The organism is Pirellulales bacterium (assembly GCA_019694435.1).
In the GTDB taxonomy this organism is placed as follows: Bacteria; Planctomycetota; Planctomycetia; order Pirellulales; family JAEUIK01; genus JAIBBZ01.
Genome location: JAIBBZ010000006.1, coordinates 115,344 through 230,686, shown reverse-complemented (window position 1 = coordinate 230,686; position 115,343 = coordinate 115,344). Strand labels below are relative to the sequence as shown.

80 protein-coding genes (2 of these 80 cut by a window edge) are annotated in these 115,343 nt (G+C 66.0%); 46 read left to right on the top strand and 34 right to left on the bottom strand.

Translation table 11 applies throughout. The features are described 5' to 3' along the window. The 7 genes from K1X74_07950 to K1X74_07920 all read left to right on the top strand — a co-directional run. Positions 1 to 2,141, top strand: partial view of a hypothetical protein gene (locus K1X74_07950; GenBank protein MBX7166268.1) — the 3' portion only. It extends 79 nt beyond the left edge of the window; the window shows 2,141 of its 2,220 coding nt (coding positions 80-2,220); the start codon falls outside the window, past its left edge; the stop codon is at positions 2,139 to 2,141. A gap of 84 nt (positions 2,142 to 2,225) precedes the next feature. Next, positions 2,226 to 2,801 carry a hypothetical protein gene (locus K1X74_07945; GenBank protein ID MBX7166267.1) on the top strand — a complete coding sequence of 192 codons (576 nt, stop codon included), beginning with the start codon at positions 2,226 to 2,228 and terminating at the stop codon, positions 2,799 to 2,801. A 139-nt stretch (positions 2,802 to 2,940) separates the two neighbouring features. After that, positions 2,941 to 3,999, top strand: coding sequence for a flotillin-like protein FloA (gene floA / locus K1X74_07940; GenBank protein MBX7166266.1), 1,059 nt, complete (start codon positions 2,941 to 2,943; stop codon positions 3,997 to 3,999). After that, entirely contained in the window at positions 3,996 to 4,769 is a 774-nt protein-coding gene (locus K1X74_07935) for a hypothetical protein (protein ID MBX7166265.1), read from the top strand. The genes floA and K1X74_07935 overlap by 4 nt, the downstream gene beginning before the upstream one ends. Positions 4,770 to 4,836: 67 nt before the next feature. Further along, a complete protein-coding gene (locus tag K1X74_07930; protein ID MBX7166264.1) occupies positions 4,837 to 5,757 on the top strand; it encodes an NAD(P)-dependent oxidoreductase in 921 nt (306 codons plus the stop codon). Positions 5,758 to 5,994: 237 nt separating this feature from the next. Continuing rightward, the gene (locus K1X74_07925; protein ID MBX7166263.1) at positions 5,995 to 6,435 is read left to right on the top strand and encodes a response regulator; all 441 of its coding nucleotides are present in this window, start codon (positions 5,995 to 5,997) and stop codon (positions 6,433 to 6,435) included. A gap of 472 nt (positions 6,436 to 6,907) precedes the next feature. Further along, complete coding sequence (locus K1X74_07920) at positions 6,908 to 8,296, top strand: hypothetical protein (GenBank protein MBX7166262.1); 1,389 nt, start codon at positions 6,908 to 6,910, stop codon at positions 8,294 to 8,296. A 40-nt stretch (positions 8,297 to 8,336) separates the two neighbouring features. Here K1X74_07920 and K1X74_07915 read toward each other — a convergent pair whose 3' ends face one another. Further along, complete coding sequence (locus K1X74_07915; GenBank protein ID MBX7166261.1) at positions 8,337 to 8,537, bottom strand: hypothetical protein; 201 nt, start codon at positions 8,535 to 8,537, stop codon at positions 8,337 to 8,339. A gap of 251 nt (positions 8,538 to 8,788) precedes the next feature. On the opposite strand from K1X74_07915, the gene K1X74_07910 reads away from it, so the two are divergent. Then, positions 8,789 to 10,141, top strand: coding sequence for an FAD-dependent oxidoreductase (locus K1X74_07910; protein MBX7166260.1), 1,353 nt, complete (start codon positions 8,789 to 8,791; stop codon positions 10,139 to 10,141). Beyond that, positions 10,125 to 10,994 carry an RNA polymerase sigma-70 factor gene (locus tag K1X74_07905; protein ID MBX7166259.1) on the top strand — a complete coding sequence of 290 codons (870 nt, stop codon included), beginning with the start codon at positions 10,125 to 10,127 and terminating at the stop codon, positions 10,992 to 10,994. Before K1X74_07910 ends, K1X74_07905 begins: the two co-directional genes overlap by 17 nt. 55 nt (positions 10,995 to 11,049) lie before the next feature. Here K1X74_07905 and K1X74_07900 read toward each other — a convergent pair whose 3' ends face one another. The 4 genes from K1X74_07900 to K1X74_07885 form a co-directional block, all read right to left on the bottom strand. Further along, positions 11,050 to 12,681, bottom strand: coding sequence for an alkaline phosphatase (locus K1X74_07900; GenBank protein MBX7166258.1), 1,632 nt, complete (start codon positions 12,679 to 12,681; stop codon positions 11,050 to 11,052). Between the two features lie 172 nt (positions 12,682 to 12,853). Further along, positions 12,854 to 13,672 carry a carbohydrate ABC transporter permease gene (locus tag K1X74_07895; protein ID MBX7166257.1) on the bottom strand — a complete coding sequence of 273 codons (819 nt, stop codon included), beginning with the start codon at positions 13,670 to 13,672 and terminating at the stop codon, positions 12,854 to 12,856. Then, positions 13,665 to 15,026 carry an extracellular solute-binding protein gene (locus tag K1X74_07890; protein MBX7166256.1) on the bottom strand — a complete coding sequence of 454 codons (1,362 nt, stop codon included), beginning with the start codon at positions 15,024 to 15,026 and terminating at the stop codon, positions 13,665 to 13,667. Before K1X74_07890 ends, K1X74_07895 begins: the two co-directional genes overlap by 8 nt. Then, on the bottom strand, positions 15,023 to 15,982 hold the full coding sequence (locus tag K1X74_07885; GenBank protein MBX7166255.1) for a sugar ABC transporter permease: 960 nt from the start codon (positions 15,980 to 15,982) through the stop codon (positions 15,023 to 15,025). The genes K1X74_07890 and K1X74_07885 overlap by 4 nt, the downstream gene beginning before the upstream one ends. Positions 15,983 to 16,269: 287 nt before the next feature. On the opposite strand from K1X74_07885, the gene K1X74_07880 reads away from it, so the two are divergent. The 3 genes from K1X74_07880 to K1X74_07870 all read left to right on the top strand — a co-directional run bounded on the left by K1X74_07880 (position 16,270) and on the right by K1X74_07870 (position 21,390). Then, a complete protein-coding gene (locus K1X74_07880) occupies positions 16,270 to 18,474 on the top strand; it encodes a penicillin acylase family protein (GenBank protein ID MBX7166254.1) in 2,205 nt (734 codons plus the stop codon). Positions 18,475 to 18,674: 200 nt separating this feature from the next. Then, a complete protein-coding gene (locus K1X74_07875; protein MBX7166253.1) occupies positions 18,675 to 20,306 on the top strand; it encodes an HDOD domain-containing protein in 1,632 nt (543 codons plus the stop codon). Positions 20,307 to 20,436: 130 nt separating this feature from the next. Further along, positions 20,437 to 21,390 (top strand): site-2 protease family protein, encoded by a 954-nt coding sequence (locus K1X74_07870; GenBank protein ID MBX7166252.1) that lies wholly within the window; start codon positions 20,437 to 20,439, stop codon positions 21,388 to 21,390. A 35-nt stretch (positions 21,391 to 21,425) separates the two neighbouring features. Here the strand turns inward: K1X74_07870 and K1X74_07865 are convergent, their stop codons facing one another. The 3 genes from K1X74_07865 to K1X74_07855 are packed head-to-tail and all read right to left on the bottom strand — an operon-like array spanning position 21,426 to position 26,947. After that, a complete protein-coding gene (locus K1X74_07865) occupies positions 21,426 to 22,334 on the bottom strand; it encodes a DMT family transporter (protein ID MBX7166251.1) in 909 nt (302 codons plus the stop codon). Continuing rightward, a complete protein-coding gene (locus K1X74_07860) occupies positions 22,331 to 23,809 on the bottom strand; it encodes a DUF1501 domain-containing protein (GenBank protein ID MBX7166250.1) in 1,479 nt (492 codons plus the stop codon). Before K1X74_07860 ends, K1X74_07865 begins: the two co-directional genes overlap by 4 nt. 39 nt (positions 23,810 to 23,848) lie before the next feature. Further along, entirely contained in the window at positions 23,849 to 26,947 is a 3,099-nt protein-coding gene (locus K1X74_07855) for a PSD1 and planctomycete cytochrome C domain-containing protein (GenBank protein MBX7166249.1), read from the bottom strand. A gap of 198 nt (positions 26,948 to 27,145) precedes the next feature. Between K1X74_07855 and K1X74_07850 the strand changes: the two genes are divergently transcribed. From K1X74_07850 to K1X74_07835, 4 genes are all read left to right on the top strand, one after another. Further along, positions 27,146 to 28,204: a sugar ABC transporter substrate-binding protein gene (locus K1X74_07850; GenBank protein ID MBX7166248.1), complete on the top strand. Its 1,059-nt coding sequence runs from the start codon at positions 27,146 to 27,148 to the stop codon at positions 28,202 to 28,204. A gap of 37 nt (positions 28,205 to 28,241) precedes the next feature. Next, on the top strand, positions 28,242 to 29,750 hold the full coding sequence (locus tag K1X74_07845; protein ID MBX7166247.1) for a sugar ABC transporter ATP-binding protein: 1,509 nt from the start codon (positions 28,242 to 28,244) through the stop codon (positions 29,748 to 29,750). A 12-nt stretch (positions 29,751 to 29,762) separates the two neighbouring features. Beyond that, positions 29,763 to 30,791, top strand: a complete 1,029-nt coding sequence (locus tag K1X74_07840; GenBank protein ID MBX7166246.1) for an ABC transporter permease — start codon at positions 29,763 to 29,765, stop codon at positions 30,789 to 30,791. Positions 30,792 to 30,852: 61 nt separating this feature from the next. Further along, positions 30,853 to 32,187: a DUF4147 domain-containing protein gene (locus K1X74_07835; protein MBX7166245.1), complete on the top strand. Its 1,335-nt coding sequence runs from the start codon at positions 30,853 to 30,855 to the stop codon at positions 32,185 to 32,187. Between the two features lie 117 nt (positions 32,188 to 32,304). On the opposite strand, the gene K1X74_07830 is transcribed toward K1X74_07835, so the two are convergent. Both K1X74_07830 and dnaE read right to left on the bottom strand, forming a co-directional pair. After that, entirely contained in the window at positions 32,305 to 33,678 is a 1,374-nt protein-coding gene (locus tag K1X74_07830) for a DUF1598 domain-containing protein (protein MBX7166244.1), read from the bottom strand. Between the two features lie 377 nt (positions 33,679 to 34,055). Then, positions 34,056 to 37,631: a DNA polymerase III subunit alpha gene (gene dnaE, locus K1X74_07825; protein MBX7166243.1), complete on the bottom strand. Its 3,576-nt coding sequence runs from the start codon at positions 37,629 to 37,631 to the stop codon at positions 34,056 to 34,058. Positions 37,632 to 37,887: 256 nt separating this feature from the next. Between dnaE and K1X74_07820 the strand changes: the two genes are divergently transcribed. Next, complete coding sequence (locus tag K1X74_07820) at positions 37,888 to 40,857, top strand: tetratricopeptide repeat protein (GenBank protein ID MBX7166242.1); 2,970 nt, start codon at positions 37,888 to 37,890, stop codon at positions 40,855 to 40,857. 107 nt (positions 40,858 to 40,964) lie between these two features. Further along, positions 40,965 to 42,461 (top strand): SGNH/GDSL hydrolase family protein, encoded by a 1,497-nt coding sequence (locus tag K1X74_07815; protein ID MBX7166241.1) that lies wholly within the window; start codon positions 40,965 to 40,967, stop codon positions 42,459 to 42,461. Between the two features lie 85 nt (positions 42,462 to 42,546). Here K1X74_07815 and K1X74_07810 read toward each other — a convergent pair whose 3' ends face one another. Both K1X74_07810 and K1X74_07805 read right to left on the bottom strand, forming a co-directional pair. Beyond that, positions 42,547 to 43,218, bottom strand: a complete 672-nt coding sequence (locus K1X74_07810; GenBank protein MBX7166240.1) for an FHA domain-containing protein — start codon at positions 43,216 to 43,218, stop codon at positions 42,547 to 42,549. 106 nt (positions 43,219 to 43,324) lie between these two features. After that, positions 43,325 to 45,073 carry a serine/threonine protein kinase gene (locus K1X74_07805; protein ID MBX7166239.1) on the bottom strand — a complete coding sequence of 583 codons (1,749 nt, stop codon included), beginning with the start codon at positions 45,071 to 45,073 and terminating at the stop codon, positions 43,325 to 43,327. Positions 45,074 to 45,319: 246 nt separating this feature from the next. On the opposite strand from K1X74_07805, the gene K1X74_07800 reads away from it, so the two are divergent. Then, the gene (locus K1X74_07800; protein ID MBX7166238.1) at positions 45,320 to 45,913 is read left to right on the top strand and encodes a hypothetical protein; all 594 of its coding nucleotides are present in this window, start codon (positions 45,320 to 45,322) and stop codon (positions 45,911 to 45,913) included. A 54-nt stretch (positions 45,914 to 45,967) separates the two neighbouring features. On the opposite strand, the gene K1X74_07795 is transcribed toward K1X74_07800, so the two are convergent. Then, on the bottom strand, positions 45,968 to 46,750 hold the full coding sequence (locus K1X74_07795; protein MBX7166237.1) for a PEP-CTERM sorting domain-containing protein: 783 nt from the start codon (positions 46,748 to 46,750) through the stop codon (positions 45,968 to 45,970). Between the two features lie 563 nt (positions 46,751 to 47,313). Beyond that, a complete protein-coding gene (locus K1X74_07790) occupies positions 47,314 to 47,883 on the bottom strand; it encodes a hypothetical protein (protein MBX7166236.1) in 570 nt (189 codons plus the stop codon). Positions 47,884 to 48,377: 494 nt separating this feature from the next. On the opposite strand from K1X74_07790, the gene K1X74_07785 reads away from it, so the two are divergent. Then, positions 48,378 to 48,866 carry a DinB family protein gene (locus K1X74_07785; protein ID MBX7166235.1) on the top strand — a complete coding sequence of 163 codons (489 nt, stop codon included), beginning with the start codon at positions 48,378 to 48,380 and terminating at the stop codon, positions 48,864 to 48,866. Between the two features lie 37 nt (positions 48,867 to 48,903). Here the strand turns inward: K1X74_07785 and K1X74_07780 are convergent, their stop codons facing one another. Further along, positions 48,904 to 49,491 carry a lysophospholipid acyltransferase family protein gene (locus K1X74_07780; GenBank protein ID MBX7166234.1) on the bottom strand — a complete coding sequence of 196 codons (588 nt, stop codon included), beginning with the start codon at positions 49,489 to 49,491 and terminating at the stop codon, positions 48,904 to 48,906. 26 nt (positions 49,492 to 49,517) lie between these two features. Continuing rightward, positions 49,518 to 51,131 carry a permease gene (locus K1X74_07775; protein MBX7166233.1) on the bottom strand — a complete coding sequence of 538 codons (1,614 nt, stop codon included), beginning with the start codon at positions 51,129 to 51,131 and terminating at the stop codon, positions 49,518 to 49,520. A gap of 232 nt (positions 51,132 to 51,363) precedes the next feature. Between K1X74_07775 and K1X74_07770 the strand changes: the two genes are divergently transcribed. From K1X74_07770 to K1X74_07750, 5 genes are all read left to right on the top strand, one after another. Next, positions 51,364 to 52,044 carry a sigma-70 family RNA polymerase sigma factor gene (locus tag K1X74_07770; GenBank protein ID MBX7166232.1) on the top strand — a complete coding sequence of 227 codons (681 nt, stop codon included), beginning with the start codon at positions 51,364 to 51,366 and terminating at the stop codon, positions 52,042 to 52,044. After that, positions 52,034 to 53,008, top strand: coding sequence for a hypothetical protein (locus tag K1X74_07765; GenBank protein MBX7166231.1), 975 nt, complete (start codon positions 52,034 to 52,036; stop codon positions 53,006 to 53,008). The genes K1X74_07770 and K1X74_07765 overlap by 11 nt, the downstream gene beginning before the upstream one ends. A 237-nt stretch (positions 53,009 to 53,245) precedes the next feature. Further along, entirely contained in the window at positions 53,246 to 54,715 is a 1,470-nt protein-coding gene (locus K1X74_07760; GenBank protein MBX7166230.1) for a hypothetical protein, read from the top strand. Between the two features lie 303 nt (positions 54,716 to 55,018). Next, complete coding sequence (locus tag K1X74_07755; protein ID MBX7166229.1) at positions 55,019 to 55,882, top strand: hypothetical protein; 864 nt, start codon at positions 55,019 to 55,021, stop codon at positions 55,880 to 55,882. A gap of 237 nt (positions 55,883 to 56,119) precedes the next feature. Beyond that, positions 56,120 to 58,636: a putative Ig domain-containing protein gene (locus K1X74_07750; GenBank protein ID MBX7166228.1), complete on the top strand. Its 2,517-nt coding sequence runs from the start codon at positions 56,120 to 56,122 to the stop codon at positions 58,634 to 58,636. Between the two features lie 22 nt (positions 58,637 to 58,658). Here the strand turns inward: K1X74_07750 and K1X74_07745 are convergent, their stop codons facing one another. From K1X74_07745 to K1X74_07735, 3 genes are all read right to left on the bottom strand, one after another. Next, entirely contained in the window at positions 58,659 to 59,654 is a 996-nt protein-coding gene (locus K1X74_07745) for an ABC transporter permease (GenBank protein MBX7166227.1), read from the bottom strand. 137 nt (positions 59,655 to 59,791) lie between these two features. Next, a complete protein-coding gene (locus K1X74_07740; protein MBX7166226.1) occupies positions 59,792 to 60,766 on the bottom strand; it encodes an ABC transporter permease in 975 nt (324 codons plus the stop codon). A gap of 30 nt (positions 60,767 to 60,796) precedes the next feature. Further along, positions 60,797 to 62,794 (bottom strand): peptide ABC transporter substrate-binding protein, encoded by a 1,998-nt coding sequence (locus tag K1X74_07735; GenBank protein MBX7166225.1) that lies wholly within the window; start codon positions 62,792 to 62,794, stop codon positions 60,797 to 60,799. A gap of 350 nt (positions 62,795 to 63,144) precedes the next feature. Here K1X74_07735 and K1X74_07730 point away from each other — a divergent pair, with 350 nt between their 5' ends. After that, complete coding sequence (locus tag K1X74_07730) at positions 63,145 to 66,915, top strand: c-type cytochrome (GenBank protein ID MBX7166224.1); 3,771 nt, start codon at positions 63,145 to 63,147, stop codon at positions 66,913 to 66,915. A gap of 89 nt (positions 66,916 to 67,004) precedes the next feature. After that, entirely contained in the window at positions 67,005 to 68,792 is a 1,788-nt protein-coding gene (locus K1X74_07725) for a redoxin domain-containing protein (GenBank protein ID MBX7166223.1), read from the top strand. A 12-nt stretch (positions 68,793 to 68,804) separates the two neighbouring features. On the opposite strand, the gene K1X74_07720 is transcribed toward K1X74_07725, so the two are convergent. Continuing rightward, on the bottom strand, positions 68,805 to 69,674 hold the full coding sequence (locus K1X74_07720) for a rhomboid family intramembrane serine protease (GenBank protein ID MBX7166222.1): 870 nt from the start codon (positions 69,672 to 69,674) through the stop codon (positions 68,805 to 68,807). 198 nt (positions 69,675 to 69,872) lie between these two features. Further along, entirely contained in the window at positions 69,873 to 70,928 is a 1,056-nt protein-coding gene (locus K1X74_07715; GenBank protein MBX7166221.1) for an ELKS/Rab6-interacting/CAST family protein, read from the bottom strand. 72 nt (positions 70,929 to 71,000) lie between these two features. Between K1X74_07715 and K1X74_07710 the strand changes: the two genes are divergently transcribed. The 7 genes from K1X74_07710 (at position 71,001) to K1X74_07680 (ending at position 79,446) form a co-directional block, all read left to right on the top strand. Continuing rightward, entirely contained in the window at positions 71,001 to 71,141 is a 141-nt protein-coding gene (locus K1X74_07710; protein MBX7166220.1) for a hypothetical protein, read from the top strand. 136 nt (positions 71,142 to 71,277) lie between these two features. Next, positions 71,278 to 71,826 (top strand): MarR family winged helix-turn-helix transcriptional regulator, encoded by a 549-nt coding sequence (locus K1X74_07705; protein ID MBX7166219.1) that lies wholly within the window; start codon positions 71,278 to 71,280, stop codon positions 71,824 to 71,826. Then, entirely contained in the window at positions 71,823 to 74,774 is a 2,952-nt protein-coding gene (locus K1X74_07700; protein MBX7166218.1) for a hypothetical protein, read from the top strand. The genes K1X74_07705 and K1X74_07700 overlap by 4 nt, the downstream gene beginning before the upstream one ends. A 152-nt stretch (positions 74,775 to 74,926) precedes the next feature. Then, the gene (locus K1X74_07695; protein ID MBX7166217.1) at positions 74,927 to 76,765 is read left to right on the top strand and encodes an efflux RND transporter periplasmic adaptor subunit; all 1,839 of its coding nucleotides are present in this window, start codon (positions 74,927 to 74,929) and stop codon (positions 76,763 to 76,765) included. Positions 76,766 to 76,803: 38 nt separating this feature from the next. After that, a complete protein-coding gene (locus K1X74_07690) occupies positions 76,804 to 77,487 on the top strand; it encodes an ABC transporter ATP-binding protein (GenBank protein ID MBX7166216.1) in 684 nt (227 codons plus the stop codon). 5 nt (positions 77,488 to 77,492) lie between these two features. After that, entirely contained in the window at positions 77,493 to 78,812 is a 1,320-nt protein-coding gene (locus K1X74_07685; protein ID MBX7166215.1) for an ABC transporter permease, read from the top strand. Positions 78,813 to 78,948: 136 nt separating this feature from the next. After that, positions 78,949 to 79,446, top strand: a complete 498-nt coding sequence (locus K1X74_07680; GenBank protein MBX7166214.1) for a TIGR03067 domain-containing protein — start codon at positions 78,949 to 78,951, stop codon at positions 79,444 to 79,446. Between the two features lie 402 nt (positions 79,447 to 79,848). Here the strand turns inward: K1X74_07680 and bioF are convergent, their stop codons facing one another. The 3 genes from bioF to K1X74_07665 all read right to left on the bottom strand — a co-directional run bounded on the left by bioF (position 79,849) and on the right by K1X74_07665 (position 83,074). Beyond that, on the bottom strand, positions 79,849 to 81,102 hold the full coding sequence (gene bioF, locus K1X74_07675; protein MBX7166213.1) for an 8-amino-7-oxononanoate synthase: 1,254 nt from the start codon (positions 81,100 to 81,102) through the stop codon (positions 79,849 to 79,851). Positions 81,103 to 81,110: 8 nt separating this feature from the next. Then, the gene (locus tag K1X74_07670) at positions 81,111 to 81,746 is read right to left on the bottom strand and encodes an EVE domain-containing protein (GenBank protein MBX7166212.1); all 636 of its coding nucleotides are present in this window, start codon (positions 81,744 to 81,746) and stop codon (positions 81,111 to 81,113) included. 95 nt (positions 81,747 to 81,841) lie between these two features. Then, the gene (locus K1X74_07665; GenBank protein MBX7166211.1) at positions 81,842 to 83,074 is read right to left on the bottom strand and encodes a CoA transferase; all 1,233 of its coding nucleotides are present in this window, start codon (positions 83,072 to 83,074) and stop codon (positions 81,842 to 81,844) included. 146 nt (positions 83,075 to 83,220) lie between these two features. On the opposite strand from K1X74_07665, the gene aroB reads away from it, so the two are divergent. Together aroB and dprA are read left to right on the top strand one after the other, a co-directional pair. Then, positions 83,221 to 84,612: a 3-dehydroquinate synthase gene (gene aroB / locus K1X74_07660; protein ID MBX7166210.1), complete on the top strand. Its 1,392-nt coding sequence runs from the start codon at positions 83,221 to 83,223 to the stop codon at positions 84,610 to 84,612. 51 nt (positions 84,613 to 84,663) lie between these two features. Then, positions 84,664 to 85,791, top strand: coding sequence for a DNA-processing protein DprA (gene dprA / locus K1X74_07655; GenBank protein MBX7166209.1), 1,128 nt, complete (start codon positions 84,664 to 84,666; stop codon positions 85,789 to 85,791). A 28-nt stretch (positions 85,792 to 85,819) separates the two neighbouring features. Here dprA and K1X74_07650 read toward each other — a convergent pair whose 3' ends face one another. Continuing rightward, a complete protein-coding gene (locus tag K1X74_07650; GenBank protein ID MBX7166208.1) occupies positions 85,820 to 87,052 on the bottom strand; it encodes a PQQ-like beta-propeller repeat protein in 1,233 nt (410 codons plus the stop codon). A gap of 641 nt (positions 87,053 to 87,693) precedes the next feature. Beyond that, the gene (locus K1X74_07645) at positions 87,694 to 87,864 is read right to left on the bottom strand and encodes a hypothetical protein (GenBank protein ID MBX7166207.1); all 171 of its coding nucleotides are present in this window, start codon (positions 87,862 to 87,864) and stop codon (positions 87,694 to 87,696) included. Between the two features lie 154 nt (positions 87,865 to 88,018). Here K1X74_07645 and K1X74_07640 point away from each other — a divergent pair, with 154 nt between their 5' ends. The 4 genes from K1X74_07640 (at position 88,019) to K1X74_07625 (ending at position 93,664) form a co-directional block, all read left to right on the top strand. Continuing rightward, positions 88,019 to 89,011 (top strand): HAMP domain-containing histidine kinase, encoded by a 993-nt coding sequence (locus tag K1X74_07640; GenBank protein MBX7166206.1) that lies wholly within the window; start codon positions 88,019 to 88,021, stop codon positions 89,009 to 89,011. Further along, positions 89,008 to 89,736 (top strand): response regulator transcription factor, encoded by a 729-nt coding sequence (locus tag K1X74_07635; protein ID MBX7166205.1) that lies wholly within the window; start codon positions 89,008 to 89,010, stop codon positions 89,734 to 89,736. Before K1X74_07640 ends, K1X74_07635 begins: the two co-directional genes overlap by 4 nt. A 182-nt stretch (positions 89,737 to 89,918) precedes the next feature. After that, positions 89,919 to 92,312, top strand: a complete 2,394-nt coding sequence (locus K1X74_07630) for a DUF1592 domain-containing protein (protein MBX7166204.1) — start codon at positions 89,919 to 89,921, stop codon at positions 92,310 to 92,312. 2 nt (positions 92,313 to 92,314) lie between these two features. Beyond that, positions 92,315 to 93,664, top strand: coding sequence for a DUF1552 domain-containing protein (locus K1X74_07625; GenBank protein ID MBX7166203.1), 1,350 nt, complete (start codon positions 92,315 to 92,317; stop codon positions 93,662 to 93,664). Positions 93,665 to 93,748: 84 nt separating this feature from the next. Here K1X74_07625 and K1X74_07620 read toward each other — a convergent pair whose 3' ends face one another. Then, complete coding sequence (locus K1X74_07620) at positions 93,749 to 95,986, bottom strand: hypothetical protein (GenBank protein ID MBX7166202.1); 2,238 nt, start codon at positions 95,984 to 95,986, stop codon at positions 93,749 to 93,751. A 265-nt stretch (positions 95,987 to 96,251) separates the two neighbouring features. On the opposite strand from K1X74_07620, the gene K1X74_07615 reads away from it, so the two are divergent. Continuing rightward, a complete protein-coding gene (locus tag K1X74_07615; protein ID MBX7166201.1) occupies positions 96,252 to 96,551 on the top strand; it encodes a hypothetical protein in 300 nt (99 codons plus the stop codon). Between the two features lie 85 nt (positions 96,552 to 96,636). Beyond that, positions 96,637 to 97,293, top strand: a complete 657-nt coding sequence (locus K1X74_07610; protein ID MBX7166200.1) for a histidine phosphatase family protein — start codon at positions 96,637 to 96,639, stop codon at positions 97,291 to 97,293. Between the two features lie 54 nt (positions 97,294 to 97,347). Here K1X74_07610 and K1X74_07605 read toward each other — a convergent pair whose 3' ends face one another. The 3 genes from K1X74_07605 to hisI all read right to left on the bottom strand — a co-directional run bounded on the left by K1X74_07605 (position 97,348) and on the right by hisI (position 99,022). Then, a complete protein-coding gene (locus K1X74_07605; protein ID MBX7166199.1) occupies positions 97,348 to 97,809 on the bottom strand; it encodes a RidA family protein in 462 nt (153 codons plus the stop codon). 140 nt (positions 97,810 to 97,949) lie between these two features. Then, positions 97,950 to 98,621 carry a hypothetical protein gene (locus K1X74_07600; protein MBX7166198.1) on the bottom strand — a complete coding sequence of 224 codons (672 nt, stop codon included), beginning with the start codon at positions 98,619 to 98,621 and terminating at the stop codon, positions 97,950 to 97,952. Positions 98,622 to 98,626: 5 nt separating this feature from the next. After that, positions 98,627 to 99,022, bottom strand: a complete 396-nt coding sequence (gene hisI, locus K1X74_07595; GenBank protein ID MBX7166197.1) for a phosphoribosyl-AMP cyclohydrolase — start codon at positions 99,020 to 99,022, stop codon at positions 98,627 to 98,629. A 276-nt stretch (positions 99,023 to 99,298) separates the two neighbouring features. Between hisI and K1X74_07590 the strand changes: the two genes are divergently transcribed. The 3 genes from K1X74_07590 to K1X74_07580 all read left to right on the top strand — a co-directional run bounded on the left by K1X74_07590 (position 99,299) and on the right by K1X74_07580 (position 103,804). After that, positions 99,299 to 100,015: a glycosyltransferase gene (locus tag K1X74_07590; GenBank protein ID MBX7166196.1), complete on the top strand. Its 717-nt coding sequence runs from the start codon at positions 99,299 to 99,301 to the stop codon at positions 100,013 to 100,015. A gap of 753 nt (positions 100,016 to 100,768) precedes the next feature. Beyond that, complete coding sequence (locus K1X74_07585; protein MBX7166195.1) at positions 100,769 to 101,311, top strand: hypothetical protein; 543 nt, start codon at positions 100,769 to 100,771, stop codon at positions 101,309 to 101,311. Between the two features lie 285 nt (positions 101,312 to 101,596). Further along, positions 101,597 to 103,804 (top strand): DVUA0089 family protein, encoded by a 2,208-nt coding sequence (locus K1X74_07580; protein ID MBX7166194.1) that lies wholly within the window; start codon positions 101,597 to 101,599, stop codon positions 103,802 to 103,804. 74 nt (positions 103,805 to 103,878) lie between these two features. Here the strand turns inward: K1X74_07580 and K1X74_07575 are convergent, their stop codons facing one another. The 4 genes from K1X74_07575 to ggt all read right to left on the bottom strand — a co-directional run bounded on the left by K1X74_07575 (position 103,879) and on the right by ggt (position 114,144). Further along, complete coding sequence (locus K1X74_07575) at positions 103,879 to 105,339, bottom strand: DUF1501 domain-containing protein (protein MBX7166193.1); 1,461 nt, start codon at positions 105,337 to 105,339, stop codon at positions 103,879 to 103,881. A gap of 68 nt (positions 105,340 to 105,407) precedes the next feature. After that, positions 105,408 to 108,575 carry a DUF1553 domain-containing protein gene (locus K1X74_07570; protein ID MBX7166192.1) on the bottom strand — a complete coding sequence of 1,056 codons (3,168 nt, stop codon included), beginning with the start codon at positions 108,573 to 108,575 and terminating at the stop codon, positions 105,408 to 105,410. Between the two features lie 328 nt (positions 108,576 to 108,903). Next, positions 108,904 to 110,313 (bottom strand): DUF1501 domain-containing protein, encoded by a 1,410-nt coding sequence (locus K1X74_07565; protein ID MBX7166191.1) that lies wholly within the window; start codon positions 110,311 to 110,313, stop codon positions 108,904 to 108,906. 84 nt (positions 110,314 to 110,397) lie between these two features. Next, positions 110,398 to 114,144 (bottom strand): gamma-glutamyltransferase, encoded by a 3,747-nt coding sequence (ggt, locus tag K1X74_07560; protein MBX7166190.1) that lies wholly within the window; start codon positions 114,142 to 114,144, stop codon positions 110,398 to 110,400. 167 nt (positions 114,145 to 114,311) lie between these two features. On the opposite strand from ggt, the gene K1X74_07555 reads away from it, so the two are divergent. Next, positions 114,312 to 115,343, top strand: partial view of a PQQ-binding-like beta-propeller repeat protein gene (locus K1X74_07555; protein MBX7166189.1) — the start only. Its footprint extends 2,670 nt past the window's final position; the window shows 1,032 of its 3,702 coding nt (coding positions 1-1,032); it begins with the start codon at positions 114,312 to 114,314; the stop codon falls past the right edge of the window.

Sequence of the window (115,343 nt, the reverse complement as noted above, 5' to 3'; positions counted from 1 at the left end):
AACCGCCCCCGTCAGGCGGGCTCGCTTCACAGCCGGCGCCGGATCAGCCGCCGGCCGACGCGCCCCATCCGCCCGGCAAGGTGGCCGAGCGTTACGTAGGACGCGTGATCACGGTGCCCTCGCCGATCACCGATCGCGTCGAACAACAGGTGCGCCGCGCCGCAGGCCGCACGATCGAAGACGCCAAGCGCAGCGGCGGTCGCACCTGGCCGGTGTTGATCTTCGAATTCACCGCGGGCACGAGCGACCTGGGCAAGGCGTACGACCTGGCCGACTATATCTCCAGCGGAGCCCTGGCCGGCGCGACGACCGTGGCCTACGTGCCCCAGGATCTCTCCGGCCATGCCGTGCTGCCTGTCCTGGCGTGCGACCAGATCGTGCTGCAGCCCGAGGCGCGGCTGGGAGCAGCAGGCATCGACGAAAAGACGATCGGCCCCGGCGAGCTGAATCTCTACAAGTCGATCGCCGAGCGCCGCAAGACGGTGCCCGTCGCGCTGGCGCTGGGGCTGCTCGACACGCGGCTCGAAGTGCTCGAGGTCGAGACCGAGGTCGGCCGCGAATTCATCCTGTCGAGCGACCTGGAGGCACTGCGAGCGAACAAGGCGATTCAATCGGAGACGCCGATTTTCCGCGCCGGCGAGCAGCACTGGCTCGATGCGGCGACCGCGCGCCGGCTGGGCGTCGCCAGCCGCCTGGCCGCATCGACCGTCGAACTCGCCAAAGCCTTCGGCCTGCCTCGCTCGGCCCTGCAGCCTGACCCCTCGCTTGAAGGTGGGTGGCGGGCGATGCGTGTGGCGATCGAAGGCCCGGTGCATGCGGCCTTGGTGAACGAGGTCGAGCGGACGATCGCCGAGGCGCTCGAGGCGCGCAAGGTAAACCTCGTGTTTCTCAATATCGACTCGCCGGGCGGTTCGCCGAAAGACAGCCTCGCGCTGGCCAATTTCCTGGCCGATCTCGATGCGAACACCTGCCGCACGGTGGCCTACGTCGATCGCGAGGCGCGGGGCGATGCCGCGATGATCGTCCTGGCGTGCGACGAGATTGTGTTGCGCTCGACCGCCGAGCTGGGTGGCGAGGGAGCCTATGCCTTTTCCGGCCAGGAAGAAATCGACGACACCCGGAAGGCCGTCAGCCATTTGCTCACGCGCAAGTTTCGCAGCCCGGCGTTGGGGGCGGCGCTGGTGGCGCCGAGCCCGGCCGTCTACCGCTATACGCAACAGCAAACGCGGTATATCGATTACTTCGATGCCGAACAGGCCGAGTCGCTGCCCGATGCCGATCAATGGCAACGCGGCGAGGCCGTCAGCGTGGCCGGCGAGGTGCTCAAGCTCGATGCGCAGCGCGCGGCCGGATTGGGACTGGCCAATCACACGGTCGCGCGGTTCGACGAGCTCAAGCGGCTTTACGGCCTGGAGGACGATCCGGAATTGGTCGAGCCGGGCTGGGCTCATTTCCTGATCGGCGCGCTCAAGTCGCCGGCCGTCGCCTATTTGTTGCTGGTGATCGGCGGCGCAGCGCTGTGGGCCGAGCTGCACACGCCCGGCCTTGGCGTGGGCGGATTCATCGCGCTGGTTTGCGTGCTGTTGTTCTTCTGGAGCCGCTTTCTGGGTGGCACGGCGGGTTGGCTCGAAGCGGTCCTGTTCGTCGCGGGCGTCGTGTGTGTGTTGTGCGAATTGTTTGTGTTCCCGGGCTTCGGCATCTTTGGTCTCGGCGGGATCGCGCTGGTCCTGGCTTCGCTGATTCTGGCGAGCCAGACGTTCGTCTGGCCGCGCAACGATTACCAACTGGTGCAAACGAGCCAGTCGCTTTTGGTCGTGGCGGCGGCCGCCGCGTCGATCGTCGTCCTGGCCGTTTCCTTGCGGCGCGTGCTGCCGCACGCGCCGGTGCTCAACGACATGGTCCTGGCCCCGCCGGTCGGCGAGGCGGCCGACGATCTTGCCGCTCGCGAGGCCCTGGCGCATTACGAACATCTGCTCGGCCGCCGCGGCGTAACGACCACCCAACTCACCCCCGGCGGCAAGGCCCGCTTCGAGGGCCGGGCGATCGACGTGTTGTCGGGGGGCGAGTTCATCGCGGCGGGTGCCACGGTCGAAGTGCTTTCGGTCCACGGCAACCGCGTTCAGGTCCGCCAGGTCGGGTAGACTGATGCCGGGCGTACGATTTCGTGTGCCCGAGGCGTTGCGTTCCTACCGTCTGGACCCGTTTCTCGAACTCCGCGTCGCGCGATGTATTTGTTTTGGGCCATCATCCTGTTGACCGTCGGCCTGGCACTGGCCGTGCTCGAGCTGTTCATTCCCTCGGCGGGTCTGTTCAGCGTGGGCTGCGTCGCCGCGTTCGCCGGCTCGCTGTATTACGCGTTTTCGGTCAGCACCGAGGTGGGCCTGCTGTTCTCGGGCGCCATCTTGATGCTGTTGCCCATGGCGATCAGCGCGGCGATCAAGGTCTGGCCGCATACGCGGATGGGGAAACGCGTGTTGCTCGATATCCCGACCTCGGACGAAGTGCGGCCCGACGATCCGGTGCGGCGCGAGTTGGCGGCGCTGGTCGGCAAGCGCGGCCGGGCGGCCAGCAAGATGCTGCCGAGCGGGGCGATCGAGGTCGAGGGGCAGATCTACGACGCCTTGACCGAAGGGGTGGCCGTCGAGCCGGGCGAGTGGCTCGAAGTCGTCGCCGTGCAGGGCACCCGTGTCGTCGTGCGCACGCTGGCCGCCGGCGCCGAGCGGCCGGTCACGCCGCACGACGTGTTGTCGCAGCCGGTCGAGCACCTGGGCATCGATCCCGACGTGCATCCGTTGAGCTGACCGCTCGCGCGGCAGGCCACCGACCGAATGCGGTTGACTTCGCAGGTCGCTTGCACTACCACCAGCGAATGCCCGGGCAGGCAAAAACGCCTTCCCCGGCGTTATTTCCTGCACCGCGCCGCGCCTCGTGAGATGGTCCATGATCCCGCTCGAACTGTTTGCCCAGAGCCCGGCTGTTTGGGTCTCCATCGCGGTGTTTTTCATCGTGATGGTCGTGGCACTGGTAATTCTGGCGGTGTTCACGCGCTATTTCCGGTTGTGGATTCAATCCGTCACGACCGGCGCGAGCATCGGCATTCTCGACCTGATCGGCATGACGCTGCGCAAGGTGAACCCGACGGTGATTGTCCGTTCGAAGATCATGGCCGTGCAGGCCGGGCTCGATGAATCGACCGGCATCACCAGCCGGGCGCTCGAGGCGCACTATCTGGCCGGCGGCAACGTGCCGATGGTGATTCGCTCGATCATCGCGGCGAACAAGGCCAAGAATATCCAGTTGTCCTTCAAGCTGGCGACGGCCATCGACCTGGCCGGTCGCAACGTGCTCGAAGCCGTGCAGACGAGCGTATATCCCAAGGTGATCGATTGCCCGGGGCGCAGCTCGCAGCGCGACACGCTCGATGCGGTCGCCAAGAACGGCATCCAGCTCAAGGTCAAGGCACGTGTCACCGTGCGGGCCAACATCAACCAGGTGATCGGCGGCGCCACCGAGGAGACGATCATTGCCCGCGTCGGTGAAGGCATCGTCAGCGCGATCGGCTCGTCGAACACGCACTCCGAAGTGCTCGAGAATCCGGACCGCATCTCGAAGGCGGTGCTGGCGCGTAAGCTCGATTCGCAGACGGCCTTCGAGATCGTGTCGATCGACATTGCCGATATCGACGTGGGCGACAACGTCGGCGCGCGATTGCAGGCCGACCAGGCCGAAGCCGACACCCGCGTGGCCCGCGCCGCGGCCGAAAGCCGCCGCGCGATGGCCGTGGCGCAAGAGCAGGAGATGATGGCCAAGATCGAGGAGTCGCGCTCGAAGGTGGTCGAAGCCGAGGCGGCCGTACCGCTGGCGATCGCCGAATCGTTCCGCACCGGCCGCTTGGGCATCATGGACTTGTACCGCCTGCGGAATCTCCAGGCCGACACCGACATGCGCCGTTCGATTGCCGGCGGTCCGGATCTTGGCTCGAAGGGAACCAGCGCATGACCGGGTTCGTCCTGCAGCCCGGCTGCGCAGTGTTTTCGGCCGGCCATACGGTGCTGCTGGCGGCCGACTGGACCGATCTGATCCCGGTCGTCGTGTTCATCTTGGTCGGCGCGCTGTCGGTGATGCAGAAATTCTTTGCGGCCTGGCGCGAGCAGGCACGGCGACAGCAGCAGGGTCCCCTGCCACGTGCGGATCAGGCCCGACCGGTGCCGCGCGCCGGCGGAGTCGATCCGGCTCGTGAGGTGGAAGACTTTCTGCGCCGCGTGCTGCAGCAGGGCGAGCCGCCCAAGCCGCCGGAGCGTCCCCAGCCGCCCAAGCGACCGCCGCCGCGCGTCGAGGTGGTCGAGACACCGCGCCCGCCGAAAGTTCGCCGCTCCGCGCAGTCGGAGCCGCCCGCCCGGCAAAAACGCTCGAACAAGCCCGAGACGAGCAAGTCGGGCCGGGGCCAGCTCACCGAGCGCTCGTTGCAATCGGAGGTTGCCGCCCGACACGTCCAAAGCGCCGTCGAGCAGGCCGACGAGCGCGTCGAACAGCAGATTCACGCGCACCTCGATCATCGTGTGAGTTCGATCGACGACCCGCTGCAGACGGGCACGGCAGCGCCGACCGGCGCCGCGACCGACGTCGCGATGCAGGTCCAGCGTACGCGGACCGCTGCCCGACCCGGCTCGCGTGCCGCCGAAATCGCCGACCTGCTGCAATCGGGCGGCGCCCGCAATGCCGTCGTGCTGGCCGAGCTGCTGCGGCGGCCGGAAGAGCGCTGGGAATAATCGGTCGCGCCATCGTGCAGCCGTCTGGCTGTCCGTCGTTTCCCCCCTCTCGATCAACCGGACCACCATGAATTTGACCACTGCGACTCCCGGCCAGACGCGCATCGGCTGGATCGGCACCGGCGTGATGGGTTCGAGCATGTGCGGCCATCTGCTCGCCGCCGGCTATCAGGTCACGGTCTTCAACCGCTCGCGCGACAAGGCGCAAGCACTTGTCGATCGCGGCGCGCGCCGGGCCGACTCGCCGCGGCAGTTGGCCGAACAGGCCGACATCGTCTTTTCGATCGTCGGGTTTCCGCAGGACGTTCGCGAGGTGATCCTCGGCGACGACGGGGCGCTGGCCGGTTCACGACCCGGTACCATCCTGGTCGACATGACGACGAGCGAACCGTCGCTGGCCGAGGAGATCGCCGCGGCGGCCGAAGCGCGCAGCGCGCAAAGTCTCGACGCGCCCGTCTCGGGGGGCGACGTCGGCGCGCGCGAGGCGCGGCTGTCGATCATGGTCGGTGGCCGGCCCGAGGTGGTCGCCGCCGTGCGGCCCTGTTTCGAGCTGCTGGGTAAGACCATCGTGCACCAGGGCGGTCATGGTGCCGGCCAGCACACCAAGATGGTCAACCAGATCTTGATCGCCTCGAACATGGTCGGTGTCTGCGAGGCCTTGCTCTACGGCTATCGCGCGGGCCTCGATTTGAATGTCGTGTTGCAGTCGGTCGGTCCCGGGGCGGCCGGCAGCTGGTCGTTAAACAACCTGGGCCCGCGAATCATCGCCAATAATTTCGATCCGGGCTTCTTCGTCGAGCACTTCATCAAGGACATGGGCATCGCGCTGGCCGAGGCGCGACGCATGAAGCTGGCGCTGCCGGGCCTGGCCTTGGCTAACCAGCTTTACATCGCCCTGGCCGCCCAAGGCCACGCCCGCGACGGCACCCAGGCGCTCACGCTGGCGCTGGCGTCGCTCTCGGGATTCGATTGGCGCAGCCGCAAGTAAGAACGCGCCGATGCTGCCGTCTGTGCGTTGGGCGCGGGATGCGCGGGTCGGCTGGTGCGCGTTGGGCAAGATCTGCCGCCCTCGCTGCGGTAAATCGGCAACGTCGACGTGGCGAAACTTTGCCGGGTGGGAAAACGCAACGTAGCGTTTCGATGGCGACGGTGCACGAGCGGCGTTGTCTCTCCCCCCCTCCTCGCTCCCCGAGCGAGCCCTCCTGCAAGACCTCGGAAGGCGGCCATGAAATCCCACCTGTTCGACAAATCCAAGAATCGCCCGGCGGGCGCTCCCCGGTCCCACTCGATCCTGCTCATCGACGATGACGAAGCGATGGTCGAAGTGCTGTCCTACCGGCTGACGCAGCAGGGCTTTCGCGTGCTGCACGCCGAGACGGGCAGCGAGGGGCTCGTCGTGGCGCACGAGCAGCACCCGGCCGCCGTGGTGCTCGATCTGCGGTTGCCCGACACCGACGGCCTGACCGTCTGCCAGCGGATGGCCGACGACCCGGAGACGGCCGCGATCCCGGTGATCATCCTCTCGGCCATGGAGCGGCCCGACATCATTCGCCGCTCGCGTGCAGCCGGGTGCCAGTACTTCGTTCGCAAGCCGTACGATCCCAATGCCCTGTTGCTGCTGATCGAAAGCGCGATCGGCGAGTCACGGCACTGGGAAATGGTCTAAGACCCGGCCCCTCCGGGGTTTCGGCCCGCGCGTTGTACCCCCCCGGGCGATCTGATACACTTCCCAGGCTACGGTCCTGGCCGGGCACTGCCGTGTTCCGGCTGTTGGGGCGTGTCTTGATGGGCGGTTGGCCGTTCGGCCGCGCCGCTGTTTTATGGGAGGTTGACGCGTGGGTGTTCGGAAAACGGGCAAAGGCCGGCGCAAGGTAGGTCGCAAAAAGCGCCGCATGCGTGCCCGCATTCGCCATCGCAAATAGACCCCACCCACGCATTCTGCGCGGTGATGCTCGTTTCTGCCGCACCCGTTGGCGGCCGTCCCGTTGGCGCTGCGCTCTCGGTCGCCATGGCTGCCGGGCGGCGGCATAGCCGCGCTGCTGGCTTCGGGGTCGTGCGCTGACCATACTAGAAGGCCCGCCCGCCGGTCTTCCGTCTCGTGGCCGAGCGCCCCCTGCCGTACTAGGAAGCCCCCTGCCATGTCATCCGCCCGTATCGGCTTGATGCGTTGGTTCGTTCTGCTTGCGGCGTGCTTGCCGGTTGGCATCGCACCGGCGCAGGAGCCGGTCGCCGAAAAGGTCAGCTTCTCGCGGCAGATCGCGCCGTTGTTGATCAAGCACTGCCAGGGCTGCCACGGTCCGCAGGAGCCCAAGGGCGAGTATCAACTGCACAACTTCGAGCGGCTGACGCAAAACGGCTATAGCGGCTCGCCGGTCGTCACGGCGGGCAAACCGGAAGAGAGCGAGCTTTACAACCTGCTGGTCTCGGAAGATGCCGACGTGCGCATGCCCAAGGAGGGCGAACCGCTGCCGGCCGAGGCAATCGCTCTGGTCAAACGTTGGATCGAGGAAGGCGCCGCTTACGACGCCGCCGACCCCAAGGTGGCGCTGGCGTCGATCGCCCCTCGCAATGCCTTCCCGGCCGCGCCGGCCACCTATCGCAAGGCACTGCCCATTACGGCGCTGGCCTTCAACCCGGCCGGTACCGAGTTGGCTGCCAGCGGCTATCACGAAGTGACGATCTGGAACCCGAACGACGGCCAACTCGTGCGCCGCATCGGCGACGTCGCGCAACGCGTGTACGGCCTGGAATACAGCCCCGACGGCAAGTTGCTGGCCGTGGCCAGCGGTACGCCCGCCTCGGTCGGAGAAGTAAAGTTGTATGACGCGGCGACCGGCGCTTCGGTCCGCGTGCTGGCGACGCTCGACGACGTGGCCTTTCACGTGGCCTTCAGCCCCGACGGCACCCGGCTGGCTGCCAGCGGCGGCGACCGCACGATTCGCGTGTTCGACGTGGCCACCGGCCGCCAAGAGGCGCTGATCGAAGACCATGCCGACTGGGTGTTGTCGATCGCCTGGAGCCCCGACGGCGCGAAACTCGTTTCGGCCAGCCGCGACAAGACGTCGAAGCTGTTCGACGCCAAGACGGGCGAATCACTGCTGACCTACCCGGGCCACGGCGACGTGGTCTATGCCGTGCAGTTCAATGCCGACGGCACGCAGATCTTTTCCGCCGGGCGCGATCGCAAGATTCACGTTTGGAATCCGGCCGACGGGGCGAAAATCGCCGAGATCGGCGGCTTCGGGCTCGACGTGTATGCACTTGCGCGCAGCGGCAATGCCCTGTTCAGCGGGTCGGCCGATAAGAGCGTGCGGCAGCACAAGGCCGACGATCGGGCCGAGGTCCGGGTGTTTGCTGGCCACGCCGATTGGGTCTACTGCCTGAGCTACAACGAGGCCACCAAGCGCCTGGCCAGCGGTGGATACGACGGCGAGGTGCGCGTCTGGAACGCCGACGATGGAGCGCTGATCGTCGCCTTCAAGGCGGTGCCGCCCGCGCCGGCGACCGAGCAAGCGGCCGCCCAGTAGCGACGGTCCTCCCCGGTTCAAGATGCGACTGGTCGGCCGGTCAGCCCGAGCAGTCGCACAGCTTCCCACGGTCGGGGGACTTGCCCTGCGTGGCGATCGATTGCAGCAATTGCACGAGCGCGTCGCCCTGTTGCCGGACGGCCTCTTGCTGCTTGCCGGCGATGGCAAACGAAATCTGCGTTTGCAGGGCCGATTGCTTGGCAGCCAGCACGCTCGAAATGGCCGGATCGAGGCCGCTCATCGGATTCGCTTCCTGGACAGCGAGAAACACTCGTTGTTTACATCGATCGGGCGGGGGTCGGGACTTTGCCAGAGGGCCAAGCGTTTCCGGTTGCAGGGGTTGCGCCGATTTGGCGCCGTCCGGAGCTGCCCACGGTACCGGTTTTTTTGGCACGTCCTGTCACAAAGCGATCGCCTGTCTCGTCGACCAGAGTGGTGGGCAGCAACGGACGCCGCTGGCCCAGGCCGGCCGGCGTCGACGGGAGACGAAACATGCATCTGCAAACCACACCTGAGTACGACGCGGCGCCGGTCGCCGTGGTTGGTGGCGGGCTGGCGGGCCTGATCGCCGCGGTCAAGCTGGCACGCACCGGACGGGCCGTGCGGCTGTTCGATCGGGCACGGCACTGCGGTGGCCGCGCCACGACGCGCGTTCACGATGGCTTTCATTTCAACCTCGGGCCGCATGCGCTGTATCGCGCCGGTGCTGCCGCGCAGGCGCTGGCCGAACTCGGTGTGCAGATTGCCGGCAAGGTGCCGCCTACGAGTGGCGTGGCGCTGATCGGCGATCGCCTCGAACGCTTGCCCTCCAACACGCGGGCGCTGGTGAGCACGCGCCTGCTCTCCTGGCGCGGCAAGCTCGAGCTGCTGCGCTGGTCGAGCGCGCTGCAGCGACTCGACGCGCGTGCTTACGACCGCCAAACAGTCGCCGCCTGGCTCGTGGAGCAGATCCAACAACCCGACCTGCGACGGCTGGTCGAGGCGTTCATTCGGCTGACGACCTACACGAACGACCCGTTGCACTTGAGCGCCGGCGCGGCAGTGGCGCAATTGCAGCTCGGCACGCATCCGCGGCACGGAGGCGTGCTCTATCTCGACGGCGGCTGGCAATCGATCGTCGATGCCCTGCGTCATGCCGCGACGGTGGCAGGCGTCGAGTTCCGGCCTGCGGCGCGCGTGGCGCGGATCACAACCGATGCGCGCGGTGCGACCGGCGTGGTCACGGCCGACGACCGCGTGTGGCCGGCGGCGGCCGTCTTGCTGGCGCTGCCCGCAAGCGAGGCCTGCGAGCTGTGCGCGGCGTCGCGCTTGATGTCGCCGCGGCCGCCGCGCGAGGTAGTGGCCGTGAGGGCAGCGACGCTCGACGTCGCCTTGCGGCGCGTGCCGCGTCCGAAGCAGACGTTTTGCCTGGGGATCGATCGACCGCTGTACTATTCGCTGCACTCGGCCAGCGCGCAGCTTGCCCCGGCCGGCGGGGGCCTGATCCACGTGCTGAAGTATCTCGGTCGCGAGGAGGCATCGCACGAGACGGTCCGGGCCGAGCTCGAAACGCTGCTGGACCGCCTGCAGCCCGGCTGGCGCGGCGAGCTGGTCGAAGCACGGTTCTTGCCGGCGGTCGTGCCAGCCAGCGCGCTCGACCTGGCCGATCACGGCGGCGCAGCTGGGCGACCCGGCGTGCGGCTCGCGCGGGCGCCGGGCGTCTACCTGGCGGGCGATTGGGTGGGAAGCGAAGGTATGCTGGTCGACGCCAGCGCCGCGAGCGCCGTCGCCGCGGCCGAGGCGGTCTTGGCCGACGGATTCGCTGACCGTCGGCCCCTGGATGCGCAGCATGTCGTCTGCCGCTGAGATTCCCGTCGAACGCGCGCGGTTACTGAGCCTGGCCTACCGCATGCTCGGTTCGCGCGCCGACGCCGAGGACGCCGTGCAAGAGGCCTTCGTGCGCTGGCAGTCCCAGGATCGCCGGCAGATTCAATCCCCCGGCGCCTTCCTGGCGACAGTCACCACGCGGATTTGCATCGATCGACTGCGCTCGGCGCAGGTGCAGCGCGAGACCTATCCCGGAGCCTGCTGGTTGCCCGAACCTTGGATCGACACTGCCGACTGGCCCGAACAGCGCGCCGAATTGGCCGAATCGCTGTCGCTGGCGTTCTTGCACTTGCTCGAGAGCGTGTCGCCGACCGAGCGGGCCGCCTTCTTGTTGCACGACGTGTTCGGCTACGGGTTTCGCGAGATCGCCGCAATCCTCGAGCTCGAGGAGGCCAACTGCCGGCAGCTTGCCGCGCGGGCCCGCGAGCATGTGCGCAGCCGGCGGCCCCGCTTCGAGGTCGATCCGCAGCGGCGCGACGAGTTGGCCACGGCCTTTATGACGGCCTGCCAGCGAGGCGACCTCGAGGGGCTCGTGCAGATGCTGGCCAGCGACGCGGCCGTGTATACCGACAGCGGAGGCAAAGCGGTCGCGGCGCAGGTCGTCCTGCGCGGTGCGCTGAAGATTGGTCGATTTCTGCTGGGCGTAATGAAAAAGGCCGCGCCGGGTACGGTCTACACCCCCACCACGATCAATGGGCAACCCGGCATCCTCGTGCTGAGCGGCGGCCGGGTCGACTCGGCAATGATGCTCGACATCGGCGCCCACTCGATCCAGGGCATTTACGCGGTCCGCAATCCGGACAAGCTGCAGCACGTCGCGCGCAAGGGATAAGCGTTGGCCAGCCGCGCCGCCGTGGCGAGGCGTTGAGGTTGCGGCCGCCGCACGTTCACGGATTCGCGCTCGGCGCGTTCGGTCCAAGCAAGGCCTCGGGCTGGGTGAGAAAGAAATAGTGCCCGTGGTCGGCCGTGACGATCAGGGCGGTGTCGTCCCAGCCGCCGTGCGTTTCGATCCACGAGGTGACGGCGCGGAACGCTTTGTCGCCGCTGTACACCGCGCCGATCGAATTGTCGATGTTGTCGTCGTGGTTGGCCCAATCGACGTCACCGGCCTCGACCATCAGCCAGAAGCCTTCCGCATCGGCAGCCAGCACGTCGAGCGCCGCGACGGCCATCGTGGCCAGGTCGGGGTTCTCGGTTTTGTCGGCGTCGCTGTATTGTTCCTTTTGCCGCTTGGTACCCGGCACGGGATCGTAATTGCCGTCGGCCGTACGGAACGGCAAGTGGCCGTAGCGGACGCCAAACAAGCCCAGGAGCCTGGTGCCCTCGACCAGCGATTGCCGCGCCGCGTCGGCCAGGGCCCGATTGCCCGGCACGCCCGAGGTGCGCTGGACGACCGTGTAGCGCCCGCCGTTGGCATGATCGACCGCCGCCAGGTCATCGGCCGCGAGATATTGATTGCCGGCGACGAAATTGTCGCCCTGCGCCGCGTCAACCAGCTTGATCTCGCCCCAGCCGCCGCCCAGCAGCACGTCCACTCCCGCGAGCGGCTCGTTGGGATGGCTGATTGACGGCCGACCGATCAGGTCACGGGTCAAGTCCTGGAAGTCGTCGCGATTCACGTTGATCGCATAGGTCGCGGCGGGCGTGGCATGGCTGATCGGCACGCTGGTCACGACGCCAATCGCCCAGCCGTCGCGCTGCAGCTCCCACGCCAACGGTTCAACCGGCTTGCCCGCCGCGTCGGTGTTCACGGCGTCGTTCGCCGTCTTGATGCCTGCAAACAGGCTCGTGGCCGAAGACGACGAGTCGGTGAAAGCGTGCATCCGCGCCGCGCTCTTGGAGATCGCATATTCGACGTCGCTCGGCGTCGACCAGGGAGCGTCGCCCGCGAGCATCGCGTCGTATCCGCCGCGCAGCTTGCCGCCCGGGTTGAGCAGCGTTTGCGCGTTCACGTCGGCCAGCGTCCCTTCGTTGTGAGGGCTGGTGACGAAGTAGCCGTAATCGGTCGTCACGCCGCGATAGTCCTGAAAGGCCAACCCGGTGCCGCGCCCTTCGTTGTAGGCCACGCGGCCCGAGTAGTAGATGGCCGCGTTGCGCGTCGTTTGCCAATCCATGCCGTCAAACACCATCACGATCACGCGCTTCTTGCCCGCCGCGATGGCTTGCTTCTGCAGGTGATAGACGTCGGTCTGGTCGAAGTATTCGGCCGCCGGGTTGAGCGTGCCGTCGGGCAGGTAGCCGTACAGCTTTTCGATCCGCGCCGCATCGCGATACGGGCTATGCTCGCCGCGCACCGCGTCGAGCGTGAGACCGAACGTATAGATCGGGATCAAGCGGTTGCTGTGCTGGGCCCAGGCGGTGTACTTCGCCGGATCGGCGCCCCAATGTCCCCAGGTTGCGTGTCCGGTCGACATGGCCTCGGCCTGCATTTGCTTGACGAAATCATCGGCGTGCGCCGTCGCGGCGCAAGTGGCCAGAGTTGCCAGGGCCAGGTGAAAACAGCGTCTCTTCAATCCCATCTCTCGTCCCCATCTCTCGTCTCTGTCCGCAATTCGTGAGGTGACCGCCGAGAGTGTAGCGAATTGCTCGCGGCGGTGGTGTTAGGTCCATATTAGTCGAGCCGTACGCGCCGCCCTAGCGGCCGGACTCGTGGTATGGCACTTGATCGGGTGAATCGCGGCGCGTCTCGCGTCAGCCCTTGATACCGCTGGTGGCCAGCCCCGCGATGAAGGCCCGCTGCGCGAGCAGAAACACGATTACCACCGGCAGTGTGAACATTGCGGCCGCCGCCAACAGCAGGTGAGTCTGACTCGAATAGCTGCTGGTGAACTGCTCGAGGCCATAGGCCAGGGGCAACCTGCGCGGGTCGTTCAGAAGCAGCAGCGGGCTGCTGAAGTCGTTCCACGTGGCGACGAACTGCCACAGTGCCACGGTGGCCAGCGCCGGACGCGCCAACGGCAAGACGATGCGCCAGAAGATCCCCGGTTCGCTGCAACCATCGAGCCGCGCTGCTTCGGACAGCTCCTCGGGGATCGCGCGAAAGAATTGCCGCAACAAAAAAATAAAAAACGCATCGCCGAGAAAGGTCGGCAGGATGATGGCCCACGGCGTGTCGTACAGCCCCAAGCAGCGCAGCAACACAAACCGCGGGATCATCGTCACATGCCAGGGCAGCAGCATGGTGACGACCAGCAATCCGAACAGCACGTCGCGTCCGGGAAACCGCAGGCGGGCAAATGCGTATGCCGCCGGGGCGCACGCCGCGAGGGTGCCCAACACACAGCCCACGCAGAGCACGAGCGAATTGCGCAGGTAGGTCAGATAGGGCATCGAGGTCAGTGCGTCGCGATAGTTGGCCGGCCGCCAGGGATCGGGCCACCAGGCGTAGGGCTCGGCCAGCATCTGTTCGGGCGTCTTGAACGAGGCCAACAGCAGCCACGCCAGCGGCGCTGCAAAGCACGCCGCCAAGGTGCCCAGGACCAGATGTGCGTACCACGGGGGCTTATTCATGCGCACGGCGCACCTCATCGACGCGCAACTGCGCTCTGCGCGACACCTCGGCCAGCACGCGCCGGGGATCGGCGCCGCGATACAGTGCGTCTTCCGCCGCGCGATTGACTTCCAACAGCAGCGTCGCCGCGCCGGGGATCGAAGGTGTCGGCACTTGCGCGTCGCTGGCCGCTTGTTCGATGAACGCCGCAAACAGCGGATGTTCGCTCTGATACCTGGCCAGCACCGGCTGCTTGACCACTTGCGGCGACGCCGGAATCCACCCGCCGGCCACGCACGTCTCGGCCGCGGCCGCCTCGTGCCCGCCGAAGCCCGACCAGAACTGCATAAAGGCCCACGCGCCTTGTGGATTGCGCGCGCCGCGCGGCACGACGAAAAAGTTGCCGTTGACCCAGCCGGCGCTCGTGCACCCGTCGTTGGGCGCCGGCAACGGGACCACGCCGATCCTCGGTGCAGTCTTGCCGGCGGTCTCGGCCGCACGGACCACGGCTTCGATTTCGGCCACGCGCCATTGGCCGTCCATTAACAGGCCATAACGTCCTTCGAGCAACGGAAACGACGAGCCGCTGAAGGCCTGATCGCCCTGGCGGAACGCGGCCACGCGGTCGGCGCCGTACCGGCGGCTGTACGAGGCCATCCACTCGAGGGCCCGCACGATCCGCGGGTCGTCGGCCGTCACCCGCTGCTCGACCGGATCGTAGAAGCGTCCGCCGAAGACGATTCCCCAGGCCCAGAGCCGGCGCGGATCGGGCAGAAAGCCCATCCGCGGGGGCAAGCCCGGCCGCTCGGGCGGGGCGATGCGCGCGGCCAGCGCGTCGAGCTGATCGATCGTCTGGGGGGGCTGTTCGCCGAGCTGCGTCAGCAGCTCGGCGTCGTAATACAGCGCGCGGATGTCGAGCCCGTTGCACAGTGCATAGTAGCGCCCGCGGTAAACGGCCAGTTCCCGGGCCGCGGGAAACAACCAGTCGTCGAGCTGCGCGGTGACCTGCGCTCCGGCGATTTCGTCCAAGGGCACCAAGGCGCCGCGCTCGGCCCAATCGGCGACGATCGGGTCGTCCTGGTTGAGCACGTCGGGCGGATCGCCGCCGGCGACGCTGAGAAAGAATTTCAGGTCGAGATTGTTGCCCGGCACCGCCACGGCGCGGACCAGGTAGCACGGCTGCGCGGCATTGAACCTTGCGACGATCTGCTCGACGACAGCGCGCTCCTTGCCGCCCCAGAAATGCCAGAACACGACCTCGCTGCGCCCCGGTGGCACGGCCGGACGATCTTCGAGCGCGCTCCATGCGGCCGGCACGCCGAGACCGACGGCCAACAGGGCCCAAGCGACGCCGCGCAGCAGCCGTGGGCTCATCGCGCGGCTCCCGAGTAGAAGACCCAGCGCCGCGAGCCGCGGAACAACAGCGCGGTCAGCAGCACGACCACGACGAGCACCGTCCAGGCCATCGCCGACGCGTAGCCCATGTCGAGCTCGCGAAACGCGCTTTGAAACAGGTGCAGCGACAACAGCGACAGCGATCCGGCCGGCGAACCTTGCCCTTGGCTCACCAGATAGACCTGCGTGAACGCCTGCACGGCATGGATCAGGCCCATGATCAGGTTGAAAAAGATGACCGGCGTCAGCAGCGGCAGCGTGACGTGCCGAAACCGGCGGAGCGGCCCCGCGCCGTCGAGTGCTGCGGCCTCGTGCAGCTCGGCCGGCACGTCGGCCAGCGCCGCCAGGTAGACGGCCAGGAAATTGCCCAGCCCCCAGACGCTCATCAGCACCAGGGCGTCTTTCGAACCGAAGCCCCAGGTACCGCGCAGCCAGTCGCCCGGCCAGGCGGCTGTGCGCGGGCTGGTGAACCAGCCGGCCCCGCCCAGGCCGACGCTCCCCAGCAGATGATTGACCAGACCATCACGGGGATCGAGCAGGGCCATCCACAGTAGGCTGGCCGCCACCAGCGGCACGACGCTCGGCAAATAGAACAACGCCCGGTAGACGCTGCGTCCGCGTACGTTCCAGGTGAGCAACGTCGCCAGCCCGACTCCCAAGATGATCGAAAGCGGCACGGAAAGTGCCGCAAAGTAAGCCGTGTTCCAAAGGGCCTCGCCAAACCGCCCGCCGGGGCCGAGTTCACCCCACAGCCGGCGGTAATTGTCCAGGCCCACGAACCGCGGCTGCGACAGCAGGTCGTAGCGGCACAGACTCCACCACAGCGTCGCCAGAAATGGATACGCAACCAGCGCCAGGAAACCGATGAACCAGGGCGCCAAAAACCAGGCCGCCGTGCCAAGTTCGCGTCGCGATTGCCGGGGAAATTGCGCCATAGAACGGGGTAACCGGGCGAGCCGAGCGATGACAGCCTTGGGCGGACCTGCAATCGGCCGAATCGGTACAACCGGGCGCGGTTGCAACCTTTTTGAGCCCTTTTCGCCACATCCGTGCAGTTCGCAAGCTACATGGAGACAGGCCTTAAGGAAATGGCCCGCCCGCCGGTGCGCACCCCCCGGGCGGTCACGCTGTGCCAGCGTGTCACAGCGAGGCGGGTATACCCATGGTAATTCCCAGTAGCAAGAGTTTTCCGGGGAGCAGACGGTTGGCTACACGACCGGCCATGAAACCCCTGAAGGTCAAGAATCCGCGAAGGCCGTTCACGGCGGCGCGCGACGAAAACGGCGTACCGCACATCGAGGCCCGCACCTGGACCGACGCCCTGTACGCGCTCGGCTATTTGCACGCGATCGATCGCCCGACGCAGATGCTGTTTGCCCGTGCCGTGGCGAGCGGGCGCTCGGCCGAGATGATCGCCGACAAGCCGCAGTTACTCGAAACCGATCGGTTCTTTCGCCGCGCGGGCCTCGACGTGTGGCTCGATCGCGAGATCGATCGGCTCGACGACCGCGTGTTCGTCCAGATCACAGCCTATTGCCAGGGCGTGAACGATGGCCTGAAATCGTCGCGCCGGTCGCTGCCCATGTGGGCCGTCGGTTTCGAGCGTCAGCCGTGGACCCAGCAATCGGTGCTGCTGATCTGCAACTTGCTGGCCTTCGGAGGGCTCGTCGTCGGCCAGTTGCAGAACGAGCGGCTGCTGCTGGAACTGGCACAAACGCGCATCATGCCCGAGCGTTTGCGCGAATTGTTCGCACCGCTGTTCGACGATGCCGACTTCGACCTGCTGCGGCAGGTGAAGATCAGCAACCGGTTGTCCGACGAAGCGCTCGAGCTGATTACCGACCTGCCACGCCTGGCCGGCAGCAATGCCTGGGCCGTAGCGCCGACGCGCAGTCGCACGGGCGGCGCCCTGTTGGCCTCGGACCCGCACTTGGAAGTCAATCGCCTGCCGGCCATCTGGTACGAGGCTGTGCTGCGGTTTGGCGGGCGCTATGTGCTGGGCGCGACGTTGCCGGGCAGCCCGTTGGTGGCCGTGGGCCGCACGCCCGAGCTGTCTTGGGGCGTGACCTACTTCAAGGGCGACAACTCGGACTACTTCATCGAGGATTGTCGCCCAGGCGAAACAGCCGACGCGCCCCCGCTGTACCGTCGCGGCGAGCGGTGGCTCCCCTTCGACGTCCGCAAAGAGACGATCTTCCGTAAGGGGCAGGCCCACGAAACCATGCCGGTCTTCTTCAACGACCTCGGCACGCTCGACGCCGATCCCCAGGCCGAAGGTCCAGGCCTCTACCTTTCGACGGCTTGGACCGGGCACCAGGAAGGCGTCGGCGCGGGGCTCGGCGTGTGGCTCGATCTGGTGAGCTGCCCCACGGTGCGCGACGCGATGGATCTCGTGCGCGAGTGCCCCCAACCGACGTTGTCTTGGGTGCTGGCCGATCGCGAGGGGCACATCGGGCGTCAAGCGAGCGGTTGCTTTCCGCTGCGAGCGGAAGGTCACAACGGCATGCTTCCGGTTCCGGCCTGGGATCCTTGCAATCACTGGCAAGGACTCATCCCGACGCATCTGCTGCCGGGCGAATACGACCCGCCGAGCGGGTTCGTCTCGTCGGCCAACGAGGCCTGCAATCCGCCGGACATGCAGCCGCTGGTCACGTTGCCGGTGCCCGATTATCGCAAGCGTCGGATCGACACGCGGCTCACGGAATTGACCTCGGCGACGATCGACGACATGCAGCAATTGCAATACGACGTCGTCAGCACGCAGGCCCAAGACATGGTGGCCCTGTTCCTGCCGCACCTGCCCGAGGGCGATTTGAAGAACCGCCTGGCGAACTGGGATTGCAGCTATACGCCCAACAGTTACGAGGCGACGCTGTTTTCCCGGTTCTATCGCGAGGTGCTGCTCCAAATCTTCGGCACCGATCACGACAGCGGCGGCATCGGTTGGCGGCGGATGTTGTATCTCAGCACCCGCGTCGGCTTTTCCAGCATGGTGATCACGCTGATCGACCGCTTGTTGCACCAGGAGCATTCGCACTGGTGGGAAGGGCACGACAAGGGCGAGCTGATCCGCAAGGCGGCCGAAGGTTTCTCGATCGAGCCCGAGCAGCCGTGGGCCGTGACCAACGCATTTTGTTTCACCAACCGGTTCTTCGAGACGAAGTTCGTCGGCCGGGCGCTCGGTTTTCACACGGCCGAGATGCCCATGCCTGGTTGCTTCGCGACTCCGTTCCAGGGGCATCTGCTGCGTTCCGCGACGCGCGAAACGACGTTCGCCCCCAGCTACCACTTCGTGACGGACATGAGCCGCCAGGAAGCGTGGACGAATGTCCCCGGCGGCACGAGCGAAAGCCGGTTCTCGCGCTGGTACAAGAACGATATCGCGCGCTGGGCGTCGGGCCGGTACAAGCTGCTTTCGCCCGAGTGATTTGCGAAAGGTCCTGGCGTTCCGGTCCTGGCGATTGTGCCGAGGCGCCCCGCGCAAGCGCAACCTGCGCCGCCCCACCGCTCGGCAATTCGGTCCAGAGTCGGGGCCCGTTGTGAGCTAAGGTTTTCCAGCGGCAGGACTTCAAGCGGGCAGTCCAACGCCCCTCTCCCGCCCCACTTGCGCGCACACCAACGGCATCGATGACCGACACCTTGCAATCGCTCGACGGCCTGGTGCAACGCGCCGGGACGCTCTACACCTTGCCGGCCGTGGCCGTCGAGGTGCTCGAACTGACGTGTCGCGCCGAAGTCGACACCTTGCAGCTCAAGGCGACGATCGAACGCGATCCGGCCTTGGTAAGCAAGATCCTGCGCGTCGTGAACAGTTCGCTGTTTGGCCTCAGCCAGCCGGTGCGCGATCTCGGTCAGGCGATCACCCTGTTGGGCATCAAGCCGCTCAAGCTGCTGGTGCTCGGCTTCAGTCTGCCCGACAACCTGTTCACGAACGTGGCCGGCGAGTTGCTCAGCGACTACTGGCGGCGAGCCTTGATCAAGGCCGTCGCGGCCCGCGAGTTGGGCCAGTCCGTATGGCGTGCCCACGGCGACGAGGCCTTTCTCGTCGGCCTGTTGCAAGACCTAGGGCTGCTCGTGCTGATTCAGGAAATCGGCCAGCCCTACATCGAGTTCTTGGCGACCGTGCGCCAGCGTGGCGGCAACCTGCTCCAGTTGGAGCGCGAGCTGGTGGGCTTCGATCACACGCAGCTCAGCCGACAATTGCTGGCCCATTGGAAACTGCCCGAGGTGCTGTTGCGCGGGATCGAGCTGCCCACGAGCATCGAGACCGTGCTGGCCTGGCCCGCGGCCGAGGCGGCGCTGCCGCAAATCGTCTACCTGGCCGAGCTCATGGTGCGCGTGCTGGTCGACCAGCGGCCCGGGGCCCTCGACGAGCTCTTGGACGCCGGCGCGCGATTCCGGCAAGACTTGCATTGCGGCCAACTCGAACGGGTCGCAGCCACGATTCAGGAAAAAGTCGGGCAACTGGCCGGCGTGTTCTCGCTCGAGATGCCGACAGGCGTCGACTATCGCGACGTGCTCGCCCGGGCACATACCCAGTTGGTCTCGGCGGCGACCGATGCGGCCGGCGACCTGCTCCGCGCGCGGCAAGCGGCCGATCGCGAACAAACGGCCGGGTTAAAACTGCTCGACGAAATGCAATCGTTGTCGGCGGCCGTGGCCCGGATCACGCACAAGGCGCCGCCCCGACCGCTCGCTGCGCCAGAGGCTTCTTTCGCGCCGGCGGTCGAACGCCCTGCCCTGGCGACCGTCACGAGATCGCGCCTGCCGCGTGCTGCGAACCTTTCGGGCGAGACCGCCGTGATCGGCCAGTTGACCGCGGCGGCCGCCGCCTGCCGTGCCGCGCGTTGCCCCTTGAGTTTGCTGCTGGTCGAAATCGACCAGTATGCCGCGCTGGCGTTTGCCTATGGGATCGAGCAATGCCAGGCCTGGCAGTCGATGCTTGAAGAAGTCTGTCAGGGCCTCGACGTATCGCAATGCGTAGTGCTGGCGGCGCGCGATGCTCGGCTGGCGGTCGTGTTGCCCGGCGTCGAACGGCGCGGCGCGACCGAGATCGCCGGCGCGATTGCCCGCACGGTGCGCAATTTCGCCCAGCTCGATGCGGGCAAGCCGGCCGTGACGGTCAGCATCGGGGCCGCAGCGGTTTCGATTATCTCCAAGAATTTCCGGCCGGCCGATCTATGGGAAAAGGCCGACCGCTGCCTGTACGGCGCGCAGGCCGCCGGCGGCGACAGCGCCAAGAGCATCGAAATCTACTGATCGCCTTGCCCGGCAAGACCTTTGCGCGGCCGCAGCGTAAGGCCGCGATCCTCGCCGCTAGCCCGTGCGTACAATGGTGTGGTAGGTTAGGCCTCCCCGCAGGCCCGGATGTTCGCCGGATCGGTCGTTGATGAGCATTCCTCCGCACATTGCCAGCTCGAGCCAGTCGGCCGCGCCGACCGATCGCGTGCACCCGTCGCCGTTGCATCCGGCCAGCGGTGTGCATGGCCCAGGGCCTGTTCGCAATCCCTACGAGGGCCTGTCCCTCGAAGAGGTGCTCGGCGAGCGCCGGCAGCCGCCGCGCCGCTGGGGGCTGGCCTTGGCCTTGTTCCTGGCCACCTGCTACACGACCTGGGCCGTGGGCGGCCAGGTGTACATGTTCGGCGTGATGGGCATCCTGCTGACGCACGAGCTGGGCCACTTTTTACAGGCCGTGCGCTACGGTGTACCGGCCAGCCCGCCGTTCTTCATCCCGTTTCCGTCGTTGATCGGCACGATGGGCGCGGTGATCGTGCAATACGACCACCAGGGTAACCGCAAACAACTGTTCGATATCGGGCTCAGCGGTCCGATTGCCGGGTTGATCGTCGCGATCCCGATTGCCGCCTGGGGCATCATGATTGCCCGGCCAGTCGAGGCAGGGCATGCCGCCCTGGCCACGCTTCATTTTGGCGATCCGCTCTTGATCACCTGGCTCACTGCCTGGCTCCGTCCCGAATTGCCCTACGGTCAGGAGCTGTGGATGAATCCGCAATTGCAGGCCGGATGGTTCGGCCTCGTGCTGACGGGTCTGAACATGATGCCGCTCGGCCAGCTGGACGGCGGTCACGTGAGTTATGCCCTGTTTAGCCGCCGCGCGCACCTTCTGGCCCGGGGCGTGCTGATGGCGGCGATCGTCGCGATGGTGGTGTCGAACAACTATTCGTATTCGTTGATGGTGATGCTCGTGCTGTTGATGGGCGTCGACCATCCGCCCACGGCCAACGACGAGCTGCCGCTCGGCTGGACGCGCACCGTGATCGGACTGGCAAGCTTCCTGATCCCGGTTCTCTGCTTTACGCCGGTGCTGATCAGCGAGGCGTAGCCCTTCGATCGATCGATCGGGCGCGTGCGACCTCTTTATCCGCGGCGCCCATAGCGCAGCAGCAGTCCCGCGAGGATCAAGGCCCCGCCGGCCAGGGTCCACCAGGCGGGCACCTCGCCCCAAGCCAGCCACACCCAGACCGGCAACAGCACCGGCTCGCACAGCGCGATCAGCGTCGCCTCTTGGCTGGGCAGGTGTTGCAGTCCGCGGGCAAAGAGCACGTACGGCACGCCCATCTGTAACACGCCGAACGCCGCCAGCACGCCCAGTTGAGCCGGTGATGGCCAAGGGCCGTCGCGCAACACGAACGGCGCCAGCGCCAGCGCCGCGGCCAGATGATTGAGCGCCACGAGCCACACGGGGTGCTCGCCGCGCAAGGCCCGCAGCGAGAGCACGACCACGGCATACGCCACCCCCGCGCCCAAGGCGAACCAGAGCCCCTGCCGGCTCGCGCCGGAGGTGCCTGATTGCAGCTCGCAGGCCAGGATCAGGCCGATTCCCGCGGCGCCGAAAGCGAGCGGCAGGAGATTGCGCCGATCAAACGGCTCGCGCCACACCCACGGTCCCAGCACGAGCACCCAAAATGGTGCGGTGCACTGCAGCCAGATGGCGTTGGCCGCCGTCGTCCGGGCCATGGCCGAAAGGTACAGCACGTTCATGGCCGTGAAGGCCGCGATCATCACCGGCAGCAGCACATGCCAGCGCACGCGCCGCGCGGCGGGAAGCAGCACCCCGGCCGCAAACGCCGCGCGCCAGAAGGCCAGGTACAGTCCGCGCGTCGCCGGGTCCCAATCGTCGAAGATCCGGGCCTTGGCGAACAGTCCGCTCGTGCTCCAGAGCAGCGCAGCCGCGACAACGCACGCCCGCGCGGCCCAGAGGTCGCCGCGATGTCCGGTCGCGGCGGCGTCGTGCGCCGCACTAGGGGCCGGCGAACCGTCGCTCAAGCCAACAGTCCCGGCACGAGGTTGCCGTGAATGTCGGTGAGACGATAGTCGCGCCCCTGAAAACGGTAGGTCAGCCGCTTGTGGTCGATGCCCATCAGGTGCAGGATCGTCGTGTTCAGGTCGTGGACGTGCACGCCGTCGCTGACGATGTTGTAGCAGTAATCGTCGGTCTCGCCGTAGCTGATGCCCGGCTTGATGCCGCCGCCGGCGAGCCACATCGAGAAGCACCGCCCGTGGTGGTCACGGCCGTGGTTGTCGGCCGTGAGCGAGCCTTGGCTGTAGACGGTCCGTCCAAACTCGCCGCCCCAGACGACGAGCGTCTCGTCGAGCAGGCCGCGCTGTGCCAGATCGGCCACGAGCGCGGCGCTGGGCCGGTCGACATCGCTTGCCTGCCCGCGAATCTGCGTGGGCAGGTTGCTGTGTTGGTCCCAACCGCGGTGCATGAGCTGCACGAATCGCACGCCGCGTTCGACCATGCGCCGCGCGAGCAGGCAGTTGCGGGCAAAGCCCCCGTCGACGCCGCTGTCGTTGATGCCGTAGGCCTCGAGCACGTGGGCCGGCTCGGTCGACAGGTCGGTCAACTCCGGCACGCTCGTCTGCATCCGATAGGCCATCTCGTATTGCGCGATCCGGGTATTGATTTCCGGGTCGCCGAACGCGTCGTGCGCCATGCGGTTCAACTCGCCGACGCCATCGAGCATCCGCCGGCGGTCTTCGGCCGCGATGCCCGGCGGGTTCGAAAGATAGAGCACCGGGTCCCGGCCCGAACGGAGCCGCACGCCTTGATGCTGCGACGGCAAAAAGCCGCTGCCCCACAAGCGCGAGAAGATCGGCTGATCGGTCTTATTGCCGCTGCCTTGCGAAATCATCACGACGAAGGCCGGCAAATCGGCGTTTTCGCTGCCGATGCCGTAGCTGAGCCATGCCCCGAGGCTCGGCCGGCCCGGCTGTTGGCTACCGGTCTGCAAGAAGGTCGTGGCCGGGTCGTGGTTGATGGCCTCGGTATTGAGCGATTTGACGATCGCCATGCGGTCGGCGACGTCACCGGTGTGCGGCAGCAGCTCGCTGAGCCAGGCGCCGCATTCGCCGTGCTGCGCGAACTTGAACATCGGCGCGACGCAGGGAAACGATTTCTGGCCCGAGGTCATGCCGGTGATCCGCTGCCCCATGCGGATGCTGGCCGGCAATTCTTCGCCGTGGTGCTGGCGCAACTGCGGCTTGTAGTCCAAGAGATCGATGTGCGACGGCCCGCCCGACATGAACAGGTAGATGACGCTCTTGGCCCGCGGCGGATGATGCAATTTCGGCAAGCTGCCGTGGGTGCCTGGCGTGTCTTCGCTCGTGGCGGCCAGAGCGCGGGCATCGAGCAGCCCGGCCAGGGCCGCGGCGCCCATGCCGCCCACCAGGCCGGCGGCGGTGCGGCCAAACAGTGCTCGGCGCGTGAGCAATTGGGCGTATTCGTGCGGCAGGTTCATCGTCAGGTCCTTCGCTCGCGGCTGCGATGTGCGGCTCGATCAACCGCGGGTCACTGTTTCGTCCAGGTTCAAAATCATGCTGCACACCACGCTCCAGGCGGCCAGCTCGACCGGGTCGACCGGCGCGGCCGCCGATTCGCCGACGTGCAACAATTCCTCGGCGGCTTCGGGCCGGGAGCGATAGGCGACCAACTGCTCGTCGAGCACGCGCCGGAGCACGGCCAGTTCGCGCTCGTCGGGCCGCCGCGCCGTGGCCAGGCGAAACGCCAGCGCGAGCCGATCGTCGACGCCCGGCCCGGCTTCGGTCAGCAATCGCTCGGCCAGCTTGCGCGACGCCTCGACGTAGGTCGGATCGTTCATCAGGATCAGTGCCTGCAGCGGCGTATTCGTTCGTGCGCGGCGCACTGTGCACGTCTCGCGGTCCGGTGCGTCGAACGTCGCCAAAGTGGGCGGCGGGCTGGTCCGCTTCCAGAACGTGTACATCGTGCGCCGGTACAAGTCGCTGCCGTGGCTCTGCGTGTATTCTTGCGCGGTCCAATTCTTGCCGTCCTCGCGCGAGGCCAACTCTTCCCACAGGCCGGCCGGCTGATAGGGCGAAACGCTCGCCCCGCCGATCCGCGGATCGAGCAGCCCGCTGGCCGCCAGGGCCTGGTCGCGAATGAACTCGGCCGGCAGCCGCAGCCGCGAGGCCCGGGCCAGCAGCCGGTTCTCGGGATCGGTCCGATGCGCGTCGGGCGCGACGCGCGACGATTGGCGATACGTGGCGCTCTGCACGATCAGTCGCTGCATGTGCTTCACGTCCCAGCCGCTGCGGATGAACTCCGTGGCCAGCCAATCGAGCAGCTCAGGATGGCTGGGCAGTTCGCCCTGCGAGCCGAAATCTTCGGATGTCTTGACCAGGCCCGTGCCGAAATACATCTGCCAGTAGCGGTTCACAATGACCCGCGCGACCAACGGGTGCGACGGATCGACCAGCCATTGGGCCAGTCCCAAGCGATTCGCCGGCGCGCCGGCCGGCAGCGGCGGCAGCGCGGCGGGCACTCCCGGCGAGACCTTCTCGCCCGGCTTGTCGTATTGACCCCGCATCAAGATAAACGTGTCGCGCGGCTGATCATCGTTCATCACCATCGCCGTGCGCACCCGCTTCTCGGTCTGCTTACGCAGCTCGCGCAGTTCGTTGCGCCGGGCGTCGAGGGCCTGACCCTCGGGCGAGACGTGCTGGCGATACCAGCGCCGCAGTTGGGCCGCCTGCTCGGGCGTGCGCTGATCGATCGGCTTGGCGAGCGTCGCCACGACCGCGTCGGGCGGGCGCTGGCTCGCGCGCGGCTGCACGGCCGAGGTCATTGCCAGCCGCAGCCGTCCGATCGCATGCTGGCCAAACACCGAGGCGAACCGCAGTCGAATGCGCAGCTCGGTGTCCGCGCCGGGCACCAAGGGCGCCGTCGGGTAGAAGTAAGCCGTGCGGTTTTCGTGCTTCGTCCCGCCGTCGACGGCCCAGCCCGTCTCGAGTTTGCCGTCGATCGCCAATGCGATGTCGTAGTCCTGCTGCGAGTAGTCGGCCTCGGCCGCCGCCAGCGCCACGGCTTGGGGCGCCGCATCTGCTGCGCCGGCCGGTGCCGTCTCGAGCTGGAATTCGCTGAGCACGAAGTTGGCGTTGGCCGAACGGCCCGGACCACCATCGACCAGGCTGGGATCGGTCAGCGCCTCGAGCCGGATGGCCGTGAGCGGTTGCTGCGGGGCAGGCACGACTAACTCATAGACTTCCGTGGCCGGGTTTTCGCCGGTGGCCAACAGCGATTGATCGTCTTGCAACGCCAGGTTTGCCCCGCTTTCGGCTCGGGCCCTCGTGGGCGTGAGCACCTGCCATGCGACAGCGCCGGCCGCGAAGGCGGTTTCCCAAGCGGCTTGGGCCGCATCGACTTCGGCCCAGGCATCGTCGAACTGCCGGTCGATTGCCGCAAGTTCCTGGTCAATCCGTTCGAGTTCGTCGTGTTGCTCGGGCGTGGGCACCCGCACCAGCGGCTGGGCATTGCCAAAATTGCCGTCGAGCCCCTTTTCTTTGACCTGGTGGAAAAACGCGTAGAGCTGATAGAACTCGCGCTGCGAGATGGGATCGTACTTGTGGTCGTGGCACTGCCCGCAGCCGACCGACAAGCCCAGCCACACGGCCCCCGTCGTGTTGACGCGATCGACGATATAGGCGTTGTGATACTCGTCGGGAATCGCGCCCCCTTCGAAGTTGATCATGTGGTTGCGGTTGAACCCGCTGGCGACTTGCTGTTCAAGCGTGGCGTTAGGCACCAGGTCGCCGGCCAACTGGTCGATCGTGAAGCGATCGAACGGCAGGTTGGTGTTGAAGGCCTCGATCACCCATTCGCGCCATCGGGTCATGTCGCGGCCCGAGTCGATGTGGTAGCCGTGCGTATCGGCGAACCGCGCGGCATCGAGCCATTCGAGCGCCATGCGTTCGCCGTAGTGCGGCGACTCGAGCAGCCGCGCGACGAGCTGTTCGTAGGCGTCGGGCCGCTCGTCGGCGACGAACCGGTCGACTTCCTCGGGAGTGGGCGGCAAGCCGGTCAGGTCGAGCGTGAGCCGGCGCACGAGCGTCGCGCGATCGGCCTCGGCCGCAGGCGCCAGGGCCCCGGCTTCGAGCCGGGCCAGGACGAAGCGATCGATTTCGTTGCGCGGCCACGAGGCGTTTTGCACGGCCGGCGGCTCGGGACGTTGGGGCGCGACGAAGGCCCAGTGCTCGCGGTATTCGGCGCCTTGGGCAATCCATTCCCGCAACAGCCGCTTCTGCTCGGCGGAGAGCGTCTTGCCGGTCGCCGGCGGCGGCATGCGCAGTTCGTCGTCGGCCGATTCGATCCGCGCGACCAGCTCGCTTTCGTCGGGCTTGCCCGGCACGATCGGCGCGCTGCCCGACTCGCCCGGGGCCAGCGCCGCGTCGCGCCGGTCGAGCCGCAACCCGGCCTTGCGCTCGGCTTCATCGGGGCCGTGGCAGAAGAAGCAGTTGTTCGACAGGATGGCCCGGATCTGCCGGGTGTAATCGACCGCAGCCGACGGCTCGGCCGCCGCCAAGGGCGCGACCCCCAGCGCGACGACCCATCCCCAAACCAGCGTCAACACGCGTCGTTGCATGGTACGTCTCTCGAGGCCCGCGGGCAGGATGAGCAGGCCAATTTCGGCAGGAACTCGACCACGTTCAGAGTAGCCGGAATTGGCCCGCCGAACAAACACGCCGGGGCCGCGGCTTGCGTGGCCGCGCTTCCGGTGCCTAGATTGGTCAACCTGCTGGGGGACAATCGTTTAAGTCGCGCTGAAACCGGAGGAGCACGCGTGGAATCACCGTCGCGGACCGATCGTCGCACGTTGCTGCAAGCCTTGACCACCGGCGCCGGCATGGGCCTGGGCGCCGTGCTGGCCGGTTGCAGCGGCTCGAGCCCTCAAACCAGCGCCGACAGCGCGCCGGCCGCGGGCGGGCGCCGGCTGCGGGCCGCGTTTAGCAACGCCGGGCTGCAGAGCACCTGGTGCAAGCTGGGACGCGACACGGCCGAGCTGTGGGGTCAGCTCTTGGGCGTCGATGTCGAGTGGTTCGACGGTGAATTCGATTCGCAAAAGCAGCGCGAAAAGATCGACCTGATCGTCGATCAAGATTGGGACTTCTGCGCCTTTCAGGCCGTGCAGATCGATTCGCTCGCCGACCCCGTGCGCAAACTCAAAAAGCGCAACATCCCGGTGATCTCGATGGACACGATGCTCGTCGACCGCGCAGCGATGCGTGAGACGGGCGTCTGGCTGCAGGTGATGCCCGACCAGGTGTTCATGGGCGAAAGCAGCACGCGCTATTTGATGGAGAAGATCGGCGGCCGCGGCCGGGTGATCCATATCGGCGGCAAGGACGCCCACAGCGGGGCTCGCGGGCGCAACCAGGGTTTCCTGAACGTCGTGGCCAAGTATCCCGAGGTCGAAGTCATGGGCGGGGGCGTGCGTTGGTGCGATTGGGAAAAACAAAAGGCGCGCAACGCGTTCGAGGCCCTGTTGAACCAATCGAACGAGCCGATTGCGGGGGCGTTCTTCCACAGCGACGACATGGCCCTGGCCTGTGTCGGCGCGGTCCAGGGAACCCCGCACGAACACATGGTCATCACGGCCGTCGACGGTCAGAAAGAAGGTCTCCAGGCTGTGCGCGACGGCATATTGGCCGCCACGACGGTCAATCCCGTCTGCTTGATTCATATGACGGCCCTCGTGGCCGGGCAGTTCATCGTCCGCAACGCCGAGGCGGCCGACACGGTGCCGCTGGAGATCATCACGCCGGGCCCCTTGGTCTCGCGTGAAAGCGGCAATCTCGAGGCCATGTTCTTCCTCGCCGACCCGCGCCACTGTCTCGTCTAGCCCGTCGCCAAGCACCAGGCCTGCCGCAGCCGTACGCATGTCGCCCGTCACTGCACCAGCTCCGTTGTTAGCGTGCCGCGGTATCGGCAAGCGTTTCGGGGGCGAAACGGCGCTCGCCGGCGTCGATCTCGATTTGCATGCCGGCGAGGTCCACGGTCTGGTCGGCAGCAACGGCGCCGGCAAGAGCACGCTGATGAAGATCCTGGCCGGTGCCCTGCCTGACCACGAAGGCACGATCGAGCTGTCCGGGGCGCCCCTGCGGTTGACCGGCCCCCAGGACGCGCTGGCCCACGGCATCGCGATGGTCTACCAGGAGCTGTCCGGCATCGGTCAGCTCTCCGTGGCCGAGAATCTCTTCCTGGGCCGGCAGCCCACGGCCTTCGGCGGGCGCATCGATTGGCGCGGCATGCGCCGCCGGGCTCGGGAGTATCTGGCCGAACTCGAGATTCAGATCGACGTCGACCAGCGGCTCGATCGTTGCCCGTTGGTCGTGCGGCAAATGGTCGAGATTGCCCGGGGTCTGCACAGCGGCGCGCGGGTCCTCATCCTCGACGAACCGACGAGCGCCCTGAGCCCGCCCGAGACGCGGCGGCTGTTCGACCTGGTGGGCCGGCTGCGCCAGCGGGGCGTTGCCATGGTGTTCATCAGCCACTTTATCGAAGACGTGCTGGAGATCTGCGACCGGGTCACCATCTTGCGCGACGGCCGCCGCATCGAGACGACGCCCGCTGCGCAGTTGGACAAGCACTATGTGATCCACACCATGCTCGGCCACCGGCTCGATACGGCCGAGGTAGGCTACGAGACCGCCACGCGGCTGCCACCGCGCACCCCGGCGCCACCGGCGCTGGCGGCGCGCGCGGTGGCGCGGCAGGGAAGCTTTGCCCCGGTGTCGCTCGAAGTCGCGCCGGGCGAGTGCTTAGGCTTGTACGGCTTTGTCGGCGCCGGTCACCAGGAGCTGGCCCAAACCTTGGCCGGCGGACTCGAGCCCGACGCCGGAACCATCGAGGTCGACGGCCGGCCGCTGGCCCCGGGGCGACCCGATCGAGCGATTGCCCGGGGCGTCGTCCTGGTCGGCGCCGATCGATCGAAGACGTTGTTTCATCGTGCCGAGATCTACAAGAACGTGACGCTCGCGCATTTGCGCGCGGCCGTGGGCAATTGGCTGTGGCGGCGGCGCGAAGAGCAAGTCACCGCGCCGCTCTTGGCGCGCGTCGGTTGCCGGCCGGCGCTGCCGCGCTTGGCCGTCGGCAACCTGTCGGGCGGCAATCAACAAAAGGTCGTGCTGGCCAAATGGCTGCTGGGTCCGGTGCGCGTGCTGGTGCTCGACGAGCCCACCCGCGGCATGGACGTCGGCGCCAAGGACGAGATTATGCGCCTGGTCGGTCAGCTCAAGGCCTCGGGCACCGGCGTGGTGCTGGCCTCGATCGAGCCCGAGCTGCTGTTGGCCCAGGCCGATCGGATTTGCGTTTTTCGGCGGGGGCAATTGACCCACGAGTTTGTCGACGCGACGGTCGACAAGGCCACGCTGATGCGCCACGCTTGAGCACCCATGACGATGGAATCCCTCCCCACTGAGCCTGGTGAAGCACAGCCGCGAGCCGCGGCGCGCTGGTGGCGGTGGTCGCCGCGCGACATTGCGCCGCTGGCCAGCCTGGCTGTGCTGATGGTGTTTTTCCTGCTGGCGACCGACAACTTCCTGAGTCAGGCGACGCTGGTGCAGGTGCTGCGCCAGGGGGCCGTGCTGGGGATCGTCGCCGTGGGGCTGACCTATGTCTTGCTCTGCGGCGAGATCGACCTGTCGGTCGGCATGGTCGCGCTCTGGGCCGCGAGCTTTTGCGGTTGGCTGTTTGCCCGCTGGATCACCGGACCCGGGCACGCTGAAACCGCATCGGGCGTGGCACGCGTGCTCCTGCTGCCGTTGGTTTCGTGCCTGGCGTTCGGATTGGCGACCGGCCTGCTCACCGTTTGGGCCCGGCTGCCGAGCTTCATCATCTCGCTGGCCATGATGAACGTGGCGGCCGGCATGTCGCGCTGGCTGACCGAAAGCGAGACATTTCGTGTGCCCACGGTCCTGGGACAACTGGGCAACGAAGGGATTCCGTTGTCGGACGTTCGCGAGCTGCCGTACAGCGCGTTGCTCGCCGTCGGCGTGTTCGTGGTGGGCCACGTCGTGCTCCAGCACACGCGCTTCGGTCGCTACGTGTACATGACCGGCGGCAATCGCGAGGCCGCACGACTGGCCGGCGTGCAGACCAGCACAATCGTCGTCGCCTGCCTGGCGATCAGCTCGGTCACGGCGGGGCTCGGCGGGCTGTTGAATGCCGGCCGGTTGGGCAGCGTCAGCCAGGACCAGAATGCCGACCTGCTGCTCGACGCCGTGGCCTGCGTTGTACTCGGCGGCACGAGCCTCTTTGGCGGCGAAGGCAGCATGCTCAAAACGGCGATCGGCGTGATCACTTTTTCGGTCCTCGAAGTTGGCCTCAACCAGGTGCAGTGGATCGAGGATCTGGCTCGCCCGATGCTCCTGGGCACGGTGTTGCTCGTGGCACTGGTCGTCAACGGGCTGTTGGCCAAACGGGAATAGCCGCGTGGCCGACGTCTCCACCCCACGCCCCTGGACGCAACTGCGCGACGACGCATTGGCCATCTGGCAAGCCGGTCTTGCGGCGGTTCGTTCCGAGCGCCTGATGCGCGACGCCGTGGCGCTCGACGGTTCGCTGTTGACCGTGGGCGACGACGTGATCGACTTGACGCGCATCGAGCGCATCGCAGTGGTCGGCGCGGGCAAGGCGGGCGCCGGCATGGCAGCCGAACTCGAAGCGATCCTCGGACCGGAACTCCTGGCGGCCAAACGGGTCCAAGGCTGGATCAACGTGCCGGCCGATTGCGTGCGGCCGCTCGCGGCGATTCATTTGCATGCGGCCCGTCCGGCCGGGGTGAACGAACCGACCGCCGAGGGCGTATCCGGCGCCGAGCGGATTCTCGAGCTGGTTGCCGGCCTCGGGCCGCACGACCTGTGCCTGTGCCTGATCTCCGGTGGCGCGTCGGCGCTGTTGCCCGCCCCGGCATCCGGCATCACGCTGGCCGACAAGCTGGCGCTCACGCGACATCTCAGCGGCGCCGGTGCGAACATCGCCGAGCTGAACATCGTTCGCAAGCAACTCAGCCGTATCAAAGGGGGCCGGCTGGCGGCCGCCTGCCGGGCCGGGCAATGCGTGAATCTGGTGATTTCGGACGTCTTGGGCGACCCGCTCGACTTGATCGGCTCGGGACCGACGGTGCCCGACCGTTCGACGCCGGCCGACGCCCTGGCGATTCTGGAACATTATCGAGCCCACGAAGCTGGGATCGGCGCCCCGGTCTTTGAGCTGCTGCGTTCGGCGCAAGGGCGACCTGCGCCGCGCGTCACGGCGCGGGTGGCCAACCACCTGATCGGCAACAATGCCCGGGCTGTCGACGCGGCCGGTGTCGAAGCGGTCCGTCGCGGCTATGCCTATCTGCTCGAGGCCGCAACCACGCTCGAGGGCGAGGCCGACGACATCGGGCGCGCGCTGGCGCGGCGGGCCTTAGTGATGCGCGCGGGCCCCGGGCCCGACTGTCTCATCAGCGGCGGCGAGCCGGTCGTCAAGCTGGCCCCAGTCTCCGAGCGCGGCCGCGGCGGCCGCAATCAGCAACTGGTGCTGGCCGCGCTCGTCGATCTGCTCGCAGCTTCGCCCGGTGCCAGGCACGCCATCGAAGGCATCGCACTCCTCTCCGGCGGCACCGACGGCGAAGATGGCCCGACCGACGCCGCCGGGGCATGGCTCGACGAGTCGTTGCCCGACGCGATCCGAAACCGCGGGCTCGACCCGCGCGAACACTTGCGGCGCAACGATGCGTACCCGTTCTTCGACCAGACGGGCCATCTGCTCAAGACCGGGCCCACGCACACGAACGTGTGCGATTTGCGCGTCGTATTGGTCGACCGCCGGGCCAATTAGCCTCTGAGCAATGAACGCTGCATTGCGCGGCGCGCTGATCGAAACGATTAACCCCCAGCAATTCGCCGGGGGTTAATGACGGGAGCGACAAGCTCGATCCAGCGATTGCCGGGCCGTTCAGTCCCACCACCACTGGCCGTCGGCCAGTTCGAGTTTGACTTGTTCGTAGGCCTGGCCCACGGCGCCGTCTTCATCGTCGATGACGTGCTGAGGGGTCAGAGCCTGCTCGGCCTCGATGTGCACGCCGCCGCCGACGGGCGTCAGCAAGCGGTTACCGCGCCAGACGCTCGTGCAGACCGTTTCGACCTGCACGGGCGTCGTATAGGTCTCGACGGCGAATCTCTGCTCGTCGCCGAACACCGGCAGCGACCAACGGGCTTTGCCGTAGTAGTCTTCGGCCTGAATGAATGCCGCCGCCACGGCCAGGTCGATCAGGTTGCGCAACTGGGCATACACGGGGCTCTTGGCCGCCAACTGGCTGTACTTCTTCGTGAAGCCCGTAACGAACATCTCGCTGGCCCGGTCGGCCGAGTTCGACGAGGAGCGGGCGCCATCGGCCCCGACGACCTCGTTCTCGCCCACGAGCTTCACGCCGTCGCCGACCAGTTGCATGGCCAGGCCGTCGCCGGCGCTCTTGACGCATTGATAATCCGGCACGAAGTACCAGCGCTGGATCGCATTCCGGGCCGAGGCATTGGCCTTGTCGACATAGCTGGCCAGCTTGATCGGCGGCTTTTCCAAACCGATGCCGATCAGTTTCATCCGGTAGTCCGCTTCGACCATCACCTGAGCGAAGTGGGTCGCAGGCGGCACGCCGATCACGCTCACCTGTTGCAGGCCCAGGCTTGTCCGCAGGCCATCGACAATCATCTGCGTGTCGTTGGGCGTCGCGTGGCTGCCGACCTCGGCGAGAAACTGCTGCATCCGCTGCAACCCTTCGCGCGTCGGATCGATCGAGCAGCCGATCACGGTGTTCGATTTCTTGTTCGGTGGATACATCCGCAAGGCTACGATCAGGTCCTGCAGCTCGACCGTCGGCCGGCCCGACTCGATGCCGCAGACGCGCCCCGCCGGATCGGCGGACCAGGCCTCGGCCGGCCCGGCCAGCACGATGTCGCGCGTCGCCGGATAGTAGAAGACGAACTCGACCCGCGTCAGGCCCGCCAGGTTGAGCATCTCGGAAGTCGGCCGCAGCCCTTCGTCCAGGCGCTTGGCCAGCGCCGCTTCGAGCCGCGTGAGCGAGACCATCCGCCGCGGGCTCGATTTGGCCACGTCGGCCGCGAGCGTGGCCCGCGCTGCCGCCGTGCGTTCGCGCATCAGCACCCCGCTGGGGTCATCGATGTATTGCGTCCGCAACAAGCCTTGCGCGTCGACGACGACACCGGCAAAGCTGCCGGCGGTCTGGCCGTAGCCGCGTGACGGGCCGAGGATCGCCACGGCGGCTACGACCAGACCGACCAGAGAGAAGTTCGACCAAGTGGGGCGACGCATACGGCCACGCTCTCCTGTTCCGACCGGTGTCCGGTCGCTCCCAAGGGCCGGACGTCGCCGCGCACGCGCGTGGCAAACCTCCGAACAATTGGGAGCGCTCTTGGGCAGTTCATGCGAGCTGCCCGAAAGAAGTGCGGGCAGCCGGGCCGTAAAGGCTTACGTTTGATGGTAATTGGGCAACCTGGGCAAGGCAAGAAACCCGTACCGCCCAGGTGCATCATTTCCGCGGCAAACGGCTCGGTTTCTGAGTCACCGCTGCGTCGCAGGAGTGCGATTATGCCGGTTTTGAGGCCGCACGCGCAAGTGGTTCGGCGGCAAGTGAATACCGAGTGCTCCGTCGGCGGATCTCGACCTGCACTTCGAACGACGACCGCGCGCTAGTTGCGTGAGCCCGCGTAGCCGTTGCGGCGCGGTGGTCCGGCGCCGTTGGACGGCATGGGCTTCGATTGAAACGTCACATTGCCGGGCCCCAGGAGTTCGTCGACGCGGCGGCGCATCTCGACACCCGGCGCGATCCGCAGCTTGCCGGCTCCCAGCGCCATTCGCACGCCGTCCTCGAACACGAGCACCAGCTTGAGCAGACAATCGCCCGGGTAGCCCCGGAGGATTTCATAGAGCTGTTCGAGCGCCCGGGCCCCGTCTTCGCTCTCGTGCACGCGGACGATCATCTGGTGACCGAGCCGCGAGTCGGCCTCCTCGATCGGGATCAATTCGTTGACGATGAAATTCGCCTCGTCGCTGCCGGGTCGTTTGTCGATCACGCCGCGGGCAATCACGATGCGATCCGCCTCGACGAGCGTACCGTGCTGGGTGAACTCCTCGGGCCAGAGGATGCAGCGCATGATGCCGGCCGCATCTTCCAAGTCGAACATGGCATAGCGCGTGGCCGTGCTGCCGGGCCGAGGGTTCTTCGTGTTGCTGAACTTGATCGACGCGATCACGCCGCCGAGCACCACGTCGGTGCGGTGGGCCAGCGCCGCCGCGGCCGTGGTCGATTTGCAATAGGTCGACAACACGGCTTCGTGTTCGGCCAGCGGATGGCTGCTCAGATAAAAGCCGAGCACCTCCTTTTCGCTCGCCAGGCGCTGCCGCTGTTCCCACTCGGGCACGTTCGGCAAGTTCGCCGTGCGCTGCGGCGTGGGGTCGTCATCGACCAGGTCGTCGAACAGCCCCTTTTGACCGGCGCGGCGGTCGGCATGCACGGCGGCCCCGGCCTGCATGGCCTTTTCGACGACGGCCGCCAGTTGCGCGCGGTGAACGCCGAGCGAATCGAACGCGCCGGCCTTGATCAGAGCTTCGATCGTGGCGCGATTCACCGCCTGCGGATCGACCCGGTCGCAGAAGTCGAACAGGCTGACGAAGGGTCCCTTTTCCTGCCGGGCCTTCTGGATGGCCGCCGCCGCAGGGCCGCCACAGCCTTTGATCGCGGCCAGGCTGAAATGGATCTTGCCGTCGGCCACGGTGAAATCGCCGCTCGAATGGTTGACATCGGGCGGGACGACTTCGATCCCCATCCGGTGGCAATCCTCCATGTGCTCGACGAGCTGGTCCTTCTTCTTGAAGTTGCGGCCCTGGATGTCGCCCGAGAGCAGCGCGGCCATAAACTCGACCGGGTAATGCGCCTTGAGATAGGCCGTCATGTAGGCGATCAGGGCGTACGCGGTCGAATGGCTCTTGTTGAACCCATAACCGGCGAACTTCTCAATCATCGCGAACAGCTCGACGGCGTCGCCCTTGCTCAGCCCCTGGGCCGTGGCGCCGGTGATGAAGGCCTCGCGGTACTTGGCGATGTCTTCGAGCTTCTTCTTGCTGATCGCCTTGATGCACGAATAGGCGTTGGCCAGCTTGATTTGGCCCAGGCGATTGAGAATCAGCATCACCTGTTCCTGGTAGACCATCACGCCGTGGGTCTCTTCCAGGACGTCCTTCATCACCGGGTGCTTGTATTCGGCCTTGGCCCGACCGTGCTTCACCTGGATGTAGTCGTCGACCATCCCACCCTCTAACGGGCCGGGGCGGTACAAAGCGTTTGTCGCGATGATGTCGCGGAAGTGGTCCGGCTTCATCCGCTGCAACAGATCGCGAATGCCGCCGCTTTCGAGCTGGAAAATGCCCTTCGTCTCGCCACGGCACAACAGGGCGAACGTCTCCGGGTCGTCGAGCGGAAACTTCTCGGGCACCACCCGCTGGCCGGTCGTTTGCTCGATCAGCTCGACGGCCTTCGAGAGGATCGTCAGGTTGCGCAGGCCCAGGAAGTCCATCTTCAACAGGCCAGCCCGCTCGACGTCGCCCATCGAGAACTGCGTGATGACTTCGTCTTTGTCTTTCACGCGGCACAGCGGCACATACTCGACCAGCGGCCGGTCGGCGATCACCACCGCCGCCGCGTGGGTGCCGACGTTCCGCGCGAGGCCCTCGATCTTCTTGGCCAGGTCGAGCAGCTCGTGGATCTCGGCGTTGGTTTCGTAGAGCTTTTTCAGCTCGGGGCTTTCGTCGATCGCCGCCGCCAGCTTGATGCCCAGCGTCTCGGGTACCAGCGCCACGACGGCATCGACCTGCGGCAACGGCATCCCCAGCGCGCGGCCCACGTCGCGGATCGCGGCCCGCGCCGCGAGGGTGCCGAAGGTGCCGATCTGAGCGACGTTTTCCGCGCCGTACTTCTTCTTGACGTAATCGATCACCTCGCCGCGACGATCTTTGCAGAAGTCGATGTCGATATCGGGCGCCTCGAGCCGGTTCTCGTCGAGGAACCGCTCGAACAGCAGGTCGTAGCGCAGCGGGCAGACGTGGCTCAGACGCAGCGCGTAGGCCACGATCGAGCCGACGCCCGATCCACGGGCCGTCGCCGGAATGTCGCGTTCGCGGGCAAACCGCACGAAGTCCCAGACGATCAGAAAGTAGTTGGCGAACCCCAGCGTGTTGATCACCTGCAGCTCGCGGTCCAGGCGCTCACGCACTTCGGAGGCCAATTGACCGTCGGTCCAGCGCTCGGGCACGTCGGCATACCGCTCGGCCAGCCCGGCCAGACACAACTCGCGCAGATAATCGGCCGAGGTCTTTTCCGGGGGTAGCGTGAAGTTAGGGAAGTGCCGTTTGCCCAGCTCCAGGTCGATATCGACCGAGTCGGCGATCTCCTGGCTGCGGGCCACGGCCTCTTCGAGACCCACGAACGAGTCATACATCTCGTCGGGCCCGCGGAGGAAGAACTCATCCCCCTCCATCTTCAGCCGGTCGGCGTCGGTGCGGAATTTGCCCGTGTTGATGCACAACAGCACGTCTTGCGCCACGGCGTCTTCGCGGCGGACATAGTGCGCGTCGCTCGTGGCTACGAGCGGCAGTCCGAGCCGGTTGGCGACTTCGACCGCGCCCTCGAGAGCGAGCCGCTGGATTTCCAACCCGTTGTTCTGGATCTCGACGAAATACCGCTCGCCGAACAGCTTGCGGAACCAGCCGGCGATCTCCATCGCCTCTTGGAGATTCAGCTCGGGGTCGCCGCCCCGCAACAGGGCGCGGCTGAATTCGCCCGAGACGCAGCCGCTCAGACAGATCAGGCCCTCGTGATGGGCTTCGAGCAGATCCTTGTCGATCCGCGGTTTGCGATAGAAGCCTTCGAGATAGGCGCTCGACGCGAGGCGGATCAGGTTCTTGTAGCCCGTCCGGTTTTGGGCCAGCAGTGTGAGGTGATAACTACCTTCCTGCAGCGAGCTGGCATCCTTGTTGAACCGGCTTCCCGGCGCGACGTAGGCCTCGTAGCCGATGATCGGATTGATGCCGCCTTCCTTGGCCTTGCGATAAAACTCCAGCGCGCCGTGCAGATTGCCGTGGTCCGTCAGGGCCAGGGCGTCCATCTCCAGCTCTTTGGCCCGTTTGACCAGAGCGCCGATCGGGCTGGCCCCGTCGAGCAGGCTGTAATGGCTATGGCAATGGAGGTGAACGAACCGGCGACTGGTCATGGCATCCTCTCACACGCGCGTCGCATCAGGAGTCCCACAGGTTGGCGGCGGGGACCTACGCTGCTAGCCGGATACGTGATTCTACTGGAGCGCCGGGCCACGACAATTCGCCACATGGCCACGCGGTTTGACACTCGGTCGCGTCGCCGGTATGGTCGCTCCGCAATCGAGGGTTCTTTTCCCTGCAGCAGGTTTTCTCTCAACAAACCCGCGGCTGTCGGCGGTCGCCAGGCCGCCGGTCGGCGGCAAGCCTGCGATGGAAACTACGGAAACGATTGGCGAGCCAGGTGCAGTCGCCGCATCGCGCCGCGGGGCCGCGTTGGCGCTGTCCACCGGCATCGTCGGGCTCGTCTTGGCGATCGGCTACCTGTGGTTTGTCGCACAGTACGATCCGGACGTCGCATTTCTGCCCCGGACCTCGACTGGAAAATGGATCGTATTTCCATCTTCCATGTGGCTGGGGCCCAAACGTAGCGACGGGTTTTCCACCACCTATCGACGCGCGCTGGTCGTGGCGGCCACGCCCCGGAGGGCGACTTTATCGTGGCGAGCCTTTCGCCAGGCACGTCTGCTCGTTAACGGAATCGAGGTCAATCTGCCGGTACCACCCGGCGACCGTTGGAAGGTCGAACAAACGGTTGACTTGCCGCCCTTGCATAACGGGGAGAACCAACTGGTCGTCGAGGTCACCAACCCGGACGGCCCGGGGGCATTGTGGGCCGACGTTGCGGTGGACGACACGCACGTCGTGACCGACGAACAGTGGCGCGTGACCTATGCGGGTTCGCTCGAAGTCGACGCAGTCGCGGCAGACGCGCTGCGACCGCCACATCCGCAAAGCGACGACTGGCGGCCGCCGACGCCCTGGGAGGCCTTGACCAGCCAGGCCGGGCTGTTGGCCGGACTCGTGGCCGCCGTGTTGATCGTGACCTGGAACCTCACGTCGGGGCCGCAGCCGGCCCACCGATCCTGGCTCCATTCGGCGGCGCTGTTGTGGCTCGGCGGGAGCATCCTCTGGGGCGGCATCTTCCTCAACAATGTCTGGCGCATTCCGGCCGAGATGGGATTCGATGCCGATGACCACCTCGATTACGTCCGCTACGTGTTGGACCACGGGCGGCTCCCCCTTGCCCGCGACGGCGCCGAGATGCACCAGCCGCCGCTGTTTTACGTCACTTGCGCAGCGATCGTGGCGGCGGCCGGTCACTCGCTCGACACCGAGACGGGATTGCGCGTGGCCAGGCATTGGCCCCGGGCGCTCGGTCTGCTGCACTTCGCGCTGGTGTTTGCCACTCTGCGTCAACTGTTTCCCGGCCAGACGCGGCCCACGGTCTTCGGCTTGCTCATCGCGCTGGGGTTGCCGGTGCACCTGTTCATCTTTCAGTATGTGACGAACGAAGCGGCCGTTGCTTGCGCCTCGGCGGCTGCGCTCTATGGTGCGGTTCGACTGCTCACTGCCGAGACGGCTGGCTGGCGCAGCGGCCTGCTGCTGGGGCTCGGCTTAGGGGCCGCGATGTTGAGCAAGGTGACGGCCATCGTGTTGTTGCCCGCCGTCGTCGCCGCGAACGTGTTGCGTCTGATCCTCGCGAGACGCTGGACGTTTCGTGATTGGGGGGCCACCGTGGCGCTGCCGCTCGTTGTTTGCGGCGCCGTGTCGGGCTGGCACTATGCCCGCAATTGGTGGCATTTCGGTACGCCCCTGGCCCGACAAATCGATGTCGCCGAATTGGACGCCTCGCAGTTCTGGAAGGATCCGGGCTATCGCACGTCGCAGGATTTTCTACGCTTTGGCTCCGTGCTGCGCGCGCCGTTCTTTGCCGGCTTTCAATCGGTGAACGACGCACTGTACTCGACTTTTTGGGGGGACGGCCGTTGCGGAGGACGCGGCGCGATCGAACGGCGCACGCCCTGGAATTATCGCTTGATGTCGGCCGGCTACCTGACATGCCTGATCCCTGCGGTGTTTGTCTTGGCAGGTTTCGTGGCGACCGTGGTACGCTTCAGCCGGCGCCCCGAGCCGATCGATGCCTTGCTGTTGCTCGCGTTGGCGTGCATGGCGTTGGCACTGGCGTTCGAATGTCTCGTGCATGCATACATCACGGTCACCAAGGCCTGGTACACCATGCCGGTCGTGGTGCCTTTCATCGCTCTGGCCAGCCGTGGCGTGGAGCTCGTCGCCCGTCGTGGACGCCTGGCGACGTCCATCTGTGTGGCGCTCCTGGGAACCTGGTCGTTGGCCAGTTGCCTGGCGTTCAGCGTGATTGGCGATGCCGAGGAGACGCTCGCGGCTGGGATCGATACGGTCTTCGACACGGCCCTCGACCTCAAGCAATGGAAGCAGGCCGACCAATTGGCGCGCGATGGCCTCAAGCTGCGGCCCGACTCGGCCCTGATCTACTACCGGCTGGGCGAGATCTGCGCGGCGACCCATCGGCCCGACGAGGCGCTCGACGCGTTTCAACGGGCGCTGCGCTTGCGGCCCGGCTGGCCTCCGGCGCAGCGCGAGCTCGCGCGCGGCTTGCGTCTCAGGGGTGAATTGGACGGTGCCGAGCGCTACGCGCGCGACGCCTTGCGCGCCAATTCCCATCCCGAAAACGCGCTCGTGCTGAGTGACATCCTGGCTCGCCAAGCGCGCTTTAGTGAAGCCGAGGAAGTCTTGCGTCGATCGCTGATCGTCGATCCGTACGAGCCGCACGTCTACGTCGAGCTCGCGCGATTGGCGCTCGCGACGGACGATCTGAATCGAGCCTCGCAATGCGCCCAGTGGGCTCGACAGGTCGGCGGGCCACGCGAACGCTATCAGTTGATGGTCGCCGAGTGCCTGATCGCCAAGGGGCAATGGCTCGAGGCCTTGGAGTTGTACCGGCAACTGCAACCGCCGGACACGTTTCGTTGCGAGGTCCGGCTGGCCGAGGCCTGGCTGCTGGCGACGGCCGACGACGAGTTCGTCGATGCGGGCCGTGCGCAGGTGCTGTTCGATTCTGCCTTGCCCTATGTCGACCCGAACCGATTGGATGTCCGGCGCGTCGAAGCAGCGGTGGCCGCGGCCCACGGCGCGTATCGCCGGGCGCAGGAGGTGGTCGACGCGGCCATCGCATCGGCTCGCGAAGGGCGGGCGCTGTGGTATCCCACCCAGCGGCAGCTTGCGGCTGACCAAGCAAACTATCAACAGGAACGTCGGGCCAGCGCCCGTCTCCGGTCGGCGGAGCCTCCTGTTGCACCGTGACGGGGGCCGGACATCAAGACCCCATCGGGCCGGCCTGCCGAACCGGCTATAATGCCTGCTGTGCGGGACGTTCCCGGCCACGCTTCCTTTCTGCAGCAGGTGTTCTCTTGGCGAAACGGGCGGCTGTCCGCAGCGAGCCAACCGCCGCGGCTTCGCGCGCGCCACGCCCGCGCCGCCGCGCTCAAATCGTGCTGGCCCTCGGCTCGCTGCTGGTGACGCTCGCGGTGTGCGAGCTGGTCTTTCGGCTGCTGGGCCTGGGCGTTCCCGTGCGGACGCATCGCACGCAGTCGTTTCGCACGTCCGATGGTCCGCACCTCGCGGCGCGCGGCGCGTTTCTGCCGCTGTCGATCAGCCGTACGCAGTACTATTCCGATCCGCGCAACTATTTCGGCCAGGATCGCACGATCCTGTACATCTTCAACTCGGCCGGTTTTCGCGACCTGGAACGGACCGTCCACAAGCCGCCGGGGATCTACCGCATCCTGGCCCTGGGCGATAGTTACCTGATGGGCCAGGGCGTTCGGCCCGAAGATTTGTTCTCGACCCAGCTCGAGCGCCAGATGAACACCGGCGGCTGGCCGCGCGAGGTCGAGGTGCTCAACACGGGGATCGCGGGCCTGAACACCAAGACCGAGCTGGAGATCCTCTCCACGCGGGGCATGTGGTACGACCCCGACCTGGTACTGGTCAACTTTGTCCTCAACGACGTCGAGGACCCCGAGTTTCCGGCAAGACGCCCGGTCGAGTTTTACCGCGAATACGGCGTCAACGCGCTCGACTCCGACTGGCTCTCGCGTTACTCGCGGCTGTGGTCCTGGACGCGCGGCAGCCTGCGCAAGGCAATCACGGGCCGCATGTACGTCGCCGATTGCCTGGCCGACTTCGAGCAGGACAGCGAGAAATGGCGCCGCTGCCGCGATAGCCTGCTGGGCATTTTTCGCGTGGCCCGCGAGCACCAGGTGCCCGTCATGGTGGTGATCTTTCCCTTTTTTCATCAGCTCAACGGCGCTTACCCGTTTCAGGCGCTGCACGAGCGCGTGGCCGAGGTCTGCCGCGAGGCCGGCGTCAGCTATCTCGATCTGCGCGCGGCGTACGGCGCCTATGCGGGCCCCGAGCTTTGGGTGGACCCGACCGATCAACATCCGAACGAAGTGGCCCACGCGATTGCGGCCCAAGCGATCGACAAGTTTCTCCGGTCTCACCAGGCTGAGTTGGCGCCGGATTCCCGGCCGGCGCCGCTGCATACCGAGCAAGAGGAGCCGCTGCTGCAGGCGAAGTTTCGGATCGTCGGATTGCGCGGCGAGCTGAGCGCCGATGGCCGTGCGCTGTCGTTCGCCGGTCTCGCGGCGTACGACGGCGATTTTCGTTTGTTGCACGATTACTGGCACGCACTCGGCGACCTGGAGACGCTCGAGCTGCAAGACACGCACGCCGGCGAAGTCACGTTTCGCAGGGTTGTCGGCGAACTGCCCAAACTGCGCGAGCTGCACGTCACCGCGGGCACCGTCTCGCCACAGTTGCGCGCCGAGCTGATCGCAGCGCGGCCCGGGCTGAAGATCGTCGAGCATCCGCCGCGACCGCAGCCGGCCAAGAAAGCGAAATAGGCCGGCCGGCTGGTCGCGAGGTTCGCGAACGCCAGGCTTGGCAGCGCCGCCGGCCTCGTAGCGGCGGCCACGAATGACGCGACCGCTACTCCGGCCGCTCAGGGTCGGCCACTTCGCGCAGGTACTTGGCCAGCCTGCCCTGCAGTTCCAGCAGGCTTTGCCATTGGCGCACCTCGAGCGTCACTTGCTCCGCGCCTTCGACCGTGCGCACCGAGCCGAGCAGGTTGCGCAGCCGCAGGTGCAGATACTCCAGCAGCTCGGAGAGCTGGGCGGCCTGGCCGGGGCTCAAGTGCTCCGGCAGCTCGGGCGGCTGCGGCGCGTGAAGCGTGACATGATCGGCCGCCTGCTCCGAGTAGTTCAACTCGAAATCGAGTGAGAGGCCGCCGTCGGCCGGCTGGTCTTTGTCGGCGGCGCGCGGCTCGGGCGGCGCGCCGCGCAGCGCCGCCAAGCGACCGGCGATTTGCCGTGGCGAGCCGAACACCAGCACCGAGCGCCCCACGGCGATCATGTCGCCATAGCGCAGGATGCGGAGTTGAATGTCCTCGCCGTTGACCTTGGTGCCGTTGGTGCTTTCCAGGTCGGTGAGGACGAACTTTTCGTGATCTTCCTGGATCTTCAGATGAAACCGGCTGACGCGTTCGTCGTTCAGTTGGATCGTATTGCCTTCTTCGCGCCCGACCGTGACGGGAGTCGCCAGTTGCTCGAAGACGCGGCCGCGATCCGCGCCGTCAATCACTTGAATCGTGATCGCACCCATCGCCTGCCAGTTCTTCTCGTCCGAGCCGAAAAAAAGAGCCCGGAAGCCACGCCGATCGCGGTAGCCGGGCACAGCTTGCGCTTATAGCACGCCCCCGCGCCGGCGGTCAACTCGCTCGCCGCCGCACGGCGCGCGGCGTCGGCGTTGCCGCGGCCCCGTCGGCGCTACGCGGCGGCTGTGCGGTGGCCGGCGCCGTGGCATTGGCCGGCGTCGTGGCCGGAGTTGCCGGGGCTTCGCCGGTTTCCACGACCGGCGTTTCACGGCCCGCCAGCCGGGCCTGTGCCCGCTCGACCAGGGGAGCCAGCTCCTTGTTTTGGCCGTACAGCGTGATGATCGACTGCCACTTGGTGTGGGCGGCCAGCATGTCGCCCGCGGCGGCCAGCTCTTCGGCCTGGGCCAGGGCCGCTTCGACCAGCCGGCGGCGATCGTCCGGCGTACCGGCCTGTCCTTCGAGCGCGGCGAGCTGCCGTCGAGCCAGGTTCAAAAACGGCCGCGTCTTGTCGTCGACCGCGTCACCCAGCAGGTGGATCATGCTGCGGTATTCCTCGACGGCCGTGATCCGGTCGCCAAATTGTTCATACCTCCAGGCATGCGCGAACAGCCGTTCGGCCTCGCAGCTCGGTTCGCGCCCCAAGCGCTGATTGTTGCGCAGCCGCTGCTCGGCCATGTGCATTTCGATCTGATCGAGCCAGGTTCGCACGTCGCTGGCGTGAGGGCCCTCGGGAAATCGCGCCAGGTACGGCCGCAGGTATTCTTCCTCGGCCCGGCGCCATTCGACCGGGTCCGTGCTTTTCATCAGCGTCTGGGCATGCGCGTACAACTGGCTTTCGCTCATCGGCCACAGCGCCCAACCGACCAGCGCCGCCAGCAGCAGTAAACATGCGGCCAGAAACCACGGCTGGTCCCAGACCGGGCCGCGCGCCGAGCGTTTCTTCTTGCCGCCGCCGAGTGCCTTGCGCACCTCGCCACCGTCGGCCATCATGCCGAAGGCCGACGATTCGCCGCTGAGCGAATGGCCGATCACGCTCTGCTGCTCGGCCACTTTCTTGGGGATTTCCAGCAGTTGCGCCCGGACCACGCCTGCGTCGTGCGGCCGGTCGGCCGGGTTCTTGGCCATCAGCCGGTGGATCAGCGTCTCGAGCCAGATCGGGCAGTCGAGCGCGATCGACGACACCGGCGCCGGCGTCTTCTCCAAGTGCATCGCGAACATCTCGGCCAGCGATTCGGCCTTGAAGACCTTTTGCCCGGTCACCAGCTCGTACAGCAGACAACCGAGCGAATAGAGGTCGCATTTGTAGGTCGCCGCCGAGCCACGAATCAGCTCCGGCGCGGTGTAGTAGCACGTCCCCAGCGCGCGACCGTCGACCGTTAGCGCCGAAGCGCCCGGGTAGCGCGCCAGGCCGAAATCGCTCAGCTTGACCCGGCCGTCGCGCGTCAGCAGCAAGTTCGAGGGCTTCAGATCGCGATGGATGATCCCCTCGCTGTGGGCATATTCGAGCGCCTCGCAGATTTGCACGCCGAAGTGGATGGTGTCTTCCCACGACAACCGACCGCGCTGCCGCACCAGCCCGGCCAGCGAGCCGCCGTCGACGATCTTCATCGCCAGGAACATCCGCGTGCCGTCGACGCCCCCGCCGTAGCAGCGGACGATGTGCGGGTGTCGCAGCCGCTTGAGAATCTCCAGTTCGCGCTTGAAGCGCGCGACGATCCGGGCATTGTCTTCCAGGTCGGCCCGGACCAGCTTGACGGCGACCTGTTTGCCGGTGGGCAGGTGCGTGGCCCGATAGACGACGCCCATGCCGCCGGTGCCGATCTTCTCGCCGAGTTCAAACGGGCCTAGGCGGCGAGACTCCATGAGCGGCGCCGATACCTGCAGTGGGATGTGGCGGCCCCCCTGGCCCTGGGCGGCCGATGGAATTCGCGGAGCCAGCGCCTCCCTGCTCCCCTGAACTCTTCATTGTGGTTCAAGGGGGCGCGGCTTGCAATGCGGCCCTGGCGCCGATCCCGCCGGCGCGACGGAGGCCCGGCCCGTTAGAATACGCGTGAATCTCCCGGTCGTAGTCCATGGGTTGTTCTCACCGGTTCTGGAGTGAGTCGTGCCATGTCCGATGCATTGCTGGATCGGCTCGCGGCCGACGTATTGGCGCTGATTGAACCGCCGCATCGCAATCCGCTCGGCCCCGGCCGGCCCGACGCCGCGAAGCGCAGCGCGCTGGCCGCGCTTGCACCGGAGAGCTTGTTCGCCGACGGTCGCCTCGGCAACCGGTCGTACGCCGAAGCGGCGATCGCGGGCCTGTGGCTCTATCACAACTTTCTCGACGAGTCGCACACGGTCAGCCAGGGGCTCGACGATGCGGCTGGCGCGTTCTGGCACGGCATCATGCACCGCCGCGAGCCCGACCCGGGCAACGCGAAGTACTGGTTCCGCCGGGTGCCGCGGCACCCGATCTACGCCGAGTTGGCAACGCGCGCCCGCGACGTGGCCGCCGAGTTTCACGGGCGCGGCGACGGGGACGCGGCGGCCGCGTTCCTGCTCGACCAGGCGGCCTGGGACCCGTTCGCCTGGATTGACCTCTGCGAATCCGCCCGCCGCGGCCAGAACCCTTGCCGCGAGCTGTGCGAGACGATCCAAGAACACGAATGGCGGCTGTTGTTTGAAGACAGCGTCAAAGCGGCCGGTGCAATGCCAAAGTAACGTTGTGAGGAGATCTGCCAAATCTTGCCGTTTGGCACAGATGGAAGCCGACTGCTATTTCCTGATCCGCCGGCAAATCGGGATCAAGCCAACCAGGGCAATGCTCAGCAAGACCAGCGTTGAGGGCTCCGGAACGCACATGTAGGTGCCGGTGGCGAGAATCACCCCTTGCAGCGTGGCGTAGATGCCCAGGTCAGAGTCTACGGCGGTGTACACCGACAGCGGAGCCGAGAGCACCACGGAATAGGAACTGCTGGCACTACTCAACAACGTGCGCGTCAACGTGCCGGTCTGGCCGAGCGACGGCAGGTCGGCGATGACCGGGTCGGTCGCGAAATCGAGCGTACCCGAGCCGAGCAGCAGCGAGATGGCACCCGAACCGACATAAGTCAGCAGACCCTCGTCGATGGCGATGCTGGTTACATTGCCACCCGTCGGATCGCCCGGATCAAACGTGTAGTTCCAGGTGCCGCCGGTGTAGTTGAGCGGCACGTTGCCCGTGCTCACCAGGCCGCCGAGCTTCACGCCTGCAAAGCCGACGCGCACATTGCCGAGGGCGCCGAGATTGAGCTGCAGGGTCTGATCGCTCAGGGAAAAATCACCATGGTCGAAAGTCATCGACGTGGGGTCACAGCCGTCGTCAAAGAAGATCTCCTGCGTGCCGGTCGGATTGAAGCCGACCGTGGCGGTGATCGCACCCAGCGCGTCAATCGTCAGCAGCAGGCTCGAACCCGCCAGGTTCAGGTGAACGTATGCGGGCGCGGCAAACGACCTGGTCGTGGCGAAACCCAACACCGTTGAGGCGACGATCAATAGAAATGCGACGCTTCTCATCATCTGCCCACTTCGCATCAGCGGCCCTCCGGGAAAAGTGCAAACAGGTCACGCTGTTTTCACCCGACGTTGGGGAAAACGGTGCCCGATTTGCGCTAGCAAGAGGGCGCTGAGTATACGGAGGGGGATCCGCCCGATAAAGAAAAGTGCTTGCCTTTAGCTGAATTTTCGCAGGATGCACGGCTGAAAAGTTGCCAAGGCGCCCGCCAAGGCCGCGTGCCGCAAGAGAGAGCAATCGCGCGATGTGGACCGGTGAAGCGGGCCGCGGAACCAAGCATCGCAACCGCGGCTGGCGCCAGTCAGCAGAAGCCCCGGACCGTTGTTCGGCCAAGGATTCAGCAACCAGATCAATTGCGAGCTTTTCATCTCATTGCGATCACTGCCGATAACACGGGACGGCTCGACCTAGGTGCTGACACAAGACCGATCGGTCGCGTCGGTTGATATGTCCAAAGCAGATCGCGAGCAGACTGTGCACATTTCGGGACGGCTCGTCATGACTGCAGAGGCGATATCGCAAGGATGAGCATCACTGCTGCGAGTCGCAATGTGATGCTTGCAAGTAGTTACGCACGATCTTGTCGCCTCATCACGAGCTTGTTCAATAGCGCCTTTAAGTCGACTCCGATGCCGCCGAAGGTTGGCCGCAAAACGATCGCGTCTAAGATCGCGCCCTTCAATCCTGCGCGATCCTCCCTTGCAACTTCGAAGTTCGCAAGTGGTCGATTCGCCTTTATGTCGGCAAAAACGCTCGCTATGACCCGAACGACATCCGTTGCTGTTTTGCATTGATCTCGGAGTGGGATTATCACGAGGTGGTCGTGCTCGCGCCTCCAAGATCCATGTTGTTCTCTGAACTCACGAGGAGGTTTGTTAGTGATGAGGATTGCCGGCAGCAGGTCATCTGCATTCCTGCCGTTCACTCCGTGCCATGACAGAACTTCATCATTGAACTCATTGCCGACACCAAGTATTACGGCAGCGTTGTTCCGCGATGCCGCATTGGCCATTTCATCAAAGTTGTCGTGGAGCGCCCGGCCGAGGGGCTCGTCCCAACCGTAGTCGAGCAGATAAACGTAGTAACCCCTTGCGGGCGCGGAGGGTAGTTCTTCTAGGGAGTGGATTTTCAATCCCATCCGATTCCTCCATTGGCGAGTAGCGTGCTACAAGCACGAATGCGTTGTGATTCTCGCGTTGACGAACCACTCCTTCTACCGAGCAGCATACATCGCATCCACATCGTTAAGAAGCAAATGAGGGCATCCTGCTCTGGCCCAACCCACCGTCGCGGAGAATTGTAACGCGGCTTGGCAACTTGCGTGGGCGCGACCTGTGCGTTTCGGCGGCTAATTCAGGGATGCTGCTATGCTGGCCGCGCCTGTCGTTTTTCAGTGGCGCCCTGTGATGGCCGGGCATCGTCTTGCTTCGACGACAGCAGTAGGCCCGTCCTTTTCTCGATGACCGTTTTGAGAGCGAGCGCCCTGGGTGTGTGGGCAGGATGAGCGTCTGCCCGCAGGAATCATGCCCTGCAGCCAGGCCGTGCTGCAGGGATTAAACTCACGCGGTCGCTGGGGGCCAATCTGCGGATGGGCATGCCGCGACAAGTACACCGAGGCTGCTGAGGCTTCTCATGTTTACCCACGAACGCACGCTGTATCGCTTCAATCTCTCGATGGTGCAATTGATCGCCGCGGATATTCCGGACGACGAGCTGCGGTTGGTGCCCTTTCCAGGCGCGAATCCGCCGGCTTGGATTCTCGGGCACCTGGCGATCTGCACCGACTTTGCCGCCCGGCTGCTGGGGCTGGGGCGCGAGTGCCCGCGCGCGTGGCATGCTATGTTCGGGCCCGGCAGCAAGCCGGCCGAGCTGGGCGACAACGTGCCGTCGAAGGCCGAGCTGCTGGCCGCGCTCGTGGCGGGTCATGCACGCGTCACCGAAGCGGCGCGCACCGCCGATCCGGCCGCCATGCAGCAGCCGCAGACGGTCGAGGTCCTCAAAGGCACGCCGCTCGAAACGATCGGCGACGTCTTGGCCCACCTGATGTGCACGCACGAGTCGTTCCACATCGCACAGTTGTCGGCCTGTCGCCGCAAGCTCGGCAAGGCGCCGTTGATCTAGCGCACGCCTGCCAACGAGTTCATACGCCCGCGGCCCGTCACGACTTGGCGTCGGCCGGCGCTTCGACCTCTTCGCGCAGCCGCGGCGGGCAGAAGTTGTCGGGATAGTAGCCCGTCATGCCCGCGTAAAAATCGCGCAGCACCTGCACGTCGGCCTTCAAGTCGCCGGTCACGTGCAACAGCGGGCCAATGCCGCCCACCTTGCGGCCATAGTCGAGAAAGCCCATCGCGATCGGGACCTTGGCCTTTTGGGCGATGTAATAGAAGCCGCTTTTCCAATACTCGGGCCGATGGCGCGTGCCCTCCGGCGGCACCATCAGGATGAACTCGTCGTGCCGGGCAAACTCGGCCGCGATTTGCTGCACCGCGTTGTGCCGCGAGCGGCGATCGACGGGCACGCCGCCGATCCAGCGCATGAAGCCGCCGAACGGCCAACGGAACAGCGTGTGTTTGCCGACCCAGTGCACGTAAATCCCCAGGACCATCGACATCGCCACCGCGACGAGCAGGTCCCAGTTCGATGTGTGCGGCGCGGCGATGATGACGTATTTGTTGAGCGCCGGCTTGCCCCCTTCCAGGCGCCAACCGATGAGCTTCAAGATCAGCTTGCCGAACCAGGCACGCATGTCCGCCTCGCGAGATAACGTCCGCCTTAGGGTGCTTCGTCGACCGTCAGCTTACGATCGCCGAGCCACAAGCCCCAGCCAAACAACAGCGCGGCCACGAGCCCATAGGCCGCGGCGAGGTGATAGGGTGTCTGTCCGGCCAGCGCCGGGGGCAGGCTGCGGGTGTCGAGGTTCCAGGGCAAGAACATCGGGCTGCCGGGCAGCGGCGAGTGAATCACCCCGAACGCGCTCAACAGCGCAGCCGCGGCCACAAACCCGGCGGCGCCCTTGAGTCGCCCATCGATGATCGACGCCAGAGTAGCGGCCCACAACAGGCTGGTGACAATAAATCCGGCCGAGAGCACCCGCAGCGTGGGCAACTGCACGTCGAGCGGCGGTTTGAGCGCGGCGACCGAAGTGCCCGTTTGAGCCAACAGGTTGTCGGTGAAGATCACGACCAGGTAGGCGATCGCCGGCAAGCAGGCCAGTCCTACGGCCGGGTAATGACGCTGCGGCGTGGCGTGGTAGCTCTGCGCCGTGATCTCCAAGCCGATGAAGATCAGGATCGGAAAAATCGCCGGCTTGGGCAGATAGGCATAGACGTAGGCGAACGAGCCCGTCATGCCGGCCAGGCCGATGAACAGCGCCGCGGCGAGCGTGTAGGCGGCGCGCCCGCCCATCGCCTTGTAGGCCGGTTGGCCGATGTAGGGCGTCGTCTGGATCACCCCGCCGCACAGCCCGGCGACGAGCGTGGCCAGTCCCTCGATGGCGATGACCCGCCCGGTGGAGTATTCGTCGCCGGCGGCTGCCGCGCTTTCCGTGCAGTCGATGCCGCCCACGACAGTCGCCAGCGCGAACGGGATCACCACGGGCAGGTATTTGAGCGAAGCGCCGAACGTATCGAGCCAGGCGAGGCTGGGCCAGGGAACTAACAGGCCCAGTTGAGGCTCAAATGCTGTGTGGGATAGCGCGCCGGGATCGTAGCCCAGCGTCCCGGTGGCGCTCATCAAGAAATAGACGACGCAACCCACCACCAGGGCGCCCAGGGCCCCCGGGACGCGTCCCGGCAAGGGAACGCGCGCGACGAGAGCCGTGAGGATGACCGCCAGCGTGACATACCCCACCACGGGCAGGTGGGCCACCTCGAGCAGGGGGAGAAAGCCAATCAGCACCAGGGCGATGGCTGCTAGCGACCCCAACAGACCCGCCCGGGGAACAATTTGACGAATCCAGCCGGAGAGCGTTGCGCAGGCCAACTTGAACACGCCACTAGTGATCAGGGCACAGATGCCAATGTGCCAGGCATGGCGGCAGGCCTCCTCCGGAGCAAGTCCAGCCGCCTTGGCGGTAACAAAAGCATCACCCAGGACAAAAAACACCATCCCGAAGGTGCTCGGCGTATCGAGCCCCAAAGGCATAGCAGTGACGTCGTTGCGTCCGGTGCGTGCGGCCAGGCGAAACGCCATCCAGGTAAAGCAGAGATCCCCGACCACCACCCCCAGTGCGGTGCCGGGAATCATGTAACGAAGAGCAAAACTTGCATCGAAGCCGTAGGTGCCCACCAGCATGCTGACCAACAGCACCATCACGGCGAGGTTGTCCAAAACCAAGCCGCAGAATGCGTTTATGTCACCTGGAGTGGCCCAACGGTACGGCGTCAAACGAACGACCTGTGACAAGGGCACGCGAGTTGCGGATATGCGGGCTGTGAGTGTAGGTCGGCGGCAAAACACCTGTCAATTTGGCATCCCCGGGCTTGGCTTTTTCCGGGAAATGTCACTTCTCCTTCGGTAAACTCATCGAAAGCAGTAGGGCATGTGCCAAGGATGCCCACTCGGCGGCGAATTAATTGCGACCGGCGAGAACCCTTCTGCGTATAAGACGTAAGAAATGATGGCCACCACGACGAAAGGTATGAACTCCGCGGTCCTCGAGGACCGTGAGAAAACGGTCTCGGACGAGGAGCTGCTGCTGCGTTACCGTAGCCGGGCAGACCGCCGAGCCTTTGAGGAGTTGGTCCACCGTTACGAGCAGGAGTTGTACAGCTACCTGCGGCGTTACCTGGACGACCCCGTGATGGCCGAGGACGCGTTTCAGGCGACCTTTTTACAGGTGCACTTGAAGTGCGATCAGTTCGAGGAAGGGCGACGGTTTCGGCCGTGGCTATATACGATCGCCACCAATCAGGCGATCGATGCCCAGCGCCGCAACCGCCGCCACCGGATGGTGAGCCTGGACCGACCGAACAGCGCAGGCGACGATCGCGACGCCAGTTCGCTGGTCGAGTTGCTGGAGAATCGCGACTCGAGCCCGTCGGACAGTCTCGAAGCCACCGAACGCCGCAATTGGATCCGGCAGGCCGTGGCCGCCTTGCCCGAGCCGTTGCGAGCGGCAGTCAACTTGATTTACTACCAAGGCCTCAAGTATCGCGAAGCGGCCGAAGTGCTGGCGATTCCCGTAGGGACCGTAAAGAGCCGCCTGCACACCGCGATTTACAAACTGAACGACTCGTGGACCCGCGATCATGAAGCGGGTCCGCACAGCGCCGGAGAACAGCAGACCGATGCGAGATGAATTGCTCGGCTACCTGCTCAACGCCCTCGAAAAAACTGACTGCGAACGCCTGGAAGCCCACCTGACACGCGATCCTGCCCTGCGCCGGGACTTGGATGTCCTCAAGCGCGGGTTGCAGCCGCTTGCGCACGACGGGCAGCCTTTTGAGCCGCCTGCGCGGTTGGCGTCGCGCACTTGCGAGTTCGTACGGCACCGCGCCGCGCTGCTGTGCGAGGCACCTGCCGGTCAGGCCCAGCGTTGGCGCACGCAAGACCTGAGTGTCGCCGCCGGGATCGTGATCGCCGCCGGCATGCTGTTTTTCCCGGCCGTCAATCACAGCCGGCTCGTCAGCCAGATGGCCGGTTGCCAGTTCCAACTGCAGATGATCGGTAATGCACTGCTGAATTACAGCGAACGCCACTGCGGATACTTTCCCGACGTACCGGTGCGCGACCGCTTGGCGCTGGTGAGCATGTTCGCGCCGCGGATGCTGGAATTGGGATACCTCGAGTGTCCCAAGACCCTGGTCTGCCCCGCGTCGATGTCGGACAACGAGTTTCTGAAGCTGCCCACGTGCCAGGAATTCGAACGAGCTACGCGCGAGCAACTGGCCCAGCTCAGCGAGCGCCTAAGCGGCAGCTACAGCTATTGCCTGGGTTACTATGAAAACCAGGAGTTGCGCTCCCCGCGCAATCTGCATCGCTCGACGTTCCCGGTGCTGGCCGATTCGCCGCGCCGGCAGCGCGCCGATCTGCCGGCCGCAACGCTGCTGGCCAGCGGTGCGGCACCCCTGAGCCACGGGGGTCACGGCGTGAACGTCTGGTATGAAGACGGCCACGTCGATTTGCTGCCGTCGTGCCTGACGTGCGACCGCGGCGACAACATCTTTGTGAACCGCCGGGGCCAGTTCGCCCCGGGCGTCGACGCGAACGACGTCGTCCTCGGGTACGGGGCGGTCGATCTGCAGGATGCGATGGGACGGTAGAGCGCGGCTGCCCAACTCGCAACCGCGGCACACGGTCGCTCGCGAGCGCTGCTAGCACGCTAGCGTCAGCATGTCTCCGCCGGTTTTCATCCGCGCACGACGTACGCTTCGCTCTAGCGGCGGCAGCCAGCGCAGGTCTAGAATCCGCCGCCCCCGTCGATTGCCGGGGGAGCGTTTCAGACCGCCACTTCGCGTGTCGCCGTGAATTCCGATCGGCCTCGTCCCGACGATGTGCGTGTGCCGGCGCCACTTGCGGCGCTGTCGTGGCGCGGAATGTTTGCCTTGGCGGCGTTCGCGCTGGCCGCGCGGCTGACGGTCGTGTGGCTGCTGGCTGATGCGGCGCATCCGCCGTACACCTTCGAGCACGGCCAGATCGCCGCCAACCTGCTGGCCGGCAAGGGCTTTGCCATTCGTTTTCTCGGTAGCGAAGGGCCCACGTCGCAACAAGCGCCGTGCTACCCGCTGCTGTTGGCCGCGGTGCAAACGTTCTGCGGTCAGGGACTCGCGTCGCTGTATTTAATGCAAGTGCTCCAGGCGCTGGCCGGTGCTGCTTGCGTGGTACTCGTGGCGCAACTGGCGGCACGCTGGTTTCCCGAGTCGCCGGCCGCCGGCTGGTTCGCCGGGCTCTTGGCGGCCGTGCATCCAACGCAGCTTTACGCGGTCGCGCAAATCCAGCCCGTCGTCTGGATCACGCTGTGTTTGTTCGTCGTGTTGTGGCTGGCGCAGCGCGCCGGCACATCGGGCTGGCGAGGGCCGCTCTGGTTTGGAGCGGCGGCCGGCTGGTTGCTGCTCTGGGAACCGATTCTGGCCGTGGCGTTGCCCATTGCGGCGCTGGCGCGGCTGCTGGCCGACCGCGGCCAGGGCCTGTCATGGACGGCGGGCCTCAAGCGGCTGGCGCTAACGGTGGCCACTGCCGCGCTGGTCATCGCGCCATGGCTGGCGCGCAACTACGCCGTTCACGGCGAGCTGGTCTTCATCAAGTCGACCTTCGGCTATGCCTTCTGGCAGGGTAACAATCCGCTGAGCCTGGGCACCGACAAACTGCCCACCGAGGCGAGCCGTGCTGCGACGGCGCAGCGCGAGGACAGCCTCGCCGCGCGGGCCGGAGCCGTGCAAAGCGCTCGTCTCGCTACGCGCTATATCGACGACGTGGCACTCACGCCCGCCGACTATCGGCAACTGGCCCTGCTCGGCGAGCCTCAGCGCTGCCGGTGGCTGGGGCAACGCGCCGTGGATTTCATTCGCACGCAACCCGATCGTTATGCTCGGCTGTGTCTGGCGCGGTTGCGCTATTTTCTGTTGTTCGACGAAACGAATCCACGCACGGCCAATGCCGTGTTTCGCGTGACGACGGTCGCATGGCTGGTGCTGGGGACGACCGGCCTGCTGGCGACGTGGTCGCGCATCCGCGTGCTGTGGCCGAGCGTGGTCATCTTTCTGGCCGTCACTGCGTTTCACGCGTTGACCATCTCCTCGGTGCGATTCCGTTTGCCGATCGAGCCGCTGGCCTGGATTTGGGCTGCCGGGGCACTAGCGCCGCTGGCCGCACATCTGCGCGTCGCGCGTCGCGATTCAGCGACGGCGCTGCCCGCGCCGCTTCCCGAGGGTGCCACGCTCTCCGGTCCGCACGCCACGCTGCGCGGACCACACCGGGCCGCGCAGGAACACGCGGCCCGACAAGGGGCCAGTACCCGGCGCGAGCTCTAAGGCGCCCAGCGCGCCGATTCCAGGCAGCACGCATGTTGCCGTTTCGCCACATGGCCGGCGCCGGCTGGGGCCTGCGCGCGATGGATTCCGGCCGTTTAACTCGTTGTTGTGTCGTGGCTTGCGGCTGTCCCGGCGCATTCTCGGCTGTTCCCGGCACCGGCTTTGCCCTTGCTTTGCAACGCTCCTGAAGCAGCACGGCCGTGGCGGGAGAGCCTTCGTCCCCTCGGGCTCTCCCGCCCGCGCCGCGCGGCTTCCGGCCCGCCCGTGGCGCTCATCTCATCTCCTCCCCGGTCGACCCCCTGCATGTTGGCGCGTGAATTAGTCCAGTTGGCCGTGCTGCTCGCCAAGCATGGCCCGGCGCTGGTCGAAACGGCCGGCGAGATCGAACCGCGCCGCCTGGGAGAGTATTGGTCGACGGCCAAGTGCCGTCTCGACCGCTGGAATCGCTCGCTCAAGCTGTTCAAGTTCGTCACCGCCGCGCAGCGCGAACAGGCGCCTCGCGGCGTATCGCTCCCCGCGCTGCTGATTGAGATCCTCACGGGCGAAGTGCTCACGCGTTCGTGGAGCGCCGTGCTGTGTGCCCACGATCGGCGCCGCGGCGCGCGAGAAGCCGAGCCGATTGCCCGCAGCATCTACATCGGCCATCTCGAGGCGCGCAATCGCGCGTTGCACCTGTTGCTCGACGGCACCGCGCTGACGCTGCAACAAACCGTGACCATCGACCGCTTGCGCCGGCGCGCCGAGCGTTGGAGCGATTTGCTCGTGGCTCGGATGGTGCCCTGGGGAGAGTCGGGCGAATATGCCGTCGATCGGCGGCGGGCGCTCGAATTGGCGGCACAGATGCGCCGGGCCGACTCCGAAGCGATCTGGTCCGGAGTGTTCGCTTCGATCCTGGCCGCGATCTGGGAGATTCCGCCCCACGCGTCGCCCAATGCCGACATCCAGTCCGACCTGGCCTCGGCCATCCTCGGTTGCCTGCCCGAGCTGTTGTTCGACGGGGTGGGGCTCTTGCCACCCTTTGCCTGGGTTCGCATGTCGCGGGTGGCCGACGACACGCAGGGGTTGCTTGCGGCCATGTTGGCCAACGAGGAACTGCCTGCCGAGTCGAGCGAAGATCGGGCACAGGGGGCTCTGGCCCGGCCGCGACGCTCACAGCGTCGTTTCTAGAAGGTGCCGATCGTGCACCCTGTCCGGCAATTTCCTCCCGGTGCATTGCCCGGCCGCCGATTTTGGCGACCATAGAGGCAAGCGCCGCTGGTTCGCGGCTCGCGCCGCCGGCGGACAGCCTCGCATGGCTTGTGTTCCATGTCCACATCGCGTCTCCCGGATCCACAGCGACCGCCGCACCGAGCACAGCCTGCGCCCAGTCCCACAACGGCCGGGTCTGAGTTGGATTTCTCCTCGTTGCCTGCGTCGCCCAAGTCGAGGACGCCCGCGCCGCGGCGCAAGCGCGGCCTGGGGCCCGAGTTGTTCGTGCTCGCGGGTGCCGGGGTGCTGGTCCTGTTGATGCTCGGTGGACTGGCCTTCTATTGGAGCACCGGCGGTTTCGACCTGCTCGAAGTGGCAGCGCTCGAGCGGCAGACGCTGACCGAAGGCACGGCCTGGTCGCTCGATCTGCCGGTGCAGAGCCGGGGTATTCCCGCCGGCGAGTTGCAGTTCAGCTTGCTCGAAGGCCCGATCGGCCTGGTGATTGACGAACGTACGGGTCGATTGAGTTGGACGCCGCCCGAGGAGGCAGGGCCGGGAGAATATCCGGTGCGCGTGCGCGCGGCGGGGCACCGGCGCCGCGCCGAGGCTCGAATCCTGCTGCAGGTCGACGAGCACAACACCCCGCCGGTGCTCGACCCGGTCGAGTCGATCTCGATCGAGCAAGGTCAGCCGGTGCGAATCCACCTCGCGGCGCACGATCCGGATTTGCCGCAGCAGAAATTGGCCTTCGACTTGCTCGAAAGCGCCAGCGACGAAGCGGCGATTTCGACGCGTAGCGGCGACTTTGTCTGGCGCACGAAACGGGCCGAGCCCGACAATATTTACGATTTTGTCGTCCGCGTGCGCGACAGCCTCGACGCGGAGAGCGAGCCGGTGCGGTTTTCGATCACCGTGACGCCGCGCAAGCCGGTCGCCGACGCGCCGGCGCCGCAGCCGACCGAGACCATGCCCGACGAGCCGCTCCCCGTGGTCGACGAGCCGGTGACTGAGCTGCCGCGCGTGGCCGCCGCGAGCGACTCGCCGCTGGTGGCGGGCCTGCGCAAGTTGTTCGACGAGCATCGGCTGTTGGCGCGCAAGCCGAAAGACTACGCGGCCGTGCGGCGGCTGTTTGCCGAGCAGTTTGCCAACGAACAAGCCGAATCCATGCGGCTGGCCTTTGGCGACGAGCGCGACGCGATCGACAAATGGCTCAATCAGCACGGCGACTTCAAGGAGGAGCTGTATACGGCGCTGCGTTCGGATTGGGACGACGTGCCCGAGGCGCTGAATCTCGTGGCCAACCTGTGGAAGAACTTTCCCCAGGCAATGGAGCCGTACGGCGAGTTGGTGATTGCCACGGCGACAGTCTGGGACCGCAAGACGGCGGGCATCATCGATTCTCAGGAACACATCCGCCGCGCACAGGCCACGGCGCCGCCCGAGCCGATGGGCGCGCTTGCGAACTTTCGCTACCTGGTCGATACCGAAGACCTGATGGAGGGGCGCATTCGCTACCTGCCCTGGGAATTCCTGGTGCACGTCGTGAATCACACCACGCCCCTGGCCGACCGCCAATGGGCCCTGGCGAACTATTTGAATCAGCGCGTCGGCATCGGCAAGTGCTACCACGATTGCCCCTACGACATGCTCATGCTCAAGACCGATTCGCGCCAGGCGCGGATGAACAACCAGGTTTACACGCTGCAGAATCTTCGCCAGTTGGGTGGCGTGTGTTCGCTGCAGGCGGACTACGCCGCACGGGTGGCGAAGTCCCTGGGTGTGCCCGCCGCCGACGTCAGCGGCCAGGGGCGCACGGGCCAGTATCACGCCTGGGTCATGTGGGTCGAGCTGGCCAGCGTCACGCCGCAAGCGATCAAGTTCGAGCTCAAGTCGCACGGCCGCTACCGGGGCGACAATTACTACATCGGCACGTTGACCGACCCGCGCACCGGCGAACCGATCACCGATCGCGAACTCGAGATGCAGCTGCACAGCGCCGGCACGAGCCCGTTGGCTCATCGACATGCCGATCTCCTGATGCGGGCCTATCCGATGTTGGTGCGGCGCGATCCGCCGCTCGAACCGGTGCAGCAGCTCGACTACCTGGAAAAGGTGCTCGAGATCGACCCCTGGAACGAGGCGGCCTGGCTCGAGGCGGCCCGGCTCGCGCGGTCCCTCCGCGGCGAACCGCAATACTCCAAGGCGATCCGCCGCGTGCTCGACGGGCTGTTTACGACCTTCGCGGCGTTTCCCGATTTCACCTGGAAGGTGTTTGAAGACCTGACGTCGTACGCCGAAGACGAAAAGCTGCGACGGAACATGTATGAGCAGCTCTTGAACATGTACGTCGCAGCGCAGCGGCCCGATCTGGCCGCCGACGCGGGCCTGAAGCTCGCCGACTTGCTGGCCGCAGACAACCAGCAGGCCGCGGCCGTGCAGGGGTTGAGCGGCATCGTGCTGGCATTTCCGACCGAAGGTCAGTTCGTGCCTAAGCTGGTCGACCGCATCGAGCTGCTTTGCGACAAGCTGCCGGATACGGGCCCGAAGCTGGCCCGATTTTACGACGCGCTGCTACCGAAGGTTCCCCGGCAACGGCTCGACGAGCCGAGCGAGTATTGCATGGCCCTACTGCGCAAGGCCATCGCCTGTTACGAGCGCCAAGGCGAAGCCGAGCGTGCCGCCGCGGCCCGGGCCGAGCTCCAGCGGCTCGAGAGCGCCGCTGCGCCGAACTAGTCGCGCGGCGCACACGGCGCCGTCAATTGCCGTTGCCGCGCAGGCGCGGGTCCGTGGCTTCCTGCAAGCCTTCGCCGATCAGGTTGTAGGCCAACACGGCCAGGAAGATGGCCGTGCCGGGAAAGACGATCAACCACCAGTGCTGCAGGTTGGTGCGGCCGTAGTTGAGCAGCGTCCCCCAGCTCGGATTCGGCGGCGGTGCGCCGAAGCCGAGAAAGCTCAACGAGCTCTCGATCAGGATCGCGCCGGCAATTCCGAACGTGATGGGCACCAGCACCGGCGCCAGCGCATTGGGCAGGATGTAACGGAACATGATCCGCATTTCGCCGACGCCGATGGCCCGGGCCGCGGTGACGAAATCGCTCTCGCGCAGCCGCAGAAACTCGCCGCGCGTGAGCCGGGCAATGTCGGTCCAGCGCGTGCAGCCCAGGATGACCATCGTGTGCCAGATGGTCGGCTTTTCGATCACCGCCACGAGCGCCAGGATCAGTACCAGCGACGGCACGCACAGCACGACTTCGGTAAGCCGGCTGAAGAGCATGTCGACCCAGCCGCCCAGGTAGCCCGACAGCGCGCCGACGACCATGCCGATGGCCGCGGCAATGCCCACCGAGACAAAGCCGACCAGCAGCGCGATCGTGGTGCCGTGGACCATCTGAGCAAAGACGTCGTAGCTGTTCGGATCGGTGCCGAAGAAATTCCATTGGTTGGGCGGACCGCTGGCTGGATTGCCGGGACGATCGGGCCATTCGCCGTCGCGGACCCGACGGTACGGGTCCTGGTAGAACAGCGGCCAAACGGCCCAACTGTCAGGGTCCTTGGTCTTGAGACTCTGCGGATATACGCGGCGAAACCGGTCGCGTTGAAAGACCGGGTTTTCCCAGGCCGTGTTGAAGTAGCCGAGGCAGGGAAAATAGAGGCGGCCTTTGTAGTAGCACACGATCGGCTTGGTGCCGGCGATCAGCGGCGCGCCGGCGGCCAGGACCACAAGAAACAGCACGTAGGCCAGCGCGACCATCGCCAGTTTGCGGCGGCGAAAACGCCGCCAGACCTCGGCCCAGTAGCCGATCGGCGGTGGTTCAGGCACGGTGCCCGCCGGTGCATTGCCGGGAGACGAAGCCGTGGCGAGCGGCGCGGTGGTGCCGGGTGTCGTACTCACGAGAAGCTGACCCTCGGATCGACCGCGGCATACAACACGTCGGCCAGCATCTGCCCGGCGAGCGTGAGCACGGCAAAGATCAACGTCTCGGCCATGATCGTCGGATAGTCGCGCATCAGGATCGCTTCGAAGAACAGCCGGCCCATGCCCGGCCAACCGAAGATCTGCTCGAGGATGATGCTGCCCGAGAGCAGACCGGGCAGAGTCAGTCCAATCAGCGTTACTAACGGGATCAGCGTGTTGCGAAAGGCATGGTGCAACACGACGCGCACCGGCCCGACGCCTTTGGCCCGGGCCGTACGGATGTAGTCCTGGCGAATTACCTCGTGCATGTTCGAGCGGATGAACCGGCTGTAGTAGGCGAGGCTGCCATATGTGTAGCAGGTGATCGGCAAGGCCGCGTGCCAGGCCAGATCCTGGAACTTACCCCAAGTGCTCAGCTCGGCGTATTGATCGCTTTGCATGCCGAACAGCGGGAACCAATCGAGCCGCACGGCGAGATACATCTGCAGTAGCAGCGCGGCCACGAACGCCGGAAACGAATAGAGCGTGTATAGCAGGGTGCTGGTGACGCGCTCGTCCCAACGGCCGGAGCGCACCGTGGCGACGAGCCCCAAGGGGATCGACAACAAATAGGTGAGCAGCAGGGAGGAAATCGACAACAGCAACGTCGGCCACAAGCGCCCGCGGATCAGCGTCGCCACGGGCTGCTTTTGCGAGATCGAGGTGCCCAGATCGAATTGGGCCACCTTGGTCAGCCAGCTCCAGTAGGCGACGTACCAGGGTTGATCGAGGCCGAAAAAGGCCTTCATCCGGTCGATGTCTTCCTGCTTCAGCGCGCGGCTCGGGTCCTCGTTCATCAGCGTGATCGGCGAGCCGGGCATCGCGCGGATCAGCCCATAGATCAGGAACGTGATCAGAAACAGCGTGAGCAGTCCGATCAGGAAGCGGCGCAGCAGATAGGTAGCCATGTCGATCGTGGGAGCCGCGGTGCGCGGGCCCTACTCGCGCCCCTTCCAGATCGAGCCGAAGCCGGGACCATAGTGATACGGGCCGCGCGGCGAAAAGCGGTAGCCGCGTAATTGTTTGCTGAAACCGTAGAAAGCGCTTTGATAGTACAAAAACGTGTACGGCTGATCGGCATAAATCAGCTCGTGCAGGCGGCCGTACAGCAGGCCGCGCTTGTCGCGGTCGAACTGCTTGCGAGCCGCGACGAACAACTGATCGACTAAGGGGTTCGAGTAGCTGACGAAATTGCGCTCCTGGCCGGTGCCCCAGATGTTCTCCGAGGTGTCGGGATCGGCGCCGGTGCCCCAGCCGCCGTAGTAGGCATCGAATTGCTTGTCGAAGGTCAATTGCTGCAGCGTCGTGGCCTCGAGCGGCCGCACGTTGCAGACGATGCCCAATTGATCAAGGTTCTCGCGCAGCAAGTTGCAGATCTTGATCCGCAGATCTTCGTTGCGCACGAGCAAGGTGAACTCGAACCGCAGCGGCTTGCCGTCGACCAGCTTGTCGAGCACGCCGTCGTTGTCGTGGTCGGCCCAGCCGGCCGCCGCGAGCAGCTCCTCGGCCTTGTCGAGGTCCTGGTAGTAGGGCCCGGTCGGCTGCTTGGGGGCCATCCACGAGTCTTTATAGAAGATGCCCGTGCACGGCTCGGTGAGCCCGTAGAGCAGGCGCTCGAACAGCACCTTGTAATCGAAGGCATAGGACATGGCCCGGCGCGTCAGGGCGTCGTCGAAATACGGGCGCTTCAAGTTCCAGCCGAAGAAGAAGAAGGTCCACTCGATCGCCGAGGCCTTGGTGTTGAGCCGGTAAAAATCGTTACCCCCGGTCTGCGACTGCCACTGATCGGGCAGCAGTTCCAGCTCGTCGATGTCGCCCTTGTTCATCGCCAGCAGCGCCGTGCTGCGGTCGGGAATAATGCGAAAGCGAATGGTCTTGAAATACGGCTTCTCGCGAATCGGTTTGCCGTCGCGCAGGTAGTATTCCTCGCGCCGCTCCAGCACGATCTCTTGCTGCAACTTGCGCGAGGCGATCCGGTAGGGCCCGGCCACGACCGGGTTGTTTTCGAGCTCGATGTGCCGCGCGCTACTGACGAGCGACTTGTCCTCGGGAATCGTCGACTCGTAGATGTGCTTCGGCAGGATCGGGAAGTTGATATTCCAGACGTTCGTGGCCAGGGCATCCTTGTGGAAGTAGACCAGCGTGTAGTCGTCGTAGGCGTGCACGTGGTGGATCTTGTCGGTGCCGGCGCGGACGGCGGGGATCGGAATCTCCGGATCGAGGATCGTGCGAAAAGAAAAGGCCACGTCGTGGGCGGTCATCGGCACGCCGTCGGACCAGAACAAATCGTTGCGCATCACGATCTTGTCCATCATCCCGTCCGCGCTGGTCTGCCAACTGACGACCGAGTCTTTCGAAGCGCAGGGATTCATGTTCCAGTCGAAGCCCATCAAGCCGGCCGAGATCAGGCCCTGGACGTCGAACTCCTCGCGCGAGTTGATCAACAACGGATTGTTCGACTTGACGTCGCCCAGCAGATGGCGGTTGATCGTGGCGTCGAAATTCGCCTCCGCGTCGCTGGCCGGCAGCCGGCCCAGCGCGCTGAGAATCTTGGCGTTGTCTTCCTTCGAGACGTTGCGCAAGGCCAGCGCCTCGGCCACGGTGGCCAGCGGTGTTTCCGTGGCCTGCAGCTTGCGCATCTCGGCGAGCAGGTCGAGCACCGGCTGGTCGCGCCACCCGGCCTTGGCGTCAAGCTCCGCCAAGGGGGGTACGTGTTCCGGATCGACCAATTGCGGCGGGGCTGCGTCGGCCGGCGGCAGCAGCTCTTTGAGATCGTCCAGCGTGGCCGGCGGCGGGGCATCCGGCGCAGTCGCCTGGGGCGCCTGCGCCGTGGTGGCCCGTCGGTCTGGCTCGCTGCTACCGCAACCGGCCAAGGGGAGCAGTGCTAGCACAAGCAGCGGCGCGGCGGCAATGTTTCTCGTCCCGATCCGACCCATCTTGCGTTCCTCCCGTCACTTGGGGCCATTCAGGCGGCCGCGCCGAAACAACCGCGCGACCCCCGCGGCAGCGACCTGCTTGCACCCCGGCGCAGCCACCTTGCCGAGCAAACCCGGCAATCGACCGCCTTGCCGCCCTCGGCGCGTGCCAGCGTAAACCATTCCGAACAAACCGGTCAATAAACCCACAGCGTTGGCAGGCAAGCACTTGCATGCTACGTACGTGTTGCTTGCGATGTTCGGCAAGTGGTAATCTGGCCAAGTTTTCTGCCCTGGGGCAGGGTCGTATTTCGGGCAACCATTGGCCCACCCACCGCGACAAATCACTACTCCGCGACAACGAGGTCAGCATGAGGCGCTTCAACCATCGTGGCCATTTTCCTGTCGGTGCGTTGTTCGGCGCATTGCTCGCGAGCTGCATGTGCGGCGTAGCGGTCGCGCAGGAGAACGAGTCGGGCGAGGCGCAATGGATCTGGTCGCCGGACTATCGCGGTCAGACCCCTCCGGCCGGTGTGGTGTTCTTTCGTAAGGTCGTGCCGATCGGCAATCCTGAAACGGCGTTGCTGGAGATCACGGCCGACGATCGCTACGAGCTGTACGTCAACGGACGGCGCATCGGTGGCGGCAATAGTTGGCAGAAGCTCGACCAGTACGACCTGAAACCCTATTTCGGGGGTGGCAAGAACGTCGTCGCCGTGCGGGCCGAAAACGCCAGCCCCGGCGCGGCGGGCCTCGTGGCCCGATTGATCGTCAAACGGGCCGGCAACACCGAACAGTCGTTCTCCAGCGACAACTCCTGGCGTTCGAGCGTCGAAGAGCAGCAAGATTGGGAACTCGCACAGTTCAACGACCGCTCGTGGAAGCCGGCGCAGTCGCTGGGTGAGCTCGGCCAGGCAGCGCCCTGGGGCGACCAGGTGCGCTCCGGCGGGACGACCGAGCCGGCCGGGCGCTTCACGCTGCCGGCCGAATTCAGCGTGCAGCGCGTGGTCCACCCGGACCTGACCGGCTCGCTCGTAGCGATGGCCTTTAACGAGCGGGGTGAGATCATCTGTTCGCGCGAGCGTGGCCCCCTGCAGCGCGTCTCGGACGAAAATGCCGATGGCCTGGTCGACACAGTCAGTGTCTATTGCGACAAGATGGAGAACTGCCAGGGCATTCTCTGTCTCAACGGCGCCGTCTTCGCCGTGGGCGATGGTCCCGACGGCACGACCTTCTGCAAATTGACCGACGCCGACAACGACGGCGTGGCCGAAACGGTCAAGACGCTGCTCAAGTTCCGCGGCGGCATGGGCGAGCACGGCCCCCACGCGCCTATTCTCGGCCCCGACGGGTTGATCTACCTGGTGATCGGCAACCATTCCGGTGCCGAGGTCGAGCCGGCCGCTTCGAGCCCGCACTACGGCTGGTTCGAAGGCGACCTGGTGCAGCCCAAGTATGAGGACGCCGGCGGGCACGCCGTGGGCGTCAAGGCTCCTGGCGGCGTGGTGATTCGCACGGACATCGACGGCAGCTTTGTCGAGACCTATTGCGGCGGGTTCCGCAACGCGTACGACATCGTGTTCAATCGCCAGGGCGAACTGTTCACCTACGACTCCGACATGGAATGGGACGTGGGCCTGCCGTGGTACCGGCCCACGCGGGTCAATCATTGCATCCCCGGCGCCGAGTTCGGCTGGCGCAGCGGTTGGTCGAAGTGGCCTGACTATTACTACGACAGCCTGGGCGCGGTGGTCGATGTCGGCCGCGGCTCGCCGACGGGTGTTGAGTGTTACAACCACTACATGTTCCCGGTGCGGTACCACAACGCCTTATTCATCGCCGACTGGTCGATGGGGCGGATCCTGGCCGTGAAGATGAAGCCGTCGGGCGGCACCTACCGCGCCACCAGCGAAGTGTTTCTCACCGGGCGCCCGCTCAACGTGACCGACCTGGGCGTGGGGCCCGACGGGTGGCTCTATTTCACGACCGGCGGCCGCAATACCGAGGGGGGCATCTACCGAATCGTCTGGAAGGGCGAAGTGCCGCCGCGGCCCGAGCAGCAGGGCGTGATGCTGGCGATCGACCAGCCGCAATTGAACGCCGCCTGGGGACGCAACAAGATCGCCAAACTCAAGCTCGAGTTGGGCGACCAGTGGAGTCCCGAGCTGGCGGCCGTGGCCGACGATCCGCGCCAACCGCCCGAGGCCCGGATTCGGGCGATGGACCTGATGCAGTTGATCGGCCCTCCGCCGGCCCCGCGGTTCTTGATCAAGCTGGCGCAAGACGCGAACCCCGAGGTCCGCGCCAAGTCAGCCTATCTGTTGGGCATTCACTTCAGTGACGAAACGCGGGGTCAACTCGTGTCCCTGCTCGACGATCCGGATGCCGCGGTCCGTCGCATAGCCTGCGAATCGCTGGTGCGCAGCGGTCAGGGCGCACCGGTCGACAAGCTCTTGCAGTTGATCGCCGAGCCCAATCGCTATGTGAGCTGGGCCGCGCGGCGGGCGCTCGAACGCATGCCGACCAACGATTGGCGCTCGCGCGTGCTCGACAGCCCAAACAACCGGGTGTTTTTTCAGGGCTCGCTGGCCCTGTTGATCTTGAACGCCGACCGCCCGACATGCGACCAGATTCTCGAACGCTGCACCGAGCTGTTGCGCACCGAACTGAGCGACGCGGACTTCCTCGATCTGTTGCGGCTGGTGCAAGTCGCGATGATCAAAGGCGAAGTCACCGGTCCGGAGGTTCAGGAGCTGCGCGCCTTGTGCGCCGAGGAATACCCGGCACTCGAGCCGCGGATGAACCGCGAGTTGGTGCGCATTCTGGTCTACACGCAGGAAGAGTCGTTCTTGCCCCGGGCCATCGAGGAATTGCAGGGCGATGGTCCGCTTGAAGAGCGCATCCACCTGGCAGGCCATTTGCGCTTTCTGACGCGCGGCTGGACGCCGGAGTATCAGCTCGCCCTGCTGCAGTTCTACGAAAACACCCGCGACATCGAGGGCGGTCACAGCTTCAAAGGCTACATCGACAATTTCATTCGCGACGTGTATGCCGGGACCTCGGACGAGGTGCGGCAATTGATTCTCGACCGGGCCGAGGAAATGCCCGCCACGGCCATGCACGCCGTGGCCGATCTGCCCGACGTGCTCGAGTTGGACCAGGTCGCCGGGCTGATCGACCTCGACCGCGCGCTGCTGAATAACCCGCGTAGCGGGGCCAGGCCGCTGGCGACCGCGATCATCGCAGTGCTCGGGCGCAGCAAGCATCCGCAGGCCATGGCCTACTTGCGCGAGTGTTACGAGCAGCAGCCCGATCGCCGGCAGGAGCTGGCCATGGGCCTGGCCCAAGACCCGGGCAGCGAGAACTGGCCGCTGTTGATTCGGGCCTTACCTTCGCTGCAGGGCGCCGCGGCCATCGAGGTGCTCGTGCGGCTGGCCGAGTCCGACGTGGTGCCGACGGAGCCGGAGCCGATCCGCCAGGTGATCCTGGCCGGGCTGCGGATGGGTGACGACGGCGTGAAACAAGTGCAGGCGCTGCTCCAGAAATGGAGCGGCCAGACTCCCGAGGCGTCGGGCGACGGATCGGGCGGCGCTTTGGCCCCCTGGCAGCAGTGGTTCGCCGCGACCTATCCCAACGCGCCGCCGGCCGAACTGGCCAAGGGCGCCGAGGGACGCTGGACGATGAACGTGCTGCTCGAGGCTCTCGAAGGCACGCATGCCCAGTTGGCCGACGCCAAGCGCGGAGCCCTGGTGTTCGAAAAGTCGCAATGCGTCAAATGCCACCGCTTTGGCGCACGCGGCGAGGGCGTCGGTCCCGACCTGACCAACGTCAGCCGCCGGTTCCAGCGCAAGGAGATCGTCGAGTCGGTGCTGTTCCCCTCGCAGGTGATCAGCGACCAGTACTCCAGCAAGACCCTGGTGACGACCGACGGCCGCAGCTTTACCGGGATCATCGGTTCGGCCGGTGAAGACGCCGTGGTCGTGCTGCAATCGACGGGCGACAAGGTCGTGATCAACAAGGACGAAATTGAAGAGCTGGTGCCGAGCAACAAGTCGGCCATGCCCGAGGGCTTGTTCAACAACCTGACGCTCGAGGAGATTGCCGACTTGTTTGCCTACTTGAATTCACCGCCGGCCAACTGAGCGAGACTTCACCCGTCGCGCTGGCCGACTTAGGATCGAGATCGCATTCGACAAGTGGCCGTTTTTTCCCTGTGTCGAGGGTCCAGGTCATGCGCGCGTGTTGCGGTTGGTTGGCGTCGATCGTCTGCGTGGGCCTCTTGACGGGCGTTTCGTTGGGCCAGGCCGAAGACGCGACCGCGCCCCGCGTGGGACGCCAGATCGACGACTTTGCGCTGACGGATTTTCGCGGCCGCACCTGGTCCCTGGCCGAGTTCGCCGATCGGCCGGTCGTGGTCGTCGCCGTGTTGGGTAACGATTGTCCGCTGGTGAAGCTGTACGCCCGACGGCTGGTCGAGTTGGCGACCGAGTACCAGGGACGCGGCGTGCAGTTCTTGGCCATCAACGCCAATCGCCAAGATTCGCTGAACGCGCTCGGCGCGTTTGCCCGACAGCAGCAGATCGAGTTCCCGCTGCTGAAAGATCCCCGCGGCGATGTGATCGACCGGCTCGGCGCCGCGCGCACGCCCGAGGTGTTCGTCCTCGATTCCGGCCGCACGGTGCGCTATCACGGGCGGATCGACGATCAGTACGGCGTCGGCGTGCAACGGGCCCAGGTCGGCCGCCGCGACCTGGCCATCGCGCTCGATGAACTGCTCGCGGGACAGGCCGTGAGCGTAAGCGAGACCGAGGCGCCCGGCTGCCTGATTGGTCGTGTCCCGACGGTCGAGCCGCACGGCGAGGTGACGTATTGCAACCAGGTCGCGCGGCTCTTACAGGCGCATTGCGTGTCGTGCCATCGCCCCGGCGAGGTCGGGCCGTTCCCGTTGACCACCTACGAGGAGGTGGCGGGTTGGGCGCCGATGATTCGCGAAGTCGTATCGCAGCGGCGAATGCCGCCCTGGTTTGCCGATCCCCGGCATGGCCGCTTTGCCAACGAGGCCCGACTGTCGGATGCCGAGCTGGCGACGTTGTTCGCCTGGATCGACCACGGCACGCCCGAGGGCGACGCGGCCGAGCTGCCGTCGCCTCGGCAATTCGCCACCGGCTGGCAGATCGACGAGCCCGACGCGGTGTATTACATGAGCGACGAGCCGTGCACGATTCCGGCGACGGGGGTGATGGATTATCAGAATTACGAGATCGACCCCGGCTTCACCGAGGATCGCTGGGTTCAGGCGGCCGAGGCGCGGCCGGGCAACCGTGCGGTCGTACATCATCACCTGGCCTATTTCATCCCGCCCGGCGGCAACCGGCAAATGAGCCAAGTGGCCAACCAGATTGCCGGATATGCCCCCGGCTCGCCACCGTTCGTCTATCCACAGGGAACGGCGCTGCGCATTCCCGCAGGCTCGAAGATCGTGTTTCAAATGCACTACACGCCGGTCGGTTACGAAACGACCGACCGCAGCTACCTGGGCCTGAAGTTCGTGCCGGCCGACCAGGTCGAGCGCGAGGTGCACAACGAGATCACGGGCAACATCGGCATCCGCATTCCGCCCGGCGACCCGGACTATGCGCTCGCATCGAAGCGCCGTTTCAAGACCGACACCCTGCTCTTGAACCTGGCCCCGCACATGCATTTGCGCGGCAAGGCGTTTCGCTTCGAGCTGGAGCGACCCGACGGCAGTCGCGAGGTGTTGCTCGACGTGCCGCGCTACGACTTCAATTGGCAGTTGCGCTACGACCTGGCCGAGCCGCTGCTCGTGCCGAGCGGCAGCCGGTTGCATTGCTATGCGCGGTTCGACAACTCGGCCGATAACCCGGCGAACCCCGATCCAACGGCCGAAGTCCATTTCGGCGAGCAGACCTGGGAAGAAATGATGTTCGGTGTGTTTCAGACCGTCTCGCCGGTGGGCGAACACGGAGATACCGCGCAGGCCGATGCCGCGAGCGAGTAGCGCCGCGCGCCACTACCGGCGGCGGGCTTGATAGCGCCGGCTGGCCTCTTCGAGGAGCTTGCGCTCTTCCGCCGTCAGGCTTGCCTCGCCCGAGCGCAGCACCTTCTCCAGGGCCGCATCGACGCGGGCCTCGAACGAGCGCGTGTCTTGCGGTTCGCGGCCCGGATCGTGCAGCTTGAGCTTCGACCGCCGCAGCTTGACGGTCCGGGACCAGTTGGGCAGGACGCGCCCCAAGTTCCAGCCGGTGCGGTAGTAGATGAACCCGAACACAAAGCCGGTGATGTGCACCGCGGCGGCCACGTTGCTGTGCGTGGCGCCGGTCGCCGTCAGGATGTCGCCGATGAACATCAGCCCGACCGCCGCCCACGCCGGAACCGGCAAGAACATGCCCAGCAGGATCGTGCGGTTGGGAAAATGACAGGCAAACAGCGCCAGCACCGTCGATACGGCGCCGGATGCCCCCAGCATCCTGGTCTGCGGGTTCGCGCCTTGCAGCGCTTCGACGCCGGCCCAGACCACGGCGCCGAGCACAATGGAAGTCAGGTAGACGCGCAAGAACTCCTTCGGGCCGTAGACGGCTTCGACGTCGCGCCCGAAGAAGTAGAGCGCGATCATGTTGAACAGGATGTGCATGATGTCGTCGGGGGCGTGGGCGAACCCGCAAGTGAGGAATCGCCACCACTCCCACGGCACGGTCAAAGTGCCGACGCGCAACGACAGCAAGTCGCTCAGCCATCGCCCGCCGCCGGGCGTGGCCGCGGAGAGCTGATCGAGCAGATAAACCGCCACGTTGGCGATGATCAGGTTGACGACCATCGATCGCCCGCGCGTCCACGAGCTGTCGTCTTCGTCGCGCAAATAGTCGCGGTCGTAAAGTCCCATCCGGCCCAGGCCCTCGAGGCGGCGACGCGCAGCATGAACTTGCCGCGCCGCTTCCGAATCCTAACATTTTCCGCGCAATCGATCCGCCGCACTCCAGCGGAAAGGTGCGATTTTTTGCGCGCCTGAGCCGCGACGGGTCAACTCAAGAGTGCCAGCGTGCCGCTCGGTGGCGCAGCGCCGGCAGATGGCCCAGCCAGATCAGGGCTCTTCGTAATCGGCGCGGTCGCCCGGCGCGCGGACCACGCCCTGCTGGGCCGCCAATTGATCGACGAGCTGCTCGTTGGCCTCGACCAGCCGCGCTACATCGGCGCGCGTCTGGGCCAGCCCGGCCTCGAGCGTCTCGCGATGCTTGGTAACGGCCGTCAGCTCGGCCTGCAGCTCGGCCAGCTCGGTCTTCAGCGAGGCGATCGTGGCGCGTTCGAACTCGACGTGTTTCTGGGCGTCGGCCAGCGCCGCGTCCATGTTTTGCTGGTCGACCTCGGCCGAGGCGACGCGATCGCGGAGCACGGCCATTTGCTGATCGAGATCGCGGAACAGCACGTTGTAATCGCGCAGCCGGCGCACGTATTTGCGATCGACCTGCCGGTCTTGAGGATCGTTCGGATCGGCGTCTTTCCCGTCCTTGAGATACTCCTGCACCGTCTCGGCAGGCAACAGGGCCTTTTGCGCCTCGTCGTCGAGCGTCGTGAACAGCTCATGACGGTCCCGGGGCAACAGCTCGTAGATGGTCCAAGTGCCACCCGCCGCCTGGCTGGCAGCCAGGCGCTGGAGCGACTCGGGGCTCATCGTCATCGCCGGGGCGAGCGCCACCTTGGTGTCGCCTTCGAGGCCCGTCACGCGGAACTGTCCGAGAAACTGTCCCCCCTCGCCGCGCGGCTTGTCCTCGAACACGTTCAGGATCGATCCGCCGACAATCTGATGCGGGCTGGGGTTGGCCACTTCCACGCTGGTCGCTCCGGTCATCGGATCGACGGCACTGGGAGTGACCTGGTACCAGACGCGACCGCGATCGACGAGCAGCCCATGCAGCTCGGCGACTTTCTGCACGATGCCCGGCTTGACGAGCTTGCCGCCTTGGAGCTGCCCCCAGCGGGTGACTTTCACCTGTTCGATGGCCTGTTCGAGCTGCTGCTTGGCATTCTCGTTCGCCTCACCCCACGAGCGATGCGCCTGCAGCGCCAGCATGCCCAGGAAGAAGAATCCCAGGGCGGCCACGATGACCAATCCGGCGAAGACCTTGCCCAGTGTGCTCATCGACCCAGTGTGCTCATCGAACCGGTGTGCTCGTCGAAGAAGTTGGCGCGAACAGCTAGACGATTTTGCCGCGTGAAGGAGCTGGCCGAGCCTGCTCAGGACACGATTGCGCAAGGACTTACGTCGCTCATCGCCTTCGTCGATCTTAGGCCGACCGGAATAGGCGGTCAAGATTCCGCAAACTGCCCTGAAGGCGAAAACTACCTGGATTGACGGCGATCCATTCGCTGCGACACGCGTCACGCGGCGTGCCCCACCGCTCGATTCGTCAGAATCGTTGAAGTCGGAATCGTTCAATGCCGAATCTTTCAGCCGTAACGGGGTGTATCCGACGCGAAAGGTTTGGCCGGTGGCCAACGGCAAGACGCAAAGCGAACCAACCACGGCTCCGCTCACCGCGGGGCAGCGGTTTGCGCCGTGGGGCGAGCTGGTGCAGCGCGCGACGCAATGCAGCCGGCTGCTGCGCGCCGCCCTGGCCCACAGGGCCGAAGCGGCCGGGCTGGGCGACGTCGAGTTCTGCTTGCTCTGGAATTGCCAGTCGGCCGTGCCGGCGGGCCTGCACCAAAACCAGCTGGCCGCCGAACTGGGCGTGTCGGCGGCGCAGATCAGCGCGCTGGTCGAGCGGCTCCAGCAACGGGGGCTGATCGCCGGTCATCGTGATCCGCGCGATCGCCGACGCCAAGTCTGGTTGCCCACGTCGCAGGGCCGCCAATTGCTCGATGCCGTGTTGGCGCGGCTCGAGCCTTGGCTGGCCGACGCCGAACGGCACGTCTCGGCCGCCGAAGTTCGCGAGCTGGGTGCGGCGCTGCGTCACTTTCAAATAGCGATCAAGGACCCCGGTGCGCCGGCGTTGCGCATCGTGTCCCTCGACCACGAAGTCGAGGAGGCCCAGCCATGAATGGCTCCTCGACGCGTGGGCTGTTCTTGCGGCGCGTGATCGCACACGTCGTCTACCGGGCGGTGCTCGCGGCGGCCACCTTGCTCGTGGGGACGGCGTTGTTCGCCGGTACGGGTTGCTCCCGGGCCTTTGCCTTGCGGCAAGCCGACTTGGACGCCTACGCACGGATCAACGAGAAGATCAACGATCCCCGCTGGGACTTGCAGGACTACTCGATCAATATCGACTCGCGTTCCCGGTTGTTCGATCCAACTTGCAAGGTGGCACCCGCGATGCCACCCGACGATCCCGTGTCGCATCGGCTGATGCATTGTGTCGACGACAAGCACGGCTTTTGCTGTTGGCATCTCAACGGCGACATCGATACGGCCGAGAACCCGAATTGGGCGGCCTTCTTGCCGACCAACGAAGACGGCGTGCTCGTGCTCGATCTGCGCGGGACCGTCGACGTGGCGCGGTTGAATTCGCGGAATTATCAAAATCAACTCGAACAGCTCTACTTGTCGGCGCTCGACGTGGCGTTCGAGCGGTTCCGCTTCGACACGCAGTTCTTCGCCGGTTACGGCATCGATTACCAGAGCGAGGGCGAGGCCCTCAACAGCTTCGGCTCGGCCAGCAAACTGCGGCTGCGCAGCCAGACGCCGGCCCGCGCACCGGTGGCCACGCAGGCCACGCGGCTGTTCGCCAGCGGCGGCACGCTGGTCGTGGGGTTGGCCAACCAGATCATGTGGCAGCTCTCCGGGCCCGACAGCTATCAGGCCAACACGCTGGCCGCGTTCACGTTCGTGCAGCCACTGTTGCGTGCCGGCAGCCGCGCCGTGGTGCTGGAACGCTTGACGCTGGCCGAGCGCACCTTGCTGGCCAACGTGCGGCAGATGGAGCGCTATCGCCAGGGCTTCTTCGTGAATGTCTACACCGGCCGCGATCCGGGCCAGGGTCCGCAACGCCGCGGTGGTTTCTTCGGCGGTTCGGGTTTGGAAGGCTTCTCCGGGATCGGTACGGGCGGCTTTGGCCGGGTCGGCGGCGCGGGCGGCAGTGGCGGCGGCGGCGGTGGGTTTGCCGGCGGCGCCGGTGCGGCCCAGGCCAACGGCTATCTGGGCCTGCTGCAGGACCAACTGCAGATCCGCAATCAGGAGGCCAACGTCGCCGGATTGCGGGCCAGTCTCGCGCAGCTCGAAGCCGCATACGAGGCCGGCCGGATCGACAACCGTCTGCAAGTCGAGCAGACGCGGCAGGCGCTGTTCAATGCGCAAAGCGTGCTGCTCAACACCAAGGCCGCCTTCGACACGGCGCTCGACGCCTACAAGGTCAACCTGGGTTTGCCGCCCAATTTGCTGCTGGAGATCAACGATCGGTTGCTCGACCAGTTCAATCTGCTCGATCCGGAGTTGACCGACTCGCAAAACACGGTGCTCGACGCGCTCGAACAACTGCGCACCGACGATCCCGAGTCCGGCGGCCTCGCCGCGGGCATTCGCGCCGCGCAAGAGGGTGCCCGGCTCGAAGCCGCGCACCTGGCGATCGTCGAACGGGACATGGAAACGCTGCGCGAAGCCTTGCCCCGTCGTCGCGAGACGCTCGACCGGCTGATCGGCCGCGAAGAGGTCAAACGCGGCGACGTCGATCGCAGTGCGTACGACTCGGCGCGACTGGCCGAACGCTTCGCGGAGCTAGAGCGCGATCTGACCGACTTTCAAAAGCGCTCGGGCGACACGCGCACGCGCGTCGAGCAGCTCGCCCAAGAGGCCGCGGCGGACCGACCCGAGGTGCGGCAACAGTTGATCGGCCTGCTGAGCGATCTGGCCGACGAGTTGTTCGAATTGTCGCTCGTCCAGGGGCGCATCCGCCTCGACAGCACCAACCTGATCCGCGTCGAACTCGATGCGAACGAGGCGTTCCGCATCGCGCGGGTCAACCGGCTCGACCTGATGAATGCCCGGGCCAGCCTGGTCGATAGCTGGCGGTTGATCGAGTTCAATGCGAACCAGCTGCGCAGCGACGTCGACTTCGTCTTCGACGGCGACATCAGCAGCACCGACGACAATCCCTTCCGGTTCCGCAACACGACCGGCCGGCTGCGCGTGGGCCTGGAATTCGACGCCCCGCTGACCCGGCTGTCCGAACGCAATCTGTACCGCCAATCGCTGATCGAATTCCAGCAGGCCCGGCGGAACTACTACGCCTCGGAGGACGGCATCCGGCAAGGGCTGCGGTTGACGCTGCGGACGATCGATCTCAATGCGCTCAATTTCGAGCTCCGCCGCGAGGCGGTGCTCGTCGCGCTCGAGCAAGTCGATCTGACGCGACTTAACCTGAAACGGCCGCCGCAGCCCGGCCAGACGAGTGAACAACTCGGCGCGACCACGGCCCGTGACTTGCTCTCGGCCTTGAGCGACCTGCTCAACGTGCAAAACGATTTTCTGAGCGTGTGGGTCAACACCGAGGTGCAGCGCGTCTCGCTCGACTTCGATCTGGGCACCATCCTGCTCGACGAGCACGGCATGTGGATCGATCCGGGCGCGATCACCGGCGACTCGTTCGCGGCGAAACATCTCTCGGGCGACGACTGCCAGAACACCGTCGGTCCCGAGTGGACCGATCTGCCTGCTGAATTGCAGTCGGGCTCACGGCCGGAAAGCGTCGAGCCGCCGGCACAGGAAGAGCTGCCCCAGCCCGAGGCCGCGGCCCCGCTGCTGCGCAAGGTTTCGCACCAGGTGTCAGTTGCCCCTCGCCAACCAGCGGAAGTCGCGAAAGACCCGGCGAACGGCCCCCCGGAGAAAAAAACCGTACCTCAGGCCTGGAAGCCCGCTCGGCGGGAGCTGCGGCAGAATCCTGGCAGCGGGTCAAAAGGCTCGGTTTCTTCCCCCTCGGCAAGCGGGGTAAAACAAACGGGTTGGATTGACGATGGCTGGGTCGGCCGAGATGACAGCCGCGCCACAGCCGACTAAGATTAATGGGCTTTCGTTGCTAGCCAGCAACCGCCCGCCCGTTGTTTCTCGCCACGAAGTTCTCTCCACGAGGGGTCTCAGGGTTCTCTCCGCGAGGAGTCTGAGGGGGCCCCGTCGCTCGTGCGAGGCCCTGCCTTCTGCGAGGACGTGCTATGCCAGTTGCCAACCGCCGCGGTCTCTCTTGGGTCGGCACCCTGATCGGGTTGTCGGTCCTGGTCGGTGTTCCGTTGGCCGCCGCTTGGCTGGTGCCCTGGGGCTCGCTCTCGGAAAAGAAGGCCGGACCCTTGGTTCACAAGGTGGCCAAGGGTGTGTTTACCAACACCGTCACCGAGCAGGGTGAGCTGGAAAGCTCAAGTAACGTCGAGGTCCGTTGCGAGGTCCAATCGCGCGGCTCCGGCTCGGGTGTGGCGATCATCGAGATCGTGCCCGAGGGCACGCACGTGGCCCAGGGCGACTTCCTCATTCGTTTCGATGCATCGAGCCTCGAGAACGAGCTCAACCAGCAGCAGATCAAGGTCAACACCAGCCTGTCGACGGTGATCTCGTCGCAGAACACCTTGGATACGGCCACGATCGCCGAGAGGGAATACCTCGAAGGCACGTTCAAGCAAGAAGAAAAGACGCTCGAAGGCGACATCTTCATCGCGCAGGAAGACTTGCGGCGCGCCGAGGACTATGCCCGGTTCAGCGAAAAGCTGGCCGCCAAGGGCTACATCACGCAATTGCAGCTCGACGCCGATCGCTTTGCGGTCGAGAAGGCCCGCAAGACGCTCGAGATCGCCAGCACGAAGCTCGACGTCCTGCGGCGGTTCACCCGAGAGAAGATGCTGCGCCAGTTGCAGGCCGACATCAAGATCGCCGATGCCAAGCTGCAGGCCGACCAGGAAGTGCTGAAGCTCGATGAAGAGAAGCTGCAACTGATCAAGGACCAGATCGCCAAGTGCGTGGTCACGGCCCCGGCCGCGGGCCAGGTCGTCTATGCCAACCAATCGGAAGGTCGCAACAACAACAGCGAGTTCATCGTCCAGGAAGGCGCCGTCGTCCGCGAGCGCCAGGTGGTGATCCGACTGCCCGATCCGGCGCGAATGCAGGTCAAAACCAAGATCAACGAGTCGCGCATCGACCGCGTGCAGGCCGGGCAGTTCGCCCTGGTGAAGCTCGATGCCTTGCCGGAAAAGCAGTTGGAAGGCGTGGTCCGCAAGGTGGACGAGTATCCGTTGGCCGGCAACTGGTTCTCGTCGGCGGTCAAGGAATACGGCGCCTACGTCGAGATCAAAGACGCGTCGGTCGGACTGCGACCGGGCATGACAGCCCAGGTGAAGATCTACGTCGAACAAGCCAAGGACGTGATCCAGGTGCCGGTGCAAACCGTGTTCGAACGGGGAGGCACCCACTTCACGGTCGTACGCAACGGCGAAAAGCTCGAGGCCCGCCAGGTCGAGATCGGTTCGACGAACGACACGTTCATCGTGATTCGCGGCGGTTTGAAAGAAGGAGACGAGGTGCTGCTGGAGCCGACGCTGCAATTGGACAACGTCCAACTGCCGGCCGAGGTGTTGGTGGCCAGCTCGGAACAGGTCCGCGAGCTGCCGAAGCTCGATCCGAAGTCTGCGCGGCCCGCGGGGGCGGTGGCCGCCGATGCGACGGCCGGCGGCGATGCCAAGCGCGAGCGTGGGAACAAACGCGGGGGCTCCGGCGGGGCCGGCGGGATGGGCCAGATGGCAGACATGGAGCCAGCGGCGATGGTCGACATGATGTTCCCCACGATGGACAAGGACAGCGACGGCCGACTGAGCAAGGACGAAATGCCTGAGCGCGGCAAGGCCAACTTCGATCAGACCGACGCCAACAAGGACGGCTTCGTCGACCGCGAGGAAATGATCGCGGCCATGACCAAGCTCAAGGAGCGGATGGCGGCCGCGGCCAAGAAGAAGGCCGCCGACGGCGAACCGCCCGCCGAGGCGGGCGAAGGCGGTCAATCCGGCTCGTAGGTCCTTGGCCCGCGACTCCTGGTCGCGCAATCGTCTCGATGAATTTCGCCGCGCGCACCGTCGACATCCGTAAGGAGTATCGCCTCTCGGGCGAAACGGTCTACGCCCTGCGCGGAGTCAGTCTCGACGTGCCCGAGGGCGATTACGTCGCCATCATGGGCCCCTCGGGCTCGGGCAAGTCGACGCTGCTCAACTTGCTGGGCTGTCTCGACCGGCCCAGCGGTGGACAGTATTTCCTGGGCAACGATGACGTGGCTCGCATGAGCGACGACCAGCTCTCCGAGGTCCGTGCCCAGCGGATCGGCTTCGTGTTTCAATCGTTCAACCTGATTCCGCAGTTGACGGTCATCGAAAACATCGAGGTGCCGCTGTATTACCAAGGGCGGCTGACCTCGAAACAGCGGGCCCGGTGCCGCGAATTGGCGCAAATTGTCGGGCTGGGAAACCGGTTGAATCACCGGCCGGCACAGCTCTCCGGCGGCCAGCAGCAGCGCGCGGCGATTGCCCGCAGCCTGGCCAACGATCCGTACTTCATCCTGGCCGATGAACCGACGGGAAATCTCGACTCGGTGACGACGCAAGAGATTCTCGACCTGCTCGCGGGGCTCAACGCCGAGGGCAAGACGATCATCATGGTTACCCACGAAGACGACGTCTCGCGGCGGGCGAAGCGCGTGGTGCGGCTCAAAGACGGCAACATCGTCTCGGACGTCAGGAACTAACGGCGATGTTGTGGCTGCGCACCTGGATCCTGGGCATCAAGAGCCTGCTGCTGCACCCGTTGCGGTCGCTGCTGACGGTGCTGGGCATCTTTATCGGCGTGGCCAGCGTCGTCTGGCTACTGGCCATCGGCGAAGGGATCAGCCAAAAGGCGCAGGAACAGATCGAAGGGCTCGGCGCCGACAACATCATCGTCCGGTCGGTCAAGCCGCCCAGCGAATCGACGGTCAGCTTCCGTGGCCCGGTGCCGTATGGCCTCACGCGCGAGGACTACGAGCGCCTGAGCCAGACGATTCCGACGATCGAGCGGGCCCTGCCGATCCGCGAGATCCGCCGGCAATTCCGCCATCAGGACCGGCTGGTCGACGGCCGGCTGGTCGGCTGCACGCCGGAGTATGCCGAGGTCACGAAATTGATCGTCGATCGGGGCCACTTCATCGCCGGCGCCGACGTGCAGGACAAGAGCAACATTTGCGTGCTGGCGCACGAGGTGGCCAAGCGGCTGTTTCCGTATGAAGACCCGATCGGCCGGGCCATTCACGTCGAAGACGCTTACTATGTCGTGGTCGGGGTGATGAAGTCGCGCACGCCGACGGCCGGTATCGGCGGCTCGCTCGCGGCGCAGGATTTCGCCTCGGACGTCTATATCCCGATCTCGACGTTGTGGAACCGCATCGGCGACACAGTCGTCACCCGGCGCAGCGGCTCGTTCGAGGGCGAGCACGTCGAGGTCACCCAGGTGACGCTCCGCGTGGCCGACGTCGACCAGGTGCTGGCCACGGCCGAGGTCGTACGGCGCACGCTGCAGCTCAACCATCGCATGGAGGACTACGCGATCGTCGTGCCCCTGGAACTGCTCGAACAGGCGCGCAGCACGCGGTTGATGTTCATCGTGTTCATGGGCTTGATCGCGGCCATCTCGCTGGTCGTAGGCGGCATCGGCATCATGAACATCATGCTGGCCACGGTCACCGAGCGGACGCGCGAGATCGGCATTCGTCGCGCCCTGGGGGCCAAGCGCCGCGACATCACACGGCAATTCCTGGCCGAGACCATCGCCTTGTCGATCGTCGGCGGCGGGACGGGAATCCTGGGCGGATTGGTCTGCGGACCGGTGACGCGCGGTCTGCGGAGCCTGATCGAAGACGCGTTTCCCGACGTGGTGCGCAACCTGCCCGAGGTGGTGCGCGACGTTTCGCCGGTGATCGTCACCTGGTCGATTCCACTGGCGTTCGGCATTTCGGTCGGCGTGGGCGTGATTTTCGGCTTGTATCCCGCGATTCGAGCCGCCGCGATGGACCCGATCGAGGCCTTGCGACACGAATAAGGGAACTGCTAGCAGCAGACGCACCGCCGTTTTTTTGTTATTCTCATGTGCCAAATTTGCGCTATTCGCGCTTGCCGCACGGAGCCATCCCGGCGGCCGAGCGCACTCCGAGGGGCGCCCTAGGGCGAACCGCTGCATGCGTGCCAGTCGCTGGATCTGCGTTGGAGGTTGTGCGCTGTTGGCCGTCGTGCCTGCATTGGCCGGCAGCGAACAGTCGGACGCCAGCCGCGTTCAAGGCACCTGGTCACTGGTGCTCTTGGAAAACGCGGCCATGCGCATGGAAGGCGAGCAGGCCAAAGGCAAGCTCGAGATTCACGGCGATCGGGCCAGCATTCTCGTGCGGCTGCCCGACCGCGACGACGTGAAGCACGAATACACGTTGGTGCTGCATCCGCTGGCGCAGCCGCCAGCCTTCGACGTGCGGTGGGACGACGGCCGCGTGACGCGGGGGATCTACCGCTTCGAGGGCTCGCGTTGGGTTCGCTGTCATGGAGATCCGAACGGCCCCCGCCCGACGACCTTCGACAACGCGGCTGCCAACGGCTTCATTCTGTCGGTCTGGGAACGTCCGAAGCCGAAATCCCCCAGCGCCGAACCCGCCGCCCAGCCGGCCGATCCGCTTGCCGAACGCTAATCGGCGCGGCCGCTCTTGCTCCGGTGGAGAACATCACGGGCCGGCGGAGGTTTCGATCCGGGCCGGACAGCCGGCGCGTCATCGAACCCAAACAAAAATCTCTAGGCGTGTCCGAGGCGCCCGATTAACGTAAGGGGATAGGGTCCGTCGTGGACGTGCGTTTCTCGAACCCGGGTGAGACGCTCTATGCCGATCCGTTCTTGGCGATTGTTGTTGCTACGCTTGACCTATAGCAACTTTGCGGCCCATCTCAACGCCGCCACGGGACGATCCGACAACCCTTGCGAAAATCCGCGACGCTCGAGGCCTCGCCCGGCCGAGCCGGTGCCCTTCACGGCCGCCACGTCGCCGCATCGTTGGCACACGGCCACACTCTGCGAACGGCGCCGTTCGCTGCTCCGTTCACGCATGCACCGGCCCGGCGGCCGCGCGTGAAGCTTCACCCCGAGCGGCTTGGCCGGGCTGGCTGCGCTGCAATTCGGCGCAGCTCTCGACCAGCCGCTCGATCGCCGCGGCGTCGTGGGCCCAACTGAGGCTGATGCGCAGCCGTGCCTGGCCTTCGGGCACCGATGGCGGACGGATCGCGGGGACGAACAAACCGCGTCGCTGCAATTCGCTCGACAAAGCCAGGGCCACTTCGGCGCTGCCGACGACCAGCGGCACGATCTGGCTCTGAGTTGGTCCGAGGTTCCAACCTTGCGCATGCAGCGCCTCGCGCACAAACGCCGCCGTGCGCAGCAATTCGTTGCGGCGGTGCGGCTCGTGATGGACCACGTCGAGCGCGGTCATTGCCGCGCGGCACAAACTCGGCGGCAACGCGGTCGAAAACACGTAGCCTCGGGCGCGCTGAACCAGCCAGTCGACGAGTTTCTGTCGCCCGACGACAACGCCGCCGAGCGTGCCGAGGGCCTTGCTCAGCGTGCCGATGCGGATGTCGACCTGCGATTCGACGCCGCAGTGTTCGGCCGCGCCGCGGCCCTGCGTGCCGAAGATGCCCGTCGCATGCGCCTCGTCGACCAACAGCATGGCGCCGAATTGCTGCCGCAACGCGGCCAATTCGACCAGGGGCGCCAGGTCGCCGTCCATGCTGAACAGGCCGTCGGTGACGATCAGTTTGCGGCGAGCGCGGCTTTGCTGGAGCGCCGCGGCGAGCGCGCCCACGTCGCGATGGGGGTAGACCTGCACGTCGGCCCGCGAAAGCCGGCAGCCGTCGATCAGGCTGGCATGATTCAACTCGTCGCTGAACACGGCGTCGCCACGGCCGACGAGCGCGGGAATAGTGCTCACGTTGGCCGCATAGCCGGAGGCGAAGACCAAGGCCGCCTCGCAGCCTTCGAAGGCGGCCAACCGCGCTTCGAGGTCGGCGCACGCTGCGCTGTGTCCTGCGACCAGCGCGCTGGCCGCGGCCCCGGCCCCGGCTTGCGGCAATTCGACCGTCGCGGCCACCAGACGCGGGTCGAGCGCCAGCCCGAGATAGTCGTTCGAGCCGAAGTCGAGCAGACGCTGGCCGGCCCATTCAATCCAGCCGGGCGCGATGCGTTCAACGGTGCGCAGACGTCGCTCAAGGCCCGCGGCGCGCCAATCGCTGAGCTGTTCATCGAGCCATTCGAGCGGATCGAGCGGCCCATCGTTGCGCATCGCGTCGCTGGTAGCCATCGGCCGCATCAGCCTTTCGCCGCCCGGTTTTTCGAGGCGCTGTTCTTCGAGCCACCTTTCTTGGCGACGTGGTGGCGCGCCTTCGGCTTGCCGAGGCGATGGGCCACGCCTTTCGGAGGGGTCATCTTGTGTCGGGCCACGCGCGGGGAGTGACCGGCCGCCTCGGCCAATTGCTCGGCCACCTGCAACACCGCGTCGAACTCGGCCGGCGAGACCGGCTGCACCGACAGCCGCGAGCCGCGACGCAGCAGTTCCATGCCCTTGAGCGACGGCGTCTTGCGCAGCACTTCCAGCGCGATGGGCACCGCGAACTTGTGCTCGAGGCGAATGTCGACCATCTGCCAAATCGGGTTCTCGGCGGACGCCTTGGGATCGTAATGATGGTCCTTCGGGTCCCAGGCCGTGTGGTCGGGATATGCCTCGCGCACCACGACCGCCGTACCGACGACGGCCGGGGGGTCGGTGCTCGAGTGATAGAACAGCACCTGGTCGCCGGCCCGCATGTCGTCGCGGATGAAATTGCGGGCCTGGTAGTTGCGCACGCCGTCCCAGCAGGTCGTCTGCCGCGGTGCGGCGGCCAGGTCGTCGATGGAATACGACTCGGGTTCGGTCTTCAACAGCCAGAATCGCGGTGAGGACGACATGTACAAACTGCCGCGGTGCGGGCAACGGGATACCAGGACGAATGGCGTGGATTCTACGGCCTAGGCCAGTGCCCCGAAAGCCGTGCTCCCGGCGATCAGCCGAGCGCACCCGACTGCCGTAAGGCGGCGATCTGCACGGGGGTAAACGCCAGCCAATCGCGCAGAACTTCGTCCGAATGTTCGCCGAGCGCGGGCGGCGCAGGCAGACTCGTGCGCGGCGGGTCACCTTCCCAGTGCAGCGGCGATGCGACCAGCCGAAAGCTGCGGCCCGCGCCGTCGGTGGCCGGCAGAACCATGCCGCGAGCGGCCACTTGCGGATGCGCCAGCGCCTCGTCGACGCCGAGCACGGGCCCATGCGGCACGTCGTGAGCGGCCAACAAGGCATGCCATTGGTCGACGGTCCGTGCGCGAGCGAGCGGTTCGAGCAGGGCGAGTAGCTCGCGGCGATGGGCGACGCGCACCGGGTTCGTCGCAAACCGTGGGTCAACGGCCCAATCGGCGTGCCCGACGGCTGTGCAGAAGCGCTGCCATTGACCGTCGTTGCCGACGGCCAGAATGAAATGACCGTCTTGCGCGGCGAGCGGCTCATAGGGCACGATTTGCGGGTGCGCGTTGCCCCAGCGCTGCGGCGCCAGGCTCGTGACGAGCGCCCCTTGAGCGACGTTGACCAGGCTGGCCAAGGTGCAGTCGGCCAGCGCCAGGTCGCAGGTCGCCCCCGTACCGGACGCACCCCGGGCATGCAACCCGGCCAGCAGCGCAATCGCGGCGTAGAGTCCGGCGAGCACGTCGGCCATGGCGACGCCGACTTTCATCGGCGGACCCTCGACGGGGCCGGTGATGGCCATCAACCCGGCAAAGGCCTGTACGGCCAGGTCGTAGCCCGGCACCTCGGCCATCGGCCCGCTGCGGCCATAGCCGGAGATCGAGGCCCGCACGATGCGAGGATTGAGCTGGCGAACACGAGCGTCGTCGAGGCCGAGCCTGGCCAACGAGCCAGGCAGAAAGTTCTCGACCAGACAATCAGCCTGCATGAGCAATGCATCGAGCACGGCGCGCGCCTGGGGATGGGCCAGGTCGAGGGCCAGCGACCGCTTGCCGCGGTTGCACGACAAGTAGTAGGCGCTCGTACCGCCTTCGGGCAAAAACGGCGGACCCCAGGCCCGCGTGTCGTCGCCCGTACCGGGGCGCTCGACCTTGACGACGTCGGCGCCCAGGTCGGCGAGCACCTGGCAGCACAACGGGCCCGCCAGCACGCGCGACAAATCGAGCACGCGTACGCCTGCCAGCGGCAAATGGGGAGTCGAGGAATCGGCGACGGGCGACGTCATGCGCGGTGCTCGCAACGGGTTGGGCCTGGGCGGCAGGCGGTCCCTGCCTCCGCACACATCAGAGGATATACTGACGCGGTTCGGGTCGGCCTGCCCCGTGGGGAAATCGTCTGGGGCGGCCCCACGTTCGCATTCCGGAGGAGAGCCTGGTTGTGAACTCGACAAGTTCCACCGTGCACGTGAATCTCGGTCCGCGCAGCTACGACATCCGCATCGGCACGGGCAATTTGCACGAGCTGGGAGGCTGGATTAGCGCGTCGGGTGGGCCGAGTCATGCGGTCGTCATCAGCGATACCAACATCGACCAAACGCATGCCGAGGTCGCCGTCAAGAGTTTGCAGGACGCCGGCTGGCAGGTCGAGGTGCTGGTGACCGATCCCGGCGAACGGACCAAGTCGGTCAAGACGGCCTGGCTGCTGTGGGACAAGCTATTGGAGCTGAACGTCAATCGCCAGACAGCGGTCGTTGCCGTCGGCGGCGGAGTTGTCGGCGATCTGGCCGGCTTCGTGGCCGCGACCTACGGGCGCGGACTCCCCTTCTGGCAGGTGCCCACCACCTTGTTGGCGCAGGTCGATAGCTCGGTCGGCGGCAAGGTGGGCGTCAACCTGGCTGGCGGCAAGAACATGGTCGGTTGCTTTTGGCAACCGCGCGGCGTGTTGATCGATACGACCGTGCTCAACACCTTGCCGCCGCGCGAGTATCGCGCGGGGTTGGCCGAGGTGGTCAAGTACGGCGTGATCCTGGACCCGGAGTTTTTCGTCTATCTCGAACAGCACATCCCCGGCATCAAGAACCGCGACCCGAGCGTGCTCGAACACATCGTGGCCCGATGTTGTCGTCTGAAGGCTGACGTCGTCGAACAAGACGAACGCGAGGAGACAGGACATCGGGCCGTGCTGAACTATGGCCACACCTTCTGTCATGCTTTCGAGACGCTGACCCGGTATGCGCAGTTGTTGCACGGCGAGGCGGTTTCGATCGGCATGACCTGCGCCGCACAACTGGCCGAGCGCTTGGGACGTATCGATGCGGCGCTCGTCAAACGCCAGGAGCGGCTGCTGCGGGCCCTGAGCCTGCCGACGTATGTCCCGCGGTTGAACGCCGACAAGGTGATCTCGGTGATGCGCCGCGACAAGAAAGCCACGGCCGGCCATCTGCGGCTGGTGCTGCCGACGCGATTGGGCCACGTCGAGCTGGTCGACGATGTACCGGTCCGCGAAATCCGCGCCGTGCTCAACGCCGGGCGGCCCGATCTGCAACGTGCGCAAAAGCAGGCCGGCCCCGGCGAGGCGGCGCCCCCTGGGCCAGCGGCATCTCCGGGGTCAGAGGCACCCAGGGCTGCGACGGTCGATGGCGAGACTGCCGACGCGCCGTCAAAGGGGTCGCAGCCGTTCGAAGAGGCGGTGGCCGATGCATCGAATGCCATGCCGGCCGAATCCATCTCGCTGGGACCGATCTCGACTAATCCGGAAGAGGCCCTGGTCGCCCCGGCCGAGCCACCGGCGGCCGGCGAGCCGGGCGAGACGAGCGACAACTAACGCACCGCCACAGTTAACACACGCGCCTCAGACGCGGTACGAGCACGGGGCATGACCGCTGGTTCCGAGCACAGCGACGAGCGGGACTTGGCAGACCATCTGCGCTTGGCGCTGTTGCCGGGAATCGGTCCGCGGCTGCGCCGCGCACTGCTCGATGCTTTCGGTAGTCCCGCCGAGGTCTTGAGAGCATCGCCTCAGCAGTTGGCTCTCGTACCGGGCATTGGTCCGAAGCTGAGCGGGCGCATCGTCGACGTCCGCGATTCAATCGACGTCGCGAGCGAACTGGCACTGGCGCGCCAGCATGGCATCCAGTTGATGCTCGACACGTCGGCCGAGTATCCGCCGCTCTTGGCCGAGATTCCCGACCCACCCGGCGTGTTGTATCTGCGCGGTACCCTGGCTTCGTCCGATGGGCTGGCCGTGGCGATTGTCGGCTCGCGCCATGCGACGCGCTACGGCCTGGAGCAGGCCGAACGACTCGCCGCGAGCCTCGCACGCGCCGGGGTCACCATTGTCAGCGGCCTGGCCCGGGGCATCGATGCCGCGGCGCATCGTGGCGCACTGGCCGCCGGCGGTCGCACCTTGGCGGTGCTCGGCAGCGGGCTGTTGGAAATCTATCCGCCCGAGCACGCCGAGCTGGCCGCGCAGATCGCCGGCGCCGGCGCCGTCTTGTCCGAAAACGCCTTGCGCGGCACGCCATTGCCGGGCACCTTTCCACAGCGCAACCGGCTGATCAGCGGTTTGACGCTGGGGACGATCGTCGTCGAGGCGGCCGAACGCAGCGGCGCGTTGATCACGGCGCGCCATGCCTATGAACAAGGCCGCGAGGTGTTCGCCGTGCCGGGCCGGGTCGACAACCGCCTGGCCCGTGGCTGTCATCGGTTGATTCGCGACGGGGCGAAGCTGGTCGAAACGGCCGACGACGTGCTCGAGGAACTCGGGCCCTTGGCCCATCCGGTGCAGACGGACGACGCGACGACCGTGCGGCACCCGGCCGAGTTGAAGCTGAACGACGTCGAGCGCATCGTGTTGGCCGCGCTCGACGGCGAAACGACGGCCATCGATACGGTCGTCGCCGCGACGGGCCTGGCCGCTTCGCAGGTTTCGGCCGCGCTCGCAGTGCTTGAAGTGCGCCGCCTGGTGCGGCGCGTCAGCGGCCAGCTCTATGCCCGGCGCTGATCCGCGCGGCGCCGCCTCGCGGCTTCGACTACGACCGCGGACCGATGCAATACAAATGGCCGACCCCACGGAGGAACACTTGCCCCCGGCTGATGGCCGGCGAGGCGTAGGTTTCTTCCCCTAGGGCGTTCTCGGCGACTTGTTCGAACTCCGGACCCGGCCGGACGACGGTCATCACGCCGTCGTCCGAAAGAAAATAGGCCAGGCCGCCGGCCGCGACGAGCGAAGCGCTATAACGCGCGCCGATCCGCTCCATCCAGTGCCGCTTGCCTGAGGCCGCGTCGAAACAACTGGCGATGCCGTTGTCGGCCACGATCAAAAAGTAAGGCCCGATCACGATCGGCGACGGCACGTACGATGCGCCCTTGATCGTCCGCCAGACGATGTGGTCGTCGGTCAGTTGGCCGGCGCCCGTCGGGCGGATCGCCAGGATGTGATGGTCGGGAAACCCGCAGGTCATGAAGACCAGCTCGTCGTTGTTGACGAGCGACGCCACGAATTGCTCGGTGGGACCAGCGAGAACCCAGCGGCGCTCGCCGGTGCGCGGATCGTAGCTCGACACGCACTTGTTGCCCGAGAGCAACATTTGCGTCTGCCCGGCGAACTCGCGGATCAACGGGACCGAGTAACTGCGCGTCTTGTTCTCGCGGTCGATCTTCCACCGGGTCGCGCCGCTGGCGCGGTCCAGCGCCACGACAAAGCTGTCGCCGTCGTGGTCGCCATTGACGATCACCAGGTCCTCGAACAGCACCGGGCAGCTCGAGTAGCCGTGCTTGCTGTGAAACGAGCCGGGACGCACGAGCCAACGCTGCTGGCCCGCAAAGTCGTACGCCGCGACCACCATCTGGTCGCCTTCGAGAAACGTGACGTACACCAGCTCGCCATCGGTGGCCGGGGTGCTCGAGGCGTAGCTGTTGAGCGGGTGCTTTTCCTCCAGGGGCGCCGTGACGACCGTTCGCCGCCAAAGCTCGCGCCCGTCGCGGCGATCGAGCCCCATCAGCACGCGCTCTTGCGACTCTTCCAGGCAGGTGACCAGGAACAGCCGGTCCTGCCAGATAATCGGCGAAGAATGGCCCCGGCCGGCGATGGGCACCTTCCAGGCGACGTTTTCCGTGCCGCTCCAGGTGGTGGGTACGTTCGGCTCGAGGCTCGTGCCGTCGCCCCGTGGGCCGCGCCAGCAGGGCCAGTCCTCGGCCGCAGACCGAGCGACTTGGCCGGCGAACAATAACAAGACGAGGGCAGCAATCGACACACGCGACACGAGCCTGGCCTCCTGCGGTGGGGCGAACGACTTGACCGCTGGGGCCAAGTCTATCCGGACCGCGTCGCGATTGCCCCCCAGCGCCGGCAAAATGCCGGCGCCGTTCAATAAAAAAAGCCGCGGTACCCTGTTGGGCCCGCGGCCTTGGATCCAAACCCCCTGCCATTGCGACGGTGGAGTCGCTTCGAGAAGTACGCGAGATCAGGCTGTGCTAGGCACGGGCCGTTGGTTGATCTCGGTCCACGAATTCAGGGTTGGCACCTCCGACGGAATTAGACAGGAGGCTGGGATCCGCCCGGTTGTCACCAACCGAGCCGCAAACAGACATCGGCAATTTTCGCTCCCAGCTTGCGGACAAACCGCGCGGCGTTTGAAGCCGCGCGGTTGTGCCCGCTCGCTAGAGCTTAGCTGCAACCCGGCTTTCTTTATTCTATGCCGCGACTGCAATGCAGGCGGAGAAAATGCACGGAAAAAAATCGAGGCCGCGGGTCTCCCGCGCCCGTCGCGGAAAGCGGCAGCGATCTTGCGGGGTTTGCCGCGCGGGGCCGGGGGCGTTGCAAAGTGACGCGCGATTGGCACGAGATTTTCTTGTCGCGGCGGTCGCTGGCGATCAGCGCCCTGAGCGCTCGTCGGCGTGGGCCTCAGCGCTCGTCGGCGTGCCAGCGTTCGAGCAGGCGATCGATCGCCGCGGCGCATCGCTCGGGCGTATCGTAGTTGCCCTCGGCGATCTCCCGGCGCAGCCGTGCAACGAGCTCCCAGCGAATGGGTCGCTCGTCGTCGCGCGGTTCGGTCTGGGGGGGACGTTCGTGCATGGCCATGTATTCGCCGGAGTGCCGTGTGTAAAGTCTAGCACGGATCGCGCGGCGGTACCGCCCGCCGGGCTCGTGCGGGGGGCCAGGGCGTCGCTTGACGCTGGGCGCGAGGTTTGTACGCTGGCGCGCTGGGTGACTGCAGAGGGCCGGCACCATGGAACGCAAGCGATCGCTGGGTTGGCCGATCACGCTCGGCGTGATCATGATCATCTTGCTGATCGCGCTGACGATCGGCTGGGTGCTGCTCTCGCTGGCCGCCAATCGCACCATTTCGGGCGCCTTCTGGGGCACGCTGGTCGTCGGCACGATTTTCTTCACGATCGTGCTCGTCGGCGTCGTGCTCTACCTGTTGTTGACGATCAAGGAGATCAATCTCAATCAGCGGCAGGCCAATTTCATCGACAGCGTGACGCACGAGCTCAAATCGCCGATTGCTTCGCTCAAGCTCTATTTGCAGACCCTGCGCATGCGCTCGGTGACCGAGGCCCAACAGTCGGATTTCGTCCGCGTGATGCTCGAAGATGTCGAACGGCTCGATGCCCTGATCGATCATTTGCTCGAGGCGGCCCGCCTGCGCGAAGTTCCGGAGACCAGCGAGCTGGCCGACGTCGATCTGTCCTCCTTGCTCACCGCCTGCGCGCGCGAGGCTTGCCAGCGCTATCGCCTGCCGGCCGAGGCGATCAAGCTGCATTTGCAGCCGGTGCTCCTGCGCGCCTGGCCGATCGACGTGGAGATCGTGTTTCGCAACCTAATCGACAACGCCGCGAAATACTCGGGCGAGCAGGCGCAAATCGAGATCGAGACGCTGCCCACCGCGGGCGGCCGCGTCGTGACCCGGATCTCGGACAATGGCCCCGGCATTCCGGTGCGGCTGCAGCGGAAGATCTTCGGCCGCTTTTATCGCATCGGCAGCGAGCTGGAGCGCAGGAAACCAGGCACCGGGTTGGGATTGTATATTGTCGATCAGCTCGTGCGCCGGATGCGCGGTAAGGTACACGTCCGCGACCGGGCCGGCCACTCAGGTACCATTTTCGAAGTCGACTTGCCGCTGGGCTATGCGCCGGGATCGCAGCCGCAGGCCACGGCCGCCACGTCGAATCGGCGTGCTGGCGCAGAGCAGCCGCAGACGAACATCTCGCCGGCATGAGCGAACGCAAACACATCCTCGTGGTCGAGGACGAAGCCCACCTGGCCCTCGGTATCCAATACAATCTCGAGGCCGAGGGCTATCGCGTGACGACCGTGGGCGACGGCCCCGCGGCCCTGGCCCTGCTCGGCTCGGACGACGAGGCCGTCGACCTGCTGGTCCTCGACCTCATGTTGCCGGGCATGAGCGGCTACGCCGTTTGCGAGACGCTGCGCGAACAGGGCGACGATGTTCCGGTGTTGATCCTCAGCGCGCGCTCGCTGGCCGAGGACCGGACCCGGGGATTCGACGTCGGCGCCGATCAATATCTGCAGAAACCGTTCGACCTGCAGGAGCTGCTGGCCCGGGTTCGCAACCTGTTGGCCAGGGGGCGCATCCCTCGTGCCCCGTTGAGCACCAAGGACATCGGGCCCGAGTACCGGTTCAACAGCGCCGTGGTGAACTTCGACACGTTCAAGGTGCTGGTCGACGACCAGCCGGTCCGGCTGACTTACATGGAGCTGAAGCTGCTGCGCCACTTCATCGAGAACGAAGGGGTCGTGGTCACGAGATCGCAATTGCTGGAGCGCGTCTGGGGTTTGGCTTCGAGCCCGACGACGCGCACGGTGGACAACTTCGTGATGCGGTTGCGTAAGGTATTCGAGGCCGATCCCTCGCGGCCCCGCCATTTTCTGAGCGTGCGGGGTGCCGGATACCGCTTTGTCCGTGCCGGCGAAGATGAGTGATTCGGCCTGCACGAAGCCGGTAACCTCGGGCAGGACTGGGCTTACGTGCGATGGCACGATCGGGCTGATGGCTTTCCTGTGCCGTGGGAATTAGAATACAGGGACCCTGCCGGGGGCCGCCCAACGGCTCCTCCCTTGCCCTCCTTGTCGCATTGTTGAGCGCCGTGCGCATGTCGAGCCGCATGACACGCTGTCGGTTGGTGCCCTTGGCTCTGGGGCTCACGTGGCTGGTCCTCGGCCTGCAAGCCGTGGCCGACGATCCTTTGGCGCATGTCTCCGAGGCCGACTTGCAGGCGGCCCAGGCGACGCTCGACGAGCAGGTCTTGCCGCTGTTGCGGCAATACTGCATCGATTGCCACAACAGCCCGTTTTCTTCGAATAGCTTGGATTTGAGCCAGGCGACGACCGCGAAGCAGTTTGTCGAGCAGCGCGAAATCTGGGACAAGGCCATCTCCAAGTTTCGCGCCGGCACCATGCCGCCCGAAGGCGAGGAACGGCCATCGCAGGAAGTGGCCACCGCGATGCTCGACCGCTTCGAGGCGCTGCTGAGCACGCTGGCCTGCGCTGGCCCGCGCGACCCCGGCCGCGTGACGGTGCGGCGTTTGAATCGGGTTGAATACAACAACACGATTCGAGATCTGGTCGGCATCGACTATCACGGCGCCGACGATTTTCCCTCGGACGACGTCGGTTACGGATTCGACAATATCGGCGACGTGCTTTCGCTCTCGCCGGTGCTGCTGGAGAAATATCTCGCGGCTGCCGAGGAGATCACGTCGCGGGCGATCGTGACGGACGACCCGAGCCGTCCGCGCCGCGTGCGGCTCGAAGCCGAGGACATGCAGTCGACGTTCGACTACAAGGGAGCCGTCAACGGCGCGTTTCATCTGTACTACCCGGGCGAGGTCTACGGTACGTTCGATGCCCCGGCCGCAGGCCCCTACGTCGTGCGTGCCCGAGCTTTTGGCACGCAGGCCGGCGACGAGCCGGCGCGCATGGAGCTCCGCTTCGACGAGGCCAACCGCCAGACGATCGACGTGCCGGTGACGGAAGAGGCGGCCGAGGTCTACGAAGCGAAGTTCGAATTGATCGCCGGCAAGCACCGCATCGCCGCGGCGTTCCTCAACGACTTCAACGACGCACAGGCCACCGATCCCCAGCGGAAGGATCGCAACCTGGCCGTCGACTATCTGGAAATCGAAGGCCCCCTGGGGCTCGAGCCGGCGGCGGTGCCCGAGAGTCATCGCCGGATCATCTTCATTCAACCCGAGGCCGACACGGTCGAAGGCTGCGCGCGGATGGTGCTCAAGCAGTTTGCGACGCGTGCCTGGCGCCGCCCGGCGACTTCGATCGAGGTCTCGCGGCTGATGCGCGTGTTCCACGTGGCGACAGAACAGGGCGAGAGCTTCGAACGGGGCATTCAGCTGGCCTGCCAGGCCGTGCTTGTGTCGCCGTATTTTCTCTACCGCATCGAGCTGCCCCCCGGCGAGGACAAGCCGAAATCGAAACGCGGCAAGGACGAGCCGCCGGCCGAAGATGCGCCGCCCGGTCCATTGAATCCCTGGGCGCTCGCGTCGCGGTTGTCCTATTTCCTCTGGAGCAGCATGCCCGACGAGGAGCTGTTCAAGCTCGCCGAAGAGGGCACGCTCGCCGAGCCGGCTGTGCTCGAAGCGCAAGTCCGGCGCATGCTGGCCGATCCGAAGTCGCAGGCGCTGGTCGAGAACTTTGCCGGCCAGTGGCTGCAGTTGCGCAACCTGCGGATCATCGAGCCGGACCGCGGGCGGTTCCCCGAGTTCGACGAGGAACTGCGCGCCGCGATGCGCTCCGAGACCGAGCAATACTTCGCCCACATCATGCGCGAGGATCGCAGCATTCTCGAATTCCTCGACGCCGATTACACGTTCGTCAACGAGCGGCTTGCACGACATTACGGCATCAACGGCGTCGCGGGCCCCGAGTTTCGCCAGGTGTCGCTGGCCGGTACGCAGCGCGGCGGAGTCTTGCTGCAAGCGAGCGTATTGACCGTCACGTCGAATCCCACGCGGACCTCGCCGGTCAAGCGCGGCCGCTGGGTGCTCGAACAAATCCTGGGTACGCCGCCGCCCCCGCCGCCGCCTGGCGCTCCGCAGTTGCCCGACGATGGAGGTGGTCCGCTCACCGGTACTCTGCGCCAGCGGACCGAGCAGCACCGCACCGATCCGAATTGTGCGGCGTGCCATCGGCTGATGGACCCGTTGGGCTTCGGCCTGGAAAACTTTGACGCCGTTGGCGCCTGGCGCGATCAAGACGGCGCTGATCCGATCGATGCCTCGGGCGAACTGCCCAACGGGCGGACCTTTGCCGGCCCCGGGGGATTGCGCGAGATTCTCGTGGGCCAGGCGGCCGACTTTCGTCGTTGCCTGGCGCAAAAGCTGCTAACCTACGCCTTGGGTCGAGGATTAGAGGCCGGCGACCGCTGCACGGTCGATGAAATTTGTCAGTCGGTGGCCGGGTCGGAGAATCGCTTCTCGGCCCTGGTGTTGGCCATCGTGCAGAGCGTTCCTTTCCGCGGCCCGGCGGCCGCCAGCGAGCAGTGAACATGTTGCATTCCCAACCGCTCGATCGTCGTACCGTGCTCAAGGGTCTCGGCACCGTCGTGGCCCTGCCCTGGCTCGAGGCCATGACTCCCTCGGGCCGCGCGGCCGAGACGACGGCTGTGGCGCCCCGGCGGGCGGCGTTTTTCTTCGTCCCCAACGGCGTGCACATGCCCAACTGGACGCCGGCCGAGGAAGGCGCCGAATTTGTCCTGCCGCCCACGCTCGAACCGCTCGCGGCCCGGCAACAAGATCTGCTGATCCTGAGCGGGCTCTCGCACGACAAGGCCCGCGCCAACGGCGACGGACCGGGCGACCATGCCCGCAGCGCCGCGTGTTTTCTCACCGCGTGTCAGCCGTTCAAGACCGACGGCGCCAATCTCCGCGCCGGAGTGTCGGTCGATCAGATGATCGCCCAACACTTGGGCGCGCGTACCCGGTTCCCTTCGCTCGAATTGGGCTGTGATCTTGGTCCGCAGTCGGGCGGATGCGACTCGGGCTATAGCTGCGCGTACTCCGGCAACATCTCCTGGCGCACGCCGAACCAGCCGGCGTCGAAGGAAATCGATCCGCGGCTGATCTTCGAGCGATTGTTCGGCGACGTGAACCGCAGCGAGGCGGCCGAAAGCCGCGCCCGGCGGCAGCTCTTTCAAAAGAGCGTGCTCGACTTCGTGCTGACCGACGCCAATCGCTTGCGGCAAAAGCTCGGCCAGGCCGATCGCCGCAAATTGGACGAATACCTCACCGCCATCCGCGAGATCGAAACCCGGCTGAGCGCGACGCCGCTGACCGAGGTGAACGCCGAGCAGCTTGCGGAGATGACGCCGCCGCCGGGTGTTCCGTCGGACTACTCGGCCCACGCGCGGCTGATCGGCGACCTGCTGGTGCTGGCTTTCCAGGGCGACCTGACGCGCGTGGCGACGTTCATGTTCGCCAACGAGGGCAGCAACCGCAGCTACGCGCAGATCGAAGTGCCCGAAGGACATCACGATCTCTCACACCACGGCAACGACGAGGCGAAGCAGGCCAAGATCGCCAAGATCAACCGCTATCACATGGAACAATTTGCCTATATCGTCGAGCGGATGAAGGCGATTCCCGAGGGAGACTCGACGCTGCTGGACAATAGCCTGTTGCTCTACGGCAGCGGCATCGGCGACGGCAACCGCCACAATCACGACGATCTGCCGATCATGCTGGTGGGCCGCTGCGGCGGAGCGCTGCGGACCGGCCGGCACGTGCGCTATCCGAACGAAACGCCGCTGGCCAACCTGTTCGTGTCGCTGCTGGGGTGCATGGACATCACCGCCGAAAAGGTCGGCGACAGCAACGGCCGTTTGAACGATCTGGCGTAGCGCACGCCGACGGATCGTCCTTGAGCACCCGGCGCGTCGTCAGCTCGCGCCCCCTAACCCCCGGCCGCCTAGACCGGCCGATCGCTAAGGCTGGGGCGCGGCGATGAAGCCGTAGTGGCGCCCCATCCAGTAGGGCAAGAGCCAGAAGGTCGACGCATCTTCGGCGCGACCTCCGTCGCCGTCCGCCACGTGGAAAGGGTTGCCGTCCCACTTGATCAGGGCCCGCTCGTCGGGCGGCAGCCAGCGGTCCGTTTGCGGCGAGCCGCTTTGCGGGGTGCGCACGATTTGCACGTCGTCGCGGGTCGAGTTGTCGATCCGCCAGCGGACCATGTCGAGCGGCACGTCGCGCAAGTATTGCACCGCGGCCGCCGCGTCGCATTCGCGGCCGGACAAGTGGCCATAGGTGAAGTTGTAGAACGGGCTGTGCACGCGGCGGTTCATTCGGTACCACGCCTCGAGACTCGGCAAAAACGTCTCGCGCCAGGCGGGCAGCGCCTGCTCGCACAGCAAATCGCGAAAATCCATCGCCAGCAAGTCGCTGTCGATGAACGTGAACAATCCCGGGTCGGGTGATTGCGGCGGCAGCAGGTTATGGCGGTATCCGTGCCGGTCGAGCAAGTCGCGCCCGTGTTGGCGATACTTTTCGTCGCCCGTCAGGTGCGCGGCGATTTCCAGCAGCGCGATGATCTCGATCGAGTTGGTATTTCGTTCGGGCGCCCAATTCGGATCGCCGTTCAGTCGCGATGGCGACCAGATGGCCCATTGCGTGGATCGGCCGTCGATGTCGCGCAGCGAGTATTCACCGGCGATGATCTGGTCGGTCACGCGGCGGGCCAGCGCGGCCACGCGGCGGCGCTCCGACTCGTTGGCCACCAGGTCGTAGAATACGCCCCAGGCATAGTAATGCCCTGAAATCTCGTCGGAACTCGTATCGCCCTTCCAGAGCCAACGGCCGTCGGAGCTGGGCCGCCAGCGCTCGGTGACGATCTTGTTGAGCGGTTCGCCAATCCGCTCGGCGGCCGCTTCGGCGGGCGTGTACGTCCGGTTCGGGTCGGCCATCCGCTTCCATTCGCGTGGAATGACCGTGCGGGCAATGAAGCCCGGCGTACTGGTGACGGTTTGCAGGAACTCGATCGCCTCGAACCCGGCGACGGCGCTGGCCCGCGCCACCGGGTCGCGCGTGACGGCATAGCGGAAGCACTGCGACGCCAGGTATTGCCCGGTATACATACCGTCGTTGTCAGTATCCATGGGCTCCCAGGTGTTGAGGTCGCCGGGCACGCGCAGGTAGCAGACCTCGACCAGGCCCGGGGCGCGCACGTGGCGCGCACGGACGACTCTTTCGTAGTGCGCGGCCTTTTCTTCCAACGTGAGCGGTCGGGCGTCGAGCACGCTCAGGCCGCCGGCCGTGGCGATGCAGCAGCGATGCTCGCCCAGGGCCAGCACATCGCGCACCTCGTCGTGCGGTAGCCAGCGCAGCGAGTGGCGGAAGGCGAACCGCCGCCCATCGTACCGGGCCAGGCCCACGGCGGTACCGATCCACAGCCGGTCCTGTGCATCGACCGCCAAGCTGCGCACGTGAATCGAAGGCAGGCCCTCGCGCCCCGTGTAGCTGGCGACGCGTTGACCGCGATCGAACACGTCGAGGCCTACATTGGAGCCGACCCATACGCGGCCGTCACCAGTCTGGCACAGCGCGTGGACGTCGGAACTCAGCAGGTCGACGGTGCGATACAAGCGCCGGGCGCGATCGCCTTCGACCACGTACGCGCCGACGGCCGTGGCGGCCCAGAGTTGATTGTCGACCCAGAGCAAGTCGCGAAAACTCGTGGCCACCGGTGCGGTCGACTTGTTCCAGGCGCCGCCTTGACGAATCCACAGGCCGTCTGGCCCGCCCACCGCCATGCGGTCCCCCGCCACGGCGATCTCGGCCAGCGCCTGCTCGAAGCCCGCGACCGGCTCGACGCGTTCGGGCGACAGTCGGAACAGCCCGTTCCAAGCGGCGCCCCAGACCGTACCTTCGGCGTCAATCTCTACGTCGTAGGCCGGCCCGGCGACCGCGCCGCGCTCGGGCGTTTTGAATGCCGCGCCTTCGAGATAGCGAAAGCCGGCAGCGGTGGCGAGCCAGACGCGCCCCTGGCGATCGACGGTCACGGCGCGGAGGTCGTTCTCCTCTGGGCTCGCGCTGGCGACAAACGGCTCGCGGTATTCCTGTTGAAAGGGGACATCTGGCATGGCTTCGGCGGCCACGGCGCCGGGCACAGCCGCGCCGATGGCGAGCAAACGCCAAACCCAGGCCCACAAGACAGCTTTTGCACGCATCGAATATTTGCTCCCGCGAATCACGACCACAGGCAACGGTGGAGTGGCCCAGGATCATTCGCCCTTTGCGGGCGGTCAAGCGGCACCGCTTTGGAGGGGTTGATCCGGATGTGCACGGGCGCGCGACCGCAAAACCGGAATTCCGGGCTCGACGGGGACGTCCCGGGCACGCGCGGGCGGCGCACCGCACGCATCTGCGGAGCTACGTTTGTAGGGATTCAGTCAGCAATCGACTGGATGAGTTACTCACGCGAGCCGGCAATTCATGGGTCTTGTGCTGGTTGTCATCTTGATGGTCTTGAACCTGGCCTTGGGCTACGCGCTGGCCGTGTTTCTCGGGCACGATCACCTGACCTTGCATGCGGAGTTGCCGCCGGTGGTGCCGTTCGAATCGCGGCCCCTTGAGCCGGCCGAGCCCCCGGCAGCCGAGCCGATGGCCCCCGACTCGATGCCCGTGGCGGCCCCGCAAAACGAACAGCAGGGCGGCGCCGACTTCGAGGCGACGGTAGATCCCAAGGCGGCCGAAGACTTTGCGGCCCTGGCCGCGGCAGCCGACAACGGCTGATCGGCCCCGGGCCCGCCAAACGGTTTGACGACCTCTGGGTCGGACCCGTCTAATCGCGTCTCCGCAGAGGGCCGTGATTCGGGCGATGAGTCAAACCGACGGATCGAAGATGATTCTGTACCTCGTGCGGCATGGCGAGAGCGTCTTCAATGCGGAAGGCCGCATTCAAGGTCAACTCGATCCGCCGCTTTCGGAGCTCGGGCTGCGCCAGGCGACGGCGCTTGCCGAAGCGTTCACAGGCCAGACCATTCAGGCCGTGTTCGCCAGCCCGTTGGCGCGTGCCTGGCAAACGGCCGAGCCGATTTGTGCCGCGCTCGACGTGGGTGCCCAGGCCGACGAACGGCTTAAGGAAATCAATGCCGGCATCTTTCAGGGCCTGCGCTGGGATGAGATCCAGGCGGCGCATCCCGAGGCCGCGGCGCGCTGGCGCGCGCAAGAGCCCGACTTTGTCGTGCCGCAAGGTGAATCGCGCCGGGCGCTGATGGCACGCGCGCTGGCCGTGCTCGAAGCGATCCGCGAAACGGGGCTGGAGCGCGTGCTCGTCGTGGCGCACGGCGGCGTGCTCACCGCGGGCCTGAAGGCGCTGCTCGGCGTACCCGCCGAGCGCAACCCGTTTTCGTTGTTCAACGGCGCAATCAGCCAGGTGACCTGGGACAAGCAGGCCAAACTGGTCACGCTCAACCAGGTCGAGCACCTGGTGCGCTGCGGCGTGCATCAGGGCAAGGCAGGCGACCTGTATTGAAATCGGGTCCGGCCGTTTGCCGAGAACTGCCGAGGCCGCGGCGGGCGATCCGACCTACCGCACTTCGAAGATCGCCTCAATCTCGACGCGAATGTTGCCCGGCAACGAGCCCATACCGATGGCGCTGCGCGCCCCGACGCCGGCGTCGGGCCCGAACACCTGGCTCATCAGCTCGCTGTAGCCGTTGATCACGGCCGGATGCTGCGCAAAGTCGGGCGTGGCGTTGACCATGCCGAGCGTCTTGACCAGCCGGACCACGCGGTCGAGGCTCGTCAAATGGGCCCGCAGCGACGCGAGAATCGCCAGGCCCGTTTGCCGCGCGGCCTCGTAGCCGGCCTGCTGGTCCTGATCGGCGCCGACCTTGCCGGTGAGCATCGAGCCGTCGGGCAACAGCGGCCCGTGACCCGAGACGTAGGCCATATTCCCGACGACGACGACCGGCTTGTAGACGCCGGCCGGCTTGGGCGGCGGTGGCAATTGCAGTCCTAACTCGGCGATTCGGGCCTCGGCTCCCATGATGTCCCTCGACGTGTGTGCAGCGAATCGAAACCGCTCCCAGCGGCACCCTGCCGTGGCCCGGTTCCGAGGCCGCGATTCTAACAGCTTGTGCGCCATCATCCACCGGCGCCATCATCCACTGGCGCAGCCACGGCCGCTCAAGGCCTGGCCGGCGCGCCGCGCAGCTCCAGATCGTCGAATTCGCCGGTGTCGTCGAACGAGCCCAGCCCGATGCGGCCGGATAAGAACGTCTTGTCGATGGCCGTCATGGCAGGCTTGTCGAAGTCGTCGAAGTACACGGCGATCGTGCCGTCGGCCACGCGTCGAACCAGCTTGAGGCGATGCCAGTCTTCGGTCCAGGGGGTGCCCGGGTTGCTCGTCTGGCTGATCATCTTGCGCGGCGCGTCGTTGACGATGAAGATCTGGTTGGCATGCTCGTCGGCGCGCTGGCCGAAATGCACGTAGTAGAAATGGGCCGGGTCCTGGTATCCGAAGAACAGGCACATGTCGCGATGGCCATAGGAGCGCGCCGTCGTGTGCACGCGCACGGTCAGCTCAAAATCGCCCGGCGCGACGTCCTTGAGCAGGCTGATGTTGACGGGGCTGCGGTGCGGGGGCTGGTACTTGCTTTGCCTCGCCAACCGGTAGACGGGTCCCTCGGGCGTGGTGGCAATTTCCCAGGCTGCGGGATCGGTCGGCTCCCAACGGTCCGCTCCACCGGAAAAGTCTTCCCGAACGAGCAACTCGAGGTCACCTGCCCGCGCCTCGGCCACGAACACCAGGAGCGTGGCAAGTAGCGCCCCACCCACGACCGGACATCGTCGCCACATCGGTGCTAACTACCTTTCTGGCCGTAAACCTGTTGGGGATCGACCAGGCGTTGGCCGATCGTGCGCACACCCTCGGGCGTGAGCTGCCGGAAAAAGCAACTGCGGTAGCCTTCGTGGCAAGCGGCGCCTGTCTGCCGGACGCGGAGCAAAATGGTGTCAGCGTCGCAGTCGACGTAAATCGCCTCGACGTGCTGCACGTGTCCGCTGTCTTCGCCTTTGCGCCACAGCCGCCCGCGGCTGCGGCTGTAATAAACTGCCCGACCGGTGCGGACCGTCTCGGCAAAACTCTCCGCGTTCATATAGGCGAGCATCAGCACGTCGCCCGTGGCGGCGTCTTGGGCGATCGCCGGCAACAGGCCGTCGCCGCGGGAAAAGTCAGGCACATTGCCGTCGGGAGCCATCTTGCAGGGTCCAGGTGCGCCGGCCTCGGGGGCTCAGGGAAACAGCCCGTCGGAAGCCAGCGCGTCAGCATAATCGGCCCGCGCGGCGCTCACCAGCAAGACGGCCGCAGGGGGTGGGGGCCGGTGCGACCGTTTTGGCCCGCGCCGGCCGGCCCAACGCTGCAAGCGTTGCCACGCGCGCCGCTTGTCTCTCTGCCAGCACTTGTGGAGTCCGTTGGCCGGGCGGTCCGATCAATACGAGCAATCCTGAATCCTCTCGCAAGCAGGAACTTACGCGTGCCGTTGTTTACGATCTGCCTGCCGGTTCGCAATGCCCAGGCGACGCTCGAAGGGCTCGTCGAAGAGCTGATCGAGGTCGTGCATGACCTGGTGCCACGGTTCGAGATCGTCGTGCTCGACAACGGATCGACCGACGCTACGCCAGAGATAGCGCACGAACTATCGATGCGCTATCCACAGGTCCGCCGGCTGGCCTTTCCCTTGCCTGTGAGCCGGGAGATGACGCTGCGGGCCGCGATTCAAGAGACGCGCGGAGATATGCTCTTGGTTCGCGATCCCGACTCGCAGATCGAGGTCCACGAGATCTACAAGCTGTGGCAGGAGTTCGCGGGCCGCGATGCCGTGCTGGCTTGCTCGCTTCTTGAGAAGGCCAGCGGCTGGATGGCCCTCATCGAACGGTTGGGCCAAGGCGGCAAACGCGCCAAGGCGTCCGGCATGCGTCTCGACTACGTGTTGATTCGCCGCCGGGCTTTCGATGCCTTCCGCGCGGCATTGACCGCGGGCGGGCCCTTGGCCGACGAGCTGCGTCGCTTTGGTCATCCGTTCGTCGAGTTGACGATGAAGAGCCGTGGCATCGGCGAGATTCCCGAACTGCCGGCCCAGTCGGCCAGCCGCAATTCGAGCCACGCCGGCGAATCGTCTCCGCCCGCGGCCCAGCGCGTGCGGCGCCCGAACTATCTGGGCCCGATCAAGAACTTCGCGCTGGGCGAATGAGCGGCGCGCAGCGGTCGTCGTGACGCACGGACCGCTGTTGCATCGAGCAAGTGTCCAAGCGCGTCTTCGTGGCCCGCGTGTGAATCTTGTTTCGCACAGCACCTGGGCGTCGATCGACCAAACTTAAGGGTTTTTACTGGTTCGACGACTTGCCCAATTGTCCGGGCAAACTTATAGTGTGGCGAACTCGGCCACTTGCGTGTGGGGTTTTGCGGGGGTTGCGAGCGGTCGAGTCCTCATCTTTCGCTGGATCGTAGCGATATCCGTTTCCGGGTTGCATAATTGGGAGAACCGTCGGCGCCTGGTGGTTCGTGACCGGACGAGTGTTAAGGGAAACCTCGTCAGCTGCGGCCGCCGCTGGGGTAATCGCCGACCCAACAGAGTCGAGAGGTGTCTTGTCGATCGCGTGAGCCTTCGGGGCCGAGGGATCGGTCGGCAGACGTTTGGGATCTCCATCGAGTTGGTGTCATAGCTTTTTTTCCTCATCCACCCATGCGCGGGCGCGTTGCGCGCCGGCCGCGTGCTCGGTGAGGGATGCTACTCGTCTGCGCCGGAACTATTCCACGGCCCCCTGAAGCGTGGCCGCTGTCGTTGCATGGGAATTTTTCCCGGGCAGCGCGCGTGCGGCTTCCCTTGGCTTCGGCGTCTCATGCGAACGATCGTCGGTCGTTCGGTATTCATTTTTTGTTCTTTCTTTTATCGGTGTTCGACCGGCTGGCTCTCGTGCCTGCCCGGTGGAACAGGAGGCTTCGCATGAGCATTTCCCATCTTCCTGTAACGCCTGTTGACAGTCCGGTGTTTGCCCGGGCCGCCGAACCTGAAGAGGAGTCGCCCACCCGTCGCAAACGGGCGCTCCACCGCATTGCCGAGGTACGGCGCCAGCAGGGGGTTTCCTTGCGGGGCGTCGCCCGTCAATTGAAACGCACCGTGAGCGAGTTGAAGCTCGAAGAAGATCCCGGGAGCGACCTGCACCTGTCACAACTGTTTCAGTGGCAAGAGGCCCTCGAGGTACCTGTCGGCGAGCTGCTTGAAGAGAGCGATGCCCCCCTGTCGCCGCCGGTCCTCGAGCGGGCCCGGATGGTCAAGATCATGAAGACCGCCGCGGCGATTCTGGAAAAGGCCGACCACGCGAGCATTCGACGGCTGGCGCAGACACTGGTGGACCAACTGATCGAAATCATGCCCGAGTTGCAGGGCGTGAATCCTTGGCATGCCGTGGGGCAGCGGCGCACGCTCGACGAGTTCGGGCGGATCGTCGAACGTCGGATTTCGAGCGATTTATTCCGCGAGCTGTGATCATTTCAGTGGCCTCATGGCCACGGGCGTCCCGAGCTTATTCCGGTGACGAAGGGTGCGACCCAACGGCCGGCGGTGTGGCCAGCGCGAATGCTTGCCCGCCGCCGGCCGTTCCTGTTCTTGATGGCTGCCAGCAGGGTTAACCCGCCGCGCGCTTGACACGGGCATGCGGGGGCCACATGCTTGGTCTCCATTGCCCCTGCTGCCCTCCTTGGAAACAGCTACTGATCGCACCACGCCGCGTGTTGTCAGGCATGCTTTTTTCATTTTCTTGAGGGCAACCCCATGTCGGTTCGAACTGTCTTTGGCTGCGCGCTGGTGTCTTGGTGTGTCGCTTTCACATCGCCGGGAGCCGCCGGTGCGGGCGAGCGGCTCTATTTCGATGTCGATCCCACGCAAAGCGTTCTGCAATCCACGACCACGCTGAATTTCCTCGATCTGGGTCTCGTCGTGACGACCGTCGGTCAGGGGCGCCGCGGTCTCGGCGAGCCTGGCTTCAGCACCGGGCGATCCGGCCAGCTGGACGGTGTGCTCGCGGCCAATGTCGATTTCGACGCCGGCACGATGAAGTTCGGCGGCGGCGGCATGTACGGCTTGCCGAGCGGAATCTGGGAGCCGCTGCCGCAAGGCGAACACGGCATCGCCCCGGCCTTTCTGGGCATCATGATCCTCGACGTCGGCGGCGTTCCGACCCGCGCGGTGGCCGCGGTCCGCGACTTCTGGCTGGACTACGCCGATCAATACTCGATCACCTCGCTGACCGATCTGGGATCGGGCAACTACGGGTTCGCGACCGACGAATGGATTTCCGTTTCGACCAAGCTCGACTTCGAAGGGCAATCGGGCCTGGGGTTGTTGATTGATCCCGTGCGGTTCGACCTGGAGGAGCGCTACGCGGCCCAAAACATCGCCGGCCAAGGCAGTCTGAGCATGGGCGCCTCGGGCGGCTGGGACCTGCGCGTGCCAATCAACACTTCGGTCCTGACATCGGTCGATGACGTCGAAGGCATCGGGCGGATTAATGTGAGCCTGCAGGTCGCGGGCCAGATCGTCGGACATAGCTTTCAGCTTGCCGAGCCGACGATCGTGCGGGCCAATCCGGACAACGACAGCTTGGCGACGGCCCAGTCGCTCGACGCGGAGTTTCGCTCGGGCTTCGATCCGAACATCGGCGAATCGCTGGTCAACATTTCCGCGGCCATGCCGCACTTGACCATCGACGCCGAGGCTGACGGAACTCCCGATTATTATCGCTTCCACGTCTCGGCAGCCAACGCCGTGGGCATCTTTGACATCGACGGTGCGAGCTTCGATACGCGCCTGCTGCTGTACGATGCGCTCGGCAGGCTGATCGCCTCGAACGACGATGCCTCGTCGACGCTGGGGGCGTTAGGGAGCCTCAGCTCGAACGATGCCTTCATCGAATACGCCTTTGCAGCGCCGGGCGAATACACGCTGGCCGTGGTGCCCTTTGCGCAGCCGGGCCCGACGCTGGCGGCCTCCGACTCGTCGCCGGGCGGCTATCGCCTGGGCGTGGCCCTGTCGACGGCCGTCGTGCCCGAGCCGGCCAGTTGGTTCCTGGCCACGATGGGATTCGCTTTGGTGTTTGCCGCGCGGCGGCGAGGCTGGCTTCGCCGGGTGCTGTGCGGTGTCGTGTGCACCCTGGTGCTCGGCGCCTCGGGGGTCGAAGCCGCTTCGTTGCATACCAAAGATTCGGTGGAAAACGTCTTCGATCGTGATGGCGTGTTTCCGATGCCGTACCGGTTGTTCGTGCCTTCGGGCGCCGAGTCGTCGGCCGAGCAATTGCCGCTGGTGTTGTTTCTTCACGGTTCCGGCGAACGCGGCGTCGACAATTACGATCAGCTCAATCACATCGACGGCCTGATCAACGCGACGCAAGGCGACCGTTACCGGGCGTTTCTGCTCGCCCCGCAGATGACCGATTTTCCGTTCGCCGGCGGGTGGACGCCGACGTCCAGCTACGATCGCACCTTGGAAATCCTGGCCGACGTCCTCGCGACATATCCCGTTGACCCCCACCGGATCTACATCACCGGGCTGTCGATGGGCGGTTTCGGCACGTTCGAGTACCTGGCCGAGCGTCCTGATCTGTTTGCCGCCGCGGTCCCGATGTCCGGCGGCGGGAGCATTCTCGACGCGCCCACGATCAAGGACATCCCGCTGTGGGTGTTTCACGGAACCCTCGACGACGTGGTGCCCGTCACCTACTCGCGCGGCATGGTCAATGCGATTCGCAATGCGGGTGGCTCGCCGCTCTTCACCGAAATTCCCAACGGAGGGCACGATATCTGGGACCCGGTCTACAACGACGCCGAGTTGAACCAGTATGGGCTCTACGATTGGATGTTTGCGCAATCGAAGGCTTCCGCGCAGCTCGTGGCTGCGGTGCCAGAGCCGTCGTCGCTCGTGCTGGCGGCGATTGCCGGGGTGCTGCTGCTCACGGGGCGTGGCCGGCGGTGGTGCCGAAGATGAGCACACGGACCGTGCGCCGCCGACGGTGGATACGGCGGCGCATGGTCACGTTTGCCGTCCCGCCACGCGCGGCGTCAGGCGAGGATTTCGGAGATCACCCGGGCCGGCTCGACGCCGGTCAGGCGGGCTTCGAGACCGTTGAAGCGATAGGTCAACCGCTGGTGGTCGAAGCCCAACAGGCGCAGGGCCGTGGCGTGGAAATCGCGGATATGGACCGGGTCCTTGACGATGTTGTACGAGAAATCGTCGGTTTCGCCATAGATCGTGCCGCCCTTGATGCCGCCGCCCGACATCCACATCGTGAAGCACCGAGGGTGATGGTCGCGGCCGTAGTTGGTCTTACTCAGGCCGCCTTGTGAATAGATCGTGCGGCCGAACTCGCCGCCCCAGACCACCAGCGTGTCGTCGTGCATGCCGCGCTGCTTGAGGTCTTGGATCAGCCCGTAGCAGGCACGGTCCACGTCGCGACACTGGTCGGGCAAGCGGCCCGCGACGTTGGTGTGGGTGTCCCAGTTGTTGTGATAGATCTGGACGAACCGCACGCCGCGCTCGACCAGCCGCCGCGCCATCAAGACGGTGTTGGCAAACGTGCCGGGCTTCTGGCAATCCGCGCCGTACAGCTCGGTCGTGGTCGCTGGCTCGTCGGCGATGTTCGTCAGCTCAGGCACGCTCGTCTGCATGCGATACGCCAGCTCATATTGCTGAATGCGCGTGGCGGTCTCAGGGTCGCCCAGTTGTTGGTGGTTCAGCTCGTTGAGGGCCTTGAGGCCGTCGAGCGTCGCGCGGCGGACCTCGTTGCTGACGCCGGGCGGGTTGTTGATGTACAGGATCGGGTCGCCCTTCGAACGGAACGACACGCCGGCGTGCTTGCCGGGCAGGAACCCGGCCGACCAGAGCCGGGCCGAGATGGCTTGCACCTGCTCGGTATTCGACGGTTGCGCGACGAGCACGACAAACGTGGGCAGGTCTTCGTTGAGCGAGCCGAGACCGTAGCTGGTCCAGGCGCCCAGGCACGGCCGCCCGGTGATCTGGTTGCCCGTCTGGATGTAGGTAATGGCCGGCTCGTGGTTGATCGCCTCGGTATACATGCTGCGCACGAAGCTCAGGTCATCGACCATGCTGGCGACGTTTGGCAGCAGCTCGCAGACCCACATGCCCGACTGGCCGTGCTGGGCGAACTTGTATTTGCTGGGTGCGATCGGAAACCGCGCCTGGCCCGAGGTCATGGTCGTCAGCCGCTGGCCCTTGCGAATCGAATCGGGCAGGTCCTTGTCGTAATACTCCTGCATCTGGGGTTTGTAGTCGAACAGGTCCAATTGCGAGGGACCGCCGACCATGTGCAGGTAGATCACGTGCTTGGCCTTGCCGGGAAAGTGCTGCAGGCCGACGGTCGGGTTGTCCGCAGTCGCGGCCCGTGCCGGCGCGGCGCCGCCCGGCAACAGCGAGGCCAGCGCCCCCCAGCCGAGGAGATGTCCGGCCCGGCCGAAAAAGTGCCGTCGCGTTTCCAGGAGCTGATGTTCTTGCCAGGGATGCATCGGAAGCTCTCGCGTTAACGGAAGAATTCGGACTCGGCGGCCCGCGGGCAGCCGAGCCGCCTGCGCGGCTACTTGCACAGCACCTCGTCGAGGTTCATCAATTCGTTGGTCAACATCGTCCAAGCGGCCAGCAGCGTCGGGTCGAGCGCCGCGTCGACCGGCGCGTGGCCCACCTTGAGCAGCTCGGCCGCGGCCTCGGGCTGCGCTAGGTAATAGGCGCTGAGCTGGGCCAGCGACTGGTTCACGATCGCCTGCTCGTCGTCGCGCAGCGGTCGGGCCAAGAGCCGTTCGGCAATCAGGTTCACGCGTTGCTCCGGCGTGACCGCCGGGCTGCGCAGCGCGTCGGAGGCTAACTGCCGGGCCGCCTCGACAAACTGCGGATCGTTGAGCGTCACCAGCGCCTGCAACGGTGTGTTGGTGCGCTCGCGGCGCATCGTGCACGTCTCGCGGCTGGGCGCGTTGAAAATGTCCATCGATGCCGGCGGCGCGCTCCGCTTCCAGATCGTGTACATGCTGCGCCGATAGACGCTGTCGCCGCGGTCGGCCTGATAGTCGCGCGTGTTGCTGCCGATCATCGCGACGGCTTCCCAAACGCCCTCGGGCTGATAGGGTCGAACGCTCGGGCCGCCGATCTTACCAACCAGCAGGCCGCTGGCGGCCAGGGCATAGTCGCGCACCATCTCGGCATCCATCCGGAACCGTGGCCCGCGTGAGAGCAGCCGATTGTCGGGGTCTTTTTCGAGCTTGGCGGGCGTGACGAGCGCGGCCTGGCGATAGGTGTTCGAGGTGAGCATCAGTTTGAACAGCCGCTTGACGTCCCAACCGTGCTCGCGGAAATCCACGGCCAGCCAATCGAGCAACTCTTGGTTCGTCGGTAGATCGCCCCGGGTGCCAAAATCACCGGAGCTGCGGACCAGTCCGGTACCGAAAACCTCTTGCCAGAAACGGTTCACCGCGACTCGGGCCATCAGCGGGTGCTCGGGCCGCACGAGCCACTGAGCAAAGCCGAGCCGATTGCGCGGCAAGTCGTCGGGCATCGCCGGCAGGCTGCTGGGCGTCTTCGGTTTCACGGCATCGCGGCGCTGCTCATATTCGCCGCGGTAGAGCACGTAGGCCATCGCCTCGTCGGCGCGTTCCTGCATGACGTGGGCCACGGTTCCCCGGGCGCGGATGGCAGTTTCTTCGGCCTCGAAGGCAGCCAGCTTGCCGGTCAAGTCGCGGTAGGGCTCGTGACGCGCACCGAGCCACCAGGCATACAGCTCGTCGGCCTCGGCCGGCGTGCGCTGATCGGCCGCCCGGCCGGCGAGATAGTTCACGCGCGTCGCCGTGGCGACTTGCGCGACTTCGCTCGGCGACAAAGTCCGGCCGTAAACCCGGGCGTCTTCGACGAGCATGCCGTCGAGCCGCTCGTCGACATAGCGCACGCCGATCTTCAGCGGCACCTCGGTCCGGATCGTCCCCTTGAGCTTGTCGGTCGCTACGTTGACGTCGCGCTGCTGGCCGTCGACGTAGACCTTTACGCCGGCCGCCTTCGCCGAGCCGTCGTACGTAATCATCAGATGCGTCCAGCGCTCCGCTTCGATCGGCGCGCCGGTGACGACCTTCAGCGCGTCGCTGTCCCATTTGTGCACCAGGTGTGCGCCGACACGGCCGCCTTCGATCCAGAGATCCCAACCCCGAAAATCGTGCTTCGTATCCATGCGGGCCAGGACCGCGCCGGTGACGCTCAGGTTGTCCTTGGTCAAGCGAACCCAAGCGCCATAGGTAAAGGCCTGCGCCGTATCGAAATCGCCGGCGTCGGGCACCTCGACGATGCTCGCCGGGCTGACTTGCAGCGCGTGCGACGCCACGTGGCCGGGCTGGCGCGGCGGCTCCTGCGCCAGCGCGACGGTCCGTGACTGGCCATGGACGGTGAGCTGCACATTCGGGCCCGACGTTTCGTTCAGCGGGGCATACAACACCAGCCCGTCGGCCGGCGGCGCGAGTCCCAGGTTTTCGGCCGGCGCGGCCGCGATCCAGCCGTCGAACTCGCCCCGGGCCGTCGTCCGGGTCTGCTCGATGGCCGTGCGCGTCGTGGCCAGCAGGCCTACGAGCTCGTCGTAGCGCTGGCGATCGGCGGCGAGCGGCACGGGCAGGATCGGCGGCGTGTCCTTGATATTGCCGTCCATCGCGCCTTGCGTGGTGTTATTGAAGAACGCCGCCATTTCGTAGAACTCGCGCTGCGGCAGCGGGTCGAACTTGTGGTCGTGGCAGACCGCGCAGTTGGCCGTCAGGCCCAACCAGACCTGCGAGACCGTTTCGGTGCGGTCGCGCGTGTAGAGCACGAGGTATTCCTCGGGAATCACGCCGCCTTCGTTCGTGGTGATGTTGCAGCGGTTGAAGCCCGAGGCGATGACCTGGTCGAGCGTCCGGTTGGGCAGCAGGTCACCGGCGATCTGTTCGATCGTGAACTGGTCGTAGGGCAAGTTGCGATTGAACGCCCCGATTACCCAGTCGCGGTACGACCAGATCTCGCGGAAGTTGTCGAAGTGAATGCCGTGCGTGTCGGCATACCGGGCCACGTCGAGCCAATACCGGGCCCGATGTTCGCCCCATTGCGGCATCGCCAGGACCTGGTCGATGTAGCGCTCGTAGGCGTCGGGGGCAGGATCGTTGACGAACGATTCGACCAGGGCGGGCGCCGGCGGCAGCCCCGTGATATCGAGACAGACGCGCCGCGCCAGGGTGCGGCGATCGGCCTCGGGCGCCGGCTCAAGGCCCAGTTCTTCGAGCTTCGCGACCACGAAGGCGTCGATCGGATTGACGACCCAGGCCGCCTGCTTGACCGCCGGCACCGGCGGGCGGACCGGCGCGATGAACGACCAGTGCGGCTGATACTCGGCGCCCTCGGCGACCCATTGCTTGAGCAGTTCCAATTGCCCCGGCTTCAGCTCGCGACCGCTGTCGGGCGGCGGCATGCGCTCGTCGAGGTTGTCGGTCACCATCCGGCGAATGGCTTCGCTCGCGTCGACGTCGCCCGGCGTCCACGCCCCGGCAGCCAGCGCCGCGTCGCGCTGATCGAGGCGCAGGTCGGCTTTGCGCGCGGCGCTGTCGGCGCCGTGACAGGCGAAACAGTTGTCGGCCAAGATCTCGCGAATGTGCTGGTTGTAGCCCAGCTCACCGGCGCGCGCCGCAGGCACCGTCGCAAGCAACACGACCAGCGCAAGCCGACGCAGCAGCAAACCACAAAGACTCATGGCGACGGCACTCCCCCCAATGAATTTCCGACGGAGCTATCCAGGAGACCCAGGGCCAGCGACGAACCGTCTCTTCATCGTAATTGACACGCCGTCGCGGCCGTCGGGCGGGTATCAGGCAGGAACATCCAGGCGGCACACCACCGCCGGACATTGCAGGCGGGCATGGCCTGCCGCCGTTGAACCGCTGCGCGGAACACGATTGCCGGCCATGCACATTATTGTCGGCCCTCCGAAAGGGGCAGTCAACGCGCCTAAGTGCTTCGCCCGTACATAATAACGACGCACCCTGGCTTGGGGTGTACGGGCGAAGTCGCGGCGCCGGCCGCTAGGATGTGCTCAATCCGGGAATGGTTTCGGCTGTGACCGCCCGCAAGACGTCGTCCGGCACGCCGGGGACCAGGCGCAGCTCGGCGGGGTTTACCAGCGTTTGCAGCATTGTCGCCACGAGGTGGGAAACGCCGATCGGTTCCGTGGCGGGCTCGGCGCCGTCGCGGGTCGAGCGGCCGATCACCTGGCCCATCGAGTATCCGCCGCCGGCCAACAACAGCGGCCCGAGGTTGCCCCAATGGTCGCGCCCGCCGCCGGCGTTCACCTGGGGCGTGCGGCCGATCTCGCCGCAGCACACCACCAGGACGCGGTCGCTGAGTCCCCGCGCCTCGAGGTCTTCCAGTAAGGCCGACAAGGCCCAATCGAGTGGCGGCGCGGTGTAACCCATGCCGACGGTCATCGGCGCGTTGTTCACGTCGGCGTGCATGTCCCAGACAAAATTGGTGGTCACGGTGATGAACCCGCAACCGGCCTCGCACAGGCGTCGGGCCAGAAGCAACAACCGGCCCAGCGTTTGCGAATTGTCGATGTAGAACGGACGGTTCGCCCACCGCGCGTCGATCTGCTCGGGATGCACCAGCGGCGCGGTGTCGTAGCGCGCCAGTGTCTGGGCGTCTTCCTGCGAAAGGTCGAAGGCCCGCGAGACGGCGCCACCCAGAAGCGTCGAGTAAGCCTGCGCGCGCAGCGCGTCGACCGGGTCGCGTTCGGCGCGGGCCGCCAGCTTGAAGCGGGCCTGATCGAGCAGGGCCAGCATCGCGCGGCGATGTTCCACGCGCTCCAGCGGCAGCGCGAGTTGCAGGTCTTGTTGCAATTCTCCACCGGCGCCGGGCACAAACGGCGCCAGCGAAGCGCCCAGTCCGCCCGTGGCGTCGAAGCGGCCGAATTGTGTCTGCGCGGGTTTGGCCTGGGGATCGACGGCCTGCGGAACCAGCAGCGCGTTGTTCGGCATGCCCGTGGCCGGATGCGAGGAGCCCGCCACGCGCGCAAACAGCGTCCCGACATTGGCGCCGCTCGTTTCGCGCGCGACGACGGGCTTGATGTCGTGATTGGCGTTGCCCGGCCGATACGAGCGGACGATGGTCAGGCGGTGAGCCAGCTTGGCCAACCGCGGGAACGACGTGCCAAAGGTGACCCCCGGCAGCGATGTGGCGATCTCGCCGGTTTGTGAGCGGATGCCGACCGGGGCGTCCATCTTGGGGTCGAACGTCTCGAACTGGCTCGGCCCGCCGTGCAGAAACAGCAGGATGACCGACTTGCCTGAGAGCAATCGCCGGGTATCGACGGCCGCGAGCGCCGGCTGGCCGAGGGCGCCCAGCTGGCCAAAGGCAGCACCTCCCAACAGCGCCCCGCCGATCCGCAGAAAGGCGCGGCGCTGCATTGGTCGATCGCCGATGCCAAAGGTGAGCACGGCCCGTTCCCCGCGAGAAATTGCACGCCCAACGTCCGGTTTCAATGTACCTGCACCCCAGGCAGGTCACAACGAACTGCCGGCTCACCGCGCAGACCGCACGACGAACGCAGCCGGCTTATCACCCGCCAGCGGGAGCGCAAAGATCAGGCTGTCGTCCTGGGGTGTAACGGTCACCTCGCGACCGTTGATCGTCAGACGACAGTCGCGTTGGCGCAGCTGCGGCGGCAGAAGCAAGTCAATCTGTCGCGAGCCGGCCGGCCCGGCCAGCGTGCCCTCGACGTGGTCGGCTCGATAGTGAAACGTCAGCCGATGAGCTGCCAGGACGCCGCAACCCTGTTGACCGAAGCCGGCATCGTACCAGTCGTCGGGCACGCAGGGCTGGACGTGCAGCACGCCACGCGTGTCGATCGACAGTCCCAGGAGCGCTTCCTGCACGACCGTCGAGTTATACACGGCCGGATATTCGGCGTACTTCGGCACGGTCAGCATCGCCTCGTCGCCCGGTTGAAAGCGCCCCAGTTGATAGCGCTCGGCAAAGTAGCCCACGCCTCCTCCTGACGGTCGATTGAACAGCGCGTGCGCATCGTCGAGTGTACGCACGATGCCGGCGCCGTCGCCAAAGTGACGGCGCATCAGCACGTCGTAGCGCCAAGTGCGGCCCATCGCCACACAATCCTTGAAAGGTGCCCGCTTGTTGAGCTCGGCGGGACCATAAGTGTCGGCCCGTTCGGCGATCCAGGTCGGCGCGCGCAAGTCGCCGACCTGGTAGAACTCCGCTTCGTGGGCACGAAAGTAATGCCAGACGCGTGCCGCTTGTTCCACCGTGGCGACCTCGAAACCGACCATGGCGAAGTTGGTGTCGGTCATGCCGTGCGCGATGGCCCGGTACGGTTCTTCCGTCGGCAAGACCAGGAATTCGGCCAGGCCCGCGGCGCTATCTGGCCGCGCGGCGCCTTGGACTTGAGTGCCGACAAACCGGACCCAACTCACGCGCCGCGGCGAAAACCGCGCCACCGCCCGCGAAATGCCCAGGTCGTTGAACTCGACTTCGACAGGGCGCGAGCCGTCGCTGAATTCGAGCCGTCCGGCGGCGAACCGTTCGCCCGGTGCGAGTTGTGGATCGGTCCGATTGACGAGCAACACCTGGCCGATCGTTTGTGGTTCGGCGAAGTCGACGCGCAGCCACGCGCCAAGCGACTCGCCGTTGGCAGCCCATTCGTGGCGCCCGCCGGCCCCGATGCCGACGCCGAACGCATCGACGCCGATGCCCAGCACGCCATCGCAGGCCTTCGCGGCGTCATGCTCGGCATCGAGCTGGGACGATGCGGTCACTTTGGCCAGGTTGCGCCTCGCTGCGGCTAGATTGTTGTAAACCAAGTGCTCGACGAAATAGCCGTGCTCGTCGTCCCAGAACAACTTCCGGGCTGCCGCGGTCAGGCGTTCGGCCACGGCCAGCGCGTGCGCAGCGGCCGCAGCCTGATCGAGCACGGTCTCGAGTTCGGCCAGTTTGCGGAATGCCAGGCAGGCCGATGCCTGCGCCACGCCGTCGATCTCGCGGTCGACCTGGTCGAGGTCGTAGGAATGGCTGTACAGCAGTCCGTCGGGATCGATCCAGCCTTCGAGAAAGCGCGCTGCGCTGCGCGCGTGATCGATATTCGCCGCGAGCCAGTCGCGGTCTTGTGAATAGCGATAGATCAAGTCAGCCAGCAGCAGATAGTCGATCGTGGCCACGGTCCGCAGCGGATAGAACACTACGCTGCCGTCGACGGTCGTCTCGGGCCAGATGCCCTGCGGATTGTCCTGCATGGTCGACGGGCGAATGCCGCCGTCGGGCATTTGATAGTGTGCCGTGGTCAAGTCCCATGCGCGCAGCACGCGCGGCAAATCGCCGGCCGTCGCCAGGTAAGCAGCGGCCAGATGCTTGACGTCGACGCCTGGGTACCAGCCGGGATAGTGGCCCGCCACGTCGACGCGCCAGGGGCGCTGCGGATCGGTATGCGGATGCGCGCTCGGCGCCTGACCCAATGGTTCACGACAGGCCGCAAGCGTATTGCTCCAATTCGCTGCGTACACCTCCGCGATCTTCCAATTCGGAAACTCCAGCTCGGGCAGATCGATCGCCAGGCCCGCCGCCTGGGCCTCGGCGCGGCGGCCATCGGCCACGCCGACGATCAGATCGTCGGCGATCTGTATGCTGTGTGCGTCCCCCTGTGCGTCGTCCGGCGCGGCAACGTCGTGGCCGCGCTCGCGCAGGCCCGCGACGAGCGCCTGCCAGGCCTCGTGCTCGGCGCCTTCGAACAGCAGGCGATTGGGAAACCAGGCGTGGTGCAGCCGCGGTGCCGCGACGGCCCGGTCGAGCGGCTCTTCGAATTCGAGCACGCCCAACAGCACGCTGAGCACCGTGTTGGGAATCGTGCGCCCGCCGGGGCTGCCGGTGATCCAGCGCGTCCGCCCGTCGCGCAGCACGAGCGTCGGCGATTGCGAGCTGAGCATCCGTTTGCCGGGCGCGATCACGTTGGCCGGCGTGCCGATCGCCCCGCGGCGGTCGGTGTAGCCGGGGCGCCGATTGAAATCGGTCATCTCGTTGTTGAGCAGAAACCCGGCGCCGCGCACGACGACCCGCGAGCCGTAGCTCTCCTCGAGCGTGTAGGTATTCGCCACGGCCATGCCCGTTGAATCGACGATCGAAAAATGCGTCGTGCTTTCCCCTTCGCCGGCCAGCGGGAGGTCGGCAGCCAGCCGCTCGCTGGGGGTCGCATGCGCCAGGTCGATATCGGCCGCCAACTGTTGGGCGTGGTCCTTGGTGATCAGCTCCGCGGGAATGCGCACGAAGTCGGGGTCGCCCAGCCAGCGCGCCCGGTCGGCGTAAGCGCGGCGCATGGCCTCGGTGATCAGGTGCACCGTGTCGACCGACCAGCGGCCGCGTGCCCGCAGGTCGAACCGTTCGAGGATGTTGAGTGCCGTGACGACGACGATGCCACCGGAGCTGGGAGGCGGCGGGCCGTAGATGTCCCAGCCGCGATAGGTGCCGTGGATCGGTTCGCGCACCTGGGCTCGATATGCAACCAGGTCAGTGGCGGTCAGCAGTCCGCCGCCGGCTCGCATTTCAGCGCACAACGCCTCCGCAATGCGGCCCTGGTAAAAGGCGTCGCGCCCCTGGTCGGCAATCTGCTCGAGCGTCGCGGCCAGGTCGGGCAACACGAGTCGGTCGCCGGCTCGCCACGGTTCGCGGTCGGCATGCCCGTAGACGCGCTGCAGCTCGGCAAAGCCGGCGCTCGTGGCGAGCAGCTTGTTCAAATCGCCGGCCAGCGTGGCATCGAGCACGAACCCCTCGCGCGCAAGCTTCACCGCCGGCTCGACAAGCTCGCGCCATGCCAGTCGTCCGAAACGTTCGTGGGCCAGAGCCAAGCCGGCCACCGTACCGGGCACTCCGACCACTTCGTGGCCTTGCAGGTCGGTGCCGGCGGCGAACATGTCGGGCGTTGCGGCGGCCGGCGCAGTTTCGCGATATTCGATGCACACCGGCGCCGCGCCAGGCGCGGGCTGCACGAGCATGAAGCCGCCGCCGCCGATGTTGCCGGCCTCGGGCCAGACGACCGCCAGGGCCAACGCCACGGCCACGGCCGCATCGACGGCCGACCCCCCGCGCCTTAACACGTCGACGCCGACCTGCGTCGCCAGGGGCGAAACGCTGACCACCATCCCCCGATCGCCGCGGACCGTATGAACCGGCGCGGGAACCTCGGCGGCCGTGGCAGCCACCCCCAGCCAACCGGCACAGGCGACGCTCAAGACGCAGGCCAGCCGTCGTCGCCATGCAAACATCATGAATTGCCTGGATTTGTGTCAAACAAACACAACGCTCATCTTCGCCCGCTGGGAGCTTGGCGTCCGGCGGTTCGAGCACCTATTCTAGTAGGGCTTCGGGCCGCCGGGGGGGCGAGCTGCCGACTGCTGCGGTTTCCTCAAGACTATTTATCCCTGGAGCGCGTCCGATGGCCCGTTTCCTGCGGTTCGAACTCTGTGCCGTGGTGTTGCGCGGCATGATCTGCTTGAGCGCCCTGTGCGCGATGAGCGCGGTGGCCGCCCGGGCCGGGGATTGGCCCACCTGGCGCTACAACGCACAGCGCACCGCCGTGACGCCCGAGGCCTTGCCGGATTCGCTCCGGTTGGCCTGGACCCGGGAGTTGGGCGCGCTGACGCCGGCCTGGAAAGAGGACGAGCGGCTTTGGTTCGACGCCGTCTACGAACCGGTCGCGGCGGGCCAGTTGTTGTTCGTCGGATCGTCTCGCAACGACAGCGTGACGGCCTTCGACACGCGCAGCGGCGAAGTCCGCTGGCGGTTTTTCGCCGAAGGCCCCGTGCGACTGGCGCCCTTGGTGCATCAGGGGCGGGTCTACTTCGGCAGCGACGACGGCAATTTCTATTGTCTCGACGCGGCCACGGGCAGCACGGTCTGGAAGCTCCACGTGGCGCTGGGCGAGCGGCATGTCTTGGGTAACTCGCGGTTGATTTCGGTCTGGCCGGTACGCGGCGGCGCCGTGATGGCGGGCGACAAGATCTGCTTCACGGTCGGCGTGTGGCCGTTCGAGGGGACTTCGCTCTATATCGTCGACGCGGCCACCGGCGGCATCGTCCGCACGGGCGACGTCGGCACCGCTCCGGAAACCGACGATACGACCTTGACCGATCTTTCGCCGCAAGGCCATCTGGCGGCCAGCGGCGATCGCGTGTTTATCCCCTGTGGACGATCCAAGGCGGCATGCTACGACCTGAAGGCCGGTCGGTTGGTCGACCTGGCCTACGACATCAAGGGACGGACCGACTTTTACCTGTCGACGAATGGCCCCTATCTGTTTCACGGCGGCGGGATTTACAACGCCGATACCCGCGAGGCAGTCAGCATCCGCGCCCCCCGGCCGCTCGCGCAAGGCAATCTCGTCTACGCGGCCGACGACGGCGACCTTGTGGCGTATGACCTGACCAAGGTGACGGCCAAGGAAGGCAAAGACCGCCGCGGCAATCCC

Excerpts from the sequence above, each read along its gene's own strand:
- K1X74_07945 (MBX7166267.1), top strand. The coding sequence starts at position 2,226 with ATGTATTTGTTTTGGGCCATCATCCTGTTGACCGTCGGCCTGGCACTG.
- floA (MBX7166266.1), top strand. The coding sequence starts at position 2,941 with ATGATCCCGCTCGAACTGTTTGCCCAGAGCCCGGCTGTTTGGGTCTCC.
- K1X74_07935 (MBX7166265.1), top strand. The coding sequence starts at position 3,996 with ATGACCGGGTTCGTCCTGCAGCCCGGCTGCGCAGTGTTTTCGGCCGGC.
- K1X74_07930 (MBX7166264.1), top strand. The coding sequence starts at position 4,837 with ATGAATTTGACCACTGCGACTCCCGGCCAGACGCGCATCGGCTGGATC.
- K1X74_07925 (MBX7166263.1), top strand. The coding sequence starts at position 5,995 with ATGAAATCCCACCTGTTCGACAAATCCAAGAATCGCCCGGCGGGCGCT.
- K1X74_07920 (MBX7166262.1), top strand. The coding sequence starts at position 6,908 with ATGTCATCCGCCCGTATCGGCTTGATGCGTTGGTTCGTTCTGCTTGCG.
- K1X74_07915 (MBX7166261.1), bottom strand. The coding sequence starts at position 8,537 with ATGAGCGGCCTCGATCCGGCCATTTCGAGCGTGCTGGCTGCCAAGCAA.
- K1X74_07910 (MBX7166260.1), top strand. The coding sequence starts at position 8,789 with ATGCATCTGCAAACCACACCTGAGTACGACGCGGCGCCGGTCGCCGTG.
- K1X74_07905 (MBX7166259.1), top strand. The coding sequence starts at position 10,125 with ATGTCGTCTGCCGCTGAGATTCCCGTCGAACGCGCGCGGTTACTGAGC.
- K1X74_07900 (MBX7166258.1), bottom strand. The coding sequence starts at position 12,681 with ATGGGATTGAAGAGACGCTGTTTTCACCTGGCCCTGGCAACTCTGGCC.
- K1X74_07895 (MBX7166257.1), bottom strand. The coding sequence starts at position 13,672 with ATGAATAAGCCCCCGTGGTACGCACATCTGGTCCTGGGCACCTTGGCG.
- K1X74_07890 (MBX7166256.1), bottom strand. The coding sequence starts at position 15,026 with ATGAGCCCACGGCTGCTGCGCGGCGTCGCTTGGGCCCTGTTGGCCGTC.
- K1X74_07885 (MBX7166255.1), bottom strand. The coding sequence starts at position 15,982 with ATGGCGCAATTTCCCCGGCAATCGCGACGCGAACTTGGCACGGCGGCC.
- K1X74_07880 (MBX7166254.1), top strand. The coding sequence starts at position 16,270 with ATGAAACCCCTGAAGGTCAAGAATCCGCGAAGGCCGTTCACGGCGGCG.
- K1X74_07875 (MBX7166253.1), top strand. The coding sequence starts at position 18,675 with ATGACCGACACCTTGCAATCGCTCGACGGCCTGGTGCAACGCGCCGGG.
- K1X74_07870 (MBX7166252.1), top strand. The coding sequence starts at position 20,437 with ATGAGCATTCCTCCGCACATTGCCAGCTCGAGCCAGTCGGCCGCGCCG.
- K1X74_07860 (MBX7166250.1), bottom strand. The coding sequence starts at position 23,809 with ATGAACCTGCCGCACGAATACGCCCAATTGCTCACGCGCCGAGCACTG.
- K1X74_07855 (MBX7166249.1), bottom strand. The coding sequence starts at position 26,947 with ATGCAACGACGCGTGTTGACGCTGGTTTGGGGATGGGTCGTCGCGCTG.
- K1X74_07845 (MBX7166247.1), top strand. The coding sequence starts at position 28,242 with ATGTCGCCCGTCACTGCACCAGCTCCGTTGTTAGCGTGCCGCGGTATC.
- K1X74_07840 (MBX7166246.1), top strand. The coding sequence starts at position 29,763 with ATGGAATCCCTCCCCACTGAGCCTGGTGAAGCACAGCCGCGAGCCGCG.
- K1X74_07830 (MBX7166244.1), bottom strand. The coding sequence starts at position 33,678 with ATGCGTCGCCCCACTTGGTCGAACTTCTCTCTGGTCGGTCTGGTCGTA.
- dnaE (MBX7166243.1), bottom strand. The coding sequence starts at position 37,631 with ATGACCAGTCGCCGGTTCGTTCACCTCCATTGCCATAGCCATTACAGC.
- K1X74_07820 (MBX7166242.1), top strand. The coding sequence starts at position 37,888 with ATGGAAACTACGGAAACGATTGGCGAGCCAGGTGCAGTCGCCGCATCG.
- K1X74_07810 (MBX7166240.1), bottom strand. The coding sequence starts at position 43,218 with ATGGGTGCGATCACGATTCAAGTGATTGACGGCGCGGATCGCGGCCGC.
- K1X74_07805 (MBX7166239.1), bottom strand. The coding sequence starts at position 45,073 with ATGGAGTCTCGCCGCCTAGGCCCGTTTGAACTCGGCGAGAAGATCGGC.
- K1X74_07800 (MBX7166238.1), top strand. The coding sequence starts at position 45,320 with ATGTCCGATGCATTGCTGGATCGGCTCGCGGCCGACGTATTGGCGCTG.
- K1X74_07795 (MBX7166237.1), bottom strand. The coding sequence starts at position 46,750 with ATGATGAGAAGCGTCGCATTTCTATTGATCGTCGCCTCAACGGTGTTG.
- K1X74_07790 (MBX7166236.1), bottom strand. The coding sequence starts at position 47,883 with ATGGGATTGAAAATCCACTCCCTAGAAGAACTACCCTCCGCGCCCGCA.
- K1X74_07785 (MBX7166235.1), top strand. The coding sequence starts at position 48,378 with ATGTTTACCCACGAACGCACGCTGTATCGCTTCAATCTCTCGATGGTG.
- K1X74_07780 (MBX7166234.1), bottom strand. The coding sequence starts at position 49,491 with ATGCGTGCCTGGTTCGGCAAGCTGATCTTGAAGCTCATCGGTTGGCGC.
- K1X74_07770 (MBX7166232.1), top strand. The coding sequence starts at position 51,364 with ATGGCCACCACGACGAAAGGTATGAACTCCGCGGTCCTCGAGGACCGT.
- K1X74_07765 (MBX7166231.1), top strand. The coding sequence starts at position 52,034 with ATGCGAGATGAATTGCTCGGCTACCTGCTCAACGCCCTCGAAAAAACT.
- K1X74_07755 (MBX7166229.1), top strand. The coding sequence starts at position 55,019 with ATGTTGGCGCGTGAATTAGTCCAGTTGGCCGTGCTGCTCGCCAAGCAT.
- K1X74_07745 (MBX7166227.1), bottom strand. The coding sequence starts at position 59,654 with ATGGTCGCGCTGGCCTACGTGCTGTTTCTTGTGGTCCTGGCCGCCGGC.
- K1X74_07740 (MBX7166226.1), bottom strand. The coding sequence starts at position 60,766 with ATGGCTACCTATCTGCTGCGCCGCTTCCTGATCGGACTGCTCACGCTG.
- K1X74_07735 (MBX7166225.1), bottom strand. The coding sequence starts at position 62,794 with ATGGGTCGGATCGGGACGAGAAACATTGCCGCCGCGCCGCTGCTTGTG.
- K1X74_07730 (MBX7166224.1), top strand. The coding sequence starts at position 63,145 with ATGAGGCGCTTCAACCATCGTGGCCATTTTCCTGTCGGTGCGTTGTTC.
- K1X74_07725 (MBX7166223.1), top strand. The coding sequence starts at position 67,005 with ATGCGCGCGTGTTGCGGTTGGTTGGCGTCGATCGTCTGCGTGGGCCTC.
- K1X74_07720 (MBX7166222.1), bottom strand. The coding sequence starts at position 69,674 with ATGGGACTTTACGACCGCGACTATTTGCGCGACGAAGACGACAGCTCG.
- K1X74_07715 (MBX7166221.1), bottom strand. The coding sequence starts at position 70,928 with ATGAGCACACTGGGCAAGGTCTTCGCCGGATTGGTCATCGTGGCCGCC.
- K1X74_07700 (MBX7166218.1), top strand. The coding sequence starts at position 71,823 with ATGAATGGCTCCTCGACGCGTGGGCTGTTCTTGCGGCGCGTGATCGCA.
- K1X74_07695 (MBX7166217.1), top strand. The coding sequence starts at position 74,927 with ATGCCAGTTGCCAACCGCCGCGGTCTCTCTTGGGTCGGCACCCTGATC.
- K1X74_07690 (MBX7166216.1), top strand. The coding sequence starts at position 76,804 with ATGAATTTCGCCGCGCGCACCGTCGACATCCGTAAGGAGTATCGCCTC.
- K1X74_07685 (MBX7166215.1), top strand. The coding sequence starts at position 77,493 with ATGTTGTGGCTGCGCACCTGGATCCTGGGCATCAAGAGCCTGCTGCTG.
- K1X74_07680 (MBX7166214.1), top strand. The coding sequence starts at position 78,949 with ATGCGTGCCAGTCGCTGGATCTGCGTTGGAGGTTGTGCGCTGTTGGCC.
- bioF (MBX7166213.1), bottom strand. The coding sequence starts at position 81,102 with ATGGCTACCAGCGACGCGATGCGCAACGATGGGCCGCTCGATCCGCTC.
- K1X74_07670 (MBX7166212.1), bottom strand. The coding sequence starts at position 81,746 with ATGTCGTCCTCACCGCGATTCTGGCTGTTGAAGACCGAACCCGAGTCG.
- K1X74_07665 (MBX7166211.1), bottom strand. The coding sequence starts at position 83,074 with ATGACGTCGCCCGTCGCCGATTCCTCGACTCCCCATTTGCCGCTGGCA.
- dprA (MBX7166209.1), top strand. The coding sequence starts at position 84,664 with ATGACCGCTGGTTCCGAGCACAGCGACGAGCGGGACTTGGCAGACCAT.
- K1X74_07645 (MBX7166207.1), bottom strand. The coding sequence starts at position 87,864 with ATGCACGAACGTCCCCCCCAGACCGAACCGCGCGACGACGAGCGACCC.
- K1X74_07640 (MBX7166206.1), top strand. The coding sequence starts at position 88,019 with ATGGAACGCAAGCGATCGCTGGGTTGGCCGATCACGCTCGGCGTGATC.
- K1X74_07635 (MBX7166205.1), top strand. The coding sequence starts at position 89,008 with ATGAGCGAACGCAAACACATCCTCGTGGTCGAGGACGAAGCCCACCTG.
- K1X74_07630 (MBX7166204.1), top strand. The coding sequence starts at position 89,919 with ATGACACGCTGTCGGTTGGTGCCCTTGGCTCTGGGGCTCACGTGGCTG.
- K1X74_07625 (MBX7166203.1), top strand. The coding sequence starts at position 92,315 with ATGTTGCATTCCCAACCGCTCGATCGTCGTACCGTGCTCAAGGGTCTC.
- K1X74_07620 (MBX7166202.1), bottom strand. The coding sequence starts at position 95,986 with ATGCGTGCAAAAGCTGTCTTGTGGGCCTGGGTTTGGCGTTTGCTCGCC.
- K1X74_07615 (MBX7166201.1), top strand. The coding sequence starts at position 96,252 with ATGGGTCTTGTGCTGGTTGTCATCTTGATGGTCTTGAACCTGGCCTTG.
- K1X74_07610 (MBX7166200.1), top strand. The coding sequence starts at position 96,637 with ATGAGTCAAACCGACGGATCGAAGATGATTCTGTACCTCGTGCGGCAT.
- K1X74_07605 (MBX7166199.1), bottom strand. The coding sequence starts at position 97,809 with ATGGGAGCCGAGGCCCGAATCGCCGAGTTAGGACTGCAATTGCCACCG.
- K1X74_07600 (MBX7166198.1), bottom strand. The coding sequence starts at position 98,621 with ATGTGGCGACGATGTCCGGTCGTGGGTGGGGCGCTACTTGCCACGCTC.
- hisI (MBX7166197.1), bottom strand. The coding sequence starts at position 99,022 with ATGGCTCCCGACGGCAATGTGCCTGACTTTTCCCGCGGCGACGGCCTG.
- K1X74_07585 (MBX7166195.1), top strand. The coding sequence starts at position 100,769 with ATGAGCATTTCCCATCTTCCTGTAACGCCTGTTGACAGTCCGGTGTTT.
- K1X74_07580 (MBX7166194.1), top strand. The coding sequence starts at position 101,597 with ATGTCGGTTCGAACTGTCTTTGGCTGCGCGCTGGTGTCTTGGTGTGTC.
- K1X74_07575 (MBX7166193.1), bottom strand. The coding sequence starts at position 105,339 with ATGCATCCCTGGCAAGAACATCAGCTCCTGGAAACGCGACGGCACTTT.
- K1X74_07570 (MBX7166192.1), bottom strand. The coding sequence starts at position 108,575 with ATGAGTCTTTGTGGTTTGCTGCTGCGTCGGCTTGCGCTGGTCGTGTTG.
- ggt (MBX7166190.1), bottom strand. The coding sequence starts at position 114,144 with ATGATGTTTGCATGGCGACGACGGCTGGCCTGCGTCTTGAGCGTCGCC.